Raw genomic sequence first — 115,343 nt, 5'->3', positions numbered from 1 at the left:
CTCGGCCTGGAAGCGGTCCTCCGCGCGTCCCCGAGCCCAGTAGGCCGACAGCGAGAGCGCCGAGCGCTCGATCCCCCAGTCGTCCTGGAGGATCGCCCGCAGCTCCTTCATCGCCGTCCGCTCCCCGTGCGCGAAGACCTCGACGGGCCCCTCGGGACGAGCCTCCGCACGCACCGCCGCCACAAGCGCACGACCCGCGTCGAGGCCCCCGCGATGCAGCCAGCGGATCTCGATGCCCGCCGCCGACGGAAGCGGTACCTCGTCCGCCGCCCCGCCGACCTCGATCAGCGCGAGCCCGCGGGCCGCGGCGGGCATCGCCTCCAGGGCCGAGGCGATCGCCGGCAGTGCCGAGTCGTCGCCGAGGAGGAGGTGCGCGACCGCCGGGTCCGTGCGCGGCGCCCACGCGCCTCCGGGAGCCGACATCGCGAGACGGTCGCCGGGCCGGGCGGCCGCGGCCCACGGCCCGGCGACCCCCTCGTCCCCGTGCACGACGAAGTCGACGGCGATGCTCCGCTCGCCGATCGAGCGCACCGTGTAGGTGCGGCGCACCGGCAGCTCCTCTGGCGGGACGCTGCCGCGCAGGGCGTCGAGGTCGAACGGCGGCTCGAGTCCCGTGCCCGGCTGGGGGAGGAGGAGCTTCACGTAGCGGTCGGTCGCGGCGAGGCGCGCCGGGTCGGCCTCGGCCACGAAGGCGTCGAAGCCGTCGCCGCCGAGGTGCACGCGCACGAGGTGCTCGGTGAGCCGCTCGGTCTCGAGCACCGTGAGGACGTGCTGGCTGCGCGCTCGGCGCTCGGAGGATCGGGGTGCGTCGGTGGTCGTCATCCCTCCAGCATGCCGCGATCGGCGGCGGCGACCCCCTCTCCGAGTGCCTTCTCGACAGTTGTGGAGCTTCCGAGATGAATTCGTTGCACTGCCGCCGCCGCGGCGTGCCCGGCTTCCGCCAGGATCAGCACTGGGGGGCGCATCGTCCCCGATCCAGGGGGAAGCCGGGCGCGCATGCAGCGCCCCGGAGAGAGTAGGACTCGTGCGTACAGCGCGACGGCGCCGCAGCGCCACCGTCATCACCACCGCCGCACTGCTGGGAGCGCTCGCGTTCCCGTCAGCCGCGACCGCGACCGAGCTCACCGCGGCCACCGTCGCGGAGCCGACCGCCACCGCCACCGCCACACCCGCACCGACCGCGACGCCGACCGAGACCGTGACGCCGACGCCGACCGAGACCGCGACGCCGACGCCGACGCCGACCGCGACTCCGACCGACACACCGGCTCCGACCGCGACCCCCACCGCGACTCCCGAGCCGGCGCCCGCCGCTGCGCCCGCCGCCGCGGCCCCGGTCCTGTCCCTGCCGCGCACCGCCTTCGTCGCGGGAACCCTCACCGCCCGGAACCCCGAGGGGTGGGGCGGCGGCATCGACGCCGTCGCCACCGGGTTCGCTCCCGGCACCGTCGTCGTCTTCACGATGATGGACGGCCCGGCCGCGGAGGCCCGGACCACCGTCGTCGCGTCCGCCACCGGCGAGGCGACGCTCACCGACTGGCTGCCGCTGTTCCTCGACGGCCCGTCGGCCGGCACGAACATCGACCCGCACCTCCCCCGGTCCGGCGAGCAGATCACCGTCGTCGCCGACGGCATCGACGCCGCGGGCGGTCCGATCGTCTCGAACGCGGTCCCGCTGGCCATCGCCCAGCCCGACGCGTCGGCGGCGTTCCTCGTGGCCGAGGACGCCTCCGAGATCCCCGCCGGCGCAGAGGTCGGCGTCGCCGGCTTCCGGGTCTTCGGAGTCGTCGCCGTCCTCCAGGGCTTCGACCGCGACGAGGCGGTCGCGATCACCCTCACGGCTCCCGACGGCTCGGTCTCGTCACCGCCCGCCGCGAACCCCCAGCCGCTCTACGGAGAGACCTCCGTGCGCCTGGACGAGAGCACGATGGCCGACCAGTTCGGCACCTTCACGGTGACCGCCGTCGGCTCGTCCAGCGGTCGGACGGTGACCTCGTCGCTCGTCCAGGTCCGCACCGACCCCGGCATGCGCATCTGGCCGGTCGGCGCCTACCCCGAGGCGGCTCCCGCCGACGGCCAGCCCACCAGCGGAGGCGCCGTCTGGGGCTTCGGCGCGAGCGAGTCCGTCGCCGTCAGCGTCTACTCGGTCGACGGAGTGCGCCAGCGCCTCGCCGACGGCGGCACCCGCCTCCGCTACGCCGCCGACGCGGTCGGCTGGAGCACGATCGCGATCGGCGCCTACCCGCTCGCCGACCCGCGCGCCGAGGTCTACTGCGTCGTCGCGCTCGGCGAGTCGAGCGGTCGCACGGCCAGCACCTCGTACGACTACTCGCTGACCGAGGACGACCAGATCGCCGAGACCGCCGACTGCTCCGCCGCCGAGGCGGCAGCGGCACGCGGAGGAGCCGCCACGGTCGGGGGCAACGGACCGGCGCTCGCCGCGACCGGCGTCTCGCCGAGCGGCCCGCTCGCCCTGGCCGCCATCGGCATCCTGGGCGGCCTGGCTCTGCTGGTCACCCGCCGCCGCCGCGCCTAGCGGTCACCGAACGGGGATCACCGCCACCCGGTGGTGGTCCCCCTGTTCGGGCACTCGCCTGCTGAGGCGGGCCTGCGTCATAATGCGCCTATGAGCAAGAAGATTGACGCCGCCCACCGCGCACTGATAGCGGCACTCGACGAGCACGCCGCTCTCGTCACCGACAAGGAGGCGAGCCAGCGGAAGGTCGAGCGGGCCGCCGCCGACCTGCGCAGCGCGGCGAAGGCCTACTCCGCCCTCGTCTCCGCCCGCACCGGCACGGCCAGTCCGCTCGCCGACATCGCCGACCCGCGCCTGGATCCGCCGACCATCGCCTCGCTCCGCGCCGAGCGCGACGCGATCGCGACGCGTCTCGCGCGCCACGAGGCCGCGGCGGAGTCGCTCGCCGGCTGACCCTCCGAGTCGCCGTGTTACGGGCATGTTTCGTGCGCCGTCGCGCGCCTGCGTAGGTTGGCCTCCGGGATCCGCGCAGTCGCGGCGACGTGCGACCGGAGGCCGGTCGCAGCGCCGGCGGTGACCGATGACCGCCCGGGTGACGCACGGATCCTCTCCACGGAAGGATCCACCACAGCATGTCCCTGCGCAGCACCCTCCTCGCGACCACCGCGATCACCGCTTCGGCTCTCCTCCTCGCCGGCTGCTCGTCCGCCGCGTCCGGCGCCGACGACACCGTCCGCATCGGCGTCGTCGGCGCGAGCGACCCCTACTGGGCCACCTACGAGAAGGCTGCGGAAGACGCCGGCATCGACGTCGAGATCGTCGACTTCACCGACTACAACCAGCCCAACCCGGCGCTGAGCGAGGGCGAGATCGACCTGAACCAGTTCCAGCACCTGGTCTACCTGTCGCAGTACAACACCTCGGCCGACGCCGACCTCGTGCCGATCGGCGCGACGGCGATCTACCCGCTCGGCCTCTACTCGACGCAGTACGACAGCGTCGACGACATCCCCGAGGGCGCCACCGTCGCCGTGCCCGACGACGAGAGCAACCAGGCGCGCGGACTCCTCGTGCTCCAGTCGGCCGGGCTGGTCGAGCTGAAGGACGGCGGAAGCATCCTCTCGAGCATCGACGACGTCGACACCGCCGAGTCGAAGGTCGAGGTCACGGCGCTCGACGCCGCGCTGACGGCCACCTCGCTGCCCGACGTGGCCGCCGCGATCGTCAACAACGACTACCTCGAGGGCGCCGGACTCGCCGCCTCCGACGCGATCGCCGAGGACGACCCGAGCGACCCGAACGCGATCCCCTACGTCAACGTCTTCGCGGCGCGCTCCGAGGATGCGGACAACGAGACGTACGAGAAGCTCGTCGACATCTACCAGACGACGCAGGCGGTGCTCGACGGAGTCTCCGAGCAGTCAGGCGGCACCGCGATCTTCGTGACGACTCCGGCCGACGAGCTGCAGTCGACTCTCGAGACCGTCGAGAAGGACACCGCCGCCCAGGCCGGCTGAGCGCCGTGGCCCTCATCAGGCTCACCGACGTGAGCAAGACCTACCCGCCGACGTCCCGCGGGGGCGCGAGCGCCGTCGCCGTGGACGGCGTCAGTCTCGACATCGAGGCGGGCGACGTCTACGGCGTCATCGGCTACTCGGGCGCCGGCAAGAGCACGCTCGCGCGCCTCGTCAACGCCCTGGAGCCCGCGACGAGCGGCAGCATCGAGATCGACGGTCGCGAGATCGTGGGCCTCCCCGAGCGCGAGCTGCGGCGCCTGCGCCTGGGGATCGGCATGATCTTCCAGCAGTTCAACCTCTTCGGCTCCAAGACCGTCTGGCAGAACGTCGCCTACCCGCTGCAGGTCGCCGGCACGCCGCGGGCCGAGCTGCGCGCCCGGGTCGACGAGATGCTGGCGTTCGTCGGTCTCACGGAGAAGGCGCGCAGCCACCCGGAGCAGCTCTCGGGCGGCCAGAAGCAGCGCGTCGGCATCGCGCGCGCCCTCGCGGCGTCGCCGCGCATCCTCCTCGCCGATGAGGCGACCAGCGCCCTCGACCCCGACACGACGGGCGAGGTGTTGGCGCTGCTCAGACGCATCAACGAGGAGCTCGGCGTCACCATCGTCGTCATCACGCACGAGATGGACGTGGTGCAGCAGCTCGCGACGAAGGTCGCCGTGATGGAGGCGGGCCGCATCATCGAGCGCGGCCCCGTCTTCGACGTCTTCTCGGACCCGCAGCAGCCCGTCACCCAGCGGTTCGTCTCCACCGTGGTCCGCTCGATCCCGTCCGCTGCCGAGGCCGCGGTGCTGCGCGAGCGGCACCGCGGCCGGCTGGTCACGCTGTCGTTCTCGGACGACTCCGCCTCGCAGGGCGACGTCTTCGCCGAGATCGCGCGCGCCGGCGTGCCGCTCGAGCTGGTCTACGGAGGCATCACGGACGTCCGCGGTCGCGCCTTCGGCCACCTCACGGTCGCGCTCGACGCCCCCGACGACACCGTCGAGCCCCTGCTGGCCCGCCTCGGCGGCCGCATCACCGTCACGGAGGTGCCCCGATGGACGCGCTGATCCCCCTGCTGCCCAAGCTCGGCGAGGCGACCGGTCAGACGCTCTACATCGTCGCGCTGAGTCTCCTGTTCGGCGGGCTCGGCGGCCTGCTGATCGGGCTCGGCCTCGCGCTCACCCGCGGCGGTGCGCTCTTCGCGAACCGCTTCGTGCACGGGCTGCTGAACGTGATCGTGAACGTCTTCCGGCCGATCCCGTTCATCATCTTCATCGCGGCGGCGCAGCCCCTCGCGCGCCTCGTCGTCGGCTCGGGCATCGGCACCGACGCGATCGTGTTCACGCTGTCGCTCGCCGCGGCCTTCGGCATCGGACGGATCGTCGAGCAGAACCTGCTCACCGTCGGGCCCGGCGTGATCGAGGCCGCACGCTCGGTCGGCGCGAGCCGACTCCGGATCGTGCGCACGGTGCTGCTGCCCGAGGCGCTCGGGCCGCTGATCCTCGGCTACACGTTCGTCTTCGTCGCGATCGTCGACATGTCGGCCGTCGCCGGGTACATCGGCGCCGGCGGGCTGGGCACGTTCGCGATCCAGTACGGCTACCGCCAGTTCGAGCCCGTGGTGACGTGGGCCGCCGTGCTCGTCATCATCGTGATCGTGCAGGTCGTGCAGCTGCTCGGCAACGTGCTGGCCCGCCGCGTGCTGCGCCGCTGAGCCGGGGCCCTCCTACGAGAATTCACCTCCTGAGCACGCGCGCTGCCAGCAAGTAGGGTCGCAGCCTGCTGATCGAGTAGCCCGCGGAGCGGGCGTATCGAGATCGACCAAGGTCAAAAGGCCAGGTCAGATCCCTGATCTGCTGGCGGACAAGGGTCTCGATACGCCCCTGCGGGGCTACTCGACCAGCAGGCTGGCAGCACTACATCAGCTGAGAAGAGGGTGCCTCCGCTGTCGGGCGAGCCCCTCCCCTCTCCGCTGATGTTGCGCTGGGCATGCTGCGTGCGGGCGCCCCTTCTCCGTCACCACTGAGACGCGACGCTGCTTCGCCGCTCGATACGCCGCCTGATCGACCAGCGGACATGGCAGAGGAACGCGAGAGGCCACCCGAGTACGCGACTCGGGTGGCCTCTCGGCGCGGGTGGGCGTCAGTAGCGCGGCTTGCGCTCCGGGCGGTCGGTGGAGCGCGACGGGCCCGAGGGGCGGCCGCCGCGGTCGGCACCGGCGCGGCTCGGGCGACGGTCGGGCTTCAGCTCGATGAGCTGACCGCTGATCCGGGTGTCGGCGAGGCGGTCGAGCACGTCCTGCGGGAGGTTCGCGGGCAGCTCGACGATCGAGAAGTCCGGGCGGATGTCGATGTGCCCGAAGTCGCCGCGGTTGAGGCCGCCCTCGTTCGCGAGCGCGCCCACGATCTGGCGGGGCTCGACGCGCTGGCGGCGGCCGACCTCGATGCGGTACGACGCGAGGTTGCTGTTCGACGAGCGCTGACGGCGCTCGGGGCGCTCGCCCCGGTCGTCGCCGCGGTCCGGGCGGCTGTCGCTGCGATCGTCGCGCTCGCGACGGGCGAAGCGCGGGTCGTCGGGCGAGAGCAGCAGGGGTTCCTCGCCCTGCGCCACGATCGCCAGCGCGGCGGCGACGTCCGACTCGACCACGTCGTGGTGCTCGACGTAGTGGCCGATGATCTCGCGGAACCGGTCGAGCCGCTCGCGGTCGGCGAGCGCCTCCGTGATCGCGTCGTCGAAGCGCGAGAGACGGGTGACGTTGACGTCCTCGACGCTCGGCATCCGCATCTCGGTGAGCGGCTGGCGGGTGGCCTTCTCGATCGCGACGAGGAGTCGGCGCTCGCGCGGCGTGACGAAGCTGATCGCCGCGCCGCTGCGCCCGGCACGGCCCGTGCGGCCGATGCGGTGCACGTACGACTCGGTGTCGATCGGGATGTCGTAGTTGACGACGTGGCTGATCCGCTCGACGTCGAGACCGCGGGCGGCCACGTCGGTCGCGACGAGGATGTCGAGCTTGCCCGACTTCAGCTGCTCGACGGTGCGCTCGCGCTGGGCCTGCTGCACGTCTCCGCTGATCGCGGCGGCGGTGTAGCCGCGGGCGCGCAGCTTCTCGGCCAGCGACTCCGTCTCGCTCTTGGTGCGGACGAACACGATCATGCCCTCGAAGTTCTCGACCTCGAGGATGCGCGTGAGGGCGTCGACCTTCTGCGGGTACGACACCATCAGGTAGCGCTGCGTGGTGTTGACGGAGGTCGTGGTCTTGTTCTTGACCGTGATCTCCTCGGGCTCCTTGAGGTACTTGCCCGAGATGCGGCGGATCTGAGCGGGCATCGTCGCCGAGAACAGCGCGATCTGCTTCTCGATCGGAGTGTCGGCGAGGATCGTCTCGACGTCCTCCGCGAAGCCCATCTTCAGCATCTCGTCGGCCTCGTCGAGCACCAGGAACTTGAGCTGCGAGAGGTCGAGCGTGCCCTTCTCGAGGTGGTCCATGATGCGGCCGGGCGTGCCGACGACGACGTGGACGCCGCGGCGGAGCGCGGAGAGCTGCGTGCCGTAGCCCTGGCCGCCGTAGACGGGGAGCACGTGGACGCCGCGCAGGCCCGACGCGTAGCGCTCGAACGCCTCGCAGACCTGCAGCGCGAGCTCGCGCGTGGGCGCGAGGACGAGGGCCTGCGGGGTCTTCTGCGAGAGGTCGAGGCGCGACAGGATCGGCAGCGCGAACGCGGCCGTCTTGCCGGTTCCGGTCTGCGCGACGCCGAGGACGTCGCGGCCGGAGAGCAGGGAGGGGATCGTCGCGGCCTGGATCGCCGAGGGGATCTCGTAGCCGACCTCCTTGAGCGCCTTGAGCACGGGGTCGCTCAGGCCGAGGTCGGAGAAGGTCTGCGAGGGGGCGGAATCGGCCTCGGGAGTGGTTGCCGCCACCGGAGCGGTGTCGCTCTCGGGGGCGGAAGAAGGTGTATCGGTGGTCGCCATGGTCCCACGGTAGGGCGTCCGTGGCCCTCTTACCGCAGAAACAGGGCCTTCGGGGTGGATTCGACCCCTCGCTCAGTAGAACTCGACCGTGTCGACGCGGTTGATCAGCGGCTCGCCGTCGAGGAACCGCGTCGCGTTGCCGGCGAAGAGCTCGGCGATCAGGCGGTCCTCCGCGGCGTTGAGGGCAGCGGTGTGCGGGCTGATCAGCACGTTCGGGTGCGCCCAGAGCGGGCTGTCGGAGGAGAGCGGCTCCTCGGCCACGACATCGAGCGCGGCGAAGCCGACGCGGCCGTCCTCGAGGGCGGCGATCATCGCCTCCTCGTCGATCACCGTGCCGCGGCCGACGCTGACGAGCGTCGCCCCGGGCTTCAGCGCCGCGAAGAAGTCGGAGCCGACCAGCTTCTCGGTCGCGCTGGTCCCGGGCAGCGTCACCACGACTCCGTCGACGCGCCCCGCCACCTCGGCGATCGCAGAGGGCTGGACGATCTCGTCGACGTGCTCGAGGGAGGTCTCGTGGCGGCTCGTGCCGATCACGCGGGCGCCGAACTGCGCGAGGAGGCGGGCGGTCTCGCGGCCGATGCTGCCGAGGCCGACGACGAGGATCGTCTGCTGCGAGAGCAGCCCCATCGTCCAGCGCGATCCCCAGACGCGGTCGCTCTGGAGCGACTGCAGCCGGGGCAGCGTCTTGGCTCCGGCGAGGAGGCCGAAGACCGAGAACTCGGCGAGCGGCGTGGCGTGCACGCCGGCCGACGTCGAGAACGCGACCCGCTCGAGCTGCTCGGAGTCGAGCCCCGCCGCCTTCACCTGGCCGCCGCCGCCCGCGGGCATCGTCTGCACCCAGCGCAGCCCGGAGTTGGCGGCGACGGCGCGGGCGAGGGCGGACGGGGTCTCGTCGGGGACTCCGTAGAGCACCTCGGCCGAGTCGATCAGCGCCTCGAACGCCGCCTGCTGCTCGGCGGTGCGCTCGAAGCCGGGGTCCCCCTGGTGGTCTCCGGGGTGGCGCATCGGGGGGAGGAGGCTCTGGTCGGCGACGAAGTCGATCCGCGGCTCGAGCTCGACCACGCGCGCGATCAGCTCGTCGCTGATGGGGGTGGCGGCGACGACGCGGAGGCGTCCCTGGGTCACGGTGGTCTCCCTCGATCGACCGCGGACGTCGCCCGCGGACAGGCGCCACGATACCCACCGGGTCCGACCGCGACGCGCCTGGTGCTCATGGACGGCTCATCGGAACCGCATAGCCTCGCCGGTCAGCATGGCTCCCGACGGACACCACGACCCCCGAGGAGCACCCCGATGACCCGCATTCCCGAGCCCCAGCGCACCCCCGACGGACTCGCCTACGAGGGCCGCCGCCTCGACCGCCCCGACGAGGAGGTCGTCGACCAGGGCCTGCTCTTCGACATCGGCACCCTCGTCAGCCGGCGCCGCGTGCTCTCGCTGATCGGAGTCGGCACCGCCTCGGTCGGACTCGCCGCGTGCTCGACGGCGGGCGGCACGAGCGCGTCGGCGACCGCTACCGCCTCCGCCACCGCCACCGCATCGGCCGCTGCGACCGCCTCCGGAGCCGAGATCCCCGACGAGACCGCCGGCCCCTACCCGGGCGACGGCTCGAACGGTGCCGACGTGCTCGAGGACTCGGGGGTCGTCCGCAGCGACATCCGCTCGAGCATCGACGGCGGGGCGACGGCCGACGGCGTCCCGATGACGCTCAGCCTGACCGTCCTCGATCTGGCGAACGGCGGCGTGCCGTTCGCGGGGGTCGCCGTGTACGTCTGGCACTGCGACGCGGGCGGGAACTACTCGATGTACTCCAGCGGCATCGAGGACGAGACCTACCTCCGTGGAGTGCAGGTCGCCGACGCGAACGGCAGGGTGACCTTCACCTCGATGTTCCCCGCCTGCTACTCGGGGCGCTGGCCGCACATCCACTTCGAGGTCTACCCCGGGATCGACGCGATCACCGACGCCTCGAACGCGATCGCGACCTCTCAGGTCGCGCTGCCGGAGGAGGCGTGCGCCGCGGTCTACGCGCTCGACGCGTACAGCGGCTCGGCCGGGAACCTCCAGCAGGTGACCCTCGACTCCGACAACGTCTTCGGTGACGACGGCGGCGCGCTGCAGCTCGCCGCGATCAGCGGAGACGTCGACGCGGGCTACTCCGTCTCACTGACGGCACCCGTCGACACCGCCACCGCCCCGACCGCCGGCAGCGCCCCGGGGAGCCGCTGAGCGCGGCCGCTCAGGCCGAGGGCTGGTCGGGCAGGGCCGCCGTGCCCGTCGCGCGCAGGCGCTCCTTGACGAGGTCGGGGAACAGCGGGCGCCCGTAGAAGTAGCCCTGCGCGCGCTCGGCCCGGAGGCTCGTCAGCAGCGCGTGCGCCGACGGCGTCTCGACGCCCTCGACGATCGTGTGCATGTCGAGGTCCGAGACGAGGTTGATGATCGAGCGGAGGATCGTGGCGTGCCGCGGATTCTCCTCGTCCGAGAGGAAGACCCGGTCGATCTTGACGATGCTGAGGGGCACGGTCAGCAGGGCCGCCGCCGCCGCGTGCTCCTGCCCGTAGTCGTCGAGCGCGATCGCGATGCCGTCGGTGGTGAGCATCCGCACCCGCTCGATGACGGCCTCGTCGACGTGGCCGATCGATCCCTCCGTGAGCTCGAGGCAGAGCTGGATGCCCTGCTCCGCCGTGCGGTGCGACAGGATCAGGTCGACGACCTCGTCGTGCATCAGCTGCTCGGCCTCGATGTTCACGCTGAGGAACGCGACGCTCGCGTCGATCTCGCGGAACTCGGCCATGCACGACACCGCCTGGTCGACGATCTGCATCGTGAGCCGGTCGAGCAGCCCGAGCGAGCGGGCGATGTCGACCAGCGTGAGCGGACTCAGCGGCGTCCCGTCGGGCCGCGTGTGCCGGGCCAGGGCCTCGAAGCCGATGATGCGCCGCTCGGCGACGTCGATCACCGGCTGGAACGCGACCCGGACGGTCCCGTCGAGCACGGCGGAGTGGATCTCGGCGAGGAGGTCGCCCCCCTCGGGGAGCGCACCCTTGCGATCCTTCTTCGATTCGTACATCCGTGCGTCCGCCTCCTGCATCACCCGGTCGAAAGTGCCGCCGTCGACAGCGACCGGGGCGCCGATGCTGATGCGGGGGTGGAGGGTCGCGCCGCCGACCATGATCGGGCGCTCGACGGCGCGGGCGATGCGCAGCGCGACGGCTCCCGCGGTGACCGAGTCGAGGAGCACGGCGAACTCGTCCCCGCCGATGCGCGCGACCACGTCGTCGCTGCGCACGCTCTCGCGGATCCGGCGGCCGACCTCCTCGAGGACGACGTTGCCCGTCGAGTGGCCGTGCGTGTCGTTGACCGCCTTGAAGTCGTCGAGGTCCATGAAGAGCATGGCGCGCTGGCCGGGGTCGGTGATCGCGGCGAACTCCTCGTAGAGCCCGCGCAGATTAGTGAGTCCGGTCAGCGTGTCGGTCGTCGCCTGGTCGCGCAGGGTGCGCGTGGTGCGCCGGTCGTAGAGCGCCTGCGTCGCGATGTGCGCGAGGGCGAGCAGGGTCCGGTGCTCGAGCAGCGAGAAGCCGTCGGAGTCGGGGCGGCGCGTCAGGACGATGTGCCGCACCCCTGTGCCCGGCGCGGTCACCGGCGCCGAGAGCTCGAAGCGGCGGCCCGGCTCCTCGGCGACGCGGGTGCTGGCCGAGGGGATCGCCGTGCGCGCGGCCCGCTCGAGCGTCTCGAGGATCGCCGCCTGGTCGCCCCAGGGCAGCGCGAGGGAGGCCTCGATCAGGCCGTTGAGCTTGCGCTCGACGCGGGTGCGCCGCAGGTTCTGACTCACGACGGCGATGACGAGCGCGACGACCACGAGGGCGTTGGCCGAGCGGATCTCGAGACCGTCGCCGATCTCGATGCGCTGGACGCCCGAGGAGAGGTGCGCACCGTAGGCGAGCGCCACCAGACCGGCGTTGAGGACCAGCACGAGCACGACGCGGTCGAGGCGCAGAGCGGGGCGCGGCACGTCCGGGACCTCGGCGAGCGAGAGCCACGCCTGGAGGTACTCGAGCCCGATCGACAGCACGCCGTAGGCGAGGACCGCCGGTACCGCCGCGAGCACGGGCCACCAGCCTGTCGTCGGGAACAGCGAGAGCACGAGGAGGAAGGCGCCGCCCGAGAGCGACGCGAGGCCCGTCCAGTAGACGATCGCCAGCCACGGGCGCCGCGAGAGCACTTGGAGGATCACGAGGGCCAGGAGCCAGAGGAGCAGCGCCTCGGCCGCGGGGACGTCCTGCGCGAGGAATCCGAGCACGGCGACGCCGACGCCGAAGGTGACCGTGCCGATGCCGGAGGCGAGCTCGAGGCGGAACGACGCCGTGAACCACATCGCGACGAGCAGCACGAGGAACGGGAGCCAGCGCCCCGGCAGGGCCGGCGCGTTGGGAACGAGCAGGACGACGGCCAGGAGGATGCCGGCTGCGCCGACTCCGAGACGGAGCGCCCGGATGGAGCCCAGGGAGGCTGCGCGCTCGGGCGAGGCGACTCCGGAGACGGCGGCGGCAGAAGTCTCGTCGCTCACGCGGCCCCCCGTCGCCCCCGCGCTCGGGGGACGCGCCCACTCTCGCAGATCCGCGGGTCGGGGTGGCACCACGGGGTATCCCCCGTTTGATGGTCATGAAGGGGAGTGCGTGCGCGGGGTGGAGGAGGTGCGGTGAGGCGGGTGGCCTGTCGCAGAATCGCGGAGGCGGAGGCGGAGGCTGATGGTCGGGTCGGGGGTGCGGCGTCACATCGGCGAGAAGGGTGGCTCGGTCGAGCGCCCGAGGGTGGGCGGTCGGTGGCCTCCAGGACCGCACCGCTGCGATCGGAGCAGAGGGGCGCAGCTGAATCGGGGGCGGCTGGTGCGACGACGAAGCACGGGCGCAGAGGAGGCGGGACCGGGCGGGATGCGGGGGCACGGCGACACGTCAGCGAGAGCGAGGTCGCTCGATCAGCCGCTCGGGGCGTGTAGTCGTCGGATCCCGCTGCGCACCGCTCCGACGGTTCGGGCGGACGCATCAGAAGGGCGGTGGTGCGTCGTCGAAGCGCGGGGGCGGCGGTGGCGCGAGCGGTCGCCCCGGGAGGGCGGGTGGGTGGGAGGTGACGCGCTGGCCGGTGGGGGTGGTCCACTCCGCGGTCCCGTCGGGATGCAGGACGTACGTCCAGCGGTCCCCGTGGCGGACGTGGTGGTGGGCGGTGCACAGCGACGCGAGGTTCTCGAGGGACGTCGCGCCTCCGTTGCGCCACTCGATGGTGTGGTCCGCCTCGGCCGTGGACGCCGGCCGGGTGCAACCCGGGAAGCGGCAGGTCTGATCCCGCAACTGCAACGCCAGACGCATCCGCGGCGGCGGAACACGGCGCGTGCGGCCGACGGAGACCACGATTCCGGTGTCCGGGTCGGTGAGGACGCGGGTGAAGGAGGCGGCGACTCCGACGAGTTCACGTGCGGCATCAGCGGGGATCGGGCCGTAGCCGTCGAGATCAGCAGGCGCGTCGTCCAGACCGGCCGCCGTGGTCGCGGGGAGCGTCAGCCGCACCTCCGCGCGGATCCCGGGCACGAACGTCGACGACGCGTCAGCCGCGTCCGCGATCGGTGTGGTCCCGGTGATGTCTCCGTCGCAGAGCAGATCGGTGAGCGCGTCGGCGCGCAGCTGCGCGAGCGTCCGCTGATCCCCCGTCCCTTCACCCTCCGGCCCGTCACGGAGAGTTCGCGCGATCCGGTCGAGACGGTTGTACACGCCGATCGCGGCCGCAGCCGGAAGGCAGGCGCTGAGCGTCGCCATCCCGTCGACCTCCGGCGTCACCCACACCCCGCGGCCCTCCCGGGCGCGCACGTGCCGCTGGGCGAGGGGCTCGTCATGCAGCCGCTCCCGCAATCGCGCCAGAGCGCGCCGCAACTGGGTCGGGGTCTTCGAGACGGCGAGCTGCGCCGCCTCCTCATCGAACGCACCACGCGCCTGCGGCGGCAGACTCCCCGCGACATCGCAGATCACCACACCCGCCTGCCACAGGATCCGCGCCTCACCGAGGGCAGCGCGGGTCAGGGGCAGGTCCTCGACCAGCAGGAACCCGCGCTCCAGATCCCGGGCCACATCACGCTCCGACACCCCGGACGCGAGCGCGAGCTCCGCCCGGATCGAGCGCTCCACCAGATGATTCGACTCGCTCCCCGACAGACCGCCCCGCGCAAACGCCAGAGGGAGAGTCAGCGCCATCCGATAGCCCTCGTAGATGCGCACCACCGACGCCAGCAGCCACGGCGACGCAGCACGCGCCAACCGGCCCGCGTCATCGCCCGCCTCGAGGACCCTCTCGAGCGACGCCTCCGCCGAACCCACCTGCCCCACATCTGCCATACAGATATTGAATCAGGGACCACCGACACCCACCCGACCACGCACCCCGAAGCGGACAACTCGAGCCCGGACAGAACCTGTGGAGGACCGACGACCTCCATGTCAGCCTCCGCCACGCCTGGGCACACCTCCGGCTCGCGAAACATTGTCCGGCTCGCAGGATTCGCCTGTTCTGACGAGCCGAGCGCGATTTCGCGAGCCGGAGGTCGGGTTTCCGGCGCGCCGAGCGATATGACCGCAGCGGCAGCCGATCTCCGGCTCGCGAAACAACTTCTGGCTCGCGATACTCGCCCGTTCTGACGAGCCGAACGTGTTCTGACGAGCCGAACGTGATTCCACGAGTTGAACGTGATTCCGCGAGCCGGAGGTCGGGTTTCCGGCGCACCGCGGGAGCGCCCGCGCTACGACCGCAGCGGCAGCCGCGCGGCGAGCCGGGCGCCGCCCAGCGCGGGCGACGGGAGCAGCTCGAGCGAGCCTCCGTAGACCGCGAACTGCCGCGACAGGCGCTCGAGGCCCGACCAGCGGGCGCCGGCCTCGACGCCGCGGCCGTCGTCGTCGAGACCCAGCACGACAGAGGGAGGAGCGGTCTCCGCAGGCGCCGCCTCCACCGCGAGGCGCAGCCGGACGGCTCGGGCGCCGCCGTGCTTCAAGGCGTTGGTGAGCGCCTCCTCGATCAGGCGCACGAGCAGGACCCGCTGGTCGACGGTGATGCTGCGCGCCTCCAGAGCGGAGTAGCGCTCGTCGACGTCGAGCTCGACGGCGATCTCGAGGGGGAGGCGCGCGAAGAGGTCGCGGACGGCGGGCACGAGTCCGTGCTCGATGTCGACGGGGTACAGCGCGTTGCCCGCCGCGCGCACCTCGGACTCGCGGAGGTGGTCGAGGCGCGCGGCCACCGCGTCGAGTCGCTCTCGGTCGTTGACGACCGCGGCGGCGCGCAGCTCGGCGACGAGCACCACGAGCATGTTCTGGAGGGTGCCGTGCAGGCGCTGGGCGATCTCGCGACGCACGCGCAGCTCCTCCTGCTGGAGCGCCTGGACGGCCTCGACCGCCTGCAGCACGACCCGGGCGCGCTCGCGCTCCTTGTCGCGGACGCGGCGCGCGGCGCGCACCAGGAGGAACCCGAACGCCGTGATCATGCCGAGGACCACGATGCCGACGGCCAGCTCGATGAGCAGGACGTGGATCGCCGTCGCCGGGTACACGCCGGTGAGCACCTGCAGGGCGCATCGCACCAGGGAGGCGCTCGTCGCGATCAGCGCCGTCCACAGCACCCGGCCCCGCCGCGGGAACCGCTCGGGGCGCACCAGCGCGAGCAGCGCGATCGCCAGACCGAAGGCGGCGGCGTTCACGACCACGCGCACGACGACATCGACGAGGGGTCCGCCCTCCACTCCGCGCAGGGCCTGCGAGAGCATCCCGAGCGCGAACACCGCCTGCAGCGCGGCGAGGACCGAGAGCACGCCGCCGAGCAGCGCGACGGTGCCGCGCACGATCCGGTTGTCCTCCGCCGCGTCGCTGAGAGCCGGACGCAGGACGCCCCGGGTCATCCGGTGTGCTCGAGGAACTGCAGGGTCGCCTCGATCCTCGGGTTGCGGGAGCCGTCGGAGCGCACGCCGAGCGCCGCGTAGAGGGCGTTCACGTGGTTGTCGACGGAGCGGACGGCGATGCCGAGCCGCTCGGCGATCGCCGCGTTGGTGAGGCCCGACGCGAGGCCGGTCAGCACCTCGTACTGCCGGCGGCTGAGGGAGGCGACGGGCGAGTTCCTGCGCGCGGTCCGGGCGGCGACCAGCGCGGGATCGAGGACGGTCCGCCCGTCGGCCGTCGCCCGGATCGCCGTGAGCAGCGCCGCGACCGAGAGCGACGAGGTCTTCGAGAGGTAGCTCCAGCCGCGAGCCTCCGAGCGGTCGAGCCGCAGGAAGCGGTGCATCGCGTCGACCGCCGAGAGCAGCACGACGGCGAGCTCGGGCGAGGAGGCGCGCAGCTCTCGGCCGAGCTCGATCCCGTCGCCGTCGCCGAGCTCGATGTCGATCACCGCGACGTCGAGGTCGGCCGCCCGCACCCGCTCGCGCGCCTCGGCCACTGAGGACGCCTCGACGACGCTCAGCACCCCCGGCACTGATCGCAGCAGCGACGCCAGCATCTGCCGGTACAGCGGCTGGTCGTCGATGACGGCCACCCTCAGATCTCTAACGCCCCCCATAGATGTCACAAGCACATCTTCGCCCATTGTCGGATAACGGCGTGGCCACTGAGACACCGAGGTCTCACAGCGGCGCGAGAGCCCCCGTCATCGCGAGCCCGAGGACGGCGGCCAGGAGCGCGGCCGCCCACATCCCGAGGCCGTAGCCGAGCCCCGCCGCCCAGCGGCCCTCGAGCAGCATCCGCGCGGCGTCGACGCTCGCCGTGCTGAAGGTCGTGAAGCCGCCCAGGAGGCCCGTGCCGAGCACGGCGCGCCACTCGGCGCCGACCGCACCCGAGAGCGCGAGGCCGGTGACGACTCCGAGAAGGAGCGACCCGGCGACGTTGATGATCGCCGTCCCCACCGGCCAGCGCACGGGGATCAGCGAGCGCGCGACTCCGTCGACGACGAGGCGGGCCGCCGCGCCGACTCCCCCGGCCAGCGCGACGCCGAGGAACAGCGCGAGCCCGATCATCCGGCCACTCTCCTGCGTCGCGCCGCGATCGCGATGCCCAGCGCGGCCGCAGCCGTTCCGATCACGAGCGTCACCGCGGTGTAGAGGACCGACTCGGCGAAGCGCCCCGCCTCGAGCAGCGCCACGGTGTCGAGCGAGAAGGTGCTGTAGGTGGTGTAGCCGCCGAGCACGCCCGTCCCGAGCAGGAGGCGCAGCGTCCGCCGCCCGCCGTCGTCGGGCCCGCGCCGCGCGAGCGACTCGAGCAGCAGGCCGAGCAGGAGGGCTCCGGTGAGGTTCACCGCGATCGTGGCGACGGGCAGATCGCCGAGCGGCGGCAGGAGGAGGGAGACGCCGTACCGGGCGGCCGTCCCGACCGTGCCGCCGGCCGCGACCAGGAGGATCGCGCGCGGGCGCAGGTGGAGCGGCGTCACTCCGCGAGGTCCCAGGGCGCCCGCCGCGACGAGTCGCGCAGCGGGACGACCATGACCGGGCGGTGCTGACGGTGCGCCAGGTGCACGGCGACGCTCCCGCTGAGGAACTCCGCGATGCTCGCGAGGACCCCGGAGTCGCGCGTGCCGACCACGATCATCCGCGCATCGGTCTCCTCCGCCACCGCGCTGAGGGCCAGCGCGGGCTCCCCCTCGGCGACCCGCAGCGTCCACGGCACGTCGAGGTCGGCGAGCGCCGCCTCGATCTGGGCGCGGAGCGACGGACTCGCCGCCGGCCCGCCCCCGTCGCGCGGGACCAGGCCGATCGGGATGCCGCCGGTCATCGGATCGACGTACTCCCCGACGAGGTAGGGGTCGGGCTCGACCGAGAGCAGCAGGAGCGGCGCGCCGAGCCCAGCGGCGAAGCGCGCGGCGGTGCGGACGACCTCGGGCCGCTGGCCGTCGACGACGCCGACGAGCACGGGTCCGGAGGGGAGAGGATCGGTCATGGCGGTTCCCTTCCTGTGGCGTTCATCCTCCCACCGGCGCTCGCCCGCGTCTCGGTGTCGTCCGACCGATTCCTCCGTGACCGTTTCGTGATGTTCGGGCTGCGAGCTAGACTCGCTCCTCGCCGGGCCAACGCCCGCACCCCCCTGGCCCCGATCCGAGGAGAGCACACGCGTGTCGCACCCTGACATTCCCGTCCCAGCGGAGTGTCACGACACGTCCTCCCCCGCCGCCGCGCCGCTCACCCGCCGCGAGGCGCGCGCCGCGGAGGCCCGAGTCGCGGAAGCCCGAGCCGCTGAGCTCCCCGCGCCCCGTCCGGCCGCCGCTCCCCTGCAGCGGACCGCGCCGCCCGCCGACCCGCGCTCGAACGGCCTGAGCCGCCGCGCCCTCACCTTCGCCACCTTCTCGGTCGTCGGCGGGCTCTTCGCGACCGCCGCGATCCCCGCCTACGGAGCGAGGAGCACGACCGGTGCCGCCGCCGGCGCCGGAACCGCCCGCGCCGACCTGCAGAACCTCACCGTCTCGTCGGAGGCGGCCGGCCAGACCGCCGTCCGCGACGCCTTCGCCGCGCCGACCCAGGCGCAGCTCGACGAGGCCAGCCGCCAGGCGGCCGTGCTGTCGAGCTCCGACGGAGGCGCCTTCACGACCGTGCAGACCCGCGCGGTCGGCGACGACTACCCGTGGCCCTACGAGACCATCGACGACGACGGCGGCGGACTCTCGCCTCTCGGCTACTACTACCGCGAGTGCGTCGACTTCGTGGCCTGGCGCCTGAACCGCGACGCCGGCGCCGCCTCCGCGCCGTGGAAGTACACCTGGGGCAACATCACCCCGCTCGGCGGCAGCGCCTGGGAGTGGCCCGACAACTGGGCCGCCAAGGGCTGGGCGACCAGCAGCACCCCGATCGTGGGCTGCGTCGCCTGGTGGACCTACAACCACGTCTCGTACGTGCAGAAGGTCAACGACGACGGCACCGTGCTCCTCGAGGAGTACAACTACGGCGGCAAGCACAGCTACGTGACGCGCACGTTCCCGACGGCGCAGGTCCCGCTCTTCCTGTACCCGCCGGCGATCTGAGTCGACGCCCAGCCTGATCCCGAAGCGCGTCGTGCGGCTGCGGAAGGGGCGCCAGTGCACTCAATGTCTCTTAGGTAGTTCCCCTCTGGGAATCGGGGCGAGCGCACCCCTACTCTGATCGGGCGCGGGCACCGAGTATTCACCGTCCGCCTCCCCCGTCATGGCGACGTGACTGGTCGATTCCGCTCCCCGCTGAGAAAGGCGACCCATGTCGTCCCTGCACCGCACAGCACGACAGGCGTTCCTCCGGCCGATCCAGGCGCTCCTCGCGGCCGTGGCGGTGACTGCGACACTGCTCGTCGCGCCGGCGGCGCAGGCCGACACGGTCCTGGAGGCGGAGCCGAACACCACGACCTCCACCGCTCAGGTCCTTCCGCTCGGTACAACAGTCTCCGGATCGTTCACCGAGGATGTGAACTGCGCCTACTTCGCCTGCGACACCTACAAGACGACCGCGGGAAGCGCCGGACGCCTCCAGCTCGATCTCCGCTTCGCGGACGACCTCGGCACCGACGGGCGGCTCTATATCCGCGTACTCGACGCGGCGGGGAGCGCGATCTACGACCAGACCCTCTCCTCGGCGGACTACGACGGGAGCAGACTCCGCGCGCTCGCTATGTACGTCGACTCCGGAGTCTTCTACGTGTCCATCAGCGCCTCAGGGTCCTCGCTCTGGTCTAACGAGCAGTACTCCTTCACGGCGACGGTCACCCCGGGAGTCGTGGAGACAGAGCGGAACGACTCGACGGCGACTGCCGACTCCATCGCCCTAGGAAGAACCATCGCCGGTTCCCTCTTCGACGGGAACTGCGCCTACTCGGATTGCGACGTCTTCCGGCTGACGATGCCGCAGGCGTCGAAGCTCAGCGTCGACTTCCGATTCTCGTGCGACCTGGGAACGGGCAGTCTCTACGAGGTGTCGACCATCGACAACGCCGGGAACAGGATCACCCGGACACCTCTCGGCGGAGCGGACTGCGACGGCGCTGCACTGCGCTCGGTCCAGGTGATCGCGCCCGCCGGCAATGTGTACGTCGAGGTCACGCCACGCAGCAGCGTCACCCGAGCGCAGGAGTACAAGCTCACCGTCACCCGCACCGACACCCCCGCGCCCGACGTCGACGTCACTCGCCTCGCGGGCTCCGACCGGCAGGGCACCGCCGTCGAGATCTCGAAGGCGACGTTCGCGCCCGGAGTCCCCGTCACCTATGTCGCGACCGGCTCCAAGTTCCCCGACGCACTGGCTGCCGCTCCCGCCGCCGCCACTCAGGGCGGGCCGCTGCTCCTCGTCGACCGCGACTCGATGAGCCCCGCGGTCCGCACCGAGCTCACCCGGCTCACCCCCGGCAGGATCGTCGTCGTCGGGTCCTCGGCCAGCGTCAGCGACGCGCTCCTCGCCGACCTGCGGAACTACGTGCCCTCCGGCGACGTCGCCCGCATCGGGGGCGTCGACCGCTACGACACCGCGAACAGGATCGTCGACTACGCGTTCCCCTCCGGCGCGAGCACGGCCTGGGTCGCGACGGGCGAGAAGTTCCCCGACGCCCTCAGCGCCAGTGCCGCGGCAGGAGCGGTCGACGCCCCGGTGATCCTCGTCAACGGCGGTCTCTCCACGACCACCGCGCAGACGCGCCAGCTGGTCACCGACCTCGGCGCCGCCTCGCTCACGATCGCGGGAAGCGCCCTCTCGGTCAGCGAGGGGATCAAGAACTCCCTCCCCGTCCCCTCCACCCGCATCGGCGGAAGCGACCGCTACGACACGTCCGAGAAGCTGAACAAGGCCGCCTTCACCGCTGCTGCGACGGTCTACTTCGCGACCGGTGAGAACTTCCCCGACGCCCTCGCCGGCGCCACCGCGGCGGGCTACACGGGCAGTCCGCTCTTCGCCGTCCGCCCGAACTGCGTCCCCCGGGCCGTCCTCGACGACATCACCGCCCTCGGGGCCTCGAAGGTCGTCCTCCTCGGCGGTCCGGGTACGCTCTCCGACTCCGTCGCCCGACTGACGTCCTGCTGAGCGGCACCTCCCCGGGACCCCTCGAGCTCATGCGCGACTCGAGCTCGACGGGGTCCTCGTGGAGGCGGGTCAGTCGGCCAGCAGCCCCAGCAGCACCTCGAAGGCCGGCTCGCGCGGGTCGATCAGCTCGAAGTGGCCGACTCCGGGGAGCTCGTGCAGCGTCGCGGAGGCGTGCCGGCGCGCGTAGCGGCGGCTGTACGCCACCGGTACCTCGGCGTCGCGGTCGCCGTGGACGACCGACACCGGCATCGGCGGCGCGGGGAGGCGGAGGGGATCCGCCCGGGCCCGGTGCTCGTCGGAGGGGCCGAGCAGCGCGGTGACCGCGTCGTCGCTGAGGCGGGCGTCGGCCGCGGCCTGCAGATCGAGCACGCCGGCGAGCGCCACGACCGACGACACGTGCGGCGACGGATCCACGGCCTGCGACCACACGGCGAGGTGCCCGCCCGCGGAGTGGCCGACGAGTGTCGCCCGCGCCGCACCGAGGCGGGGGATCGCGGCGACGACCGAGCGGACGTCGTCGAAGGTGCCCGGCCGGCCGCCTCCCGGGTCGCCGATGCGGCGGTACTCGGGGAGGAGCACGTCGAACCCGCGGTCGGCGAGCGCCGCGGCGAGCGGGCGCGCGTGCCTCCGGTCGTAGCGGTTGCGCCAGAACCCGCCGTGCACGAGCGCGACGGGGGCGCCTCCCCCGCGGTACACGTCGGCGATCTGCTCGGGCGCAGGGCCGTAGCGGAGCACCTCGTCGGGCTCGCGCGCGGGCAGGTCGAGGACGTCGGTCACGCGTCCTCCGGTCGTCGCCCGATCTCGGTGCGCACCGCGAAGAGCTCGGGGAAGAAGGTGAGCTCGAGCGCCTTCTGCAGGAACCCGACTCCGCTCGACCCGCCGGTGCCCGGCTTGAAGCCGATGGTGCGCTGCACGGTGCGGAGGTGGCGGAAGCGCCAGGTCTGGAAGTTGTCCTCGACGTCGACCAGCTCCTCGCAGGCCTCGTAGGCGCCCCAGAACTCGCCGTCGTTCTCGTAGATCCGCGTGAAGACGGGCACCAGCGACGGTGTGAACACGTGCGCGAGGGTCACGTCGCGCTCGAGGAGCTCGACCGGCACGTCGTGGCCGGCCCGGGCGAGCAGGCGCAGGAACTCGTCGTACAGGCTCGGCGCCTCGAGCAGCTCCTGCAGCTCGGCCCGTGCCGCGTCGTCGCCGCGGAAGACCTCGAGCATCTTCGCGTTCTTGTTGCCGAGCAGGAACTCGACCGCCCGGTACTGGTGCGACTGGAAGCCCGAGGAGTTCGCCAGGAAGTCGCGGAACTGCGCGTACTCGGTCGGCGTGAGCGTGGCGAGGACCGACCACTGATCGGTCATCGTCCGCTGGATGTGCTTGACGCGCGCGATCTTCTTCAGCGCCCCGGAGAGGTCGTCGGCGGCCATCAGCCGGCACGCGGCGCGCAGCTCGTGCAGCAGCAGCTTGAGCCAGAGCTCCGAGGTCTGGTGCTGGATGATGAACAGCATCTCGTCGTGGTGCTCGGGGCTGCTCACCGGGTTCTGCGCCGAGAGCAGCGTCTCGAGCGACAGGTACGAGCCGTAGCTCATCTTCTCGCGCAGGTCGGTGACGATGCCGCTCTCGAGGTCGCGGGTGTTCTCGTCGAGGGCCATGGCGCCCCTCCTCTCGTGATCGCCGTCCCCGAACTCTACGGTCGACCGAGCAGGGAGGATGGGGGCATGAGGTCTCGACTGGTGGGCGTCGCGGTGGGGGTCGTCGCGGCGGTACTCGGGCTGCTCCCCTGGCTCCTGACGGGGATGCGGCTGCCGGTGCAGAACCTCTGGCGGGTCGAGGTGGCGCCGGAGTCGATGCCGCTCGCGCTCCTGCCGTTCAGCCAGTACTCGATCGTGCTGATCGCCGCCGTGCTCCTGATCGGCTCGGCGCTGGCGGGTCTCGCGGTGCGGATCCGCGGGCGCGGCACGCTCGGCGCGGTGCTCGGGGTGCTCGTCGTGCAGGTCGTCGCCCTGGTGCAGTCGGCGGTCACCCTGGCGGGCGGCCTCGCGGAGGGGACCCCCTCCTCCGTCTACCTCGCCGCACTCGTCGCGGGCGTCGTCGCGTCGATCGTCGTCGGCGTGCTGGTGCTGCTGCTCCTCGCGCGGGCGCCGGCGCCGGGCGCGGCGATCGGGATCTCGATCGCCGCGATCGCCGCGGGGAGCTGGCTGTCGACCCTCCTCGGCCCGCTCGCCGCGGGGAGCGTCGCCGGACTCGCCGTGCTGAACGCGGTGCAGTGGCTGCCCGGGATCCTCGCCGGGCTCGCTCTCGCGTGGTGCGGGCTCACCTCGGTCGTCCGCGGGCTCGCCTGGGTCGTGAGCCTGGTGCTGCTGTGGGTCGGGCCGACGCTGGTGACCGCTGTGTCGGCCGCGTCGAGCTCGCGTGCCCTCGGGCCGTACCCGCTCGAGATGCTCGACTACGGGTGGCAGGTCCTCACGACGGCGCTGCTGATCCCGGCGGTCTCGCTCCGGACGGCGCTGACGGCGCTCGTGGTGGGCGCCGTCGGCTTCGTCGTGCTGTCGGCCCTGCAGCGCCGCCGCGCCTGACTCCTCAGAAGTTGCGGTAGTCAGAAGTTGCGGTAGTCGCGCTCGACTACCGCAACTTTCGAGGAATCGCGGGTCAGGACTCGAACCAGCCGCGGGGGTGGTGGTCGGCCGTCAGCGGCGTGCGCGGGTGCTTCGGGCGCGCCCAGCGCACGGCGTTCGCCAGCACCCGCTTGATGTCGGGGTGGTGGTAGACCGGGTAGTCCTGGTCGCCGGGCGAGAAGTAGAACACCTTGCCCAGGCCCCGCGTGTACGTGACTCCGGAGCGGAACACCTCGCCGCCGGTGAACGTCGAGAGGAACACCGTCTCCTCCGGCACCGGGATGTCGAAGTACTCGCCGTACATCTCCTGCTCGGGGATCACGATCGGGCTGGGCACGCCCTCGGCGATCGGATGCGTCGGCGCGATCGTCCAGACCAGCTCGCGGTCGTGGTCGTTCCGCCACTTCAGCGAGCACGTCGTGCCCATCAGCGCCCGGAAGATCTTGGAGTAGTGCGCGGAGTGCAGGATCAGGATGCCCATCCCCTCCTGCACGTGCCGCAGAACGCGCTGCACCACCTCGTCCGACACCTCGCCGTGGGCGATGTGGCCCCACCAGAGCAGGACGTCGGTGCGCGCGAGCGCCTCCTCGCTCAGGCCGTGCTCGGGCTCGGGGAGCGTCGCGGTGCGCACCGCGACGTCGTCGCCGAGCGACTCGACGAGGCCGTCGGCGATCACGCGGTGGATCCCCTCCGGGTAGTGCCGCATCACCGTCTCGTCGCCGCGCGTCTCGTGGCGGAACTCGTTCCAGACCAGGATCTCGAGGGGCTCGCTCATGCGACCTCCACCTCCTTCTTCTCGGCGGCCGAGCGGTAGATCGCGTCGACGACCCGGCTGCGGTGCAGCGCGTACTCGCCGTAGTGACCGGAGTAGCGGGGGCCGCCGGCGGGTGCGTCGGCCCCCGAGGCGATCGCCTCGAGGAACTCGGCGATGACCGAGCGGTGGTGCCCGGCGGGCACCTTCACGTCGGGGTACGAGGTGGTGGGGGCACCGGCGACCTCGGAGTAGAGGCTGAGGGTCCCCTCCGTCGCGTAGTCGGCGACGTGCAGGCGCGCACCGCCGGCCGAGCCGAGCAGCTCGACCTCGATGTCCTCGTAGACCTTGGAGTAGCTGGCCCAGGAGGCGTCGAGCTGGAGGCTGCGGCCGGTGTCGAGTCGCAGCAGCGCGCTCGAGAAGTCCTCGACCTCGAAGGCGTGCGTGCCGGACGCGGCGACTCCGTGCGGGCGCCCGCCGCGGCCCGAGCGGCCGATCTCGCCGTAGGCGACGGCCGAGACGCTCGTCACCCTCGGCTCGCCGAGCAGGTGCAGCGCGATGTCGAGCACGTGCGAGCCGAGGTCGATCAGCGGACCGCCGCCGGCGAGCTCCTTGCTGGTGAACCAGGAGCCGATGCCGGGGATGCCGGTGCGCCGCTGCCAGCTGGCGCGGGCGTGGTAGATGTCGCCGAGCGGGGCGTCGTCGAGGTAGCGGCGGAGGTAGGCGACGTCGGCGCGGCGGCGGTGGTTGTAGGCGATCTCGAGGACGCGGTCGTTCGCGCGCGCCGCCTCCACCATCTCGGCGGCCAGCTCGGCGGTCGTGGCGAGCGGCTTCTCGCAGAAGACGTGCTTGCCGCTCGCGAGCGCGGCGACGGCGATGGGGTGGTGGAGGTGGTTGGGCACGCCGATCGAGACGACGTCGAGGTCGTCGCGGGCGACGAGGTCCTCCCAGTCGGCGTAGAGGTCGGGGACGTCGCGGGTCGCGCCGAGCTCGCGGAGGCGGGCCTCCTCCTGGCCGGCGAGCGCGACGACGCGCGCACCGGGGAGGGCCTGGAAGGCGTCGAGGTGAGTGGTGCCGGCGAAGCCGAGGCCGACGACGCCGACCCGGAGCTCGCGTGTGTTCTCAGTCATGCCTCCGAGCCTAGTCGAATTGATTCGAGTCCTCGATAAAGATCGCTGGGCTCACCGTCGCATCGACGTCAGAGCCAGGAGGGCCGCCTCGACGATCGCGTCGGGGCTGCCGGCGATGTCGACGGTGACGCCGTCCTCGCCCGGTTCGAGGGGCTCCAGTGTCGCGAGCTGCGAGGCGAGCAGTGCGGGCGGCATGAAGTGCCCGGTGCGGGCGCGGATGCGGGCGGCGTGGAGCTCCCTCGCGCCGGTCAGGTGCACGAAGAAGAGGGGCCTCCCCGCGCTGGTGCGCAGGAGATCGCGGTAGACGCGGCGCAGCGCCGAGCAGGCGACGACGGTGCCGGCGTCGGGCGCGGTGTGGAAGACCGCGCCGACCGCGTGCAGCCACGGCCAGCGGTCCTCATCGGTGAGAGCCCGCCCCGACGCCATCTTGGCCTTGTTGGGCTCGGGGTGCAGGTCGTCGGCGTCGATGAAGACGCCACCGAGAGCGTCGGCGAGACCGACTCCCGTGGTCGTCTTGCCGCAGCCCGCCACACCCATCACGACGACGGCGGGGGCGGGACTCGCGGGCTGTGCTGATGCGGGCGCTGTCCGGACCATCGCGGTGGGACCTCCTGGGCGGTGTCGAGGGATCGGCGAAGCTGGGGCGCTGTCGGGTCGCACGGCTACCGCCGACCGAGTCGGTAGGACGCCGCGCTGACGGCAGCGACAATGGAGGAGTCCTCCGCGAGCGCCGGGTCGATCAGCAGGAGAAGTGCGCGCACAGCACGGTCGCCGGTCTCGGCGGCGGCGCGGGAGATCGATGCGCCCGCGCGGTCGGCGGGAAGGCTCCCGGACCGCGCGGCGGCGACCCACGCACCGAGCACCGTGACCGCGCTCGGCGCATCTCTGCCCGCGTCCCGCTCGGCGAGCAGCACAGGAGCGATGCGCACGCGCAGCTTCGCGACTGCGTCCTGTCCGATCTGATCGAGCGAGTGCCTGATGCGGCCGTTGTCGAACCGGTCGAGGAGCGCGGCCCGGTAGGCGGGCAGGTCGAGCCCCCTCGTCGGCAGGTGGCGCGACGCCTCGTCCCAGAGCTGCTCCACGAGGTCGCGGGTCACCGGATCGCCGACCGCCTCGGCCACGGTGCTGTGCCCGCGGAGCGATCCGACGTAGGCGAGGAGGGAGTGGGCTCCGTTGAGCAGCCACAGCTTCCGGCGCTCGAACGGCTCGATGTCGTCGACGAAGCGTGCTCCGACGCGCTCCCAGGCAGGGCGGCCCGCGGGGAAGGCCCCGGAGAGCACCCAGTCGTGGAACGGCTCGGTGACGACGGGCGCGCGGTCGTGCCAGCCGGCGAGCCGCGCCACGGTCGCGGCGTCCTCGGAGGTGGTCCTCGGGGTGATCCGGTCGACCGACGTCGACACGAACGAGACGGACTCGTCGAGATAGGCGAGCGTCCGAGGCGACACGCGCTCGGCGAGGGCGCGCAGCCCCGTCCGCACGAAGGGGCCGTTGTCGGGCAGGTTGTCGCAGGGCACCACGGCGAGGGGGCCCGCGTCGGCGCGGCGACGGGCTTCGATGCCGAGGAGAAGGCGCCCCAGAGGGGTCCGGCCGGCGTCCGTGCCGCCCGCTCGCAGCGCGTCGGGCAGCCGGGCGATGTCCTCGCGCATGGCGTCGACCGACTCATCGGGCCGGCCCTGCGCGTCGAGCGCGTAGCCGGCCTCGGTGACCGTCAGGGTCACGAGCGCCGTGTCGGGCGACGACAGGATCCCGGCGAGCCGATCGACCCGCGAGCCCTCCTCCGCGCGGACGATGCTGTCGACGACGACCACGTCATCGCGCTCCGCCGAGCGCACGACGAGGGAGTACAGGCCGTCCTGCGCGGCGAGCTCCTGCGCCGCCTGCGGGCTCCGGCCCGTGAAGGCGGCTATGCCCCAGCCGGGATCCTCCGCCGCGGCGGTGTACCAGGCCTGGTGCGCGCGGTGGAACGCGCCGAGACCGAGGTGGGCGATCCTGACCGGCGGCCGCCGGGTCCGCGCCGGAGCGCCGGAGTCGTGACCGCTCACAGCTTGAACACCTTCCTCGGCTGCGCGTCGACGAGGTCGACGACCCGCCTCTCGGCCTGGTGCCGGGTCAGCCGGCCCTCGATGACCAGCCGGGCGAGGAACACGGCGTCGAGACGGCGGGACATGTCGTGGCGGGCCGGGATCGAGAGGAACGCGCGGGTGTCGTCGATGAACCCCGATCCACGGGAGAAGCCGGCCGTCTCGGTCACCGCGGAGCGGAATCTGAGCACGGCATCGGGAGCATCGAGGAACCACCACGGCGCCCCGATGAAGACGCTCGGATAGAAGCCGGCGAGCGGCGCGATCTCGCGCGAGTAGGCGGTCTCATCGACGGTGAACAGGACGAGGTGCAGATTCCTGTCGAGTCCGTACCGCTCGAGCAGCGGGCGCAGGTCGTGCGTGAAGGTCGTGGTCGCCGGGATGTCGTGCCCCGAGTCCGGCCCGGAGGCGCGGAGCGTCTCACTGGAGTGGTTGCGGACGACGCCCGCGTGCACGGTCATCACGAGACCGTCGCGAGCGCTCATCCCCGCCATGCGCAGCAGCATCGCGCCGCGGAACTCCCGCGCGCCGGCAGCATCGAGGCGGCCGGCCACTGCGAGCCGGAAGAGCGAGGCCGCCTCGTCGTCAGACAGATCGGCGGTGTGGCAGTCCGCGACTCCGTGGTCGGCCGAGACCGCGCCGTGCGCGATGAAGTGTGCCCGCCGCGCCTCCAGGGCGTCGAGGTACCCCGAGAAGTCGTCGGGCGCCGTCCCGTGGTGGTCGGCGAGCCGGCGCACGCTGTCACCGAAGGCCGCCGCGGCGGGATCCAGGTAGGCGTCGGGGCGGAACGTCGGCAGGACGCGACCCGTGACGCCCGGATCGGCCGCGAGCGCGGCATGCCCCGCGAGATCGTCGAGCGGATCGTCCGTGGTCGCCAGGACGTCGATCCGGAACCGCTCGAACAACGCCCGAGGGCGGAACTCCGGCTCGGCGAGGCGCTCCGCGATGGCGTCGTAGATCGCGTCGGCGGTCGCTGCCGAGGGGTTCACCGCGATCGCGAACAGCTCCGACAGTTCGTGCATCAGCCAGTACCCCGACGCCGTCCCCTCGAACAGGTGCCAGCGGCTCGCGAAGCGGCGCCAGATCTCCCGCGGCTCCGCGGCGGCCCCTCCGACACCGAGATCGGCCAGGTCGACGCCGTCGGCGTGGAGCAGGCGGGTGACGTAGTGGTCGTAGCGGATGAGGAGGTCGGCCGGGTCCCGGAACGACTCGTCCTCGAGCAGGAGCGACGGAGCGACGTGCCCGTGCGGCGAGACGATCGGGAGGTCGGCGACGGCCGCGTAGAGATCGCGGGCGACCCCCCGGGTCGCGGGGTCGCTCGGGAAGAGGCGGTCGGGATCGAGGGTCAGCGGTTCGATGCTGGTCGGCATGGGATGCTCCGGTCTGTCGGATGCGGACGAGGACGATCGGTCACCAGTCGTGGACGGTCCCGTCTGCGAGACGGTTGTAGGGCAGGTAGGCCTGCTCGTACGGGTACCTCCCCGCCTCGTCCACGTCGAGCTCGACGCCGAGCCCCGGCTGGTCGCCGGGGTGCAGCATCCCGTTGCTCCAGGTGAACGACTGCTGGAACACCGAGTCGGTCTTCTCGCCGTGCTTCATGTACTCCTGGATGCCGAAGTTGTGGATCGCGAGCCCGAGATGCATCGCCGCGGCCATTCCGACCGGGGAGATGTCGGTCGGCCCGTGCATGCCCGACTTGATCTGGTACTGGGACGCGTAGTCGAGCACCTTCTTCAGGTGCGTGATGCCTCCGGTGTGGGTGACAGCGCTGCGCACGTAGTCGATGAGCTGCTCGCGGATGATCTGCTGGTAGTCCCAGACCGAGTTGAAGATCTCACCGATCGCGAGCGGCGTCGTCGTGTGCTGGCGCACCAGCCGCAGCGCCTCCTGGTTCTCGGCCGGTGTGCAGTCCTCGAGCCAGAAGAGGTCGTAGGGCTCGAGGGACTTGCCCAGCTGCGCGGCCTGGATCGGCGTCATCCGGTGGTGGGCGTCGTGCAGGAGCGGAAGCTCGGGGCCGAACTCGTTGCGGACGGCCTCGAAGACGGTCGGGACGTGGCGGAGGTAGCTGCGGGTGTCCCAGTCCTCCTCGTTCGGCAGTGCGCCGCGCTGCGCCGGCTCGTGGTCGTAGCGGACGCCGCTGTTGGCTTCGAAGGTCGCGTTCGAGGCGATCCCGTAGATGGACTTCAGGCCCGGCACCCCGGTCTGGATGCGGATCGCGCGGTAGCCCGCCTCCTGGTGCTCGCGCACCGAGTCGAAGAGTTCGTCGGTCGATTTGCCGGAGGCGTGCCCGTAGGCCAGCAGGCCAGACCGCGACGCTCCGCCGAGCAGCTGGTACACGGGCATGCCGGCGGCCTTGCCCTTGATGTCCCAGAGCGCCATGTCGACGGCCGCGATGGCGGCCATGGTGACCGGTCCGCGCCGCCAGTAGGCGCTGCGGTAGAGGAACTGCCAGGTGTCCTCGATGCGGGAGGCGTCGCGCCCGATCAGGAGCTGAGCGACGTGCTCGCGCAGGTAGGCGACGACCGCCATCTCCCTGCCGTTCAGGGTCGCGTCGCCGAGGCCGGTCAGCCCGTCGTCGGTGGTCAGCTTCAGGGTCACGAAGTTCCGGTCGGGGCTCGTGACGATCACTTCGGCCTTGTCGATGATCATGGCTTCCTCACTTCCGCCCTTCGGGGCGTCTCTTGCTGGATCGAGCCCGACGGGCTCGGGGAACAGGGGTGCGGGGCGCTCCCGAGCACCCGTAGGGCGTGGGGAGCGCCGAGCGCGGGGTCACGGCGCGATGAGGCCGAAGGCGGTAGGCAGCCACAGCGAGAGCTGCGGGACGAAGGTCACGATGAACAGGCCCACGCAGAGCGCCCAGAAGAACGGCCACAGGCGGCTGATCACCGGCTCGATGCGGACGCCGGCGACCCGCGCCGCGACGAAGAGGTTGTTGCCGATCGGCGGCGAGATGTTGCCGAGGCACATGTTGAAGACCATCATCGCGCCGAAGTGGATCGGGCTGACTCCGAGCGCCGTGACGACCGGCAGGAAGATCGGCGTGAAGATCAGGATCGCCGGAGTCGGGTCCATGACGGTTCCCGCGAGCAGGAGCACCACCATGATCAGGATCAGGATCACGGTGACGTTGTCGGTCACGCCGAGCAGTCCCTCCGTGATGAGCTGCGGGATCCGCGCGTACGAGAGGACCCACGCGAGGATGCTGGACACCCCGATCAGGAGCATGACGATCGCCGTCGTCTTCGACGCGTCGAGCACGACCTTGGGGAGGGACTTCAGCGGAAGGGTGCGCTGCGCGAGGCCGAGGAGGAACGAGTAGATCACCGCGATGACCGCTGACTCCGTGGCCGTGAAGAAGCCGCTCAGGATGCCTCCGATCACGATGACGATCATCAGCAGTGCGGGGATCGCGCGGAGGAGGATGACGAAGCCCTGGCGCGCAGTGGGGCGCGCGGCGACGGGGAGTCCCTTGTTCTTGCGGGCGTGGAGGGCGACCACCACGGCGCAGATGGCCACCCACAGCAGGCCCGGGCCGACGCCGGCGAGGAACAGCGCGGCGATCGAGGTGCTCGAGACCAGCGCGTAGACGATGAAGGTGTTGCTCGGCGGGATGAGCATGCCGGCGGGAGAGGCGGCGGCGTTGACCGCCGCCGAGAACGCTGGGTCGTAGCCGTCCTTGCGCATCCGCGGAGAGAGCACCGTCCCCACCGCCGCGGCGGAGGCGACGGAGGCGCCGGAGACGGCTCCGAACATCGCGTTCGCGACGACCGTCGTCTGGGCGAGCGGGGCGGGAAGCCGACCCGCGATCACGAGGGCCAGATCGATGAGGCGCGTGGCGATGCCTCCGGTGTTCATCAGGCCGCCGGCCAGGATGAAGAACGGGATCGACAGCAGCGCGAACGAGTTGGTGCCCGCGAAGACGCGCTGGGCGGAGGTGAGGGCCGCGCCCTCCCAACCGAGCAGGACGACGATCGCGAGGGCCGAGGGCAGACCCATGGCGACTGCCACGGGCAGCCCGAAGGTGATGCCGAGGGTGATGCCGCCGAGGAGGACGACGGTGGCGATGACGGTCGCGGTGTCCACGGCGATCAGACCGCCTCGGTGGTGTCGTCGAGCGCGGGAGTCGGATCCTCTGCCCCGGTGAGGATGCGGGCGAGGTGGATGAGCGAGTAGACGGTGATGAGGACTCCGGCGACGGGGAGGGCCAGATAGACCTGGCCGACGGTGATGGGGAGGGTGGAGACCGCCTGGCCCCAGGCGTTCTCGGCGATCCGCGAGCCGCCCAGCACGAAGACGAACAGGGCGAAGAAGACGATGATCAGCTGGACGAGGACGGCGACGAGTCGCTGCGCAGGCCGGGAGAACTTGTCGACGAGGATCTCGACCGCGATGTGGCCGCGCTCCGAGAAGACGAGCGCCGCGCCGATCAGCGCCAGGACGACGAAGGTGTAGAGCGCGGCCTCCTGCGTCCACGGCGCCGAGTTCTGCAGTACCTGTCGGGTGAAGACCTGCCAGCTCACGATCGCCACGAGGGCGACGAAGAGGACGATGCAGACGATCCCGAGGACTCGATCGAGTCCGCGGCGCACGCGGTCGAGGACCAGGACGGCTCGCGGTGGCGGGACGGCGCCGCCCTCGGGGGCGCCGCCGGACGGGGGTGTTTCGGACATGTCGTCGTCCTTCTCGAAGGGTTCGTGCCGCGACGGGGCGGTCGGACGGGAGTGGGAGGCGACCGCGGGCGGCGGTCGCCTCCTCCACTCACTCGGCGGCGGCGCGGGCCTCGTCGAAGAGCTGCTCCTGGCGCTCGTCGGTGATGAACTCGTCCAGCAGGGGTGAGATGGCGTCGGCGAACGCCTCGCTGTCGACCTCGGTGAAGGTGGCTCCCGCGGCCGTGGCGTCGGTGATCGCCGACTCGGTCGCCTCGTTCCAGAGCTCGGTGTGCTGCTGCCAGGTCTCACCCCACGCCTCGGTGAAGGCCGCGCGGTCCTCCTCGGACATCTCGTCGAGCACGCCGGTGTTGCCGATGAGGTAGTCGAGGCCGATCAGGTGACGGGTGTACGAGAAGTACGGCGCCACCTCGTAGTGCTTCTGGGTGAAGTACGAGACCTCGTTGTTCTCGGCGCCGTCGATGACGCCGGACTGCAGGCCCGTGTAGACCTCGCCGAACGCGAGGGGAGTGGGCGAGGCGTCGAGCGCCTCGATCAGCGAGATGAAGAGCGGGCTCTCCTGGACGCGGATCTTGAGGCCCGAGAGGTCGGCCGGCTCCTCCGCCGGTCCGTCCTTCGTGTAGACGCTGCGCGCGCCCTGCGTGAAGCCGCCGACCACTGTGAGGTTGTTGCTCTCCTCGAGTGAGGTGTAGAGCTCGTCGGTGAGATCGGGAGAGTCGTTCACGACGGTCATCTGGTGCTCGATCGAGTCGAACACGGTCGGGAGGTCGTAGACGAGGAAGTCCGACGAGAGGTTCTCGAGCTGCGGACCGGAGACGATTGCCATGTCGACCGAGCCGTCGCCCACCAGCTGCAGGGTCTCGGCCTGCGCGCCCAAGGTCTCATTGGGGTAGACCTGGATCGACCAGCGGCCGTCGGTCGCCTCGTCGAGCCGCTCGCCCATCGCCTCGAGGGCGATGTACGAGGGGTGCTCCTCGGTCTGGTTGAGGGCGAGGCGCAGCGTCCTGCTCTCGCCGCCGCCTCCGCCGGAGGACTCCTCTTCGCCGGCGCCCGAACAGGCCGCCAGTCCGAGCGAGGCGACGGCGGCGATCGAGACGGTGGTGAGGAGCCGAGTGCTCTTCCGCATGTGATTCTCCTTCGAATGCAGTGCGCAGGGTGATGCAGGGGGTGTCGGCGACGAGGGGATCCCGGGCAGAGCTGGTGCGGGTGCTCTGCGCAGCGTCGGCGCGATGGAGTCCATTCACCCAAGCGCTGGGCGGGGCGGCAACGAGTTGCCGTCAGTTGCCGTGCGTTCAGCGGCCACCGGCTCGGCGCATGCTCGCCCACCGCCGCGTCGGGCGGACGGTACCGGTCGACTCGCGGACGATCAGCTGGGTGGGGAGCAGGGCCGTCTTGAGACCGCCGCTGGCGTCGCTGGGGCGCCGCGGCGCAGCGCCGCGCAGATCGGCGAGGAGGGTGTCGATCGCGACGGCACCGAGCTGCCGCAGCGGTGCGGCCACGGTCGTCAGGGGCGGCGTGCAGAAGTCGGAGCCGAAGATGTTGTCGAACCCGAGCACCGACACGTCCTCGGGGATCCGGGCGCCGAGGCTCTGCAGACCCCTGAGCAGTCCGATGGCCATCAGGTCGTTGTACGCGATGACGGAGGTCGCCTGCGACGAGGCCAGCTCGTTGGCGGCGGCGAGGCCGCCGGCCTGGGTCGGCTCGAACGGTCCGATCCTGCGCGTCCTCAGACCCCGCTCCTGGGTCGCCCCGCGCAGAGCGTGCCACCGGATGCCGTTCGCCCAGGAGGCCTCCGGCCCGCCGGCGTACGTGATCGAGGTGTGGCCGAGCTGCGCCAGGTGATCAACGGCTCGGGCCATCCCGCCCGCGTTGTCGGAGGTGACGCTCGTCACGTCGCTCATCGAGCGGTTCAGCAGTACCGTCGGCCGCTGTCTCGCGGCCATCCTGATCGCCGAGTCCGACAGCCGCGAGGTGGCCAGGACGATGCCGGCGACCATCGGCAGGGTGCGGTCGAGCACCCGCTTCTCGGCCTGCGCCGACTCCTGGACGTCGGCGACGAGGAGCGTGTAGTCGGCCTCGGAGGCCTGCTCCTCCGCGCCGCGGAGCAGGTCGAAGAAGTAGGGGTTCGTCACGTCCGCGACGACGATCGCGATCAGCGAGGACTCGACGGCGGGCGCCGGGCGGGTGAGCGGATCAGTGCGGTAGCCCAGCTCGGCCGCCACCCGGCGGATGTGCGCGGCCGACTCGGCGCTGACCCGGCCCGGCCGCGAGAAGGTGCGCGACACCGTCGAGGGGGCGACTCCGGCCGCGGCCGCCACGTCGTAGATCGTCAGACGCCTGGCGGTCGGCTCCGCGGGGACCTCCGGCTCGTCCGGCGGCCCGCTCGACGTCTTCGCCATGGCCCGATAGTAGGCGAGCCCTGCGCGCAGTTGCCAAGGGATGCCGCCGGATCGGTGTTGTTCTGGCAACAGGCAGCAACCGGTGGCGGTGTCGCCGGAATACGGCACCATGACCGGATGACCGACCTGTCGAAGAACGAGACCGCCGGCGAGACGGCGGAGAGCTCCGCCGCCGTGAGCGGCCTCACTCCCGAGCAGGCGACCCAGGTCGATGTGGCCGAGTACGAGCTGCGACGTCTGGGACTCGCGGAGGTCAGAGTCCTCCACCACGGTGATCTCGCGATCATCGCCGCGCCCGCGCGCGACCTCAGCCTGATCGCGAACAGCCCGCTGCGGGGCGAGGTGCTCCGGGCGGTCGGCGCGGCGGGGTTCGATCGCGTGGCGCTCGATCTCTCCGGTCGGGTCTGACCCTCCGCGACGGCGACAACTGCTGGCAATCGCTTCTCGGCCGCTGGGGGCGGCGACACAGTAGGGCCACTGCCCCTGGGGGCGGTGCCCGCGAGCCGGGCGTTCAGCCAGAGGATCAAAGGAGATCGATCGATGCCATCCACCCGGACCAGACGCTCGAGGCGCTCGGCGCTCGCAGTGTCGACCATCGCCGCGCTGGCGCTGACGGGAGGGGCCGTCACGGCCCAGGCCCTCCCCGCCGCAGCCGCAGCCAGTCAGCCGACCATCGAGTCGAGGGTCAAGGACACCGTCACCCTCGACGGACTGCAGTTCCGCGATCTCAACGCCACCGGAGCCGTGGAGCCCTACGAGGACTGGCGCCTCTCCGTCGAGGAGCGCGTCGGCGACCTCGTCGGCCGGATGACCCTCGCCGAGAAGGCGGGGCTCATGCTGATCAACACCATGAACGCCTCCTGCGACGAGACCACGGGCGAGCGCGGGATCGTGCCTGCCTCGGGGGTGGCGCTCCTGAACGACCAGAACATGCGCCGCTTCGTCTTCAGGAGCGTCGTCGCCGATGCCGCCTCGGCATCGTGCACCTCGCCGACCGCGAGCGAGGCCGCGACGTTCACGAACTCAGTGCAGGAGCTGTCCGAGTCGAGCCGCCTCGGGATCCCGTCGCTGTTCAAGTCCAACGCCCGCAACCACATCGATCCCGATGTCCGCTTCGGGATCAACGAGGCGGCCGGAGCGATGACGGCCTTCCCCAAGGAGGCGGGACTCGCTGCGGCGGCGCTCGGCGAGGCGCGGGTCACCGGCACGGCGTCGCTGGGCGACATGGGCGTCATCGAGGACTTCACCGGAGTCATGGGCGATGAGTGGTCGGCGATCGGCCTCCGCGGGATGTACGGCTACATGGCCGATCTCTCGACGGAGCCGCGCTGGTACCGCACCCACGAGACGTTCACCGAGAACGCCGACCTCAACTCCGAGATCATGGGCACCCTCGTGCGCGAGCTGCAGGGGCCGGTCGACGGCGAGGGCGTCTCGCTCTCGGAGGACACCGACGTCGCGCTCACGCTCAAGCACTTCCCGGGCGGCGGACCGCAGGAGCTCGGCTTCGACCCGCACTACTCGTTCGGCAAGACCCAGGTCTACCCGGGCGGCGCGTTCGGCGAGCACATCAAGCCGTTCGAGGCCGCGATCGACGCCGGAGTGTCGTCGATCATGCCCTACTACGGCGTCCCGATCGACGTCGAGTACCAGGGAGTCCAGTACAACCCGCTCGGCATGGCCTTCTCGGACCAGATCGTGAACGGCCTGCTGCGCGACGACCTCGGCTTCGACGGATACGTGAACTCCGACACCGGGATCATCAACGACCGCGCCTGGGGTCTCGAAGACGCGACAGTCCCGGAGCGGGTCGCCACCGCGATCAACGGCGGTACCGACACGCTGTCGGGATTCAGCGACACGAAGACCATCACCGATCTCGTGGAGCAGGGCCTGGTCACCGAGGAGCGCGTCTCGCTCGCCGCCGACCGCCTGCTGACCCCGCTGTTCCAGATGGGGCTCTTCGAGGACCCGTACGTCGATGCGGCGGCCGCCGACGCGATCGTCGGCTCGGTCGAGAACGGGGAGACCGCTCTCGACCTCCAGCGCAAGTCACTCGTCCTGCTCCAGAACGAGACGACATCGGCCGGCACCGCCGCGCTGCCCCTGACGGCGGGCGCGAAGGTCTACGTCCTGGGCGACCTCGACCCGGCCGTCGTGGCCGAGTACGGCTACGAGGTCGTCGACGGCAACGTCCTCGACGAGAACGGCAACCGCCCGAGCGCGGAGGGCAGCGACCACGTCATCGTCTCGATGCGGGCGAACAACGTGAACACCGGTGAGTACGACAGCCGCGTGGCAGCCGAGACAGCGCCGATCAACCCGATCGTCGCCGAGGGCTTCGACGGACTCGACGGCGAGAGCCGCTACGGCGCGACCGATGCCTGCGTGATCGACCCCGCGGCGACCTGCAGCGACAACGGTCTGCGCTTCGGCGGCTCGCTGCCGTGGGAGTCGAGCATCCTCGACTTCACGGGGATGTCGGAGTCGGAGTCGTGGCAGGTGACCCCGTCGCTCGACGTGGTGCAGCAGGCCATGGCCGAGGTCGGCGATCCCGACAAGGTGATCCTCAACGTGTACTTCCGTCAGCCGTTCGTCCTCGACGAGGCCAGCGGACTGCGCGACGCCGGTGCCATCGTGGCCGGCTTCGGCAGCAGCCCGACGGCGCTGATGGACGTGCTCTCGGGCGGGTTCGACCCGCAGGGACGGATGCCGTTCGCCCTGGCCGGGACCCGCGCGGCGGTCGAGCACCAGTACAGCGACCTCGCCGGATACGACGAGACCGATGACGGAGCGCTGTTCGAGTTCGGCCACGGACTCTCGTACGAGCGGACCAGCACCCTGGACATCGACCTCTCCGCCGTCTCGACGGTGTCGGGCCGGACGACGAAGGTGACCGTCACGGCGACGAACAACGAGGACGTCGCGGCCGGTGTGGCCCTCGCGACTCCCTACGGCACGGTGAAGCTGCCCGCGCTCAAGGCGGGAGCGACCGTGACGAGGACCATCACCCTCCCCGGCACCTCGGTCCCGACAGGGACGATCGCGGTCACCCTGACAGCGACCGTCGATGGTCGCGAGATCTCGCTGACCGAGGACGTGACGGTTACGCGGACACGATGATCGTCTGACCACCAGTCCGCAGGGGCGGGCGACCCTCAGGGGGTCGCCCGCCCCTGTCGCGTCGCCGGGAGCACTCGCGCGGCTGGAGCTGTACGACGCGCGGCTCAGCCTGGAGACCCTGGCCGCCCGGCTCGCCGCGGAGGCGGTCGCGAGGGGAGCCTCGCTCCAGCCGATGCTGGACGCCCTCGACGCGGAGCAGCGCGCCCTCGACGACGCCGACTGGCTCGCCGCCTCCGAGACCTCCACCCTCCTGCACGAGTCGATCGTCGAGATCGGTGCCAGCGAACTGCTCGGCACGCTGATGCGCGGCATCTCGGGCCGGATGACCTGGCTCGCGTACCTCACCTCCGCGAGAGACCAGGGACAGCAGTCCGACGCGCACCACGGGCCGGTCGACGCCATCCGCTCCGGCAACCCGCGCCTGGCCGAGGCGGTCGCCGCCGCCCATATCGAGTCGGGGCGCGCGCCGTCGCTCGCCGTGCTCGCCCGCGACACGGACTGACGCGGGCACCTCCGACTACGCGGCAGAGCCCGTTCAGGTCGGTACGGAAGCCGATCCGGTGCGGAGGAAGAGGCTCGCCACGGCAGCACCGACGATGAGGACGGCCGCGACGGTGAGGCTGAGCTGCAGGCCCGGGACGAAGGAAGCCCTGTCGGCGATGAAGGCGCCGAAGACGGCGATCGCCACCGCGCCTCCGACCTGACGGAACGTGTTGAACACGGCGCTGGCCGTCCCGGCTCGGGCGGGCGGGACGCTGCTCAGCACGACAGAGGTCACCGGCGGCATCGTGACGGCGCCGCCGAGTCCGGTGAGGCAGACCGCCGCCCCGACCAGCACGGGCGAGGCGAGCGGAGCGGTGACGACCGCGAGAACGAGACCGAGAGCCATGAGGAGCAGCCCGGAGACGATCGGGACGCGGGTCCCGAAGCGGTTGGCCAGCGCTCCGCTGGCGATGTTGCCGAGGATGCTGAAGCCCGCGCCGGGCAGGAACACGAGACCGGCGAGGAGCGGTGGCAGGCCGAGCTGCTGCTGGAGGAAGAGGCTCAGGACGAAGACCGTGCCGAAGTTGCTCACCATGAAGGCGAAGCCCACACCGAGCGAGATCCGCATGCCGCTCGAGCGGAACAGATCGAGCGGCATCATCGGATGCTGGACCCGTGCCTGGATCACGAGGAACAGGACGATCGCCGCGACGGCGGTCGAGAGACTCGTCAGGACGAGCGGTGACGTGAATCCGACCGCGCCGCCCTCGATGAGACCGAAGACCAGCGCGGTGAGCCCGACGAGGGAGGCGAGCTGACCGGCCCAGTCGAACGGGGAGGTCGCGACCGGAGAACGACCGACGGCGCGGAGCAGGACGAGCATGAGAACGCACACCGGCAGGTTGATCGCGAAGACGAGCCGCCAGTCTCCGGTCGTGAGAGCACCGCCCAGCACCGGGCCGACGGCCGTCGCGACGGCCCCGCCGACGGCCCAGACGCCCAGCGCCCGCGTCCGTTCGCGATCGTCGGCGTACGCCTCGCGGATCAGCGCCATCGACGCCGGAAGCATCACCGCGGCGCCCGCTCCCTGGACCGCGCGCGCCGTGATCAGCAGCTCGATCGAGGGAGCCAGTGCGCACGCGATCGACGCCACCGCGAACAGGACGATCCCGGAGCGGAAGGCGCGCTTCGCGCCGAGGCGCTCGGACAGGTTCCCGGCGAGCAGCAGCAGCGCAGCGAACACGAGCGTGTAGCTGTCGATGGTCCACTGCAGCGCGACCGTGTCGCCGCCGAGGTCCCGGCCGATGGCGGTCAGGGCGACGTTCACGATCAGGATGTCGAGCGTGATCAGGAAGAAGCCCGACGAGCAGAGCAGCAGCGTCAGTCGACGGCGCCCGGCCGCCGGAGTCTCCATCACGATCTCGTGTTCCTCTCGGTCGCTCCTCCTATCGAAGACCTCGAGCAGCCCGCGCGGGATGCTCTCTCGAGAGGTGTTCGGGCAGAGCACCCCGGGGCGGAGCAGCGGGGCCTAGGGTCGGTCCTGGAACGGCGAAGGAGTTCCCAGCGGTCGCCCCCGGGAAGGGGAGACCCGAGGGGTGGACTCGACGAACAGGAGCACCCGATGAGCGATGCACGACCACACCGCCAGGCGGTCGCCCCTCCCAGTGTCCCGATCGGCGAGGACGCCTTCGCGGAGAGCGCCGCCACCACGCTGCGCTGGCTGGGGATGGCCGGCTTCCTCGTGAACACTCGCGGAACCGTGATCCTGATCGACCCCGTGCTGCACGGCTTCGACATGCCGTTGCTCATCGACGTCCCGCTCGGCGTCGACGACGTGCCGCGTGTCGACGCGATCCTCGTCACTCATGCGGACAACGACCACTTCAGCATCCCGAGCTGCCGTGACCTGGTGCCCGCGACGACCGCGTTCCACTCGACCCGGTACGTCGCCTCCGTGATGGCGGAGGAGGGGATCCCCGGGACCGGCCACGACATCGGGGACGCCTTCTCCGTCGGCGACCACGTCGACGTCACCGTGCTGCCCGCCGACCACGCCTGGCAGAACGCGCAGCCCGACTACCGGGGCCGGGTGTTCCACGACGAGGACAGCTGCGGCTTCTGGATCCGGACTCCCGACGGAGTCGTCTGGGCGCCCGGCGACTCCCGCCTGATCCGCGACCACCACCTCACGATGCCCGAGCCCGACGTCCTCCTCTTCGACTTCTCCGACAGCGAATGGCACTTCGGCTTCGACGGTGCCGTCGAGATGGCGAACGCGTACCCGCGAGCCGACCTGGTCCTCCATCACTGGGGCTCGGTCGACTCCCCCGAGTTCGCGCCCTTCAACGGCGACCCCGCCACCCTCTGGTCGCGGATCGTCAACCCGTCCCGCATCCGAGTGGTCGCCCCGGGAGAGTCGTTCGCGGTCCGATCCCGCTGAGGCGGCTCAGAACCGGGACGCGGACCGCCCTCGACGACGACGCGGCGCCGGGAGGGCGCGGGTCAGGGCGCGCGCTGCAGGCGGACCGCGATGTACTCCCGGCCCGGCAGGTCGATCCGGAAACGGCCGGCGTAGGTGCCGGGCAGGCGCTCGACGGTCATGCCCCAGGTGTCGAGCACGTCGACCGTGTACGACACGTCGGGCTCGAGGAGGAAGCGGCGGTAGGTCGGGCGGTCGAAGCCGAAGTAGTAGAGGTAGTACTCGCCCTCGACGCCGGCGCGCGGGACGTCCCAGTCGAGCGGGATCGGCTCGAGGCCGTTCGCCGGCCCCGCCGCCAGCACTGACTCGAGGAACGCGATGCGCGCGGGGCTCGTGCCGTGCAGCTCGCCGCCCTTCGACCACCAGAGCACGTCGTCGGGGTGCACGTAGGTCTCGCCGTGGCCGACGTAGCCGCCGCGCAGCGCGCCCTCCCAGAAGCGGCGCACCAGCTCCTCGCCGGTGATGTTGCCCCAGCCCTGGTCGATGTCGCCCTCGTAGGCGCACTCGTCGACGACGACCGGCTTGCCCCAGCGCCGCCACTCCGTGGTCGACTCGGCGGTCTTGTAGACGTCCTGCCGCTGGATGCTCGCGTGCGTGATCCACGGCCGGGAGTAGTCGTAGAAGTCGCGGCAGTTGTGGATCGAGAGCAGGTGCCGCGAGGGGTCGTCCTCGGCCACGATCGCGGCGAAGCGCTCCCAGTCCTCCTCCGTCTTCTCGAAGAGCAGGTCGTACTCGTTCGCGAGCGACCACCAGACGTTCGCGAAGGAGGCGAGGCGCGCGACCGCGTAGCGGACGTAGCGGTCGTCGGCGACGGGGTCCATCGTCGAGAAGCCCCAGCGGTCGTAGGCGTGGAAGAGGATCAGGTCGGCCTCGATGCCCAGCTCGGCCAGCTGCTCGATGCGGTGCTCGAGGTGCGCCCAGAAGACCGGCGACGGGCGCCGGTGGTCGAACCCCTCCTCGGGCGACCCCTCGAACGGGTAGAGCACCGGCTCGTTCTCGTTGAAGAGGTACGACTTCGGGAACACGCCCATCCGGATCTTCGTGAAGGGCGCGTCGGCGAGCGTCGCGAGGGTCTGCTCCTCCAGCGCGTCGCCCTGGTGGGTCCACGCGTACGAGGTGGTGCCGAGCGGGCGGTGCCGGGTGCCGTCCGCATGCGCGAAGTGGAACGTGTCGGCGACCCGCACCGGCCCGTGCCGGCCCTCGAGGGGAGGCGTCACCGTGAAGGCTCCGGTGATCCCATCGAGCGAGCGCGCGGTGCTCGAGGTGGTCCAGGCGTGCTCCCCCGGCTCCTCGGGCATCCAGCGGAGGCGGAACACCCCGGCGCCGTCGTAGAAGCCCGGCACGCGCACGGCTCCGCCCGGCCCGTCGACGATCGCCGACAGGGCGACGTCGACGAACGGGTTGCCGTGCGACGGGCCGCGCAGCTCGAGCTCGAACCGCTCGTAGGCCGGCACCGACGACGGCGCGACGACCGCGGCCGAGCCGAGGTCCACCTCCGCCGGCTCGTACGACGCCGAGGGGGCGACGAACTGCTCCTGCTCGCGCAGCGGAGGAGCCTCCTCCGTCGGGATCGCCGCGATCTCGCCCAGCAGCGCCTCGCGGCCAGCGGCGTCGAGCGACTCCTCGGTGTCGACGACGAGCCCGACGGGGTAGCTGTGCAGCGTGTGCAGGATGGAGGAGTGGGCGAGCCCCGGGAGGTGGCGCTCGACGATCTCGTGCCCGCGGGGGTCGCGGAGGACCTCGAACAGGCGGGTCTCGCGCGAGAAGCGCTCGGTGATCGCGGTGACGTGCGACACGGTCAGCCCTTCACGGCGCCGGCGAAGGCGCCCTCGACGAAGTAGCGCTGGAACATCAGGTAGACGATCAGCACGGGGAACACGGACATGATGGTGAAGGCGTTGAGCGGCCCGTACGAGCTGGTGAACTGCGACTGGAAGCCCTGCAGGGCGAGCGGGATCGTCCACGACTCCTGGCTCTGCAGCAGGGCGAGCGCGATGGAGTACTCGTTCCAGGTCGAGACGAAGTCGAGGATGAACAGCGCGGCGAGCGCCGGGCGGGCCAGCGGCAGGATGATCGTGAGGAACAGGCGCCAGTTGCCGGCGCCGTCGATCCGCGCGCTCTCGTCGATCTCCTCCGGGATCTGCCGGAAGAAGCCGTAGAGGATGAAGGTCTGGTACGGCAGGCCGAAAGCGATGTACGGCAGGATGATGCCGACGTTGCTGCTCAGCAGGTTCAGCCCGTTCATCACCTGGAAGAGCGGCGCGATCGCGACCTGGATGGGCACCATCGCCCCGAGCGCGATGACGCCCATCAGGAGGCGCTGGCGCCGGAACCGCATCCGGGCCAGCGCGAAGGCCGCGGCCGCCGAGATGAAGAGCCCGACGGGCACCTTGATCAGCGCGATCATCAGGCTGTTCCCACCCGCGGTGAGCAGGTTGCCGCGGTCGAGCGCCTCGACGTAGTTGCCGAAGTCGGGCGACCAGGGCGGCACGAAGGCCGGGGTGCTGAAGATGTCGGCCTCGCTCTTGAGCGAGGTGAAGACCATGAAGATGAGCGGGACGGCCCAGATCAGGACCGCGAAGACGAGGGCGATCCAGAGTCCGAGGCGGACGAAGTCGCGGCCGCCGACGGGCCGGCGCTCGCGCTTCGGCGGATCGATCAGGCCCGGGCTGCTCGTCGGGATGCTCGTGACGGTCATGCGTTCTTCTCCTGACGCGCGGTCCACACCATGTAGGGGACGACGATGACGAGGGTGATCACGAGCAGGACCGTCGCGATGGCGTTGCCCTGGCCGTACTCGTGGTTGTTGAAGGACTGCTGGAACGACCACAGCGCGAGCACCTGCGTCTGCTGGGCGGGGCCGCCTCCGGTCATGCCGACGATCAGGTCGAACACCTTGATCGAGTTGATGATCGTCAGCACCACGACGACGACGGTGGTCGGCCGCAGCGCCGGCAGGGTGACGTTGCGGAACACCTGCCAGGCGTTCGCCCCGTCGAGCTTCGCGGCCTCGACGTGGTCGGGCGAGACGCTCTGGAGCCCGGCGAGGAACAGCACCATGTTGGTGCCCGCGATCTGCCAGACGAATGCCGCGAAGATCGAGTACAGCGCGAGGTTCTTGTCGCCCAGCCACTGCACCTCGGCGAGCCAGGGCAGGTTGAAGAGCTGTGCGAGGTTGACGCCGATCCCGTAGTTCGGGTTGTACATCCAGCGCCACATGTTCGCGATGGCGATCGGAGCGAGCACCCCGGGGATGTAGAAGAGGGAGCGGAAGGCGTTCCGCCCGAAGAGCGGCCGGTTCAGCGCCAGCGCCATCACCAGGCCGAGGCCGACCGGGATGACGAGCGACAGCAGCACCCAGATGATCGTGTTCGAGAACGCGGTCCAGAAGACCGGGTCCTGCGTGAAGATCCGGATGTAGTTCTGGAGGCCCACGAAGACCTGGGGCGCTCCCTGGAAGCCGGTCCACTCGTAGAAGCTCAGCCGCACCGACTCGAGCGAGGGGCCGACGACGAAGACGAGGTAGGCGGCGAGCGCCGGGGCGAGGAACGGGAGCGCGGCGAGGAAGCCGGTGCCGCCGAAGCGGGCGAGGGCTCGGCGTCGCTTCAGGCGCTGCCGGGCGGGGGTGGATGTCGTCATGTCGGACCTCTCTGGCATCGCGAGGGCGGAGGGGTCGGGAGCGCGGCCCCTCCGCCCGTCGCCGACTACTGCTGGTCGATGAACTTCTGGAACTCGGAGCCGGCCTCGGACGGGTCGAGCTCGCCGGTCGCGACGAGGTTCTGGATGCGCCAGTACTCGGTGGTCTGCGACTGCGACAGGTTCTGGTCGTTGTTCATGTAGACGCCGGTGGCCGCCTCCGTGATCGGGCCCCAGAGCGCGTCGAACTCGCTCTGGCCCTCGGGGGTGACGTCGACGTTGACCGAGCGGCTGCCGAAGGTCGCGATGAACTTCTGCTGCGCCTCGGGAGACGTGAGGTAGTCGAGGAACTTCGCGGCCTCGGCAGGGTGCTCGGAGTTCGCCGAGATGTAGTTGTTCTCGTTGAAGCCGTAGATGCGGTCGGTGCCCGTGGGGAAGGCGAAGATGCCGACCGAGTCCTCGCTCATGCCCGCGTCGCGGATCTGCTGGTTGAACCAGTCGCCCTCGATCGCCATGGCGGCCTTGCCGCTGAAGAAGAGCGAGCCCGACTCGTCGTTGTTGATCGAGATGAAGCCGTCGTTGACGTAGTCCTTCGTCCAGGTCGCGAACTCGGTGAAGGTGTCGGTGACGCACGACTCGTCGGCCCAGCTCGCCTCGCCCGTGACGAGCGCCTGGTAGCCGTCGGCGCCGCACTCGGTCTCGAGGAGGCTGTCGAGCAGGCGCATCAGGTGCCAGTTGACGGTGCCGCCGAACTCGAACGGGGTGATCCCTGCGTCCTTCAGCTTCCCGGCATCCTCGACGAGCTCGTCGTAAGTGGTGGGGGCGGCGTCGATGCCGGCCTGCTCGAAGAGGTCCTTGTTGTAGAAGACCGCCTCGGTGCGCTGGGTGTAGGGCACTCCGTCGTAGCCGCCGTACTGGGTGACGGTCGACATCGTGGTCTCGGAGAAGCGATCGGCCCAGCCGTACTCGTCGTAGTACTCCTTCAGGTCGAGGCTGGCTCCGGCGTCGATGAACTCGCCGCCGAGGCCCGGCCCGGCCCACGAGAAGAAGATGTCGGGGGCGCCGCTGGTGCCGAGGGTCGTGCGCAGCGCGTCCTTGTGGGCGTCGACCGCGCGCTGCTCGACCTTGACGGAGATGTCGGGGTTGGCGGCCTCGAAGTCGCTGACGATCTCGGTGATCGTGGCGTTGGCCGAGTCGGCCGATTCGGTGAGCTTGAACCAGGTGAGCTCGGTCGTGCCTCCGGAGTCGCCGCCGGCCGAGGAGCAGCCGGCGAGACCGGCGAGGAGGAGGGCGCCCGTGGCGAAGGCCAGGGAGCGGGTCGCATTTCGGGTCAGAGCACGCATCGTCGCGTCCTTTCGCTGCGCGAGGTCGCGGGCAGCGCGACATCGACGTCGGATCCGCCGGGGCCGATTCGCATGGAGCCCGGCGGTGGATGAGGGATACGTTATCGATAACACATTGGGGCGGCAATGCGCCCAACCGGTTGATAGGTCACGATCGGGTAACAGCCATCGCGCTCAGTAGAGTGAGCCGGGCGATCACCGAGGAGCAACGATGACGAGCCTCCCCTCCCCCCGCGCGCGGCCGAGCATGGCCGACGTCGGCCGTCGCGCCGAGGTCTCGGCGCAGACCGTCTCGCGCTTCTTCACGGGCGGCTACGTCGCTCCGGCGACCCGGGTGCGCATCGAGGCCGCGATCGCCGATCTCGGCTACCGGCACAACCGCGTCGCCCGCAACCTCCGCGTCCAGAGCACCGACACCGTCGGGTTCCTCGCGATGGGACCGCTCAACTACGGCCACTCCGAACTGCTCACCGGCGTCAGCCGCGCCGCGCGGGCCGAGGGGCTCTCGCTGATCACGGCGCTGCTCGAGGTCGACCCGCACGAGCCGAGCGCGCGGCTCGAGATGCTGCACGCGGTCGACAAGCTGCTGTCGTTCCAGGTCGACGGCATCATCGTCGGCACGCCGTACGAAGGGCTCGACGAGCTCGTCGACTACATCTCCGCCTCGGTGCCGGTCGTCACGAGGTCGGAGCACGCGGGACCCTCCGAGGACTCGACCTACGCCGACTCGTACGGCGCGGGCTACCTCGGCACCCGCCACCTCCTGGAACTCGGGCACCGGCGGATCCTCCACGTCGCCGGCCCCGGCAACCGCAACGAGGCCGTCGACCGCGAGCGCGGCTACCTCGCGGCACTCGAGGAGGCGGGGGTCGCGCCGCTCGAGGTGCTGCGGTGCCGAGAGTGGGACGCGGGCTCCGGCGCCGAGCAGGGCCGCCTCGCCGACCCGGAGTCGTTCACCGCGGTCTCGGCCGCGAACGACCAGATCGCGCTGGGGTTCCTGCGCGCGATGGCGGAGCGGGGTCGGTTCGCTCCCGAGGACTACTCGATCGTCGGAGTCGACGACATGCCCGAGTCCGAGTACTTCTCGCCACCGCTGACGACCATGCACCTCGACCACCAGTTCCTGGGCGAGAAGGCGCTGCGGATGCTCGCCGCGAGGATCCGCACCGGCGAGCGCCAGGAGCGCACGGCGGTCTCGGCGCGCCTGGTCCTCCGGGAATCGACGGGACCGGTGGCGACCGCCTGACCCGGGGCTGCTCGCGCCCGTGCCCTATCGTTACCGCTAACACCGTCGAGACGCGGGCGAGCGGAGGCATCGATGACGAGCGGACCCTCGCGGGCGGCGACCATCTACGACGTCGCGCGGAGGGCGGGCGTCTCGCACCAGACGGTCTCGCGCTTCCTCACCGGCACCGGTGGCATCCGCCCCGCCAACCGGGTCAGGGTCGAAGAGGCTCTGCGCGCGCTCAACTACCGGACCAACACCACGGCCCGATCCCTCGCCACCCGCCGCACGCACCGCCTCGGCGCGCTCGTGCACGAGCTGTCGGGCACGGGGCCGGGCAAGACGATGCAGGGCGCGAGCGACGCCGCCCGCCGCGCCGGCTACTCCCTCGACATCGTGAGCGTCGACGCCCTGGACGGCGCCGAGCTCGACGACGCCCTGGCCACGCTGGGCAGCCGCGATCTCGAGGGCGTCCTGGCGACCGCCCCGACAGACGCTGTCCATGAGGCGCTGCAGGCGCTCGACCTGCCCCTCCCGATCCACATCGACCGGGGCGGCCGGCGCGACGGCGGCGCGTCTGCGGTGGGCACCAGGCTCGCCGTCTCGCACCTCCTGGAGCTGGGTCATCGCAGGATCGCGCACCTCGCCGGACCCGAGCTCTGGATCTCGGCGCAGGACCGCTCGCGCGCCTACGAGCAGTCCCTGCGCGAGGCGGGGCTGCCCGCGCTCCCGCTCGTGCACGGGGACTGGTCCTCCCGATCCGGCTACGCCGCGGCACCGCTGCTGTGCAGCGACCCCCAGGTGACGGCCGTCGTCGCCGCGAACGACCGCATGGCGCTCGGGCTCCTGCTCTGGCTGCACGACAACGACCGGAGGATCCCGGAGGACGTCAGCGTCGTCGGCTTCGACGACATCGCGGAGGCCGAGTTCTTCCATCCGCCCCTCACCACGATCAAGCAGGACTTCGACGCGATGGGTCGCGCGGCCGTTCTGACGCTGATCGCGCTGGTCGAGGACTCGAGCCGGGCCGAGAGCGTCGAGTACCCGGAGCCGCAGCTGGTCGTGCGGGCATCGACGGCGCGGCCCGCCTGACACTGCGCTCCGGCAGACGCCCACGATTTCGTGACCGGTAACGATTCACTCTTGCGCCGAGCCGGAGTCGGTCTTACGGTGATCCTGTCGCACTGATCGTTACCGGTAACGAATTCCGGGGACGGCGACTGATCACCCTCTGCAGAGCCGCAGAGGATCGACGTTGGGATGAAGACTCCGATGAGAACGATGAAGTTCCGCAGACCTCTCGCTGCCCTGACCGCCCTCGCCGCCGCCGCTCTCCTCGCGGGCTGCACCGGCGCGACCGACTCGTCATCGGGAGGCGGAGTCGACGCCGAAGGGCCGGTCACACTCGAGTACTGGTCGTGGGCGCCCAACATCGAGAAGATCGTCGATGTCTGGAACCAGGCCAACCCCGACATCCAGGTGGAGGTGAACACATCCACCGGCGGCGCGGAGATCGTCGCGAAGCTCAGCGCGGCGAAGCAGGCCGGAACGCTGCCGGACCTGTCGAACACCACCTACGAGAACCTGCCCAACCTGATCACGAGCGAGATCGCCTCCGATGTGACCTCGATCATGGGCGACCGGGAGGCCGAGACGGCCGGCCCGGCCTGGGAGCTGACGACGTTCGACGAGGTGAACTACGCCGTCCCCCAGGGCACGGCTCCGATGTTCCTCTACTACCGCACCGACATCTTCGAGGCGAACGGCCTCACCGCCCCGACCACCTGGGACGAGTACGCCGACGCCGCCAGGGCCCTGCACGCCGCCGACCCGACGAAGTACCTCGCGACGTTCCCCGCGAACGACGCCCAGCTCTTCGCCGGGCTCAGCCAGCAGGCCGGCGCCGAGTGGTGGAGCCAGGAGGACGGCACCTGGACGGTCGCCATCGACGACCCCGCCTCGCAGAAGGTCGCCGACTACTGGCAGGGCCTCGTCGACGACGGCAGCCTCGCGACGTTCAAGACCTTCACCCCCGAGTGGCAGGCCGCCCTCGCCGACGGCACACTGGCCAGCTGGCTGGGCGCGGTGTGGACCCCGCCGCTGCTTCAGAACAACGCACCCGACACCATCGGCAAGTGGGCCGCCGTGCCGATCCCGCAGTGGACCCCGTCCGACCCCAGCTCGGGAGTGCTGGGCGGCAGCGGCACCATCGTGACCACGGGCTCCGACCACCCCGAGCAGGCGAAGGAGTTCGCGCTCTGGCTGAACACCTCGACCGAGGCCCTCGAGGCCTACATCGAGTACGCCAGCATCTGGCCCGCGTCCCTCGCCGGGCGCGAACTGCCCGAGCTGCAGGCCGCTCCCGCCCTCCTGCCCGAGCAGACCGACTTCTACGCGACCGCCGACGAGATCGACCAGATCACCGCATCGGTGACCTGGGGGCCGAACGTCTCGGTCGCCTACGACGCGTTCAACAACGCCTTCAGTGCCGCCGTCAACGAGAAGGGCAGCTTCGCGGAGGCTCTCGCGAGCGTCCAGGACGCGACCGTCGCCGACCTCGAGAAGTCCGGCTACGACGTCGCCGAGTAGTGCTCCGGGGTCCCGCACTCCGCGGGGCCCCGTCCGTCCGTCTCGAACAGTGAGGTTCTCATGACGACCACCGCCGCGCCCCGCACCGGGCGCCCCTCGACCCTCGCCCCTCGAGCGGCGCCCTGGTTCTTCGTCGCTCCCGCGGTGATCCTCGCCGTCGCCCTCCTCGCCCTCCCGCTGCTGTACACGGTCTGGCTCAGCTTCCGCGGCAGCACGGTCAGCGGCAGCGGACTGGGAGTCAAGAAGGAGACCTTCGTCGGCTTCGACAACTACGCGCGGACCCTGTCGGACCCTGCGCTCTGGGCCGGCTTCGGCCGGATGCTGACCTACGCGCTGCTCTCGGTCCCGGTCACGATGATCCTCGCGCTGGTGTTCGCGCTCCTGCTCGACAACCTGTCGACCCGCTTCGGCCGGTTCTCGCGGATCGCGATCTTCGTCCCGTACGCGGTGCCCGGCGTGATCGCCGCACTGATGTGGGGGTTCCTCTACCTGCCCGGAGTGAGCCCGTTCGTCGATGCGGCGACCGCTCTCGGGTTGCCCGCACCGGTCTTCCTCGGCCCCGACTCCGTCTTCTTCTCGGTCGCCAACATCGCGATCTGGGGGTCCGTCGGCTTCAACATGGTGATCCTGTACACCTCGCTGCGCGGCCTCCCCGCCGAGATCTACGACGCCGCCCGCATCGACGGCTGCTCCGAGCGGCAGCTCGCCCTGCGCATCAAGCTCCCGCTGATCGTGCCGGGCGTCATCATGACGGGGCTCTTCTCCGTCATCGGCGCCCTGCAGGTCTTCTCGGAGCCCAACACGCTCGTGACCCTCACCACGGTGATCGGATCGGACTGGGTGCCGATGATGCTCATCTACCGCGACGCCTTCGTGACCAACGACCTGTTCTCGGCCTCCGCGACCTCGGTCGTGGTCACCCTCCTCACCCTCATCGCCTCGCTCGGCCTGCTGCGGTTCCTGCAGTCGCGCGCCTTCGGAGAAGACTGACCATGACCGACACCCTCACGAAGCTGCCTCCCGTCGTCGAAGACCCGCAGAGCGCCGCCCGGTCGGTCCGCTCCCGCCGCCGCGGTCCCACGATCACTCGGCCGCGAGCCGCCTTCTGGCCGACCGCGGTCCTGCTCATCGGAGCCGTGTACTGCCTCCTGCCCGTCTTCTGGCTCTTCACGGCCGCGACCAAGCGCTCGGGCGAGCTGTTCACCACCTTCTCGCTCTGGCCGAGCTTCACCGGCGGATTCCAGGAGAACTTCGCCCTGCTGCTCGGAGTGGGCAACGGCGCGTTCTGGTCCTGGTGCCTCAACAGCCTGATCTTCGCCGGCGGCGGCGGGCTGCTCGGCACCGCCGTCTCGGCTCTCGCCGGTTACGGCCTCGCGAAGTACTCGTTCCGCGGGAAGAAGCTCGTCTTCGACTTCCTGCTGATCGGGGTGCTCATCCCCGGGGTGATCCTCGCGATCCCGCAGTACCTGCTGCTGTCCTCGATCGGGATCGCCGGCACCTACTGGTCGGTGCTGCTGCCGTGCATGATCAGCCCGTTCAGCATCTACCTGTGCCGGATCTACGCGACGGCGGTGGTGCCCACCGAGATGCTCGAGGCGGGCCGCATCGATGGGGCGAGCGAGTGGCGGATCTTCTCGCGGATCGCCGTGTACCCGATGGTGCCCGGGCTCATCACCGTGTTCCTCCTGCACTTCGTCGGCATCTGGAACAACTTCCTGCTGCCGTTCATCATGCTCTCGCGCACCGAGACGTTCCCTCTGACGGTCGGCTTCTACTCGCTGATGAACCAGGGGAACGACCAGCCCAACACCTACAACGTCGTGATCATGGGCTGCCTCGTCTCGACGATCCCGCTCATCGCGCTCTTCCTCTTCCTGCAGCGCTACTGGCGCCTCGACCTCGTCAGCGGATCCCTCAAGGGCTGACGCCCTCCTCCTCCGCACGCCACCACCATCGAAAAGGATCGACATGACCACCACGGACACCGCGCCCGCGACCATCGAGACCGGCGCCACCCTCCCCGACGGCGGCTGGCCCGTCATGCTCACGCCGTTCCGCCAGGACCGGTCGCTCGACTTCGAGCAGGTCGATGCGCTGACGGACTGGCTGATCGACAACGGAGCCGCCGGCATCTTCACCGTCGCGCTCTCGAGCGAGATGTACGACCTCACCGAGGAGGAGCGGCTCGCCCTCGCGCGCCGCGTGGTCGACCGCTCGGCCGGCCGGGTCCCCGTCGTGGCCTCCTCCGTCTCCGCCGGGAGCCCGGAGGAGCAGGCGGCGTCGGCCGCGGCGATGGCCGCGACAGGGGTCGACGCGGTCGTGCTCATCTCCTCCCTCGTCGGGGGGCTGACCACCACCGAGGAGGAGTGGCGCGCCACCGTCCAGCACATCCTCGACGCGGTCCCCGGCGTCGACTTCGGGATCTACGAGTGCCCGGTGCCGTTCAAGCGGCTGCCCTCGACCGAGAACGTCGCCTGGATGGCCGGGACGGGACGGTTCGTCTTCTACAAGGACACCTCGCACTCGCTCGACACCATGTCGGAACGGCTCGAGGCGATCCGCGGCACGCGGATGAAGCTCTACAACGCGCAGATCTCGTCGCTGACGGACTCGCTCCGCCTCGGAGCCGCCGGGCTCAGCGGCTACGCCGCCAACATCTACCCGGAGCACGTCGCCTGGCTCTGCGAGCACTACGACGACCAGCCCGCCGAGACCGCCGTCGCCGTGCAGCGCCTCCTGACGGTGGCCGAGCACACGATCAACTCGCGCTACCCCACCTCGGCGAAGTACTACCTCCGCCACAGCTCCCGCCTGGCGATCGAGCCGATCAGCCGCTGGAAGCCGGAGGGGATCGGGGCGCACGAGGGTGCGCCGCTGCTGGAGCTCGCCGCGTACATCCGCGACCTCGGGCTGCCCGCCAGTGCGCGGGTGGACGGCGCCCGCTAGGTGATCGTCGGGGCCTACCCGTCGGCGCCGGAGAGGGCACGGCTCGATGCGGCGGCCTTCGACGCCTTCCACGAGCGGATCGCGCTCGTCACCGGGTGCTCGGGGTTCGAGATCCCCTTCGGCAGCGCCTTCGTCCCGGACGAGGAGGCGCTGCTGCGGCTGCTCCGCCGCGCCGGGACCCACGCCCTGACCCTGCTGCCGGCGGTCCTCGAGCGCGGGATCGGCCTGGCCGATCCCGTCGAGGATCGGCGGGTCGCCGCGGTCGCCCTGACGCGGCGGGCCGGCGATGCCGCACTGGCGCTGAACGACCGGGAGCAGCGGGCGGTGATCGACACCGTCCTGATCCACTCGGCCCCGCGGGCGACGCGAGCGACAGCCGCGTCCGCCCGAGCAGCGTTCGCGCGGAGTCTCTCCGAGATCGCGAGACGGGACCTCCCCGGCGTGCGGATCGTCGTCGAGCACTGCGACTCCTTCGAGGGGCCGGACCCGGTGAAGGGGTTCCTCGACCTGCCGACCGAGATCGATCTCGCCCAGCGGCACGGGTTCGGAACCGCGATCAACTGGGCGCGCTCCTATCTCGAGACGCGGAGCCTCGACGGCCCTGCTGAGCACGCGCGTCGCGCCCGCCAGACCGGCACGCTCGCCGTACTCGGGGTGTCGGGAGTCAGTGACGTGGCGACGACTCTCGGACCCGCGTTCAGCGACAACCACGCTCCCGTCCGGATCGCGCGCGCCGGGCGGGCGGTCTCCAGCGCGAGCCTCCTGGAGGCCGACGTGCTGGAGAGGTTCCTCGGAGTGGACCCGGACATCCGGGTCATCACGAAGATCGCGGGCGGAGAGCTCGGGCTCGCAGACTCGGTCGCGGCGGTCCGAGCGGCTCTGGACCGGACGCGCCGCGCGGTCTCCCGGTGAGCACGGCTCCGGCGCCCCGCCGCTCACTTCCCTCGTCCCTGCCCCGAACGACGCCACCTGGAGAAGACGCATGACCTACATCCCCTCCGCCGACCGCTACGACCGCATGACCTACCACCCCACCGGCCGCAGCGGTCTCAAGCTGCCCGCCCTCTCGCTCGGCCTCTGGCACAACTTCGGGGCCACGAAGCCCCTCGAGGGCCAGCGGGAGATCGTGCGGCGCGCGTTCGACCTCGGCATCACGCACTTCGACCTCGCCAACAACTACGGGCCGCCGTACGGCTCCGCCGAGTCGTCCTTCGGACGCGTCCTCGCCGAGGACCTGCGGCCGTACCGCGACGAGATCCTGATCTCGACCAAGGCCGGCTACGACATGTGGCCCGGCCCCTACGGAGACTTCGGCTCCCGGAAGTACCTGCTCTCCTCCCTCGACCAGAGCCTCGGGCGCCTCGGCGTCGAGTACGTCGACGTCTTCTACTCGCACCGTCCCGACCCGGAGACCCCGATCGAGGAGACCAGGGGCGCGCTCGCGAGCGCGATCCAGCAGGGGAAGGCTCTGTACGCGGGAGTCTCGAACTACTCCCCGGAGCAGACCCTCGCCGCGCGCGACGCCCTGGCCGCGCACGGGGTGCCCCTCCTGATCCACCAGCCCCGCTACTCGATGCTCGACCGCCGACCCGAGGAGTCGGGCCTGCTCGACCTCGTCGAGCGGGAAGGCGTCGGCGCCATCGTCTTCTCCCCCCTCGAGCAGGGGCTGCTCACCGACCGCTACCTCTCGGGCGACATCCCGCCGGACTCGCGCGCCGCGGTCGGGCACTTCCTGAAGCCCGGAGCGATCGAGGGCGACTACCACCGGATGATCGCGCGCCTCAAGGACGTCGCCGACGGGCGCGGCCAGAGCATCGCCCAGCTCGCGCTGAGCTGGGTCCTGCGCTCGACGGCCGTCACCTCGGCGATCATCGAAGCGTCGAGCGTGCAGCAGCTCGAGCAGAACGCCGGCGCCCTCGACGCGGCTCCCCTCGAGGACGCGGACCTCGCGGCGATCGAGGAGGCTCTGCAGCACTGACGCCCGCGGCCCCGGGCCGGCCGAGGAGCAGGACGACCAGAGGATCCTCCAGGAGGACCGTGGTCGCCCTGCTGGGGAGCGACGCCGTCCGGCCGTACGGTCGAGGGGTGTCGAGAGCAGAGCAGACCTCCGGATCCATCACCATCGACTCGACGTCGGTCAGGCGCGTCGGGCAGCCGTGGTTCCCCGTGATGGGCGAGTACCACTTCAGCCGCGACCGGTCCGAGCGCTGGCCGCACGAGCTCCGGAAGATCCGCGCCGGCGGGATCGATGTGGTCGCGACCTACGTGCTCTGGATGCTGCACGAGGAGACCCGCGGCGAGCGCCGCTTCGACGGCCACCTCGATCTGCGCCGGTTCGTCGAGGAGGCGCGGCGCGCCGGCCTCTCGGTGATGCTCCGGATCGGGCCCTGGGCCCACGGCGAGGCGCGCCACGGCGGGTTCCCCGACTGGCTGCAGAGCCTGCCGATCCGGCACCGCACCAACGACCCCGCGTACCTCGACCTGGTCGAGGGCTGGTTCCGCGGCATCGCGCAGCAGCTGAGCGGCCTGTTCCGCGACTCCGACCACCCCTCGGCGCCGATCGTGGGCATCCAGGTCGACAACGAGCTCTACGACCAGCCCGAGCACCTCGCGCGCCTGCGCGACCTGGCCGAGGGCGTCGGCATGGCGGCCCCGCTCTGGGTCGCGACGGGCTGGGGAGGCGCGCAGCTGCCGCTGGACCGGGTCGCGCCGGTCTATGCGGGCTACTCGGACGGCTTCTGGGAGGAGGCGGACGTGGAGTGGCCCGCCTTCGGGCGGATGCACTTCGAGTACTCGACGGTGCGCGACGACCTGTCCGTCGGCGCCGACGTCCGCGGCGACTCGGCGCCGGTCGAGCCGGTCGCGGAGGACCACCGCTACCCGTTCCTGACCTGCGAGCTCGGCGGCGGCATGACGACCGCCTACCACCGCCGCCCGCTGGTCGACGGCGAGGACGTCGCCGCGCTCGCGCTGACCAAGCTGGGCAGCGGCTCGGCGTGGCAGGGCTACTACCTCTACCACGGCACCACCCAGGTCACGGGGGCGGGCGGCGCGGGCACCCAGGAGTCGCACGACAGCGACTACCCCAACGACATGCCGCGCAAGGACTACGACTTCTTCGCGCCGATCGGGGCGGCCGGGACGCTGCGCCCGCACTACCACCTGCTGCGGCGGCAGCACCTGTTCCTCGAGCGCTGGGGCGCCGAGCTGACCGGCCTGCCGGTGACGGTCGGCGATCCGGAGGAGACGGGCGTCCGCTGGGCGACGCGGGCGGACGCGCGCGGCGGCTACGTCTTCGTGACGAACCGCCAGCCGGCCGCCGCGCCGCTGCCGACGGCGGAGGGCGTGCGCCTCCCGGTCGCGATCGGCGACGACGTGACGCTGCTGCCCACGGAGCCTGTGGCCGTACCGGCGGGCGCGTTCTTCGTCTGGCCCGTGCGGCGGCCCTTCGGCTCGGTGGCCGCCGTCTCGGCCACCGCGCAGCCGATCACCGAGATCGGCGACGGCTCGCAGACCGTCGTGGTCCTCACGGCGACCGAGGGCATCCCGGTCGAGCTCGAGCTCGAGACGACCGCGGTCGTCGAGGGCGCCTCCCGCAGCGCCGCGGGCGGGCGCTGGCGGCCCGACCGCGCTCCGGGGATCGACTGCGTCGTCACCGTCGGCGGCACCCGCTTCGTGATCCTCGACGACGCCTCCGCCTCCCGGCTCTGGCGCGTCGAGGTCGCCGGCGAGCCGGTGCTCGTGCTGTTCGAAGGCGGAGTGACGGTGGACGGGCAACGGATCGTGCTCGAGCGCTGGAGCGCCTGGGCGGAGGTCTCGATCCTGCGCGCGGCGGAGCTCGCCTTCGAGACCCTCGAGCTCCCCGCATACGACCCGATCCGCGAGCTGCCCGTCACGGTCGTCCGGGCCGACTCCTCCCCCGCTCCGGAGCGACGGGGCGGCTCGATGGGGCGCCTCTCGGCACCGCTGGACAGCGACTTCGAGGACGCGGCCGTCGTCGAGATCCCGATCGCGGATCTCGACCCGGACGCCGCGACGGTGCTGGTGCTCGAGTGGAGCGGCGACGTCGCGCGCCTCGAGATCGACGGCGTGCTCGTCGCCGACCAGTTCTGGTCGGGCCGGAGCTGGGAGATCGACCTGGCGCCCTGGCGCGAGGCCCTCGCCTCGTCGGTCGTGCGGGTGCGGATCCTGCCGTGGCGCGAGGACTCCGGCGTCTTCCTCGACGCCCGCGTCCGCGATCGGCGCGTCCCCGGCCGGGCGAGCATCGACTCCGCGCACCTGCTCACCGCCCCTCGCCACCGCCTCGACCTCGGCGGGCCGCCGCGCGCGTGAGCCTGGCAGGCTGGAGGGCATGAGCGCCTTCCCCGACCAGGACGCGGCGACCGCCTACGGGGCCGGTCTGCTGCGCGGCGAGCGGACTCGCCTCCGCCCCGCCACCGAGCACGACCTCGCCGCGATCGACGCCTGGTGGAACGACCCCGAGCAGGCCGTGCTGCAGCACACGACGGTGCTGCCGCGACCGGCCGGGGTCGCGGCGGAGGCGCTGCGCGGCTGGAGCGCGAACGCGACGGCCGGCGCGGTCGGCTTCGCGATCGTCGAGCTCGCCGACGAGTCGCTCGCCGGTCACGTGACGCTCTACGGAGGCGCCCTCCCGCAGCGCTGCGCGACCCTCGCGATCATCCTCGGGCCGCACGCGGTCGGCCGCGGACTCGGGCCGGACGCGGTGGCGACGACCGTCGACTACGGCTTCGGCGAGCTGGGTCTGCACCGGATCGAGCTCGGCACCGCGGCGTTCAACACCCGCGCGCGGGCCGCGTACCGGCGGGCGGGCTTCACCGAGGAGGGGCGGCGGCGGGAGGCGGTCTTCCACGCGGGCGCGTTCCACGACGAGGTGCTGATGTCGGTCCTCGCGCACGAGCGACGCGCATGAACGACGACGAGCTGCTGCTCCGGCTGCCCAAGACCGAGCTGCACTGCCACTTCGCGTCGACGATGTCCGCGGCGCACCTGATCACGGCGGCCGAGCGGTACGGCGTCGCCCTCCCCTCCACCGACCCCGCGACGCTGTTCGACTTCGCCGATCTACGGGAGTTCCTGGTCGCCTTCCGCGCCGCGCACCGCGTGCTGCGGACCCCGGCCGATCTCGCGACCGTCGCCTACGACGGCGTGCGCGCGGCCGCCGCGCAGGGCCTGCGCTACCGGGAGTACGCGATCGATCCGCAGTACTTCGCGGACCGGCAATTCCTGGGCTGGAGCGGGCTCGGCTACGCGGAGCTGCTCGACCCGATCCTCGACGGGCTGCGCGCGGCCGAGACCGACCTGGGCGTCGGCTTCGGGATCGTCGTCGCCGTCAACCGCCGCGACTCGGCGGCGAGCGCCGTCGAGCTCGTCGAGCAGATCCGCGCGCATCCCCGCGGCGAGGTGCTCGCGCTCGGCATGGACGATCTGACGCCCGAGGGCACGGAGGATCCCGCGCGGTTCGCGGAGGCGTTCGCGCTCGCCCGCCGCTCGGGTCTGGCGCTGACGGCTCACGTCGGCGAGACCGACCGCTCCGAGCCCGACTCCGTCCGCATCGCCCTGGACGAACTGCGGGTCGACCGGATCGATCACGGCTACCGGATCCTCGACGACCCCGACCTCGTCGCGCGGGCCCGCGACTCCGGGATCGGCTTCACCACGACTCCGATCTCGACCACGATCTGCTCGGGCTGGACGCTCGACCCCTCGCACCGCATCGCCGCGATGGTGCGCGCGGGCCTGCGGGTGACGGTCTCGACCGACGACGCGGTGTTCTTCCGCACCGACATCGGGCGCGAGTACCGCGAGGCGCTGCCCGCGCTCGGGCTGAGCGTCGACGACGCCTGCACGATCGCGCTGAACGGCGTGGAGGCCGCGTTCTGCCCGCCGGAGCAGAAGGCGCGGCTGCGCGCGGAGTTCGAGGCGGCGATCGCCGAGCTGAGGTCGAAGGAGCCGCGCAACTGAGGCTGAAACCGGCCGATCCCCGGATCTCGAGCGGATCCGCCGGCTCAGCCTTATTCGCGCGCCTCGGCCAGCCGCGCCAGCAGGTCGGCGTGCCCTCGCCGGCGCACCGCGTCGACGCCCGCGTCGTCCTCGATCGAGATCAGCAGGATCTCGAGCCCGCGCCACAGCGCGACGATCTCGCGCGCGGCGACCTGCACCTCGTCGTCGGGCACCCCTGACTCGGCGAGCGCCCGGCGCAGCTCGGGCTGCAGGAACTCGTCGAACCGCGCGCGCATCTCCCGCCACTCCTCGGCCTGCTCGAACGCCGCGAGTCCGAAGACCTGGAAGAACAGCCGGAGGAAGGGGCGGTTCGCCGAGGAGGCGAGCGCCTCCCACGAGTGGTCCAGCCGCTCCCCCAGGGTCCGGTCGGCCACCAGCAGCTCGTCGGCAGCGCGCTGCATGTCCGGGAACCGGCGGGCCGCGACGACCATCGCCTCGGACAGCAGGGCGGCGCGCGAGCCGAAGTAGTAGAGCAGCATCCGGTTGTTCGAGTCGGCGGCCCGGGCGAGGCTGCGCAGGGAGACCGTCGCGACCCCGTTCTCGAGGACGTGGTCGACGATGCGCTCGAGGAGCTGGGTGCGCCTCGTCGGTTCGGTGGTCATGCTCCTCGTCCCCTCGGGCCTGCTGAGCCGGGCGCCAGCGTAACCGCTGCGCGGGGATTCGACGAACCTGGTGTATCCATGTCGGGTGAGGGCGGTCGAGAGCCTCCGCCGCATCGAGGACGGGACGACATGGGTCAGGCGCGCAGGAAGGTCACCCTCGAATCGGTGGCGGCGCACGCCGGAGTGTCGCTGAAGACCGCCTCCAACGCGGTCAACGGCACGGGCCGGATGGCCGAGGAGACGCGGACGCGGGTGCGCGCCTCGGTCGACGAGCTCGGCTACACGGTCAACGTCGCCGCGCGCAATCTGACCCGGGGCCGCACGGACGCGGTCTCGCTGGCCGTGCCGACGCTGAAGGCGGTGTACCTGGCCGAGCTCGCGGAGGCGGTGATCGAGACCGCGCGCGACATGGACCTCGCCGTCTACGTGACCACCTACCCCGACGACGGCGGCGACGGCTCGCGGCGGCTGCTGCAGCGCTTCAACGCGCAGCTCACCGACGGCCTGCTGCTCTCGCTCTCGGAGCACGAGACCCTCGACCGCTCGGCCCTCGACGTCGCGTACCCGCTGGTCTGCCTGGGCACGCGGAGCACCTTCGACCTCGCCGACCGGGTGACGACCGACGACGTCGCCGACGCGCGGGCCGCCACCGCGCACCTGCTCGAGCGGGGCAGCACGTCGATCGCGGTGCTCGGGGCGCACGCGCCCTTCGACGCCGGAGTGATCGGCTCGGCCACGGAGGGGAACGCCGAGCTGCGGCTGCGCGGAGTCATCGAGGAGCTGGCGGCGGCGGGGCGGACGCTCGATCCCCGCCTGATCGGCGTCACCGGCTACGACTGGACGATCGGCTCGGGCTTCCGCGTCGCCCGCGATCTCGTCCAGGGCGGCGTCCGCTTCGACGGGCTGGTCTGCTTCAACGACGTCCTCGCCACGGGCGCGGTCTCGGCGCTGCGCGAGGGCGGGCTCCGCCTCCCGGAGGACGTGCAGGTGGTCGGCTTCGACAACATCGAGGAGTCGGCGTTCCTGACGCCGCCGCTCACCTCGATGGACTCGCGGATCGACTGGATCGCCCGCACCGCGCTCGAGCGGCTGGTCGCCCGCATCGATCGGGTCGACACCGCGCCGACAACGCTGTTCGCCCGCTCGCGGGTCATCGCGCGCGGCACGACGCGCTGAGGCGGGAAAGCGCTTCTTGCCAAGTCGGCGTCGCCGGGTCTAGATTCACCTCCGTGGTACAGCGCTGTATCACTGTGAACCTGCGATGACGGAGGATCTCCATGACTCGACCCACGACGGCGCCGAGGCGACTGCACGGCCTGATGGCCGCACTGCTCGCAGGACTGCTCGTGCTCGCCGGACAGACGGCGCCGGCAGCGGCCGCCGAGGTGCAGACCACCACGGTCGCCTTCTCGGACACGACCACCGTGCGCGGCACCGCCCTGAAGACCTTCTACGAGGGCGACTGGGCGAAGAACAGCACGCACACGTGGGCGACGGGCGGCGCCGCGTTCGAGATCCCCTTCACGGGAGAGACCGTCTCGCTCTCGGGACGCAAGGCCACGACCAACGGCACCGCCGACGTCTTCGTCGACGGCGTCAAGGTCGGCTCGGCCGACTACCGCGGCGCCCGGTCGACCACGACGGTGCCGATCTTCAGCCACACGGGCCTCGAGCCCGGCGACCACCTCCTCCGCGTGGTCACCGTCGGCTACATCAACCACGCCTCCGCCGAGTTCACGGCCACCGTGCCGGTCGACGAGCGCGAACGGCTCACCGCGGCGCTCGACCGGGTGAGCGCCGTCGGCGCCGACGACGTCACCGCCGACTCCTGGGCCGGCTTCTCGAGCGTCGTCGCCCGCGCGACCGCCGTGCGCGACGCCGCCGCCTCCACCGACGCCGAGCTGACCGCCGCCCTGGCCGAGCTCGAGGCGGCCGAGGACGCCCTGGTGCGGATCTCGGGCCTGCGCGAGATGCTCGACCAGTACCGGACCCGCGTCCCCTCCGCCTACACGGCCGCCTCGTGGGCGCCGTTCGCCGCAGCGACGGTGACCGCCGGAGAGGTCCTCGACGACCCGAGCGCCACCGCCGCGGCCGTGGTCGCCGCGAAGAACGGACTCCAGGCCACCGCCGCCGCGCTCGAGCCCCTGTCGAACGGCAGCCTCGAGACCATCGAGAACAACCGCTTCTGGCTCGACACCGCGGGCGACCCGATCTTCTCGCAGGGCGGCGGCATCTTCCGCTTCGGCGACCGCTACTACTGGTACGGCGTCGAGTACACGGGCTCGCAGCTCTACTACGACAACCCCACCCGCACCTACACGCGGGCCGGCGAGGTCGACTTCGTCGCGGTCACCGCCTACTCCTCCGACGACCTCGTGAACTGGACCTTCGAGAACGACGTCGCGACGAGGGACACCGCGCTGCACATCCCGACGTCGAAGGACGTCACCGGCAGCTACTTCTCGGACATGGAGACCCTCGCCGACGCCGTCTGGATCGGCCGCCTCGGCGTCGCCTACAACGAGAGCACCGGACGCTACGTGCTGCTCACGCAGTTCGAGAGCCCCGACCCCGCCCGGGTCAGCAACGCGGGAGTCCTCTTCCTCAGCGGCGACTCGCCCACCGCCGACTTCGAGTACGCGAACCTGCAGACGCACATCCCCGGCGTCTACGAGAACCCGAACAAGCCCGGCTGGAACCAGGGCACCGGCGACCAGACCGTCTTCACCGACGACGACGGCTCCGACTACCTCGTCTTCTCGTACCGCGACGGACGCAGCCGCACCTACGTCGGGAAGATCAGCGACGCCGACTCCCTGTCGGTCGAGACCGCCGTCGAGGTCTACCGCGGCGCGGGCCGCGAGGGCAACGCGATGTTCAAGCTGGACGGCCAGTACTACGTCGCCAGCTCCGACCTGCACGGCTGGAACACCTCGCAGACCTACCTCGTGCGCTCGCTCGAGGGGCGGATCCAGGGGCCCTACTCGAGCATGTACGTGCTCCCCGGCACCGAGAAGGACTACAGCCACGTCACCCAGAGCGGCTTCTTCCTCACCGTGCAGGGCACCGAGCAGGACACGGTGATCTACGCCGGCGACCGCTGGGCCGATTTCGCCTGGAACGGCCTCGGCTACAACCAGTGGGTGCCGCTCAGCGGGACGGACGCCGACGTGCGCTTCAACTCCCTCAGCGAGTGGGAGCTGAACGCCCGCACCGGCGAGTGGGAGGTGGGAGCCGGCAACAACTGGATCCTGAACCCCGACTTCGCCGCCGACCGGATCGCCGTCAGCACGGTCACCGGCTGGACGCAGGTCACCGACCCGTCCTCCTCGACCACCGGCTTCGTCTCGAACCCCTCCCCCGGGGCGGACGGGTCGCGCTTCGCCCTCCGCCTCGGTGCGGCGCAGGCCTTCTCGGGCGGCGTGCAGCAGGAGAACGAGGTGCCGGCCGGCGTCTACGGCCTCTCGGCTCGGGTGGACAACCCGGGCGGGCTCTCGTCGGCGCGGATCGTCGTCACCGGGGCCGACGGGATCGAGCACGTCACCGACCTGCCCGCGACCAGCGGATGGGCCGACGTCACCTCGAGCGAGTTCGCCCTCCCGGCGGGCACGGCCCGGGTCGCGATCCTCGCGACCGGCGCCGGCGGTCGGAACGTCACCGTCGATGCGCTCGCGCTGCGTCAGCGGAGCGTCGACACCGCCGCGCTGAGCGCGCTCGTCGCCGACACGGCCGGGATCATTGCCGACAGCGTCACGGCCGACAGCTGGGCGCCCTTCGCCGCGGCCCGCGCGAACGCCGAGGCGGTGCTCGCCGGCCCCGCTCCTCAGGCCGCGGTCGACGAGGCCGTCTCGCGGCTGGAGGCGGCTCGCGCCGCGCTGGTCTCGGCGGTCCGCTCGATCGTCGTCGCTCCGTCGACGATCCTGGCGCCGGTGGGAGCGGCGTTCGATCCCGCATCGATCGTCGTCACCGCGACGCTCGCCGACGGCACGACGCGGGTCCTGGCCGCCGCCGACTACCAGGTCAGCGGGTTCGACACGAGGACCGCCGGAGAAAAGACGGCCACCGTGGCCGTCGTCCCCCGCCTCCTCGCCACCGGCAGTGCGGGAGTCCAGGCGCGTCTGGACGTGAGGGTCCTCGCCGCCTGGAGCGCCACCGCGGTCTACCAGAAGGGCGACAGCGTCCTCTTCACCGGCTCCGAGTGGCGCGCCTCCTGGTACTCGAAGAACCAGACCCCGGGCGACGTCAACGGACCCTGGCAGCAGATCACGACCGCGCCCGACGGCACCGCCGTCTGGACGGCCTCGCGGATCTTCGACACCGGCGAGATCGTCGTCCACCAGGGGAAGCGGTTCCAGGCCAAGTGGTGGACCCGCAACCAGGCGCCCGGCGATCCCTACGGCCCCTGGAAGCCGCTCGGCTGACCCGCCTTCCCGCTCGCGCCCGGTGACCGGGCGCGTCCCCGCCCCATCCCCACCTGCACCCATCCACCCTGCAACCACAGAAGGAACAGATCACTTTGCGCACATTCACGAAGAAGGTCACGACAGCCGTGGCCATCGCCCTGCCCCTCACCCTCGCCCTGAGCGCCTGCGCGGCCGGCGGCGGTGGCTCGTCCTCCTCCGGAGGCGGAGAGGGAGACGGCGACCAGAAGCTCACCGTCTGGGCCTGGGACCCCACGTTCAACATCGCGGCGCTCGAAGAGGCCGAGAAGATCTACCAGAAGGACAACCCCGACTTCGAGCTCGACATCGTCGAGACGCCGTGGGACGACCTCCAGCCCAAGCTCACGACGCTCGCGCAGTCGCAGCAGTACGAGGAGCTGCCCGACATCTTCCTGATGCAGAACAACGCGTTCCAGAAGAACCTCGTCAACTACCCCGAGGTGTTCACCGAGGTGTCCGCCGACGCGGTCGACTTCTCGGAGTTCCCGGAAGCGGTCACCGCCTACTCGACGCTCGACGACGTCAACTACGGCGTGCCGTTCGACTCGGGCACCGCCGTCACGGCGCTGCGCACCGACGTCCTCGAGGCGGCCGGCTACACGATCGACGACTTCACCGACATCACCTGGGACGAGTTCATCACCAAGGGCAAGGACGTCCTGGCGAAGACCGGTTCGCCGCTGATGTCCGGTCAGGCCGGATCCTCCGACACGATCATGATGATGCTGCAGAGCGCCGGCGCCAGCCTCTTCGACGACGAGGGCAACCCCACCATCACCGACAACGACGCGCTGCTCGCGGCGATCGACGTCTACAAGGAGCTCGTCACGTCGGGCGTCTACGTCGAGGTCAACTCGTGGGACGAGTACCTCGGCACCTTCGTGAACGGCTCCGTCGGCGGCACGATGCAGGGCATCTGGATCGTCGGCTCCATCCAGACCGCCGAGGACCAGGCCGGCAAGTGGGCGATCACGAACGTGCCCTCGCTCGACGGCATCTCGGGCGCGACGAACTACACGGCCAGCGGCGGATCGTCGTGGGCGATCAGCTCGAACGCCGACACCGAGCTCGCGACCGACTTCCTCGCCGCGACCTTCGCCGGCTCCACCGAGCTCTACGACACGATCCTCCCCAAGTCGGGCGCCGTCGCGAACTGGCTCCCCGCCGGCTCCTCCGCGGCCTACGAGCAGCCGAACGAGTTCTTCGCCGGCCAGCCGATCTTCGCGGAGGTCGCCGAGTTCGGCGCCGAGGTGCCCAGCAACAACACCGGTGCGTACTACTACGAGGGTCGCGACGCCGTCAGCGCGGCGATCACGCAGATCATCGGAGGCGCCGACCCTGCCACGGCGCTCGAGGATGCGCAGGCCAACGTCGAGTTCGCGATGAGCTGACCGCGTCTCCGGGCCGGGGAGGCCGCCACCTCCCCGGCCCGGTCCCTCCTCTTCCCTCTCTCCGAGAATGCGAGTCGCCCGTGACCACCTCCGCCCCACCGCGTCCCAAGCCGCGCGTCCCCCCTCAGCGGCAGCGCGATCTGCACCGCGCGCGCCGGATGACCGGCGCGCGCCGGCGCAGCCTCACCGGCTGGGCCTTCCTCCTGCCCGCGTCGCTGCTGATCCTGCTGGTCAGCTTCCTGCCGATGGCGCAGGCGTTCCTGCTCTCCCTGCAGACCGGGCGCGGGGCGAACCTCTCGTTCGCCGAGCCGTTCTGGCTCAACTACGAGCGGCTGCTGCAGGACGAGATCTTCCTCCTGACGCTGCAGAACACCTTCGTCTACCTGCTCATCCAGGTGCCGGTGATGCTGGTCCTCGCACTGGTGCTGGCCAACCTGCTCAACAGCCGCACGCTGAAGTACAAGACCTTCTGGCGCACCGCGATCTTCCTGCCGTGCGCGGTCTCGCTGGTCGCCTACTCGCTCGTCTTCCGCACGCTCTTCGCCAACGACGGCTTCGTCAACGACGTGCTGACGGGCATCGGCATCCTCGACTCGCCCGTCAACTGGCTCGGCAACCCCGACACCGCGCGGTTCGTCATCATCCTGGGGCTGCTCTGGCGCTGGACCGGCTACAACATGGTCTTCTACCTGGCCGCCCTGCAGAACGTCGACTACTCGAGCATCGAGGCGGCGAAGATGGACGGCGCGAACGCGCTCCAGACCTTCTGGCACGTCACGATCCCGCAGCTCAAGCCGATCATCCTGCTCACGGCGATCATGTCGACCAACGGCACTCTGCAGCTCTTCGACGAATCGTGGGCCCTGACCAGGGGAGGCCCGGCGTACACGACGATGTCGATGTCGCACTACCTCTACGAGGTCTCGTTCCTGAAGAACCCGAACTTCGGCTACGCGTCCGCGCTGTCGTACGTGATCCTCATCCTCGTCGCGATCCTCGCGTTCGCCCAGCTGAAAGTCGGTGACAAGCGTGACTGATCCCGTCCGCACCCTGCCCGTGACCGATCCCGTCCTCGCCCTCCCCGAGACGGAGTCCCCCGACAACCGGCCGCCGACCGCACCGGTCCGCTCCGTCTCGGCCGTGGCTCGACTGCGAGGCCTGCCGAAGTACGTGTTCCTGGGGATCTTCGCCGTCTTCTCGATCTTCCCGCTGTACTTCATGGCCGTCTCGGCGACGAACACCAGCCAGGACGTGCTCGACTCCCGCCTCATCCCCGGCACCGCGCTGATCGACAACCTCGTGGGGCTGCTCGAGCTGCAGGACGTGGGCGCGGCGATGTGGAACTCGCTGACGGTGGCGGTGGGCACCACGGCGCTCGCGCTCATCGTCTGCTCGATCGCCGGCTACGGCTTCGAGGTCTTCCACTCGCGGGCGAAGGACTTCGTGATGGCGGTCCTCCTCATCGCCATCATGATCCCGTTCGCGGCGACCATGATCCCGCTCTTCCAGGTCTTCGCCGAGCTCGGGATGATCAACTCGCTGGCCGCGGTCGTCATCCCCGCCGTCTCGACGCCGTTCCTCATCCTGCTGTTCCGCCAGGCGTCGCGGTCGTTCCCGCACGAGATCATCGAGGCCGCGCGGATCGACGGAGTGAGCGAGCTGGGCATCTTCGCGAAGATCTACCTGCCGTCGATGAAGTCGACCTACGCGGCGGCCGCGGTCATCACGTTCATGACCGCGTGGAACAACTTCCTCTGGCCCAAGGTGATCCTGGTGAACAACGACTTCCAGACCATGCCGATGCTGATCTCGAACCTCAGCGCCGGCTACGTGGTCGACTACGGCATCCTCATGCTCGCCGTGTTCCTGGCCTCGGTGCCCACCGTGATCGTCTTCATGATCCTGCAGCGCTCGTTCGCCGAGGGCATCACCGGAGCGATCAAGTGAGCCTCGCGCAGGTCCCGGAGCAGGGCTCGGCACGCGGCTCCGGATTCGACCCCGCGCGCCTGTCCGACCCCGGCTTCTTCGCCGAGAACCGCCGGCCCGCCCACTCCGACCACCGCTGGTTCCGCTCCGAGGCGGAGGCCCGGAGCGGCGTCAGCTCGTTCGAGCAGTCGCTGAACGGGCTGTGGCGGATCCACTACGCGACCGATCCCTCCGGCACGATCCCCGGCTTCGAGCAGCCGGGGTTCGACGCGGGCGACTGGGACCTGATCCCCGTGCCCGCGCACATCCAGCTGCACGGCTACGACCGCCCGCAGTACGTGAACACGCAGTACCCGTGGGACGGGCGGGAGGCGATCGGGCCCGGGCAGGCCCCCGAGCGCTTCAACCCGGTCGCGTCCTACCTGACGGTGTTCGAGCTCGACGCACCCGTCGCGCCCGGCGAGCGGATCGCGCTCGACGTGCGCGGCGCCGAGAGCGCCATCGCGCTGTGGCTGAACGGCACGTACCTCGGCTTCTCGGCCGACAGCTTCTCGCCCGCCGAGTTCGACCTGACCGACGCCCTCGTGCCCGGCCGCAACACGCTGGCCGCGCAGGTGGTCAAGTGGTCGAGCGGCTCGTGGCTCGAGGACCAGGACTTCTTCCGCTTCTCGGGGATCTTCCGCGACGTGGTGCTGCTGCGCCGACCGCGGGTGCACGTCGAGGACCTCCGCGTCACCACCGTCGTCGAGGAGGGCTCCGCCGAGATCGTCGTCGAGCTGCGCCTCGACGGCGACGGCTCGGCGAGCATCGAGCTCGAGGGGGTCGGCGAGCTGCGCCGCGACGGCGACGGGCTGCACAGCATCCGTCTCGACGCGCCGCGCCTCTGGAGCCCGGAGGACCCCTACCTCCACCGGCTCGTCGTGCGCGTGCAGGACGCCGACGGCGAGATCACCGAGGTGATCCCGCAGGCGGTCGGGCTCCGCCGCTTCGCGATCGAGGAGGGGGTGCTGCGCCTGAACGGCCGGCGCGTCGTCTTCTTCGGCGTGAACCGGCACGAGTTCGGCCTCGAGGGCCGCGTCGTCACCCGCGAGCAGACGGAGGAGGATCTGCGGATCCTCAAGCGGACGGGCGTGAACGCCATCCGCACCAGCCACTACCCCAACAACTCGTTCTTCTACGAGCTCGCCGACGAGTACGGCTTCCTCGTGATCGACGAGATGAACCTCGAGACGCACGGGCTGTGGGACCGCGTCCGCTACCTCGGCGCCCCCGTCGCGGAGGCGGTGCCCGGCGACGACGGCCGCTGGATCCCCGCGCTGCGCGACCGCGCGCGGAGCCTCGTCGAGCGCGACAAGAACCACCCGAGCGTGGTGATGTGGTCGCTCGGCAACGAGTCGTTCGGCGGCAGCGTCCTGCGCGATCTCTCGGACTGGTTCCGCGAGGTCGACGACCGGCCCGTGCACTACGAGGGCGTGCACTGGGACTCCCGCTACCCCGACACGACCGACGTCGTCAGCCAGATGTACACCTCGGCCGCCGAGGTCGAGGGCTACCTCGCCGAGCACCGCGACAAGCCGCTCATCCTCTGCGAGTACGCGCACGCGATGGGCAACTCGTTCGGCGCGGTCGACCGCTACCTCGACCTGGCGTACCGCGAGCCGCTGTTCCAGGGCGGGTTCATCTGGGACTTCGCCGACCAGGCGATCCCGATGGTCGACCGGCACGGGCGGTCCTACCTCGGCTACGGCGGCGACAGCGGAGAGGCGCCGCACGACGGCGACTTCAGCGGCAACGGGATCCTCTTCGCCGATCGCACTCCTACGCCCAAGCTGCAGGAGGTGGCGCACCTCTACCAGCCGTTCCGCGTCGAGGTGTCGGCCGACGGGATCGTGATCGAGAACCGGCTGCTGTCGACCCCGTCCTCCGAGTACGACGCCGTCGTCACCCTGCGGCGGGAGGGCAGGGAGCTCGCCGTCCGGCCGCTCGAGACGGCGGTCGCTCCCGGATCGACGGAGCGCTGCGCGACTCCGGTGCCCGTGCCGGAGCTGCCGGGCGAGTACACCGTCGACGTCGAGCTGCGGCTCGCGGTCGGGACCCGCTGGGCCGAGCCCGGTCACGTCGTCGCCCGCGGTCAGCACGTCCTCCGGGTGGCGGGCCGACCGTCCGTCGCCAGGGCGCCGCTCCCCGAGATCATCGACGGCACGCACAACGTGGGCGTGCGGGGCGAGGGCTTCAGCGTCCTCTTCTCGCGCCTGCACGGCGGTCTGATGTCGTACCGGTGGGGCGGAGGCGCCGAGGGCGGGCGGGAGATGCTCACGTCCATCCCGATGCCGTCGTTCTGGCACGCCCCGACGTCGAACGAGCGGGGCTGGGGCGGGCCGTTCGAGGACGGCCAGTGGCTGCTGGCGAGCCGCTACGCGCGGGTCGCCGGCGACGCGCTGCGGACCGCGCGCGTCTCCTCCGACGACACCGCCGTCACCGTCGGCTTCACCTACGAGCTGCCGACCACCCCGCGCACGACCTGCGACGTCGACTACCGGGTGACCGGCGACGGGCGGATCGAGGTCACGGTCGCGATGGACGTCCCCGACGCCCTGCCCGACCTGCCCGAGTTCGGCATGCAGCTCACCACGACTGCCGACGCCCACCGGCTCCGCTGGTACGGCGACGGACCCGACGAGTGCTACTCCGACCGTCGGCTCGGGGCGCGCCTCGACGTCTGGCAGAGCGAGGTCGCGCGCGAGCTGCCTCCGTACCTCAAGCCTCAGGAGTCGGGCAGCCGCACGGGAGTGCGCTGGGCCGAGGTCACCGACGACGACGGCTGGGGGCTGCGCCTCGACAGCGATGACGGGATGGAGTTCTCGGCACTGCCGTGGACGCCGTACGAGATCGAGAACGCGCAGCACCCGAACGAGCTGCCGCCGGTGCAGCGGACGGTCCTCCGTCCGGCGCTCCGGCGGCGCGGAGTCGCGGGGGACGACTCCTGGGGCGCGCGGCCGCATCCGGAGTACCTGGTGCGGCCGCGCGACGGGCGGCTCGTCTTCCGCTTCGGGCTGGCGGGAGTGACGGGCCGCTGATCAGCCGGGACGCGAGCTGCCCGTCAGCTCGCGTCCCGCAGCTCGCGGAAGCCGGAGCGGTGGTAGACGAGCGGCTCGACGGCGGGATCGACCTCGAGCGAGTGCACCCGGAGCAGGACCACGCGGTGATCGCCCGCGGGCGTCTCGGCGTGCACCGAGCACTCGAAGCGGAGCGACGAGCCGCCGAGGAGGACGGCTCCGCCCTCGCGCTCCTCCTGGGCGAGGCCGTCGAACCGGCTGTGGCGCGTGCGGGAGGCGAGGCGGTGGGTCGCCGCGGCCTGCGACGCCGACAGCATCGAGACGCCCACGCGGGCGGAGGTGCGCAGGAGCGGCCAGGTCGTGGACGCCTCCCGGACCGCGAACATCACTAGCGGCGGGTCGAAGGAGGCGCCGACGCTCAGCGAGGTGGCGATCATGCCCTCGGGGGCGCCGTCGACCATCGCGGCGACCGCGGCGACGGCGGAGGGGACGTGCGCGAGGGCGTCCTCGATGCGGGTGAGGGCGAGTGTGGTCATGGGGTGCCGTTCGTCGGAGTGTCGTTCGGGGAGGGGGACTCGGAAGGACGGCTCCGTCCTGTCTGGCTTTCTGGGCTATCGTGAACCACATGGTTCACCGCTGTCAAGGTGCGGGGGCCCTCAGCGGCCCGCCCGGGCCGGGAACGGACTGCAGCAGCGCATGAAGAAGATCGTCCTCGGAGTGTTCGAAGCGGGCACCGCCCACGTCGGCGGCACGATCAGCTGGTCGCACCCGCGCAGCCGCGACGGCGGGGACTTCCGCGACATCGGCTACTGGGTGCGGATGGCGCAGGTGCTCGAGGCCGCCGACTTCGACTTCCTCTTCTTCGCGGGCGGATCATTCGGCTACTCCTCGCGCCGCGGCGAGCTCTCGGACGTGCTGGTGAAGGCCGGCATGACCTTCTCGCTCGACGGCGCCTACCTGATCCCCGCGCTGGCGGTCGGCACCGAGCGGCTCAACTTCGTCGTCACCTCGACGACCGGGGCCGACCACCCGCTGCACGCCGTCCGCAAGTTCTCGACCCTCGACCACGTGACGAACGGGCGGATCGGCTGGAACATCGTCACCGGCGCCTCCCAGAACACGATGGCCGCCATGCTCGGGCAGCAGGCCATGGTGCCGCACGACGAGCGCTACCGCGCCGCGCAGGAGTACGTCGACGTCGCCTTCTCGTTCTGGGAGGGCGGCAACGACGACGACGCGATCGTGCTCGACCACGAGGCGAACGTGTTCGCCGACCCCGAGAGGATCCACCCGGTCGCGTACGAGGGCGAGTTCTACCGCTCGCACGGGTACCACACGCTGCCGCCGTCGCCGCAGCGCTCGCCGCTGCTGTTCCAGGCGGGCACCTCGCCCGTCGGCCGGGCCTTCGCGGCGAAGAACGCCGAGTGCGTGTTCGTGCAGGGCTCGACGTACGCGAAGGTCGCCTCGGACATCGCCGACATCCGCCGCCGAGCCGACGAGAACGGGCGCGACGGCTCCGCGATCAAGGTCATGGTCGGAGTGACGATCGTGGTCGGCGAGACCTCGGAGGAAGCGGCCCGCCTCCGCGCCGAGTTCGACACCCTGCAGAGCGACGAGCTGGCCGCGCACTACTACGCCGGCAACACGGGCGTCGACCTGCTCGAGTACGACCTCGACCGCACGCTCGCCGAGCAGCTCGTGCTCGACGACCAGGCAGGCCAGATGGGCACGAGCAACATCGAGCGCTTCCTGACCCGGCCCGACGGGACGGCGCCCACCGTCCGCGAGATCCTCGACGAGCTCAAGGGCAAGGGCACCCGCGGCTTCGCGATCACGGGCGACCCGGTCGAGGTCGCCGACGAGCTCGAGCGGATGATGGACGAGACAGACCTCGACGGCATCATGCTCGAGGCCGTCTTCGGCATCGCCTCCCTCGAGGACTTCATCGCCCTCGTGCAGCCCGAGCTGCGCCGCCGCGGCCGCCTCGACCCGCCGTCGACCGGCAGCACGTTCCGCGAGCGCATGCTCGGCGGCGGCCCGCACATCGCCCCCGAGCACCACGCGGCGACGTTCCGACGCCCTCGCGCCGACTGACCGGCTCCTGCCCGCTGCCTGCTGCCCCCTCCTCGCTGATCGAGTAGCCCGCGCAGCGGGCGTATCGAGATCCACCACCATCGACAGGTCCGGTCTGCAGGCCTCGCCTGCTGGCGGACGGTGGTCTCGATACGCCACCTGCAGCGGCTACTCGACCAGCAGGCGCCGACCCTGCCCCCCCCCCCCCCTGCATGCTGATCGAGTAGCCCGCGCAGCGGGCGTATCGAGATCCACCTTCATCAACACGTCCGGCCTGCACGCCTCGCCTACTGACGGACGGGGGTCTCGATACGCCACCTGCGGCGGCTACTCGACCAGCAGGCGGGCGGCCGGACGAACGGCGGCGATGCCGCAACAGGCACCACGGCGTCCGCCTTCTCCCCAGAACCGGAGACGACACCGGCAACCTCCGGCTGCGACCGCAACGCTCGTCTTCATGGCCTTCGTCTACATCCTCCGCTGCAGCGACGGCAGCTACTACGTCGGCAGCACACGCTCGCTCCACCGACGCGTCGACGCGCACATGATGGGCAAGGGCGCCGAGTACACGAGCAGACGTCTGCCGGTCACCCTGCTCTGGCACCAGGAGTTCGAGAGCATCGCCGAGGCCTTCTGGTGGGAGAAGCGCATCCAGAACTGGAGCCGCGCGAAGCGCGAAGCCCTCATGCGCGGCGACTACACGGCCCTCCGCCGCGCCTCGAAGAAGACCTTCCCGAAGCCTGAGGACACGCCCTCGCCCCCGGCCCGCTGAACGAGGTGGGTCTCGATACGCCGCCTGCGGCGGCTACTCGACCAGCGGGCTGGCGGCTGCGGCCACTTCTACCTCTCCATCGAGACGCGAAGCGGCTTCGTCGAGTGGACCCGCGTCAGCTCACGCGGACGAGGGTGCGCTGCCAGCCGCTCGAGCCGTTCGGGGCGATGGGGGCGCGGTCCTCGATCTGCAGGGTGCCGTTCGCGTCGGTGGCCCGGACGGCGACGTAGTGCGATCCGCTCTCGGCCTCCCAGTCGACGTACCACTGCACCCAGGTGTCGAGGTTCACGGGAGTCGACAGGGTCGCGGCCTGCCAGTCGCCGTCGTCGATGCTGACCTCGACCTTGTCGATGCCGATCGACTGCGCCCAGGCCATGCCCGCGATCTTGGTCGGGCCGGCGGGGATCGCGGCGTCGATGCGCGGGGTGTCGATGCGCGACGACATCTTGATCGGGGCCTCGGCGGAGTAGCCGCGCGGGGTCCAGTAGGCCTCGTCGGCCGCGAAGGTGGTGACCTTCAGCTCGGTCAGCCACTTGGTGGCCGAGACGTAGCCGTAGAGGCCGGGCACGACCATCCGCACCGGGAACCCGTGCTCGAGGGGCAGCGGCTCGCCGTTCATGCCGACGGCGAGGATCGCGTCGAGACCGTCGTCGGTCAGCGCACCGAGCGGGGTGCTGGCGGTGTAGCCGTCGGCGCTGGTCGAGAGCACCATGTCGGCGCCGCCCTGCACGCCGGCCATCGCGAGCACGTCGCGGATCGGGACTCCGAGCCACTTCGCATTGCCGACGAGACCGCCGCCGACCTCGTTCGAGACGCAGGTGAGGGTGACGCCGTACTCGTCGAGGCCCATGTCGAGCAGCTGCTGGAAGGTGAGCGTCACCTCCTGGTCGACCATCCCCGAGACCTTCAGGGTCCAGGTCGACGGGTCGACGGTGGGGACCGTCAGCGCGGTGTCGACGCGGTAGAAATCGGCGTTGGGCGTGTAGAGCGGCGAGAGTCCGTCGATGCCGAGGTCGGCGCCGGCGGGCACCGTGACAGTGGTGCGGGGGCTCGGGAGGCGCAGCGCCTCGCGGACGCTCGCCAGCGACGAGGTCGCGGCGTTCACCAGGCGGGCTCCGGTGCCGACCACGGCCGCGCCGACAGCGGCGATCAGGGTGATGCGGAGGAAGCCGCGGCGCTCGAGGCCGCGAGCCTCGGAGGCTGTTCCCCTCGCCTCCGAGGCCCGTTCAGCGCGCCAGCGGCGCAGCCGGGAGAAGATCAGGTGCATCACGACGACGGCCACGACGAGCCCGACCAGGGTGGGCACGGCCGAGAGCGCGCCGGCCCCGGCTCGGGTGACGATCGCGGCGATCGAGAGGCCGCCCGCGACGACCAGCAGGATCTGACCGAGCGGCGGGCGGATCAGCTGCAGCACTCCGGCGACGGCGGCGGCCACCAGCACGGCGACGCCGACGCCGATCAGCAGGAAGACCTTGTCGTTCTCACCGAAGGTCGTGATCGCGAACTCCTTGAGGGGGCGCGGCACGATGTCGATGACGAAGGAGCCGAGCGCGAGCACGGGGCTCGCGGTCCGCGCGACGAGGAGGGCGACGAGCTCGGCGACCGCGAGCAGGACTCCGGCGACGACGATGCCGGCGAAGGCGGCGAGCGCGAGGAAGCGCCACTGGTGGACGCGCGCGGCTCCTGCTGTCTGTTTCATGGGAGTCATGATTCGCTCTTGACCTGCCCGTTCGCAGGGTGCTGGTGGTTTGGTCCGCACCGACGACATTCGGTAACGGTTCGGTAACGACGGCGGCCGCCGGAGGAGCTCCCCCCGGCGGCCGCCGTCGGTCCGGTCGCGGGTCAGCCGCAGGAGCGGGCCGAGTAGGGCGCCTCCTTCGTCGTCGTGACGGCCTTGCCGTCGATCGTGGCGGTGGCCGTCGCCGAGGCGGTGGCCGCCGGGATCGAGACCGCGCGCGTCGTGAACGCGTGCGTCGCGCTCGCGCCCGGCTTCACTCCGGTGAAGGCCTTCGAGCCGAAGGGGGAGGTGAGCGTGATCGCGGCGGCCGCCGTCGCGTCGTTGCGAGCCGTCACCGTCAGCACGACCTTGCCCGCGACGCAGCGCGTCGTGGCGGTGACCGTCATGTCGACGACCGCTGCGGGGGCCGCCTTCACGATCGCCAGCCGGTAGGTCGCGATCGTCGTGTGGTCCTGAGCGGAGGAGGTGATCACGACGTCCGTGGTCCCCGAGGCCGCCAGGGTCACCGTGCGCGCTGCGGTGTCGTCGATCAGCACGCCGTCGACCCTCACCAGTCCGCTCGCCACGGCCGGGTCGAGGTCGAGCGCGACGCTCGTCGTCGGGACCGGCACGGTCAGCGTGTAGTCGCGGACGCCGGTCGCCAGCGCCGGAGACAGGGTCCCGACGTCGGAGGCGAGCTTCGTCAGCTCGGCGCTCGTCGCGTAGCCGGTCGACTCCGTCGTGTAGACGCCGTAGACGCCGCCGACGTTGCTCGCGGTCCCGGTGCCCTGGAAGCGCACGGTGACCTTGGGCACCCTGTTCCCCTGGGCGTCGAGCACGTACGCGCCCGCCTGGTTGCGCTTGTAGCTGTCCTTCGCGGCGATGCCGTCGAGCACCGCGCGCGGGATCTCGTCGTACTGCACGTACCAGTTCGTCGAGCCGGCGGCCCCCGAGATCACCTCGGTCTTGAGCTTCACGTCGTTGACGTACACGTCGAACGTGCGGCCCGCGTCACCCGCGTAGTAGCGGACGCCGAGGTAGTTCGCAGGCAGGGTCGGGTCGACGATCATGTCGTACTGGAAGTACGCGTCCGCCGCCCTCTCGCCGTCGCGGTAGCCCTCGCCGCGCCACGTCCCGACGGCCGACCGGTTGTACTTGTAGTTCTTGTCGGCCTCGCTGTTGTTGTTGTCGAACGAGGTGAGGGAGTCGATCGTCGTCTCGTCGACCCGCAGCTGCTGCTTCTGCTTGAGGATCAGCGCCTGCGCCTCGGCGGAGTCGGGGGCGATCAGCGTCATGTACGTCGCGTAGCGCGCGTTGTACAGGCTGTAGTACGGCTGGAACACGCGGGCCTCGGACGCGGCGTCGACGTTCGTCATGCCGAAGCGCATCGTCTGCATCCCGTTGGCGTTCACGCCGTTGGGGAGGCGCAGCAGGTTCTGCTTCACCGCGGAGGTCCACTGGGCAGCGTTCGCGACGACGACGTTCGAGTTCACCGACTTGTCGGCGACGCTCATCTGGACGAGCACGCCCGCGGGGTACGAGGCGGCGACGTTGTTCCGGTTGAGCTCGGTCGCGAGCAGCACGGGTCCGTACGTGAAGGCCGTCCAGTTCGCGTTCTCGGTGTCCGCGACGGCGGCGACCGCGGCGGGCAGCTTCCAGGTGAGCGTGTCGCCCGCCTTCACCGCGACGACGGCGTAGCCGCCCTCGGCCGTGACGGCTCGCGCGGCGCCGTTGACGGTGAGCGTCGGCGCTCCGTCGACCCACGAGGGGATGCGGAGGCGCAGCGTCATTCCGTCGGCGACCGCTCCGGCACCCAGAGCGGCGACCGTGAAGCTCGCCGTGTCGGTGTTCGGGATGTCGGCCGTCTGCGTGAGCTTCAGGTTGCTGCCCGCCGAGCTGAGCACGGAGGAGCGGAACTGGTTCACGTAGACCGTCCTGTCGCCCTCGAAGTAGATCGAGTCGCCCAGCTTGGTGAAGCTCTCGACGCCGGTGCCGTGGTCGCACCAGAACTCGTCGAGCTCCTTGCCGAAGACCTTCGCGTAGCCCGCGGTCTGCGGCTGGAAGTACGTCACCATCCCGGACTCGGGGTTCTGCACCGACAGGACGCCGTTGATGAACGCGTCCTCGTAGAAGTCGGCGTACTTCACGTCCTTCGTCACCTGGAACAGCGCCCGGGCGAGCTTGAGCATGTTGTAGATGTTGCAGCCCTCGGACGTGGAGTTCTCGCCGTATCCGGTGGTCTGGCCCGTGGTGGCGTACTGGTAGAGGGTGTCGGGGGCGTGGAAGTGCTCGGACTGGCTGTTGCCGCCGTTCGCGTAGGTGTGCGATTCGTCGACCATCCGGAAGAAGTTCTCGGCGGCCCGGCGGTACATGTCGAGGTCCGCCTTCTCGGCGGCGGTCAGCGTGGCGTAGAGCGAGGGATTGTCGGTGAAGACGGTGTAGCGCTTGAGCGCGCCGATCAGCTTGGGGATCGTCGTGTTCGCGTGCAGGCCGTTCAGGACGTCCTCGTTGTTCGCGAGGCGCTGGAACAGCGCGGTCTCGTCGAAGTACTCGGTCGCGCGCTTGTGCGCCGGCTTCTCGGTGACCTCGTAGAGGCGGTAGAGCGCCTCGTTCATCCCGCCGTACTCGGTGTTCAGCAGCTGCGCCGGGTTGGCCTGGCGGCCGGCCCAGTTCGTGATCCAGGAGCCGAAGCCGTCGGCGACCACGAGGGCCTTCGACGAGACGGCGCTGGGAGCGTACTGGTGCGCGTCGAGCAGGCCCGCGAGCACCTTGTGCAGGTTGTAGAAGGGCACGAGCAGGCCGTCGGCTCCGCTCGGCAGGTAGCTCACCGGGAACGGCGAGACGTAGCCCGCGTTCGCCGGGTCCTTCGCCGCGTAGGCGTCCTGCACCTTCTTCAGGCCGTCGACGGAGGCGGTCAGCTTCGCGAGCAGAGCGGCCTTGGTGGTCGCGTCCTGCTCGGTCGCGTAGGCCTGGGAGAGGCCGGAGAGGTAGTGGCCGAAGAAGTGGCCCTGGAACCTCGTGCCGTTCGCGCGCTCCCAGCCGCCGTAGCCGCCCGCGGTCGTCGGGGTCAGGCCCGCCTCGCGGTAGAAGGAGTAGAGGAACATCTCGGGGTCGAGGCTGAGCAGGTACTCGACGGTCTGCTGCTCGCCGTTGTCGAGGTACGGATCCTGGACGGTGACGTCGGAGAGACCCGCCTCCTGCAGGTGGACCGAGCTCTTCACGCCCTTCGGCTGCACCTGGATCGTGTACGCCCTCGTAGCGGCGGCGCTGCCTCCGTAGGTCGCGGAGCCGGTGACGGTGACCGTCGTCGCCGCGGTGCCGGGGGTGACCGTCGCGGTGCCTCCGTCGATCGCGATCGTGGCGGTGTCGGAGGAGGACCAGGTGATGTCGGAGCCCTTCGCGCCCTTCAGCGGTACCGAGAATCCGGTGCTCGTGCCGGCGGGGAGCGTGATCGCGTCGAGGTCGGACTGGGCGACCGCCTTCGCGTCGAACGCCGCGTTGTGCGCCTTCGTCAGCGCGACGATGTCGGAGGTCGTGGCGACGGCGTCGTAGAGGACGTAGTCGTCGAGCAGGCCGCGCAGGTGCGCGCCGTTGTACTGGGGGCCGTTGAAGCCGATGGTCTTGGTCGACGTGCCCTCGGAGCCGAGGACGCCGGTGGCCGCGCCGGTCGCGGCGTACTTCACCGTGCTCGGCTGCTTCACGCCGTTGCGGTAGAAGGCGACGTCCTTCGTGGTCTTGTCGTAGGTCGCGACCACGTGGGTCCACTCCCCGACCGGGAAGAAGCCGGCGCGCGGGGCGTCGATCGCGACCTTGTAGGGCTGGCCGGACGACGGGCCGATCGAGAGAGCGAGGGGCGTGCCGTCGCCCTCGGAGGTGAGGTACCAGCCGTCGGAGTTGTAGGCCGTCTTGTTCCAGGTGAAGACCTGCTCGCCGGTCATCGCCGCGGTCGGCCTGTACCAGAACGACACGGTCAGGTTCGCGGGCTGCAGGCGCGCATCCGTGCCGAGCGACACGGCGTTGGAGCCGGTGAACTCGAAGGCCTGGCCGGCGAGGCCGGTGCCGTAGGCGGCCGTGCCCTTCTGCATCCCGACCGTGGTGCCGCGCCCGCTCGTGTCGGCGATGCTGCCGTCGAACGGCAGCTCGAGCACCTTGCTGCTGTCGAGGGAGGTGGCGGGGGCGGCCTGCGCGGTCGGCCCGACCGCGAGCAGTCCCGCCGTCAGTGCCATCACCGCCGCCGCCGCGATCGGTGTCCGTCGTCTCGTCGTCATTCGTGGAGCCTCTCGTCGTTGAGAACGTCAGGGGACGGCGAGAGAGCGGAATGTCCTCACCGAATTCGCGAAATGTTACCGTGAACAAACGCGTTTCGGTGAGGTTTCGGTGCGGGAACCGAGCGACTGCGAAGCCCCGCCCCCGCCCTCACCGGCGCTGAGCGAGGGCCTCCAGCAGGTAGGGCGCGGTGCGGCTCGCGGAGGACCGCGCGACCTCCTCCGGAGTGCCCGTCGCGACGATCGAGCCGCCCGCCTGGCCCGCTCCGGGGCCGAGGTCGATGACCCAGTCGGCGTCCGCGACGATCCGCATGTCGTGCTCGACGACGATCACGGTGTTGCCCGCGTCGACCAGGTGCTGCAGGTGGCCGAGCAGGCGGTCGGCGTCGGCGGGGTGCAGGCCCGAGGTCGGCTCGTCGAGCAGGTAGAGGGTGTCGCCGCGCTGGGCGCGACGCAGCTCCGAGGCGAGCTTCACCCGCTGCGCCTCGCCTCCCGAGAGCTCGGGGGCCGGCTGGCCGAGCGAGACGTAGCCGAGCCCGACGTCGAGCAGCGCGTCGAGGTGCCGGACGACCTCGGGCTCGTCGGCGAAGACGTCGCGGGCCGCGCTGACGCTGAGTGCGAGGACGTCGGCGATCGTCTGCCCGTTCAGCGTCACCTCGAGCGTCTCGGGGTTGTAGCGGGTCCCTCCGCAGGTCGCGCAGGGCGCCTCGACGGTCGGCAGGAACAGCAGCTCGACCTCGATCGACCCCTCGCCCTTGCAGACGGGGCAGCGTCCGCTCGGCAGGTTGAACGAGAACCGGCTCGCCCCGAAGCGGCGGCGCTTCGCCTCCGGAGTCGCCGCGAACAGCGCCCGCACCCGGTCGAACAGGCCGGTGTAGGTCGCCACGTTCGAGCGCGAGGTGCGGCCGATGGGCGTCTGGCTGACCTGCACGACCCGGCGGAGGCGGTCGGCCGGCCCCGAGGCGCTCCCGAGCGTGGCGTCGGCGGTCGAGTCGAGCAGCGGGTCGTCGGAGGAGCGCTCCTCCGCGGCGGGAGCGTCCTCGGCGACGTCGGCGCGCAGGCTCGCCCGCAGCAGGTCCGGGAGCGCCTGGTTCACCAGCGTCGACTTGCCCGATCCGGAGACGCCGGTGACGGCCGTCAGCACGCCGACCGGGAACGAGACCGCCAGGTCGCGGAGGTTGTTGCGCGCGACTCCGGCGAGCTCGATCCGCGCGTCGGCCGTGCGCCGGGTGCGCAGCGGCACGGGATCGCCCTCGGGGGAGAGGTAGCGCCGCGTGACGGAGTCGCGGGCGCCCGTGAGGCCGGCGAGCTCGCCCGAGTAGACGACGGTCCCGCCACCCGACCCCGCGCCCGGGCCGATGTCGACGATCCAGTCGGCCTGGCGGATGACCTCGAGGGAGTGCTCGACGAAGAAGACCGTGTTGCCCGTCTCCTTGAGCGTCCGCAGGATGCCGAGGAGCGCCTCCGTGTCGGCCGGATGCAGACCGGTGGACGGCTCGTCGAGGACGAAGACGACGCCGAACAGGCGCGACAGGACCTGGGTGGCGAGGCGCATCCGCTGCAGCTCGCCGGAGGAGAGCGTGGGCGTCGACCGGTCGAGGGAGAGGTAGCCGAGCCCGAGGTCGATGATCGGCGACATGCGCCCGACCAGGTCCTCGACGAGGCGCTGCGCGGCCAGGCGGGTCTGCGGTGCTCCGTCGGCGGCGGCCCAGTCCGGCTCCAGCACGCGCTTCATGACGACCACGAGATCCTCGAGCGGGAGGGCGGAGAGCTCGGTGATGTCGCGGCCCTCGAACGTGACGGCGAGCGCCTCGGGCTTCAGCCTCCTGCCGCCGCAGGTGCCGCACGCCACGCTCACCAGGAACGTCGCCGCGCGCTCGCGCATCCGGGCGCTCTTCGAGCCGGCGAAGGTGTCGAGGACGTAGCGGCGCACCCCGAGGAACGTGCTCATGTACCTCGGCTCGACCCCGGCGGCGACGGCCTCGCGCACCTCGGCGGGCGAGCGGTCGGTCCAGACGGGCACCTGGGGCGACTCGGGCGTGTGCAGGATCCAGTCGCGCTCGTGGGCCGGGAGATCGCGCCAGGGCACATCGATGTCGTAGCCGAGCGAGATCAGGCTGTCGCGCAGCTGCTTGCCGTGCCAGGCGGTCGGCCAGGCGGCGAGGGCGCCGTCGCGGATGGTGAGCGACTCGTCGGGCACCATCAGCTCGTCGGGGACGTCGTAGACGCGCCCGATGCCGTGACAGGTAGGGCACGCGCCCTGGACCGTGTTGGCCGAGAAGTCCTCCGCGAAGAGCATCGGCGCCCCCTCCGGATACCGGCCGACCCGCGAGAACACCATGCGCACCACGCTCGAGAGCGTCGTGGCGCTGCCGACCGTCGACCGCGCCGATCCGCTCGAGCGCCGCTGCGGCAGGGCGACCGCGGGCGGCAGCCCCTCGATCGCGTCGACGTCGGGCACGCCGACCTGGTCGATCAGCCGCCGCGCGTAGGGCGCGACCGACTCGAAGTAGCGCCGCTGCGCCTCCGCGTAGAGCGTGCCGAAGGCGAGCGAGCTCTTGCCCGAGCCGGACACGCCGGTGAAGGCCACGAGGGAGTCGCGGGGGATGTCGACGTCGACGCTCCGGAGGTTGTTCTCCCGGGCGCCCCTGACGCGGACCCGGTCGAGGCTGGTGGGCGGTGTCGTCGGCGCAGTCATCCCTCCAGCTTGCCGTGCCCGGAGGCGCGCTCCCGACACCGGACCCGCTGGATGCGTGCGCGGACGAGCCGCTGCAGCAGCGCCGGGTAGAGCTGCAGCACGATCGTCGAGGCCAGGAGCCCCGCCGCCCCGCGAGGCGCACCCCGGAGGAGGACGGCGGCGGCGACGGTGACACCGCCCGCGGTACCGGCGAGGTGCACGAGCTCCGACCGCCGGGTGTGCTGATCGAGCGACGCGAGACCCGCGCGGGTGCCGTCGTAGGCGCGCAGGCGCGTGATCCGCCGGTTCCAGCCCGTCCGGTCGAGCATCCGCCCGAAGCGTCCGACCCCCAGCGCCCGGAGGATCGCCGGCTCGCGGGGACCCACCGTGAACAGCCGGTTCTCGAGCGGTCGCGCCCGTCGGCCGATGGTCAGCGCGGCGGCGCCGGTCAGGACCGGCTGCACCAGCACGGCGAGCGGCTCGCGGCCGGATCGGATCATGCGGCACAGTCCAGCAGACGGAGCCCGGTCGCTGCAGTGTCCGCGTGGACGAGGAGGAGTTCCTCCGCGAGTGGCGCGCACCCTGAGCCGCGCGCTCCGGAGGACGTGGATCTCGATACGCCCGCTGCGCGGGCTACTCGATCAGCGACGGGGGGGCGAGACGCCCGCCCTCCAGCCCGCTGGTCGAGTAGCCGCCGCAGGCGGCGTATCGAGACCCACCAGCTTCAGCAGGCAGCGGGATCGCTGCCGCCCGTCAGCCGCAGCTGCGGGCCGCGTACGGCGCCGTGAGCGTCGCGCCGCCGGCCGTCGCTGTCAGGGTGCCGGCCGCCACCGACACCGCCCGCGTCGTGAAGGCGTGCGTCGCGTTCGCGCCCGGAGCCGCGGTCAGCGCCGGCGAGGAGCCCCACGCCGAGCGGATCACGACCGGGACCGCGGAGGCGCCCGTGTTCTTCACGACTCCGGTCACCACGACCTTGCCGGCGACGCAGCGCGTCGACGCGGTGAGCGTCGCCGTCGACGCCGCCACGACGACCGTGGCGGTCACGCGGGCGGCGGTCGAGCTCGAGAGCACGCGGCCAGGAGCGTTGTAGGCCGTCGATCCGCCGGCCCCCACCCACTGGTTGTCGTTCGCTCCCAGAGTCCGCACGACTCCGCTCACCGCGTAGCGGCCGGGAGCCGTGCCCACCGTCGAGACGTCCCACGTCACCGGCTGCGAGGCCGTGCCGCGCCCGTAGGCGAGCACCACGTCGGCGCGGGCGGGCAGCTCCGCGACGGAGCCGACCTCGCCGAGGTCGGACCGCACCGCCGAGGCCGCATCGGCCGCGCGGACCTCGGCGTACTGTCCCGCGGTGAGCGAGACGATGCCGCCGTGCTTGGTCGACGGCGCCATCGAGAAGCCGGGGTCGTTCAGCTGCGTCCAGCCCGCGTCGAGGTCGGTGGTCACCATCGGCCGGTAGCCGGTGGAGGGGATCACGTCGACGTAGAGGTACCAGCGGTCGGTGTCGTGATCCTTGAACACGGCCGGCCCTTCCACTCCCCCGGCGTTCCCACCCGCCCAGACCGCGCCGATGCGGTCCTGCAGCGGCGTCCACGTCGTCGCCGGCAGCCACCACTTCGGAGCCGTCGTCGACTCCATGTAGATGCCGCGGCCGGTGCCGTTGTCCTTCGAGATCCGGTAGGTCGTGCCGTCGTCCTGGATGAGGGTCGTGTCGATGACATCCGCCCCGGTGTCGATGAACGTGCCCCCGTACGAGTACGTCGCCTGGGTGAAGTCGGTGGTCACGCCCCAGAGAACGCGCGACGAGCCGGTGCCCGGCGTGTGCGCGGCGCTGCCGTAGACGGTGGAGGACCAGTAGACGACGAACGCGCCCCTGCCCGCCGCGTAGTAGTCGGGCACCCAGGTCGCCTCGGGCGCCCACATCATGCCGGCCTCGAGCGCCTTCGCGCCCGCGCCGTCGAGCGCCACGTCGAACTGGCGCAGGTCGCTCCACGACACCAGGTCGGTCGACTCCCAGACGTTCATCCTCGTGCTGCCCTGCGTGGTCCAGTAGCACCACGTGGTGCACGAGCCCGAGCCCTGGTCGCCGCCGAAGACCCGCAGATCGGTGGCGATGATGTAGTACTTCTTCGTCTCGGGGTTGAAGGTGAGGTACGGGTCGCGCACGCCGGTCGTGCCGAGGTCGGAGGCGAGGATCGGCTTCCCGCCGTTCAGCGGGTCCCACTTCTCGGGGTCGTCGCCGCGGGAGACGTCGAGGTAGATCTTCTCGGCGTAGCCCGCCGCATCCTCGATGAAGTGCACCATGAGATAGCCGTAGGGGGTGTCGACGCCGACCTGCGGCTCGACCGTCACGGCGATCTGCCGGGTCTGCGCGACTCCGCGGATCGAGGCGGTGGCGGTGAGCGTCGAGGCCCGGGCGGCCTGTCCCGCGGCGGGCCGGTCCGCCTGAAGGGTCCGGCCGTCGGTCACGCGGAGGGCCGGGTCGCTCGAGGCCCAGGTCACGGCTCCACCGTAGTCAGGCAGGGTCGTGGTCGAGTCGTCGACTGTCACCGGAACCGCGACGGAGTCGAGCACCCCTGCGACGAGCGGCGCGAAGGTCGCCGCGTGGGGCTTCGCGTCCACGGTCGAGACGTCGACGATCTCCTGGGCGCTCAGCGCCCGGTCGTACACGCGGAACGCCGAGACCTCCCCCTTGTAGAACGGGTCGGGGTAGGGCGCGCGGCCGATCGTGTTCAGCGACTGGTCGGTCACGGAGGAGGGGCGCAGCGCGGTCGGCGCCGACGCGACGCGCACGCCGTCGACGAAGAACGAGATCGTGCCGGCCGGGCCGTCGATCACCGAGGTGAGGCTGTACCAGCGGTCGGCCGCGATGCCGGAGGCACTGCGCGCGTTGATCTCGGCGCCGCCTCCGCCGGTCGTGATCGCGGTGCGCACCCTGTCGCGCACCGACGCGAACCAGTACTGCGAGGTGCTGTCGCTGCCGAGGTTCCAGAGGAAGTGGAAGGTCGAGAGCATCGACGCGTCGGCCCGCGTCTCGACGGTGACCGTCGCCGAGGACTTCCCCTTCAGCAGGTCGTCCGGCAGCTCGACCCAGGGTGCGGCGCTCGTCTTGGCGCCGCCGGTGAGACGGAGCGACGTGCCGGTCCAGAGCGCGTCGGTCCCGTTCACGACACGGGCGGGTCCCACGGCGCCTCCCGCGGTGTTCGGGACACTCGCGCCGGTGGTCTGCGTGAAGCGGTAGTCGGCGAGGAGTCCGGAGGACGGGATCTGCGCCTCGGCGGCGGTGGCGGCGGGCGCGACGAGACCCGAGGCGAGCACCGCCCCGATCCCGAGGGCGGCGAGGACGGCGCGCAGGGGCGCGCGCCTGGAGGTGGTGGGCATGGTGCTCCTTCGCACAGTGCTGGAGGGGTGATGTCTGACGCTGGTGGATCTCGATACGCCCGCTGCGCGGGCTACTCGATCAGCAAGAAACGCGGGGCCTGCGGATTCAGCAGAGTGCCTGTCGGCGGGGCAGTGCCTGCTGGTCGAGTAGCCGCGCAGCGGCGTATCGAGACCTACGTCAGTCAGAAGCTCAGCCGCAGGTGATCGCCGGATACGCCGCCGTCGTGGTGACCGCGCGCCCCTGGTCGTCGACTCCGGCGCCCGACACGGTGGCGGACCCCGCGACGAGCGTCGCCTGCCGCACCGTCGAGCTCGCCGTGGCGTTCTTCCCGCCGGCGACCGCCGGGAAGGTCTTCGTGCCGGCCGCGGTGGTGATCGTGATGTCGGCCGGCAGGTCGTCGGTGTTCTTCACCGTCGTCGTGATGACCGGCTTGCCCGCCACGCAGCGCACCGTCGAGGTGGCGACGACCTGCAGCGCGACGGTCGGCGCCGGAGCACCGAGCGAGACGCGGAAGCGCTGGCAGTCGTTGTTCAGCACGCTCCACTGGCCGATCCGCGTGCCGTTCTCGGCCGAGCAGTTCGAGAGGTCGAGAGCCTTGCCGCTGTGCACGGCGCGCAGCTCGATCGTGCCGTCGGTGCGCGGCTGGAGGCGCCAGGCGCTCCCGGTGATGCCGCACGCGCCCTGGGTGACGGTCGCTCCGTCGGCGGTGGAGCCTCCGGTCACCGACAGGCACTTGGCGGCGGCCGAGACCGGGTGGATCTCGACGGCGCCGTTCGCCGCGGCGGTGAAGGTGACGCGCTGGCACGGCGAGCCGAGCCACTCCTGCTGCTGCAGCACCGCGCCGTCGGCGGTGGAGCAGTTCGGCAGATCGAACGACTTGCCGGTGACGAACGAGGTCACGGCGACCGCTCCGGAGGGGCGCAGCGCCCACTCCTGCGAGGCGGCGGCGGTCGGGGTCGACTGCCGGACGGCGCCTCCGACAGCATCGAGCACCGTGCCGCCCGTGCGGCTGGTCAGCGTCGAGTACCCGCCCGCGCCGGGCGCCACCGTCCACTGCTGGCAGCCGCCCGCGAGCCACGCCGACTGCTGCAGCGCCGTTCCGGGGGCGGTGGAGCAGCCGACCGGTCCGAGGGACTTGCCGCTGCTGGCGTTCACGATCCGGAGGTAGCCGTCGCCGGTGGGGTCGAGCGTCCAGTTCGCGCGCGGAGTCGAGCACGGTCCCTGCACCACGGAGGCGCCGTCGCCGCTCTGGGCCGACGAGACCGTCGCGCAGAGGCCGGTGCTGCGGCTGACGAGCTGCCACGGGGCGCCCTCGATGCGGGCGGTGATCGGCGCGTTCTCTCCGCTGGGCACGGGGATCTGCGCCGAGGTGCCGAGCGGGGTGCCGAACTCGGGCTCGCCGTCGGCGGCCCACTCGACGAGGTGCGCGCGGGCCGAGCGCTCACGGCCGCAGCCCCCGTCGGGGCGGGCGTTGGCGTGGTAGAGGTTCCACGTCTCGGTGCCGTCGGGCGAGTCGAAGAAGTCGTTGTGGCCGGTGCCGTACTCGCCGTTGGCCTTCGAGAAGACCGGGCCGTCGCTCTTCGTCCACGAGGAGGCGAGCACGGGGTCGCCCCCGCCGTACTCGAGGGTGGCGAGCTGGTAGTCCTCGGTGCCGCAGAAGCTGGCCGAGTAGACGATCCAGGTGCGGCCGTCCTTCTGGAGCGGGACCGGGCCCTCGTTCACCGGTGCGCCGATGGTCTCCCACGACTCGACCGGCTGCGAGAGCACGTTCAGCGGCCCGGTGGCGGTCCACGGGTCGGACATCCGGGCGATGTAGTTGTTCTGCAGACGGTTCGGCCCGGCCGAGAACGCCGACCAGGTGATGAAGAGCTCGCCGTTGAGCTCGAGGTAGGAGCCGTCGATGTTCCAGTCGTCGGTCGGGATCGGCCGCCCCTTGTAGGTGTACGGACCCATCGGGTCGTCGCCCGCGCTCTCGATCACCTGGAGGTGCTGGCGGTCGAAGTTCCCGGCCGTGCCCATCGTGTACATCAGGTACCAGCGCCAGCCGTTCGGGCCGTTGAGGCGCTGCAGCTCGGGCGCCCACATGTTGGCGTTCCGGCCGGGGTTCGTGTCGGAGTAGACGGTCGTCGGAGTCGCGGTGCCGAGCGCCGCGAGGGTCGGCGCCTTCCGCATCACCACGCGGTTGTCCCACGTGGTGGCGACCAGGTAGTAGTTGCCGTCGTGGAACTCGATGGTCGGGTCGGCGGTGTCCGGCTCGATCGGGTTGGTGAAGGTCGGCTCACCGAGCGCGACCGCGGGGCTCGCGGCGGCGAGCGGCAGGGCGACGATCGCCGCCAGGAGGATCAGCAGCCAGGCCGTGGAACGCCGGCGCACCGCCGGTGGCTGAAGAGCGCGGTCGGTCGGTCGAGTGCTGATGGTGACTCCATCGTCAGAATTTTGTTCACGGTAACAGCGCCCGTGGACGCGGTCAATCGTCGAGAGGCGTCCCGCTTCGCGGCCCTCGGGGGCTGGTCGAGGAGAGTCCCGCGGACCTATGGTGTTCACGTTAACAATCCGTGCGAGGGCGCACAGGTCCGTCGTGGATCGCGCCTCCGTCGCCGCATCGACCACGAGGACGTTCTTGATGACACGATCACGATCGGCGGTGAGGACCGCTCTGGCGGTCGCCACCGTCGCTGCCACGGCGCTGCTCGGCGCCACGGTTCCCGCCTCCGCCTCCGGAGCGACGGAGCAGCCCCTCCTGCACTACACCTTCGACACCGCGCCGACCGGCACGACGGTCGCCGACTCGAGCGGCAACGGCTACGACGCGACGCTGCGTCGCACCGGCGCCACGTTCCGCGACGGGCTGATCAGCCTTCCCGGCGGCTCCGCCTCGGCCGCCCCCTACCTCGACATCCCCACGGCGGGCCTCGTCGGCAAGAAGGACCTCACGTTCTCGACCTGGCTCTCGCCCCGCTCGGGCCCCGGCAACGTCGCAGCGGCCTTCGTGGGCGCGCCCGTCGCCTCCGGCGCCTCGAACTCGTCCGGCTACTGGCTGCTCAACCCGAGCAACCCGTCGGGCTACGTGAAGTCGGTCGTCACGAACTCCGTGAACGCGGGCGCGCCGTGGGGCACCGAGGTCGGGCCCGGATCGACCAACGCCGGCACCACGGGAGCCCGCACCCCGTCGGGCCTCTCGCTCTACACGACCGTCATCGACGGCACGACCGGGACCCTGTCGGTCTACCTCAACGGCACCCGCATCAGCCAGAACGCGATCGCGCGCGATGTCGCCTCGTTCGGCACCTCCCTCGTCGCCTACCTCGCGCGCTCCACCTACAACGACCCCGGCTGGAGCGGCGACGTGGACGACTTCGCCGTCTACGGCAGCGCGCTCAGCGCCGACGCCGTGAAGGCGCTCTACTCCTCCGAGGCCCTCGACCGCGCCGTCGCCTCGGTGACGATCCCGACGGAGGCGACGGCCGACTTCGCGCTGCCCGCCAGCTCCTCCGGGGTCGCCATCACCTGGCGCTCGAACAGCCCGGCGATCGCGGTGAGCGGAGCGACCGCTGCGGTCACCCGCCCCGCGGCCGGCTCCCCCGACGCCTCCGTCGTGCTCACCGCGACCTACACCTCGGGCACCGACACCCGCTCGGTCGACTACCTCGTGAAGGTCGTCGCCGACGTCGCCGACGCCGACAAGGCCCAGCGCGACCTCGACGCGATCAGCATCCCGAACGCCTCCAACGTCCGCACGAACGTCTCGGTGCCCGCGCGCGGCGCGCTCGGCTCCAGCATCGAGTGGAGCGTCGTCGGATCGAGCACCACCACCGTGCGCGCCGGCAGCACCGCCGACAGCCGCACGATCGTCGTCGACCGGCCGCAGGCGAGCTCCCCGGCGACCGACGTCGTGGTCCGAGCGACGGCGACCAGCGGATCCGTCGTGAAGACGCGCGACTTCACGCTGCGCCTCCAGCCGCTCCCCACCGGCACCGAGGACACCGAGGCCTACGTGTGGGCCTTCTTCACCGGTGAGGGCGCCGGCGCCGAGCGCGTCAGCCTCGCCGCCTCGAAGGGCGACGACGCGCTGAGCTGGAACACGCTCAACAGCGGCCAGCCGGTGTTCACCTCGACGCAGGGCACTCAGGGCCTGCGCGACCCGTTCATCGTCCGCTCCCCCGAGGGCGACACGTTCTTCATGCTCGCCACCGACCTCAAGATCGACGGCCTCGCCGGCGGCTTCGACACGGCCCAGAAGTCGGGCTCGAAGTACATCGAGGTGTGGGAGTCGACCGACCTCGTCGACTGGTCGGCGCAGCGCCACGTGAAGGTCTCGACCGACTTCGCCGGCAACACCTGGGCCCCGGAGGCGTACTGGGACGACGAGCTCGACACCTACGTGGTGTTCTGGGCCTCGAACATGTACCCGACGACGAACGCGGCCGACCGCACCGCGGTCACCTACAACCAGATGATGTACGCGACGACCGACGACTTCGTCACCTTCTCGGAGGCGAAGCCGTGGATCGACGTCAAGCGCGGCACCGGCCGGGGCACCATCGACTCGACGATCGCGAAGGACGGCGACACCTACTACCGCTTCACCAAGGACGAGGCGTCGATGACGCTGCGCGAGGAGAAGAGCACGGATCTGCTCGCCACCGTGAGCGGCACACTGCCCGGCACCACGGGGCCCGCGGACGAGTGGACCCTGGTCAAGGAGCGCGTCGCCTCGGGCCTGCCCAACGGCGAGCCCGGCGGCACCTTCACGAGCGGTGAGGGCCCCAACGTGTTCCCGGCGAACGAGGGCGACGTGAACGGACTCGACTGGTTCCTGTTCATCGACCAGCCCGACTACCACGCCGGCCCGAACCACTACATCCCGTTCGGCTCCGACGACCTGGCGGACGGCGACTCGTGGCAGCCGCTCGGAGCGAAGCTGCGGACGAACCTCCCGCAGAACTCCGACGGAGGGACGCCCCGCCACGGCACGGTCATCCCGGTGACCCGCGCCGAGTACCAGAAGGTGCTCGAGGGCTTCGCGCCCTCGATCGCGGTGGCCTCGGTCGCTCCGATCGCGGTGACGACCAAGGCGGGCACCGCGCCCGTGCTCCCCGGCGCCGAGATCACGACGAAGACCGGTGCGAGGCAGTCGGTCGGAGTCACGTGGGACGCCGTCGCGCCGAGCTCCTACGCCGCAGCCGGGACCTTCACGGTCTCGGGAGTCGCGCAGGACGCGTCGCGGATGCCGGTGACCGCCACGGTCACCGTCCAGGCGTCGCTGAAGGTCACGGCCACCGCCTCCTCGCGCTGCGTCGCGGGCAAGCCGGTGCTGACGGTCGTCGCGAAGAACGGCGACACCGTGCCGATGGACGTGACCGTGCGGACGGCGGAGGGCGTGAAGACGTTCACCGCCGTGAAGCCGGGCTCGAGCGCCTCGGCCGCGTACACCGTGCGCGCGGCGCAGCTCGCCGCGGGCGAGGCCGCGGTCACCGCGACGGCGACCGTCGGAGGCGCCCCCGTCACCGCGACGACCACGGCACCGTACGCCGCGCGGAGCTGCGGCTGACCCCTCGCAGCGGCCCGCTGTCAGCTGAGGCCGCCCACTCCTCGCTGATCGAGTAGCCCGCGCAGCGGGCGTATCGAGATCCACCAGCTTCAGAAGTCCAGGTCAGAAGTATGATCCACTGAAGCTGGTGGGTCTGTCGAGAAGAGTGGCCTCCTGCGTGTGGCCCCTCCTCGCTGATCGAGTAGCCGCGGAACGCGGCGTATCGAGATCCACGTCCTTCAGAAGACCCGGTCAGGCGCTTGGTCTCCTGAAGCTCGCGGGTCTCGATACGCCCCTGCGGGGCTGCTCGACCAGCATGGGCGGCGACAGGGGCCGACTTCTCGTCGCTCGATACGCCCCTGCGGGCTACTCGACCAGCATGCAGGCCGCGGCCGCGCAACCCTGCTTGACTATGCTGGACGCACTCTCGACGGCGCCGGCACCCGACCTCGCCCGCACCGGGGGTGCGCGGCTCACCCGCCCGGGGAGCGGAGGAGGTCCTCTCATGGCCGATCGGCCGAACCTCCGCCATGTCGCCGCGGTCGCGGGCGTCTCGCACATGACGGTGTCGCGGGTGCTCAGCGGGCACCCGAACATCAAGGAGTCGACCCGGCAGAAGGTCCTCGAGGCCGTCGACGAGCTCAACTACCGGCCCAACATCGCCGCCCGCTCGCTCGTCACCCAGCGCACCGACCGCATCGGCGTGATGATCGAGAGCGGAGCCGAGTTCGGCCCCTCGAGCACCCTGCGCGCGATCGAGCGGGCCGCCCGCGAGAAGGGCTACTCGGTCACCTCCGTCGCCCTCCGCGACGACCAGGACATGTCGCCGGTCGACGCCATCAACCACCTGTCGGGCCTCGGGATCGACGCGCTGTGCGTGATCGCGCCGCGCTCCTCCTCCGTCGCGACGCTGCGCACCGTCGAGATCGGCGTGCCGACCCTGGTCGTCAAGTCCGACAAGGACCCGAGCTTCCTCACCGTCTCGGTCGATCAGCAGGGCGGCATGAGCCAGGCCGTCGACCACCTCGCCTCGCTCGGGCACCGCGACGTGCTGCACCTCTCGGGCCCCCTCGACTGGCTCGACGCGCGCGCCCGCGAGCGCGCCTTCCACACCCGCGCGAAGGAGTGGGGGATGCACGAGCGCCCGATCGTCGTCGGCGACTGGACCCCCGACTCCGGCTACGACTTCGCGAAGAGCCTGCGCTCGGTCCCCGACTTCACCGCCATGGTCGTCGCGAACGACGAGATGGCGCTCGGAGTGATCCACGGACTCGTCGAGCGCGGCATCCGCGTTCCCGAGGACGTCAGCATCGTCGGCTTCGACGACCTGCCGACCGCGCGGCACTTCCTGCCTCCCCTCACGACGGTGCGGCAGGACTTCGACCGGCTCGGCACCACTGTCGCCGAGGTGATCCACGCGCGGATCCGCGGCCAGGAGATCCCGCAGCGCACCCGCATCCCCACCGAGCTCGTCGTCCGCGAGTCGACGGCTCCCCCGCGCGCCTGACGCGGGAGGGGGTGATCCGCGGGGCCGCGCTCGCGTATCATCGGCGGCACCCTGGCGTTCCGTTCCCGACGGCGCGCCCGACACGAACCGAGGACGGCACGTGGCATTCCAGTCGAGGACGACTCCGAGATGCGCCGACCCCGTGGTCGAGATGTCGGGCATCAGCGTCGCCTTCTCCTCGGGCCCGGCGCTCGCGGGGGCGAGTCTGCGGCTGGTCCCGGGCGAGATCCACGGGCTGATGGGCGAGAACGGCGCCGGCAAGTCGACGCTGATCAAGACCCTCACCGGCATCCACCAGCCCGATGCCGGCTCGATCGTGCTCGACGGAGTCGCGCGCCGCTTCTCCGGGCCCGCCGATGCGAAGGCGGCCGGCATCACCGCCGTCTTCCAGGACGAGCGGCTGACCGACAACCTCAGCATCGGCGAGAACGTGATGATCGGCCACGAGATCCGCGGCCGCCTCGGCATCTCGTGGTCGCGCACCCACGCCAGAGCGGCCGAGATGCTCGCCGAGCTCGGCCTCGGAGACCTCGACCCGCACCTGCCGCTGCGCTCCCTCTCCCCCGCCATCCGCCAGCTGGTCGCCATCGGCCGCGCCATGGTCGACCGGCCCCGGGTGCTGATCCTCGACGAGCCGACGTCGAGCCTCGACCTCGGCGACGTGGCACGCCTGTTCGCCGTGCTGCGGAGGCTGCGCGACCAGGGCGTCGCGATCGTGTTCGTGTCGCACTTCCTCGAGCAGGTCCTCACGCTGTCCGACCGGGTGACGGTGCTGCGCGACGGCCGCACCGTCGGCGAGTACCCGGCGCGCGCGATGGACCGCGCGGAGCTGATCGCGAAGATGATCGGCGAGGACATCGAGGCGCTGCGGCAGATCGGCTCCGACCGCCGCGAGCACCGCCGGCAGCCGACCGGGCCTGCGATCTACCGCGCGTACGGCATCGGCCGGCGCGGAGCGGTCGCGCCGACCGATCTGGAGCTGCACCGCGGCGAGATCGTGGGCTTCGCGGGGCTGCGCGGCTCCGGGCGCACCGAGCTCGCCTCCCTCCTCAGCGGAGTGGAGAAGGCCGACAGCGGCCGGGTGCTGATCGACGGCGAGCCCGCGCAGATCACCGACCCGGTGTCGGGCCTGCGCCACCGCATCGCCCACTCGAGCGAGAACCGCCGCGAGGACGGCATCATCGGCGACCTCTCCCTCCGCGAGAACCTCGTGCTGGGCCTGCAGGCGCTGCGCGGCTGGGCGCACCCGCTGTCGGCGGCCGAGACGGACACGCTCGTCGCGACCTACGTCGAGGCGCTCAACATCACTCCGGCCGACCCGGACCTGCCGGTCAAGTACCTCTCCGGAGGCAACCAGCAGAAGGTGGTCCTCGCGCGCTGGCTCGCCACCCGGCCGCGCCTGCTCGTGCTCGACGAGCCCGCGCGCGGCATCGACGTCGCGTCGAAGGTCGAGATCCAGGCGCACATCGCGCAGCTCGCGAAGGAGGGCGTGTCGGTCGTCTACATCTCCTCCGAGCTCGAGGAGGTGGTGCGCCTCAGCGACCGCATCGTCGTCTTCAAGGACCGCGAGAAGATCGGCGAGGTCAGCAACGGCCCGTGGCTGACCGTCGACACCATCGTCGAGATGATCGCCGCCGACACCTCCGACGAGGCCGACTCCGACGACGGCTGGTGAGCAGCGCCCCTCGCTGATCGAGTAGCCCGCGCAGCGGGCGTATCGAGATCCACCAGCTTCAGACCTGCGGATCGGCGTTCCGATCTGCTGACGGTGGTGGGTCTCGATACGCCCCTCCGGGGCTACTCGACCAACAGGCTTGCGGATGATCTCCTCCAAATAGATCCACCAGCGTCCGAAGGCCGAGTCAGGATTCACCTCACCGGTATCGCCTCAGTCTTGCTGATCGAGTAGCCCGCGCAGCGGGCGTATCGAGATCCACCAGCGTCAGAATGCCGGGTCAAGGCCCTGATCTGCTGATGGTGGCGGGTCCCGATACGCCCCTGCGGGGCTGCGGGCTCGACCAGCAGGTTCTCCATGCGCCGGCCACGGCAGGGCCCGACGAGGACGCAGTAGTCCAACGACCCGTTGGACAACTGCCTTGGGGCCACGTCCTCGAGCTGCTCGACAAGCTCGACGACCAGGATCTGCGTGAGTGGTACGCCGCGGAGGACGTGGTTCACGGGTGGAGTCGGCCCGTCCTCGCGCACCAGATCGAGACCCGGCTGCACGAGCGGGAAGCTGCTGCGAGTTCTCCGAGGACGCCCAGGCCGCGCTGCCCGACGAGGCCCGGATCGTCGACGCCTCGACCACCCGTCGTCGCGTGACCAGCCGCACAACTAAGGCCAGCTTGACGAGAAACTCGAGAATCGGCTGATCTGAGCCTCCTGGCCTCAGTTGTGCGGGTCATCAGCCCGCAAGCCGGCCGACTCGGCGGATGTTGACCTCTCTGAAAGGTTTCACATAGGGTGGCACGGCCGGGGAAAGCGCATTCCTGCAGCCCGGCACCATCGATGCCGAGGGATTCAATGCCGAATTCACGTCCGTTCACTCCTGCCCCGACACTCCGAGGCGGGCGCCCGCCGCGGCACTCCGCCCTCCGCTCCGGACTGGGCCTCGCGCTGGTGGCGGGCGTCGCGCTCGCCGCCGCAGGCCCGGCCGTCGCGCAGACCACCGCGCCGACCGCCTCCGCGAACCCCGCGCTCACCGCGCAGCTCGAGGACCTCGACCGCGGCGTCGTCGCCCTCGCCTCGCCCGACGGCGGCGTCTTCGTCAGCTGGCGACTGCTCGCGACCGAGGTCACCGGATCCTCCGACACCGGGATGGTCGGCGCCGACTTCGCCGTCTACCGCGGTGCGGAGCGCGTCGGAGTCGTCACCGACAGCACCAACCTGCACGACCCCGCCGGCGCCCCCGGCGACGAGTACCGCGTGGTGCCGGTCGTCGACGGCGAGCCGGGCGAGCCCAGCGCGCCCGCCACCGCCTCCGCCGACGCCTTCGAGACGCTCACGCTGCAGAAGCCGGCCGACGGAGTCACTCCCGCCGGCGAGGCGTACACCTACAGCGCCAATGACATGAGCGTCGGCGACATGGACGGCGACGGCGACTACGAGTACGTCGTGAAGTGGTACCCCTCGAACGCGAAGGACGTCTCGCAGAAGGGCTACACCGGCAGCACCTACCTCGACACCTACGAGGCCGACGGCACGCTGCTGCACCGCATCGACCTGGGCGTGAACATCCGCTCGGGGGCCCACTACACGCAGTTCATGGTGTCGGACTTCGACGGCGACGGCCGCTCGGAGATCATGACGAAGACCGCCCCGGGCACGGTGACGATCCCGGGCGGCGACCCCTCGCGCGCGGAGTCGATCACGCTGCTCCCCGAGGACGTCGCCGCCGGCGTCACTCCCGCCGACGACTACCGGATGTCGGCCGCCGACTACCGCGAGCACCTGATCGGGGTGTTCGAGGGCTGGAGCACCCGCGAGGAGGTGACGAGCGGCCAGTGGCCCGCGACCCTCGAGGAGGCGTTCGGCACCGCTCCGACCCACTCGTACCCCCTCGATCGCACGGGCGCGGAGGAGCTCGTCGACTACTTCATCGACGTCTACGCGCCCAGCCGCAGCGACCGCAACGACCTCACCACCTTCGAGGGCTTCATCCTCACCGGCCCCGAGTACCTCACCGTCTTCGACGGCGAGTCGGGTGCCGAGCTCGAGACCGTCGCCTACGAGCCCGCCCGCGGCGACGACGGCCTGCTCTGGGGCGACTACGCCTACTCGCGGATCGAGCCGGGCAACCGCAACGACCGCTTCCTCGCCGGAGTCGCGTCGTTCGACGGCGAGACGCAGTCGGCCGTCTTCGCCCGCGGCTACTACACCCGCGCGGTCGTCGTCGCCTACGACTGGGACGGCACCTCGCTCACGAAGCGCTGGACGGCCGACAGCGGTCACGTCCCGATGACGAACCCCTTCAACGACACCCCGCACGGCCGGGAGGGGACCAGCCCCGAGTGGGCGACGCTCACCACCCAGGGCTTCCACTCGCTCAGCGCGGCGGACGTCGACGGCGACGGCCGCCAGGAGATCGTCTACGGCTCCGCGACCCTCGACGACGACGGCAGCCTGCTCTACAGCTCGTACGACACCCTCCCCGAGGGCAGCTCGGCTCCCGGCACCTCGGCGAAGCTCGGCCACGGCGACGCGATGCACGTGACCGACATCGACCCGGCGAACCCCGGTCTCGAGACCTTCACCGTGCACGAGGGAGGCGTCGGAGCCCCCTACGGCTACGCACTGCGCGACGCCGCGACCGGCGAGGTGCTCTTCGGCGCCTACTCCGGCAAGGACACCGGCCGCGGGATGATCGGCGACATCGACCCGGCGGTCCCGGGCCAGGAGGTGTGGGCGATCGGCGAGCTCTCGGCCGCCGGCGCGCCGATCTCGGACACGCAGCCCGGCACCAACCAGAGCATCCGCTGGGCCGCCGACATGACGACGCAGATCGTCGCGAGCACCACGATGCAGGACGCGACCCCCGTCACTCCGACGATCGTCACCGGCGACGGCACGGTGCTGCTCTCGGCCGACGGGACCGTCACGAACAACGGCACCAAGGGCAACCCGTCGCTCGTCGCCGACGTGCTCGGCGACTGGCGCGAGGAGCTCCTGCTGCCGACGGCCGACTCGAGCGCGATCCGGATCTACTCGAGCACCGAGGTCACCGACCGCAAGCTGACGACGCTGATGCACGACCCGCAGTACCGGGTCGAGGTCGCGCGCCAGAACACGGCCTACAACCAGGCCTCGTACACCTCGTACGGCCTGGCGAGCGACATCGACTGGTCGACCGTGCCCGTGCTCGCCCAGGAGGGCACGGTGCCGACGCCGGCGCCGACGCCCGTGCCGACGGAGCCCGCGGTGACGCCCGCTCCCGCTCCGTCGCCCGAGCCGACCGCGGTCGTCGTCCCCGTGACGACTCCGACGGCCACGCCCGTCGCTCAGAAGCCGGGCACGCACGACGCCCTCGCCGCGACGGGCGCCGACCTGTCGCTCCTCCCGGCGGGCGCTCTCGCGCTCCTACTCGGAGGCGGGATGATGCTCCTCCGTCGCCGCCTGCGCCACGGCGCGTGAGCATCACCCGCTGACGGAGGGGGATCTCGATACGCCCGCTGCGCGGGCTACTCGATCAGCAGGCAGGCGGCAAGAGGACTCCCCCGCCTGGCTGCTGGTCGAGCAGCCCCGCGGGGGCGTGTCGAGACCCACTGCCGTCAGGCGTCGCGCGGCCCCGCGCCGAGCAGCTGCAGCGACGGGGCGCGCCCCTTCTCGATGTGGGTGAAGGCGATCGACTCGGCGAGCCGGTCGTTGCCGGCGAGGATCGCCTCGAGCAGGCCCTGGTGCTCGTCGGACTGCTGGTGCTGGTCGCGCGCGGACGTCAGGTAGAACAGCCACGTCATCCGCCCGCTCACCGCCCGCATGAGCGAGCCGAGCAGCGCGCTGCCGGCGATGTCGACGATCGCCTCGTGCACGACGGTGCTCGTCTCGGCGACCAGCAGCCAGTCCTCGCTGTCGAGGGCGCGGTGCTCGGCGGCGATCGCCTCGTGCAGCGGATCGGGCGAGACGCCCTCGGCGACGCGTCGGGCCGCGAGCCGGGCGGCGAGCGTCTCGAGGCTCAGCCGCACGTCGAACAGCTCCGTCACATCGGCCGCGGTCCACTCGGTCACCCGGGAGCTGCGCCGCGGCAGGGTGCGCACGAAGCCCTCGTTCTCGAGCTGCGGCACCGCCTCGCGGATCGGCAGGCGTGACACGTTCAGCTCGCTCGCCAGCGTCGACTCGACCAGCCGCGACCCCTGCGGGTAGCGGCCGAGGATGATCTCGCGCCGGAGCGTGCGATAGGTCTGAGCGGTCAGCGACTCCTCGGGGGCGATGCTCGTCACGCGGGCCTCCTTCGCTCGACTCCTCCTATTCAAGCGGGTCGGCGCGCTCGCGGTCACCGCGCCGCCCGCGTCTCGACCTCGATGCCGAGCGCCGCCCGCTCGGCCCGGGCGAGCACGTACGCGCCCGCGGCGAGATCCTGCAGTCCGATGCCGACGGAGTTGAAGACCGTCACGTCGGCAGCCGAGCGGCGCCCGGTCGCGCGGCCGGCCAGCACCTCGCCGAGCTCGACCACGTCGGCGGGCCGGAGCCCCGAGAGGCGGATGTTGTCCGACTCCGAGAAGGCGATGCCACGAGTGTCGACCACCACCCGGTCGGCCCGGGCGAGGGCGTCGGCGCCGAGCTCGCGGTAGCCGTGCCGCGGCGGCGACCCGACGGCGTTGACGTGCAGACCATCGGCGAACCATCCCGCGTCGAGCACGGGCTCGACCGACGGCGTCAGGGTGCACACGACGTCGGAGTCGCGCACCGCGTCCTCCAGGTCGCCGCGCGCCGTCGCCGGGACGCCGTTCGCGACGAGCTCGGCGGCGAGCACCTGCGCCGAGGATCCCGACGGCGACCACACGCGCACCTCGTCGAGCTCGAGGACCGAGCCGACGGCGAGCGCGTGCTCGCGGGCGAGCGGGCCGGCGCCGACGAGGGTGAGGACTCGGGAGTCGGGGCGGGCGAGCACCGACGTCGCGAGGGCCGACACCGCGGCCGTCCGCAGCCGGGTCAGCGCCCGTCCGTCGATCAGCGCGAGGCACTCGGCGGTCTCGGCGGAGTAGAGGGAGACCGTCGAGCGCTGCGGAGGCAGCCCGCTCGCGCGGTTGCGCGGCGCGTCGATCAGCAGCTTGACCGAGGCGAGACCGAGGTAGGGCGCGAAGGCGCTCATGGGCACCGCGGCGGGGCCGTCGGCGCTGGAGTCCCCCGGGATGCGCAGGGCCTCGGGGACCGGCTGCACCGCCCCTCCCTCGGCGAGCGCCCGGTGTGCGTCGGCGAGCGCGGCGATGAGCCCGGGCCACTCGGTGAGCGCCTCGCACTCCTCCGACGTGATGATGCGTGTCGACATGTCGTCCTCCTTCGCTCATTCTGTATGCAGTACGAGGAAGATCGCATCCCGGCTCGGCTCGCGAACTCGACTCTCATCGGTATGCAATAGAGGCGACCTCTCGTGAGAACACGCGGATTTACGGGGTGTACGGGCCACTTTCGGATACAAACCGGCGCCGAAGTGTTTACACCGTCGAAACCTCCGTTGATGCGCACGAAACAGAGAACCCGCGATTCTGTATACCGACAGCACGACCGGCACCCACACGAACGGAGGCGGCGCCATGGGCCCCTACATCGCCAGACGACTCGCGCAGGGTCTCGCGACGATCTTCGCCGTCGTCACGATCGCCTTCGCGCTGGGTCGTCTCAGCGGCAGCCCCGCCGCGCTCCTGCTCACCGAGAACGCGTCGCCCGAGCAGATCGCCGATCTGAACCACCGCCTCGGCTTCGACCTGCCGCTCTGGCAGCAGTACCTGCAGTACCTCGGCGGGCTCGTCACCGGCGACTTCGGCGACTCGTACCGCCAGGTCGGCGTCTCGTCGATGCAGCTGGTCCTCGAGCGGCTCCCCGCGTCGCTCTCGCTCGGCGCGGTCGGCCTCGTGCTCGGCCTGGCGCTCGCGCTCGTGGCCGGAGTCGTCATCCAGCTCACCCGGTCCCGCGGGCTCCGCGCCCTCTCGCTCGGCCTCGGCTCGACCCGCCAGGCGATCCCCGACTTCTTCTTCGGCCTGCTGCTGGTGCTGATCCTCTCGGTCTGGCTGGGCCTGCTGCCCTCGCTCGGCAACCGCGATCCGCTGGCGATCATCATGCCGGCGCTCACCATCGCGACAGGCCAGTTCGTGCTCTACACGCGACTGCTCGACAACGCGCTGACCGAGCAGTCGACGCAGGACTACGCCCGCACCGCCTTCGCCCGCGGCGAGAACCGCCTCCGCGTGGTGGTCGGCGAGCTGCTGCCCAACGCGTTCCTGCCCGTGCTGACCGTCGCCGGCATCAGCCTCGGCTCGTTCCTCGGCGGCCTCGTGATCGTCGAGAACGTCTTCGCCTGGCCCGGGATGGGGCAGCTGATGCTCGGCGCGGTCTACTCGCGCGACTTCCCGGTGGTGCAGTCGGGGCTGATCGTGGTCGCCCTGCTGTTCATCCTCGCCAACCTGCTCGTCGACCTCGTGTCCGGGCTCATCGATCCCCGAGTGAGGCTCGCATGACCACCACCGAGATCATCCGCACCGGCGCCCTGCGCGCCGGCATCGCCACCGCCTTCACCCGCGGGCGCCGGGTGCCCGCCCTGCAGGCCCTCGGCGCCGTCATGGTCGGCTCGATCGTCCTCTTCTCGCTCGTCTACCCGCTCCTGCCCGGCTACGACCCCTTCGCGCAGGACCTCTCGAAGGTCCTCGCGGCACCGGGCACGTTCGCCGAGCACTGGCTGGGCACGGATGCGCTGGGTCGCGACGAGGCCAGCCGCCTCGCCCTCGCCGGCCGGGTCACGCTGGGGATCGTCCTGCTGATCGTCGTGGTCAACAGCCTCGTCGGCATGGCGATCGGCACCTGGTCGGGCTACGTGGGCGGGAAGACCGACAACGTGCTGATGGGGCTCGCCGACATCCAGCTCGCGATGCCCGTCATCCTGGTGCTGATCGCCCTCGCGGCCTCGCTCGGCCCGAGCGTCTGGCTGATGATCGGCGTGCTCGCCGCGACGTACTGGGTCGGCTACGCCCGGGTCGCCCGCAGCACCGCGATGGCGCTGCGGGACCGCGACTTCGTGCTCGCTCCGCGGATCCAGGGCGCGGGCGGGCTGTGGACGGTGCGGCGCCACATCGTCCCGAACGTGGCGGTGCAGATGATGATCCTCGCCTCCAGCGACATCGGCGCGGTCATGCTGCTCACCTCCTCCTTCGACTTCCTCGGCCTCGGCGTGCAGGCGCCGACACCCAGCTGGGGACTGATGATCAGCGAGGGGCAGGACTACGTCCGCCAGGCACCGCACCTCGCGATCATCCCCGGCGTCGCGATCTTCCTCACGGTCGCCGGCACCAATCTGCTGAGCCAGCGCTTCACCGCCGAGGGCTCGGCGACCACTGTCCGACGCACGTCTCGACGATCCGTGAAGCGGAGCCTCCGATGACCACCCCCGACGACACGACCACTCCAGACCGCGCAGTCCTTCTCGATGTGCAGAGCCTCAGCGTCGGCTACACCGACGAGCACGGCGACACCGTCACCCTCGTCGACCGCGTCTCGTTCACCCTGCACGAGCGCGAGGTGCTCTGCCTCGTCGGCGAGTCGGGCTCGGGCAAGAGCGTCACGATGCTCGCCGTGCTGGGCCTGCTCCCCGCGGGGCTCGAGGTGCTCGGCGGCACCGTGCACTACCGCGGCCGCGACGTTCTCGGGATGCCCGAGCCGGAGCTGCGGGGCCTGCGCGGCAGCGAGCTGGCGATGATCTTCCAGGACCCGATGACCGCGCTCAACCCGGTCAAGCGGGTCGGCGGCCAGATCGGCCGCGCCCTGAAGGTGCACGACCGCTCGCTCGGCCGGGCCGAGGTGCGCGAGAAGGTCACCGGACTCCTGACCGACGTCGGGGTCCCCGATCCGGAGCAGCGCGCCAAGGCGTACCCGCACCAGTGGTCGGGAGGCATGCGGCAGCGCGCCGTCATCGCGATGGCGATGGCGAACGAGCCGTCGGTGCTCATCGCCGACGAGCCGACGACCGCCCTCGATGTCACCATCCAGGCGCAGATCATGACGGTCCTCGGCACGGTGCGCGCGAAGACCGACGCCGCGATGGTGCTGATCACGCACGATCTGGGGCTCGTGGCCGAGGTCGCCGACGTGGTCTGCATCCTCTACTCCGGGCGCGTCGTCGAGCGCGGCTCGGTCTGGGACGTGTTCGCCCACCCGACGCACCCCTACACGGCGGGGCTGCTGGGCAGCCTGCTCTCGGCCGAGCACAGCGGCGAACGGGTCTACGCGATCCCGGGGTCGCCTCCGTCGCCGCAGAACCGCCCGCGCGGCTGCCCGTTCGCGCCGCGCTGCGAGCTCCCGGCCAAGTCGGAGCTCTGCACTCAGCTCGAGCCGCTTCTCGAGGACGTCGGAGACCACCAGTGGGCCGCCTGCCACTTCGCGCAGCAGACCCCGCGGTTCGCCGCCGAGGTGACCGCGTGAGCGCGCCGGTGCTCAGGGTCGACGACCTGCACGTGCGGTTCCGCCAGCGGACCGGCCTCCGCTCGCGCCGCGTCATCGAGGCCGTCAAGGGCGTCTCGTTCGAACTCGGGCGGGGCGAGACCCTCGGGCTCGTCGGCGAGTCCGGCTGCGGCAAGTCGACCCTCGTCCGCACGATCTTCGGTCTCAACCCCGTCGCGAGCGGCTCCATCGAGGTGCTCGGGCGCCGGCTCGACTCCCTCTCGAGCCGCGAGCGGCGGAGCGTGCAGAACCGGATGCAGCTGGTGTTCCAGGATCCGTACTCGGCTCTGAACCCCCGGCTGACGGCGCACGAGATCGTCGCGGAGCCGCTGCGCATCGCCGGCCGCTACTCCCGCGAGCGCGTGGTCTCGCTCCTCGACGACGTCGGCCTCGGAGCGGATGCGCTCGAGCGGAGGCCCGGTCAGTTCTCGGGCGGCCAGCGTCAGCGGATCGGCATCGCCCGCGCCCTCGCGCTCGAGCCCGACGTGCTGGTGCTCGACGAGCCGGTCTCGGCCCTCGACGTGTCGGTGCAGGCGCAGGTCATCAACCTGCTGAAGGACCTGCAGGCCGCCCGCGGGCTCTCGTACCTCTTCATCGCCCACGACCTGGCCGTGGTGCGCTACCTCTCCGATCGCGTCGCGGTGATGAACCGAGGCGAGTTCGTCGAGGTCGGCACCCGCGACCAGGTCTTCGACTCCCCCGCGCACCCCTACACGCGCTCGCTCCTCGACTCGATCCCCCTCTCCGACCCCCGGCAGCGCCCCGACGCGCCCGCTCACCTCTGACCGAAGGAACCTCTCATGACCAGGAACCGCGCCACGCCCGTCATCGCCCTCACGACCCTCGCGCTCACGATCGCGGCCCTCACCGGCTGCTCGGGCGCCTCGAGCGGAGCCTCGGCCGACCGCGACATCGTCATCGGCCAGGTGGCGGAGCCGGAGAGCGCGCCCGATCCGATCATGGACGGGTCTCTGGCGGGCTACAACTACTACTACAACGTGTTCGACCAGCTCACGAAGCTCGACGCCGACGGCGCGATCGAGCCGTCGCTCGCCACCGAGTGGACGCCGAGCGCGGACCTCACGACGTGGACGTTCACCCTGCGCGAGGACGCGGCCTTCTCGAACGGCGACCCCGTCACGGCGGGCGACGTCGCCTTCACCTACAGCACGATCCTGGCCTCGCCCGACTCCGACAACCTCGGCTACATGGGCGTGCTGCAGTCGGTGGAGGCGACCGACGACACGACCGTCGTCTTCACCCTGAACGCGCCGTTCTCGCCGTGGCCCTCGATCACGACCGCGATCTCGATCGTTCCCGAGACGGTCTACACCGAGCTCGGCTCGGAGGGCTTCGCGGCAGCCCCCGTGGGCAGCGGCCCGTTCCGCTTCGTCAGCTACACCCGCGGAGTCGAGTACGTCATCGAGAAGAACCCCGACTACTGGGGCGAGGAGCCCGAGGTCGAGAAGGTGACCTTCCAGACGGTCGGCGACTCCGACGCGCGGCTGAACGGAGTGTCCTCCGGCAGCCTCGACATCGCCCTCATCTCGCCGAACCAGGTCGACTCGCTGAGCGGGAGCGGCGTCGAGGTCGCCTCGCGCACCGCCAACGGCGTGACCTTCCTCGGCATGAACTCGAGCACCGGAGTGCTCGCCGACGCGCGCATCCGCCAGGCGATCCGGCTCGCCATCGACAAGCAGTCCCTGGTCGACGGCGTGCTCAGCGGCCGCGCGGTGGCGAACGACCAGATCGTGGCTCCGGATGTGACGGGCTACGCCGACATCGACGCCACCGAGTACGACCCCGACGCCGCGAAGGCGCTCCTCGCCGAGGCGGGCTACAGCGGCGAGACCATCCCGCTCCAGTACGCGACGGAGGGGCGCATCCCGCTCTCGTCCGAGATCGCGCAGGCGATCGGCGGCTATCTCGAGGCGGCCGGCATGACGGTCGAGCTCAAGGGGACCGACCAGGCGAGCCTCTCGAACATCATCTACGGCACCGTCTCGGTCGAGGGCCTCTACCTCAACACCTGGGCGCCGTCGACGATGGACGGCGACATGCCCGCCACGAACCTCTTCGCGGGCGGTCAGAACGACTACGCGAAGTCGCCCGAGCTCGCGGCCCTCGTCGAGAAGCAGCGCACCGTGACCGGCGACGAGCGCGACGCCGTCTTCGGCGAGATCGCGCAGACCAACATCGACAACGCCTTCATCGACCCGCTGTTCACGCCCGACGCCGACTACGCGGTCGCCCCCGGCATCGAGTGGACCCCCCGCGCCGACGGCGAGTACGTCCTGAGCGACGTGTCGTTCACCGACTGACCGCTTGCCGCCGACTCCTCCTCGATCTGAAAGGCTCCACCCCATGCCGAACACCACGCTCCTCCGCGACGTCCGCCCCTGGGGAGGCGAGGCGCGCGACGTCGTCGTCGACGAGACCGGCATCCTCGCGATCGCCCCGGTCGGCGAGGGCAGCGCCGACTCGGTCGTCGACGGCCGCGGCGGCATCCTGGTCCCCTCCTTCTCGGACGTCCACGTGCACCTCGACTCCACCCGGCTCGGCCTGCCCTTCCGTCCGCGCACCGGAGAGGAGGGGCGCTGGGGTCGCATCATGAACGACCGCGCGCACTGGCGCAGCGCCGAGGCCCCGGTCGCCGACCGCGCGACCGCGACCCTCCGCACCATGATCGAGAAGGGCGCGACCCGCGTCCGCAGTCACGCGCAGGTCGATGCCGACTCCGGGCTCGAGAAGTTCGAGGGCGTGCTCGCCGCCCGCGAGGCGCACCGCGATCGCGCCGACGTCGAGATCGTCGTGTTCCCCCAGGTCGGCGTCTTCGTCGAGCCCGGAGTCGTCGAGCTGCTCGACGAGGCCCTCTCGCTCGGCGGCGACCTGATCGGCGGCATCGACCCGTGCGAGATCGACCGCGATCCGGTGCGCCACCTCGACGCCGTCTTCGCCCTCGCCGAGAAGCACGGCGTCGGTCTCGACATCCACCTGCACGAGCGCGGCTCGCTCGGCCTGTTCTCGATGGACCTGATCGCCGAGCGGATCCGCGCCCACGGCCTGCAGGGCCGCGTCTCGATCTCGCACGCCTTCGCCCTGTCCTCACCCGATCGCGGCGTCGCCGCCGCGATCGAGACGCTCGCCTCCCTCGACGTCGCGCTCACCACGATCGCCCCCGGCCACGGCGCCGAGCTCCCCCTGCTCGATCTGCTCGCCGCAGGCGTCCGCGTCGGCCTCGGCATGGACGGCCAGCGCGACTACTGGTCGCCGTGGGGCAACGGCGACATGCTCGAGCGCGCGTTCCTGCTCTCGCACGGCCAGGGCTTCGACGACGACGTCGACATCGAGCACGCGCTCGCCGTCGCGACCTGGGGAGGAGCCTCCGTCATCGACGGCGGGCTGCACCGCCTCGCCTCCGTCGACGACCGCCCGGGCCTCGCCGTCGGCGACCCGTCCGAGCTCGTCGTCCTCCGCGGCGACACCCCGACCGCCGCCGTGATGGACCGCGACCCCGACCGCCTCGTGGTGCACCGCGGCCGCGTCGTCGCCGCGGGCGGCATCCTCGTCTGACGCCGCATCGATCGCGGCGGCATCATGGTGTTCCGGAGGACACGATGGCGACGCTCGACCTCAAGAAGCGGATCGCGACCTACCGCGCGCCGCACGGCCGGTTCGAGGTCGTCGAGGTCGTGCCCGCCCGCTTCCTCATGATCGACGGACACGGCGATCCGAACACCGCGACCGCCTACTCCGACGCCGTCGCCACGCTCTACCCCGTGGCCTACGCGCTCAAGTTCCTCAGCAAGAACGACCTCGGCCGCGACTACACGGTGATGCCGCTCGAGGCGCTGTGGTGGTCGGACGACATGAGCGCTTTCACCAGCGCCCGCGACAAGGCCCGGTGGAGCTGGACGGCCATGATCCTGACTCCCGATTGGCTCACCGACGAGCACGTCGCGGAGTCGGTCGGCGCCGTCCGCCACAAGGTGCCCGCGCTCGACCGCCTCCGCACGGCCACCCTCGACGAGGGCCTCGCCGTGCAGACCCTCCACCTCGGCCCTTACGACGCCGAGGGCCCCGTCCTCGCGGCGATGCACGACGACTTCCTCCCGGCCAGCGGGCTCCGGATGACGGGGAAGCACCACGAGATCTACCTCGGCGACCCGAGACGGGCCGCTCCCGAGAAGCTCCGGACGATCCTCCGTCAGCCGGTGACGCGGGGCTGAGACGCACCACCCGGCACGACGTACCCAACCGTTACACGACCCGTCGACGACGCTGTTGCGTCACAAGAATTGTTCACGGTAACATTCCGAACGAGGACGCGCTCAGTCGCTGCCCACTGCACATCCTGCACTCACTGCACCTCGGGCCGCCAGGCCCGCACTACATCGGGGCCCTCGGGCCCGCACCCGCACGGGCGCTCCTGCGCGCCCGTGATCTCAAGGAGGAGATCCATGTACAACACGAGGCGTTTCGGCCAGTTCTTCGGATTCGCAGCAGTCGGCGCCCTGGCGCTCGGCCTCGCCGGCTGCTCCGGCGGGTCCGACTCAGGATCCGACGCGGGCTCCGGCGGAGACCTGACCACCATCGGCTTCGTCGCCGTCGGCCCCGAGGGCGCCTGGCGCCAGGCCAACGAGACCAACATCGAGGAGACGTTCACCGAGGACGCCGGCTACGAGCTCAAGTACGCCCCCGCCACCAACGGAGACCAGAAGTCGCAGATCGACTCCTTCACCTCCTTCGTGGACGAGGGCGTCGACGTGATCCTGCTGTCGGCGACCGAGGGCTCCGGCTGGGAGGACTCGCTCGAGCGCGCTCAGGAGGCCGAGATCCCGGTCATCCTGATCGACCGCGGCATCGAGCCCGACGACACCGACCTCTACGTCACCCGCATCGCGCCCGACAACATCGCGGTCAGCACCTCGGTCGCCGACTGGGCGAAGACCGCGTTCCCCGACGGCGCCAAGTACTTCACGCTCGAGGGCCCCGCGGGCGTCTCGGTCGTCAACGAGCGCAACGAGGGCTGGGACGAGGTCATCGGCGCCGACTCCGCCTTCACCAAGGTCGGCGCGCAGACCGCCAACTGGTCGACCGAAGAGGCGAAGAGCGTCTTCGAGACCGTCCTGAAGTCGAACAACAACGACGTGCAGATGGTCTTCGCCCAGAACGACGAGATGGGTCTCGGTGCGGTCCAGGCCGTCGAGGAGGCCGGACTCACCCCGGGCGTCGACGTCAAGATCGCGACGATCGACGGCACCAAGAACGCCCTGCAGGCCCTCGCCGACAGCAAGCTCAGCTTCGTCGCCGAGTACAACCCGCTGTTCGGCGAGACCGCCCTCGAGGCCGTCGAGGCGACCCTCGCCGGCGAGACGGTCGAGTCCTCGATCGTCGTCCCGAGCGAGACCTTCGACTCGCCCGAGGCCGCCTCGGCCGCCCTGCCCGACCGCAAGTTCTAGTCAGCACCACTCCACGCGGAGCGACCGGGGCCCCAGCGGGTCCCGGTCTCTCCGGCCTACGGCGCAGCGAAGCGCCACTCGAGAACGGAACGACGCGGCATGACAGGTTCGCCTCCGATCGTCGAGATGAAGAACATCTCGATCAGCTTCCCCGGCGTGAAAGCCCTCGACGGAGTCGACTTCCGCCTGTTCCCGGGCGAGGTCCACACCCTCATGGGCGAGAACGGCGCCGGCAAGTCCACCCTCATCAAGGCGCTCACGGGCGTCTACCGGATCGACAGCGGCGACATCGTCGTCGGCGGCGAGACGCGGCGCCTCAACGGCACGGCCGATGCGCAGGCCGCCGGCATCTCGACCGTGTACCAGGAGGTCAACCTCTGCACCAACCTGAGCATCGGCGAGAACGTCATGCTCGGCTACGAGGTGCGGGGCCCCTTCGGCATCAACTGGCGCGCGACCCACGAGGCCGCGCGCACCGCCCTCGAGAAGCTCGGCCTCGGCCACCTCGACCCGCGCCGGCCGCTCGCCTCGCTGTCGATCGCGATGCAGCAGCTCGTCGCCATCAGCCGCTCGACCGTCAGCGACTCCCGGGTCCTGATCCTCGACGAGCCGACCTCGAGCCTCGACGCGAACGAGGTCGAGAACCTCTTCGTCGTCATCCGCCGCCTCCGCGCGGAGGGCGTGGCGATCCTCTTCGTCTCGCACTTCCTCGACCAGGTCTACGCGATCAGCGACCGCCTGACGGTGCTGCGCAACGGCCAGTACGTCGGCGAGTACCTGACTCCGGAGCTCGATCGCACCTCGCTCATCTCGAAGATGATCGGCAAGGACATCGCCGCCCTCCGCTCGCTCGACTCGGAGCGCGAGAACAGCGACCACCTCTACCGCGAGGCGCCGCTCTACTCCGCCCAGGGCATCGGCAAGAAGGGCTCGATCGAGCCGACGAACCTCACCCTGCACCGCGGAGAGGTCGTCGGACTCGCCGGCCTCCTCGGCTCCGGCCGCACCGAGCTCGCGCGCCTCGTCTACGGCGTCGACAAGCCCGACACCGGCGAGATCACGCTGCACGGCAAGAAGGCCGACATCCCCACGCCGACCGCCGGCCTCGCGCACAAGATCGCCTTCTCGAGCGAGAACCGCCGCGACGAGGGCATCATCCGCGACCTCTCGGTCCGCGAGAACCTCATCCTCGCGGTGCAGGCCAAGCGCGGCTGGGCCCGCCCCCTCTCCAAGAAGGAGAAGGACGAGATCGTCGGCAAGTACCTGGTCGAGCTGAACGTGCGACCGGCCGACCCCGACCGCCCCATCAGCAAGCTGTCCGGCGGCAACCAGCAGAAGGTCCTCCTCGGACGCTGGCTGGCGACCGCTCCCGAGATCCTCATCCTCGACGAGCCCACCCGCGGCATCGACGTGGGAGCCAAGGCCGAGATCCAGGAGAAGGTCGTCGCTCTCGCGGGCGAGGGCGTCGCCGTCGTGTTCATCTCGTCCGAGCTCGACGAGGTCGTCCGGCTCAGCGACCGCATCATCGTGCTGAAGGATCACCGCGTGATCGCGGAGATCCTCAACGGCCCGGCTGTCACCGCGGAGTCGATCGTCACTACCATCGCCGCAGAGGGAGTCGTCGACGAGGACGTCGTCGTTCTCCAGGGCGCCACGCAGGAGGCCGCATCATGAGCAGCGACACCAGACCCGGCCGGGGTTCCTTCCTCTCCGGGCTGATCCGCCGTCAGTACTTCTGGGGAGCGGTGGCGATCCTGCTGCTGCTGCTCGTCAACGTCGTCAAGGATCCGAGCTACCTGGCCGTCTCGGTCAGCCCGAGCACGGGCTACCTGGTCGGCAACGTGATCGACATCGCGAGGGCGGCAGCGCCGATCCTGATGATCGCGGTCGGCATGTGCCTCGTGGTCGCGACCGGGGGCATCGACCTCTCGGTCGGCTCGATCATGGTCGTCGCCGGTGCCGTGTCGATGGAGTTCCTCAACGCGAACGGCGCTCCCGACTCGCTCGGAGCCGCCGCCGCGGCCTTCGCCGTCGCGCTGCTCGTCGCCGGGGTCCTCGGGGCGGTGAACGGCATCCTGGTCTCGGTCGTGGGGCTCCAGCCCTTCATCAGCACCCTCGTGGTGATGCTCGCCGGCCGCGGTCTCGCCAAGGTGATCACCGGCGGCCAGAACACCGCCGCGACGAACGAGCCCTTCCGCTGGATCGCGAACGGCTACGTCCTCGGACTCCCCGTCGTCTTCCTCCTCGCCATCGCGATCGTCGTCGTCGTCGGGGTGCTGGTGCGCCGCACCGCCCTCGGCCTGATGATCGAGGCGATCGGCATGGACCCGAAGGCGGCCCGGCTCGCCGGCATCAACCGCAGCGGCCTCCTGATGACCGCCTACATCGGCAGCGGCCTGCTCGCCGGAGTCGCCGGCGTCTTCGCCACCGCCAGTGTGATGACCGTGGACGTGTCGCGGACGGGCTACCAGCTCGAGCTCGACGCGATCCTCGCCGTCGTGGTCGGCGGCACCTCGCTCGCGGGCGGCAAGTTCAACATCACCGGAGCCGCCGTCGGCGCCCTCCTGATCGCCACGCTCGACAAGACGGTCGTCTTCCTCGGCGTCTCGTCGTCGGCGACGCCCGCCTTCAAGGCGATCGTCATCGTCGCGCTCTGCCTGCTGCAGTCGGAGCGCGTCCGCTCGGCCTTCACTCAACGTCGCGAGGCGCGCCGCAGCGCTCCGCAGAAAGAGGCGATCCCCGCATGAGCGCCGTGATGACCCGATCCGCCCCTCCGACGAGCCCCGCGCGCTCCTCGGCGCGGTCGTGGCTGACCCAGCACCTCGACAAGCTGCCGACCCTCGCGGCGCTGATCATCTTCCTCGCGATGATCGTCTACGGAGAGGCCGCCTACGGCCGCATCCTGCAGGCGAGCACCGTGTCGAACCTGCTGATCAACAACGCGCACCTGATCATCCTGGCCGTCGGGCTCACCTTCGTGATCCTGACCGGAGGCATCGACCTCTCGGTCGGCGCGATCATCGCCTTCAGCAGCGTGAGCGGCGTGCTGCTCATCAACGCGGGCTGGAACCCCTGGCTCGTGATGGTGCTGATGGTGCTGATCGGCTCGGGCTTCGGCCTCGTGTCGGGCGTGCTGATCCAGTACTTCAACGTGCAGCCGTTCATCGCCACGCTGGCGATGATGTTCCTCGCCCGGGGTCTCGCCTCGATGCTGAGCACCGTGCCGGAGCGCCTCCCCGAGGACTCGCCCGTGCTGAGCCTCGCCACTCCGATCAAGCTGATCGACGGCCCGAAGGTCAACGACTTCGTGATCAGCCCCGGCGTGATCATCGCGCTGCTGGTCGTCGCTGCAGCGTTCTTCGTGCTGCACCGCACGCGCCTCGGCCGCACCGTCTACGCGATGGGCGGATCCGAGCAGTCGGCGGCCCTGATGGGCCTCCCGGTGCTGCGGACCAAGCTGCTCATCTACGTGATCAGCGGCACCCTGGCGGGCCTCGCCGGCGTCGTCTACACCGCCCGGCTCGGCAGCGCCCAGAACATCACGGGCAACGGCTGGGAGCTCGACGCGATCGCGGCGACCGTCATCGGAGGCACGCTGCTCACCGGCGGCGTCGGCTTCGTCCTCGGCTCGGTCATCGGCGCGCTGGTGCTGGGTCTGATGAACGTCCTGATCACCCGCGACGGAGGCATCCCGCCCGAGGCGACGACCATCATCACCGGAGGCATCCTCCTGGTCTTCGTGCTCCTGCAGCGCGCGGTGATGGCCCGCAACAAGACCTGACGCGGCTCCGCGCCACCTGCGTCCCAGGGCGCGACAATGCCCCCTTGCCTTACTTGACAAGGGGGTATTGTCGGGCGCATCGAAGGAGGAGGACATCGTGACGAGCACGGAGCGACTCAGCACGACAGAGCGGACCTTCGAGGCAGTGGTGACCCGGGAAGGGCGCTGGTGGATGATCCGCGTCGAGGCGCTCGACGCGGTGACCCAGGCGCGATCCCTCCGCGAGGTTCCCGCGATGGCGACGGGAGTCGTCTCCGCACTCCTCGATGTCGACGAGGACGACCTGACCATCCACCTCGCCTACGAGCTGCCCGCCGAGGTAGCCGCCGCCTGGCGCGAGGCCGAGTCGCTCCGCGCGCAGGCAGAGGAAGCGGAGTCCCGCGCGGCGCTGCTGCGTCGAGAGGCGGTTCGGGGCCTCCTCAGCCAGACGCACATGAGCCAGGCCGAAGCCGGTGTCGTCCTCGGACTCTCGAAGCAGCGCGTCCAGCAGCTCGCCTCCTGAGGCGTGCGCAGCCTGCCCGCGGCCTGAGGAAGCGCCCAGATCACCCATCGCGTTGACGTCAACATCGTGTTACCGTGAACATCGCCGACTCGTGTCGGACCCCCTCACTTCAGCAATGGTGCCGAACTAGGAGCAAGTGCGATGAAGCCCTTCCTGCGACCGCTCGTCCTCGCGACGACACTCGCGCTCGCCGTCCCCCTCCTCACGGCGCAGACCGCCGCCGCGGCGCCGTCCGACGATCTGATCCTCCGCTACGCCCTCGACGAGACGAGCGGCACCGTCGCCGTCGACAGCTCGGGCAGGGGCCGCAACGGCACCCTCTCGGGCGGCGCCGTCGCCTCCGGCACCTCGGGCGTGAGGCTCGACGGCGTGGACGACTTCGTGAAGCTCCCCGACGACGTGCTCGCCGGGCTCACCTCGATCACGGTCAGCGCCGAGGTCCTGGTGAGTCCCACGCAGGGCACGCCGTACTTCATCTGGGGCCTCGGCAACACGACCTCGGGCGCCGGCAACGGCTACCTGTACACGACGGGCAACAGCTACAAGGCCTCGATCGCGACCGGCAACTGGAGCACCGAGCAGACCGTGAACTCAGGCGCGAACCTCGCGCGCGGCGTCTGGAAGACGCTCACCTACACGCTCGACGACGCCTCCGACACCGCGCGCCTCTACCTCGACGGCACCCAGGTCGCGCAGCAGACCGGAGTCACCACCACCCCCGGCGCGATCGGCGGCGGGAAGACGACCGCGAACGCCATCGGGCGCTCGGTCTACACCGCCGACAAGACCCTCTCGGGCTCGGTCCGCGACTTCCGCATCTACAGCAGCGCACTCACCGCCTCCGACGTCGCAGGCCTGCAGGCCACCGACGCCACGAGGGTCGCCCGCGACTCCGCCGCCCTCGACCTCGGCGACCTCAGCTCGGTCACCGCGAACCTCACGCTGCCGACCACGGGTGCGAACGGCTCCGCCATCGCCTGGTCCTCGAGCGATCCGGCCGTGATCTCGACCAGCGGAGTCGTCACCCGCCCCGCCAGCGGAGTCTCCACCGTCACGCTCACCGCGACCACGACGCGCGGCTCCGCGACGCAGACCCGGACCTTCACCGCGACCGTCCCCGCGCAGGACGTGAACGCCGACGCGCAGAAGGCCCTCGACGCGCTCACCATCGTCAACGCGGGAGACGTCCGCGGCAACGTCACGCTGCCCGCGAAGGCCGGCGCCTACGACGTCTCCTGGTCCTCCTCGAACACCGCCGTGGTCTCGGCGACCGGAGTCGTGACGCGCCAGGCCGCGAGCACTCCCGTCACGCTCACCGCGACCGTCGCCGGCACCATCGCCACCCGGCGGATCCCCGTCACCGTCACCGCCGCTCCCGCCGGCCTCGACACCGACTACGACGCCGGATACCTCTGGACCCACTTCGCCGCGACCGACTACGAGAAGGTCTACTTCGGCTCGAGCACCGACGGCCTGCACTGGTCGAAGCTCAACGGCGACAAGGCCGTGCTCGCCAACCTCGCCGGCACCCTCGGCGTCCGCGACCCGCACCTCGTGCGCTCCCCCACCGGAGACGAGTACTGGATCCTCGGCACCGACCTGCACGCCGAGGGCACCGCGGGCGGAGGCTCGTGGGACCAGGTGAACGCCAGCCAGAAGCTGGTCGTCTGGCGCTCGACCGACCTCGTGACCTGGAGCGACCAGAGCCTCGTCTTCGCCGGCTCCCCGAACGCGGGCAACGTCTGGGCTCCCGAGGCGATGTGGGACGAGGCGACCGGCCAGTACTACGTCTACTGGTCGGGTCGTGACAAGACGCAGGTCGGCACCGACGGCTGGGCGCTGCGCGTCTACGTCAGCACCACCCGCGACTTCACGACCTTCTCGACCCCGACGGTGTGGCTCGACGAGAACTCGCCGACCAACAACGCCGACGGCCCGAACATCATCGACACGACCATCGCGGAGGAGAACGGCGTCTACTACCGCTTCTCCACCTCCGACTGGCGCACCGTGGTCGACAAGGCCTCGAGCCTCGCCGGCCCGTGGACCCGCGTCATCGCCCGCGGAGAGGAGACGGCCCGCGGCCTCTCCGACCACCTCGAGGGCCTCACCGTCTACCAGCTGCCCGACGGCCGCTGGGTGGCGATGGGCGACTCGTTCGGCTACTCCGCCTACGTCACCGACACCCTCGCGGACATGCGGTTCACCGCGCTGCCGGTCGGCACGACCGGCGCGAGCACCTACTCCTTCTCGAAGCCGTTCCGCCACGGCTCGGTCCTGCGCCTCTCGAGCGCCGAGGAGGCGCGCATCACCGCCGCCTACGGCACGACCACCGGTCCGACCCCCAAGCCCGTGAACGCCGCGGGCGAGATCCTTCGCTACTCCTTCGACGGAGGATCGGGCACGACCGTCCAGGACGTCACCGGTCACGGGCTCAACGGCACGCTCGTCTCGGGCGCCGCCTGGCAGAGCGGCTCGGTGAAGCTCGATGGCACCGACGACTACATCGACCTGCCCGACGACCTGCTCACGGGAGTCACCGACATCACGGTGCAGGCCGACGTCTGGATCGACTCGGCCCAGAGCGGCGCCTACTTCCTCTACGGCCTCGGCAACACGACCGCCGGCGCCGGTGACGGCTACCTCTTCACCTCCGGGAACAACTACCGCACCAGCCTCGCCACCGGCAACTGGACCACCGAGCAGACCGTCTCCTCCGGCTCGGCCCTGCCGCGCGGGAAGTGGGCGCACCTGACCTACACGCTCGCCGGCACCACCGCGACGGTCTACCTCGACGGCGTCAGGGTCGGCAGCAGCACCGTCACCGCCGACCCGAAGGACATCGGCGGCGGAGTCACCACCGCCAACTCGATCGGGCGCTCGAACTACGACGCCGACAACCGCTTCCGCGGGCAGATCCGCGAGTTCGCGATCTACAACCGGGCACTGAGCTCGGCCGAGGTGCTGGCCTCCTCCGGCAACACCACCGTCCTCGCCGAGGCGACGCTGACCGGCGACGTGCTGAAGACCGCTCCGATCGTCGACCAGACGAACCGCGTCGTCACCTTCCCGGTGAAGCCCGGCACCGACCGCACGAAGCTCACCCCGACGTACTCGACGGCCGCGGGCGTCACCGCGAGCCCCGCCTCCGGCACCGTGCGCGACCTCACCACCCCGAAGACCGTGATCCTGACTCCGGCCGGCGGCGGAGCGAGCACCACCTGGACGCTGAAGTCCGTCGAGATGAAGAGCCCGGTCATCCCCGGCCTCTACGCCGACCCGAACATCGCTGTCTTCGGCGACACGTACTACATCTACGCGACCACCGACGGCACCCCGGGCTGGGGCGGCAAGGACTTCTACGTCTGGTCGTCGAAGAACCTCGTCGACTGGACCCGCTCGGCGACGCCGATCCTCACCCTCGACGGCGCGAACGGCAACGTCCCTTGGGCGACCGGCAACGCGTGGGCGCCGACGATCATCGAGAAGGGCGGCAAGTACTACTTCTACTTCTCGGGTCACAACGCGGCGCTGAACCGCAAGACCATCGGAGTCGCGGTGGCGAGCAGCCCGACCGGCCCGTTCACGGCGCAGCAGGCCCCGATGATCACCAACGGCGAGTCCGTGAACTCGGGCCAGGCCATCGACCCCGCCGCCTTCAC

The 115,343-nt window shown here is 71.1% G+C and carries 87 protein-coding genes (2 of these 87 running past the window's edge); 50 read left to right on the top strand and 37 right to left on the bottom strand.

Going from position 1 to position 115,343, the window contains the following annotated elements; translation table 11 throughout:
- Nucleotides 1–822, bottom strand: the 5' portion of a protein-coding gene (locus GRS92_RS09400; RefSeq protein WP_159855530.1) for a siderophore-interacting protein. It extends 36 nt beyond the left edge of the window; only the first 822 of its 858 coding nucleotides appear in the window; its start codon is at nucleotides 820–822; the stop codon falls past the left edge of the window.
- A gap of 202 nt (nucleotides 823–1,024) precedes the next feature.
- Here GRS92_RS09400 and GRS92_RS09395 point away from each other — a divergent pair, with 202 nt between their 5' ends.
- The 5 genes from GRS92_RS09395 (at nucleotide 1,025) to GRS92_RS09375 (ending at nucleotide 5,686) form a co-directional block, all read left to right on the top strand.
- Nucleotides 1,025–2,536, top strand: a complete 1,512-nt coding sequence (locus GRS92_RS09395) for an LPXTG cell wall anchor domain-containing protein (protein ID WP_159855528.1) — start codon at nucleotides 1,025–1,027, stop codon at nucleotides 2,534–2,536.
- 90 nt (nucleotides 2,537–2,626) lie between these two features.
- Nucleotides 2,627–2,929: a hypothetical protein gene (locus tag GRS92_RS09390; RefSeq protein ID WP_159855526.1), complete on the top strand. Its 303-nt coding sequence runs from the start codon at nucleotides 2,627–2,629 to the stop codon at nucleotides 2,927–2,929.
- 179 nt (nucleotides 2,930–3,108) lie between these two features.
- Nucleotides 3,109–3,993: a MetQ/NlpA family ABC transporter substrate-binding protein gene (locus GRS92_RS09385; protein ID WP_159855524.1), complete on the top strand. Its 885-nt coding sequence runs from the start codon at nucleotides 3,109–3,111 to the stop codon at nucleotides 3,991–3,993.
- Nucleotides 3,994–3,998: 5 nt separating this feature from the next.
- Nucleotides 3,999–5,039, top strand: coding sequence for a methionine ABC transporter ATP-binding protein (locus GRS92_RS09380; protein WP_159855522.1), 1,041 nt, complete (start codon nucleotides 3,999–4,001; stop codon nucleotides 5,037–5,039).
- On the top strand, nucleotides 5,027–5,686 hold the full coding sequence (locus tag GRS92_RS09375; protein WP_159855520.1) for a methionine ABC transporter permease: 660 nt from the start codon (nucleotides 5,027–5,029) through the stop codon (nucleotides 5,684–5,686). Before GRS92_RS09380 ends, GRS92_RS09375 begins: the two co-directional genes overlap by 13 nt.
- A 428-nt stretch (nucleotides 5,687–6,114) precedes the next feature.
- Here the strand turns inward: GRS92_RS09375 and GRS92_RS09370 are convergent, their stop codons facing one another.
- On the bottom strand, nucleotides 6,115–7,941 hold the full coding sequence (locus GRS92_RS09370; protein ID WP_159855518.1) for a DEAD/DEAH box helicase: 1,827 nt from the start codon (nucleotides 7,939–7,941) through the stop codon (nucleotides 6,115–6,117).
- A gap of 72 nt (nucleotides 7,942–8,013) precedes the next feature.
- Nucleotides 8,014–9,066 carry a D-2-hydroxyacid dehydrogenase gene (locus GRS92_RS09365; RefSeq protein WP_204162373.1) on the bottom strand — a complete coding sequence of 351 codons (1,053 nt, stop codon included), beginning with the start codon at nucleotides 9,064–9,066 and terminating at the stop codon, nucleotides 8,014–8,016.
- 168 nt (nucleotides 9,067–9,234) lie between these two features.
- Here GRS92_RS09365 and GRS92_RS09360 point away from each other — a divergent pair, with 168 nt between their 5' ends.
- Complete coding sequence (locus GRS92_RS09360) at nucleotides 9,235–10,170, top strand: intradiol ring-cleavage dioxygenase (protein ID WP_159855516.1); 936 nt, start codon at nucleotides 9,235–9,237, stop codon at nucleotides 10,168–10,170.
- A 10-nt stretch (nucleotides 10,171–10,180) separates the two neighbouring features.
- On the opposite strand, the gene GRS92_RS09355 is transcribed toward GRS92_RS09360, so the two are convergent.
- From GRS92_RS09355 to GRS92_RS09325, 7 genes are all read right to left on the bottom strand, one after another.
- A complete protein-coding gene (locus GRS92_RS09355; protein WP_159855514.1) occupies nucleotides 10,181–12,508 on the bottom strand; it encodes a putative bifunctional diguanylate cyclase/phosphodiesterase in 2,328 nt (775 codons plus the stop codon).
- Nucleotides 12,509–12,983: 475 nt separating this feature from the next.
- The gene (locus tag GRS92_RS09350) at nucleotides 12,984–14,321 is read right to left on the bottom strand and encodes an HNH endonuclease signature motif containing protein (RefSeq protein WP_159855512.1); all 1,338 of its coding nucleotides are present in this window, start codon (nucleotides 14,319–14,321) and stop codon (nucleotides 12,984–12,986) included.
- A gap of 401 nt (nucleotides 14,322–14,722) precedes the next feature.
- Nucleotides 14,723–15,868 carry a sensor histidine kinase gene (locus GRS92_RS09345; protein ID WP_159855510.1) on the bottom strand — a complete coding sequence of 382 codons (1,146 nt, stop codon included), beginning with the start codon at nucleotides 15,866–15,868 and terminating at the stop codon, nucleotides 14,723–14,725.
- On the bottom strand, nucleotides 15,865–16,497 hold the full coding sequence (locus GRS92_RS09340) for a response regulator (protein ID WP_235021902.1): 633 nt from the start codon (nucleotides 16,495–16,497) through the stop codon (nucleotides 15,865–15,867). The genes GRS92_RS09345 and GRS92_RS09340 overlap by 4 nt, the downstream gene beginning before the upstream one ends.
- Before the next feature lie 88 nt (nucleotides 16,498–16,585).
- A complete protein-coding gene (locus tag GRS92_RS09335) occupies nucleotides 16,586–16,975 on the bottom strand; it encodes a fluoride efflux transporter FluC (protein WP_204162372.1) in 390 nt (129 codons plus the stop codon).
- Entirely contained in the window at nucleotides 16,972–17,385 is a 414-nt protein-coding gene (gene crcB / locus GRS92_RS09330) for a fluoride efflux transporter CrcB (protein WP_159855506.1), read from the bottom strand. The genes GRS92_RS09335 and crcB overlap by 4 nt, the downstream gene beginning before the upstream one ends.
- Nucleotides 17,382–17,891 carry a universal stress protein gene (locus GRS92_RS09325; RefSeq protein ID WP_159855504.1) on the bottom strand — a complete coding sequence of 170 codons (510 nt, stop codon included), beginning with the start codon at nucleotides 17,889–17,891 and terminating at the stop codon, nucleotides 17,382–17,384. Before GRS92_RS09325 ends, crcB begins: the two co-directional genes overlap by 4 nt.
- Nucleotides 17,892–18,063: 172 nt before the next feature.
- Here GRS92_RS09325 and GRS92_RS09320 point away from each other — a divergent pair, with 172 nt between their 5' ends.
- On the top strand, nucleotides 18,064–18,966 hold the full coding sequence (locus tag GRS92_RS09320) for a CHAP domain-containing protein (protein WP_159855502.1): 903 nt from the start codon (nucleotides 18,064–18,066) through the stop codon (nucleotides 18,964–18,966).
- Nucleotides 18,967–19,174: 208 nt separating this feature from the next.
- On the top strand, nucleotides 19,175–20,980 hold the full coding sequence (locus tag GRS92_RS09315; RefSeq protein ID WP_159855500.1) for a cell wall-binding repeat-containing protein: 1,806 nt from the start codon (nucleotides 19,175–19,177) through the stop codon (nucleotides 20,978–20,980).
- Between the two features lie 69 nt (nucleotides 20,981–21,049).
- Here the strand turns inward: GRS92_RS09315 and GRS92_RS09310 are convergent, their stop codons facing one another.
- Together GRS92_RS09310 and GRS92_RS09305 are read right to left on the bottom strand one after the other, a co-directional pair.
- Complete coding sequence (locus GRS92_RS09310) at nucleotides 21,050–21,757, bottom strand: alpha/beta fold hydrolase (protein ID WP_159855499.1); 708 nt, start codon at nucleotides 21,755–21,757, stop codon at nucleotides 21,050–21,052.
- Entirely contained in the window at nucleotides 21,754–22,623 is an 870-nt protein-coding gene (locus tag GRS92_RS09305) for a tryptophan 2,3-dioxygenase (RefSeq protein WP_159855498.1), read from the bottom strand. The genes GRS92_RS09310 and GRS92_RS09305 overlap by 4 nt, the downstream gene beginning before the upstream one ends.
- A 66-nt stretch (nucleotides 22,624–22,689) precedes the next feature.
- On the opposite strand from GRS92_RS09305, the gene GRS92_RS09300 reads away from it, so the two are divergent.
- Nucleotides 22,690–23,547, top strand: coding sequence for a hypothetical protein (locus GRS92_RS09300; protein ID WP_159855497.1), 858 nt, complete (start codon nucleotides 22,690–22,692; stop codon nucleotides 23,545–23,547).
- Between the two features lie 73 nt (nucleotides 23,548–23,620).
- On the opposite strand, the gene GRS92_RS09295 is transcribed toward GRS92_RS09300, so the two are convergent.
- From GRS92_RS09295 to GRS92_RS09250, 10 genes are all read right to left on the bottom strand, one after another.
- Nucleotides 23,621–24,361 carry a ThuA domain-containing protein gene (locus GRS92_RS09295; protein WP_159855496.1) on the bottom strand — a complete coding sequence of 247 codons (741 nt, stop codon included), beginning with the start codon at nucleotides 24,359–24,361 and terminating at the stop codon, nucleotides 23,621–23,623.
- A complete protein-coding gene (locus tag GRS92_RS09290) occupies nucleotides 24,358–25,467 on the bottom strand; it encodes a Gfo/Idh/MocA family protein (RefSeq protein WP_159855495.1) in 1,110 nt (369 codons plus the stop codon). Before GRS92_RS09290 ends, GRS92_RS09295 begins: the two co-directional genes overlap by 4 nt.
- Nucleotides 25,468–25,518: 51 nt before the next feature.
- Entirely contained in the window at nucleotides 25,519–26,064 is a 546-nt protein-coding gene (locus tag GRS92_RS09285) for a gluconokinase (RefSeq protein ID WP_159855494.1), read from the bottom strand.
- A 65-nt stretch (nucleotides 26,065–26,129) separates the two neighbouring features.
- Nucleotides 26,130–27,509, bottom strand: coding sequence for a mannitol dehydrogenase family protein (locus GRS92_RS09280; protein WP_159855493.1), 1,380 nt, complete (start codon nucleotides 27,507–27,509; stop codon nucleotides 26,130–26,132).
- Nucleotides 27,506–28,918 (bottom strand): glucuronate isomerase, encoded by a 1,413-nt coding sequence (gene uxaC / locus GRS92_RS09275; protein WP_204162371.1) that lies wholly within the window; start codon nucleotides 28,916–28,918, stop codon nucleotides 27,506–27,508. The genes GRS92_RS09280 and uxaC overlap by 4 nt, the downstream gene beginning before the upstream one ends.
- Before the next feature lie 40 nt (nucleotides 28,919–28,958).
- Nucleotides 28,959–30,197: a D-mannonate dehydratase ManD gene (gene manD, locus GRS92_RS09270; protein WP_159855492.1), complete on the bottom strand. Its 1,239-nt coding sequence runs from the start codon at nucleotides 30,195–30,197 to the stop codon at nucleotides 28,959–28,961.
- Nucleotides 30,198–30,317: 120 nt separating this feature from the next.
- Nucleotides 30,318–31,631 (bottom strand): TRAP transporter large permease, encoded by a 1,314-nt coding sequence (locus GRS92_RS09265; RefSeq protein WP_159855491.1) that lies wholly within the window; start codon nucleotides 31,629–31,631, stop codon nucleotides 30,318–30,320.
- Nucleotides 31,632–31,636: 5 nt separating this feature from the next.
- Nucleotides 31,637–32,218 (bottom strand): TRAP transporter small permease, encoded by a 582-nt coding sequence (locus GRS92_RS09260; protein WP_159855490.1) that lies wholly within the window; start codon nucleotides 32,216–32,218, stop codon nucleotides 31,637–31,639.
- 88 nt (nucleotides 32,219–32,306) lie between these two features.
- A complete protein-coding gene (locus GRS92_RS09255) occupies nucleotides 32,307–33,341 on the bottom strand; it encodes a TRAP transporter substrate-binding protein (RefSeq protein ID WP_159855488.1) in 1,035 nt (344 codons plus the stop codon).
- A gap of 166 nt (nucleotides 33,342–33,507) precedes the next feature.
- Entirely contained in the window at nucleotides 33,508–34,614 is a 1,107-nt protein-coding gene (locus tag GRS92_RS09250) for a LacI family DNA-binding transcriptional regulator (protein WP_159855486.1), read from the bottom strand.
- Nucleotides 34,615–34,731: 117 nt separating this feature from the next.
- Here GRS92_RS09250 and GRS92_RS09245 point away from each other — a divergent pair, with 117 nt between their 5' ends.
- From GRS92_RS09245 to GRS92_RS09235, 3 genes are all read left to right on the top strand, one after another.
- Nucleotides 34,732–35,022 carry a hypothetical protein gene (locus tag GRS92_RS09245; protein ID WP_159855484.1) on the top strand — a complete coding sequence of 97 codons (291 nt, stop codon included), beginning with the start codon at nucleotides 34,732–34,734 and terminating at the stop codon, nucleotides 35,020–35,022.
- Nucleotides 35,023–35,154: 132 nt separating this feature from the next.
- Nucleotides 35,155–37,737: a glycoside hydrolase family 3 N-terminal domain-containing protein gene (locus GRS92_RS09240; protein ID WP_159855482.1), complete on the top strand. Its 2,583-nt coding sequence runs from the start codon at nucleotides 35,155–35,157 to the stop codon at nucleotides 37,735–37,737.
- A gap of 4 nt (nucleotides 37,738–37,741) precedes the next feature.
- Nucleotides 37,742–38,239, top strand: coding sequence for an FCD domain-containing protein (locus tag GRS92_RS09235; RefSeq protein WP_159855615.1), 498 nt, complete (start codon nucleotides 37,742–37,744; stop codon nucleotides 38,237–38,239).
- A gap of 33 nt (nucleotides 38,240–38,272) precedes the next feature.
- Here the strand turns inward: GRS92_RS09235 and GRS92_RS09230 are convergent, their stop codons facing one another.
- Nucleotides 38,273–39,634, bottom strand: a complete 1,362-nt coding sequence (locus GRS92_RS09230) for a DHA2 family efflux MFS transporter permease subunit (protein ID WP_159855613.1) — start codon at nucleotides 39,632–39,634, stop codon at nucleotides 38,273–38,275.
- 207 nt (nucleotides 39,635–39,841) lie between these two features.
- On the opposite strand from GRS92_RS09230, the gene GRS92_RS09225 reads away from it, so the two are divergent.
- Complete coding sequence (locus tag GRS92_RS09225; protein ID WP_159855480.1) at nucleotides 39,842–40,660, top strand: MBL fold metallo-hydrolase; 819 nt, start codon at nucleotides 39,842–39,844, stop codon at nucleotides 40,658–40,660.
- 62 nt (nucleotides 40,661–40,722) lie between these two features.
- Here the strand turns inward: GRS92_RS09225 and GRS92_RS09220 are convergent, their stop codons facing one another.
- From GRS92_RS09220 to GRS92_RS09205, 4 genes are all read right to left on the bottom strand, one after another.
- Nucleotides 40,723–42,495 carry a DUF5605 domain-containing protein gene (locus tag GRS92_RS09220; protein ID WP_235021901.1) on the bottom strand — a complete coding sequence of 591 codons (1,773 nt, stop codon included), beginning with the start codon at nucleotides 42,493–42,495 and terminating at the stop codon, nucleotides 40,723–40,725.
- Nucleotides 42,496–42,497: 2 nt separating this feature from the next.
- Nucleotides 42,498–43,397: a carbohydrate ABC transporter permease gene (locus GRS92_RS09215; RefSeq protein ID WP_159855478.1), complete on the bottom strand. Its 900-nt coding sequence runs from the start codon at nucleotides 43,395–43,397 to the stop codon at nucleotides 42,498–42,500.
- Entirely contained in the window at nucleotides 43,394–44,338 is a 945-nt protein-coding gene (locus tag GRS92_RS09210; RefSeq protein ID WP_159855476.1) for a carbohydrate ABC transporter permease, read from the bottom strand. Before GRS92_RS09210 ends, GRS92_RS09215 begins: the two co-directional genes overlap by 4 nt.
- A 65-nt stretch (nucleotides 44,339–44,403) precedes the next feature.
- A complete protein-coding gene (locus tag GRS92_RS09205; protein ID WP_159855474.1) occupies nucleotides 44,404–45,678 on the bottom strand; it encodes an ABC transporter substrate-binding protein in 1,275 nt (424 codons plus the stop codon).
- Nucleotides 45,679–45,889: 211 nt separating this feature from the next.
- On the opposite strand from GRS92_RS09205, the gene GRS92_RS09200 reads away from it, so the two are divergent.
- The 11 genes from GRS92_RS09200 to add all read left to right on the top strand — a co-directional run bounded on the left by GRS92_RS09200 (nucleotide 45,890) and on the right by add (nucleotide 58,420).
- Nucleotides 45,890–46,924, top strand: coding sequence for a LacI family DNA-binding transcriptional regulator (locus GRS92_RS09200; RefSeq protein ID WP_159855472.1), 1,035 nt, complete (start codon nucleotides 45,890–45,892; stop codon nucleotides 46,922–46,924).
- 72 nt (nucleotides 46,925–46,996) lie between these two features.
- Nucleotides 46,997–47,995, top strand: coding sequence for a LacI family DNA-binding transcriptional regulator (locus tag GRS92_RS09195; protein ID WP_159855470.1), 999 nt, complete (start codon nucleotides 46,997–46,999; stop codon nucleotides 47,993–47,995).
- 189 nt (nucleotides 47,996–48,184) lie between these two features.
- Nucleotides 48,185–49,492 (top strand): ABC transporter substrate-binding protein, encoded by a 1,308-nt coding sequence (locus GRS92_RS09190; protein WP_159855468.1) that lies wholly within the window; start codon nucleotides 48,185–48,187, stop codon nucleotides 49,490–49,492.
- A gap of 60 nt (nucleotides 49,493–49,552) precedes the next feature.
- A complete protein-coding gene (locus tag GRS92_RS09185) occupies nucleotides 49,553–50,482 on the top strand; it encodes a carbohydrate ABC transporter permease (protein ID WP_159855466.1) in 930 nt (309 codons plus the stop codon).
- A 2-nt stretch (nucleotides 50,483–50,484) separates the two neighbouring features.
- Nucleotides 50,485–51,417: a carbohydrate ABC transporter permease gene (locus GRS92_RS09180; RefSeq protein WP_159855464.1), complete on the top strand. Its 933-nt coding sequence runs from the start codon at nucleotides 50,485–50,487 to the stop codon at nucleotides 51,415–51,417.
- Between the two features lie 43 nt (nucleotides 51,418–51,460).
- Nucleotides 51,461–52,438, top strand: coding sequence for a dihydrodipicolinate synthase family protein (locus GRS92_RS09175; RefSeq protein ID WP_159855462.1), 978 nt, complete (start codon nucleotides 51,461–51,463; stop codon nucleotides 52,436–52,438).
- Nucleotides 52,439–53,350: a DUF4862 family protein gene (locus tag GRS92_RS09170; protein ID WP_159855460.1), complete on the top strand. Its 912-nt coding sequence runs from the start codon at nucleotides 52,439–52,441 to the stop codon at nucleotides 53,348–53,350.
- A 70-nt stretch (nucleotides 53,351–53,420) separates the two neighbouring features.
- Nucleotides 53,421–54,416 carry an aldo/keto reductase gene (locus tag GRS92_RS09165; protein WP_159855458.1) on the top strand — a complete coding sequence of 332 codons (996 nt, stop codon included), beginning with the start codon at nucleotides 53,421–53,423 and terminating at the stop codon, nucleotides 54,414–54,416.
- A gap of 107 nt (nucleotides 54,417–54,523) precedes the next feature.
- Entirely contained in the window at nucleotides 54,524–56,770 is a 2,247-nt protein-coding gene (locus GRS92_RS09160; protein WP_159855456.1) for a beta-galactosidase, read from the top strand.
- A 19-nt stretch (nucleotides 56,771–56,789) separates the two neighbouring features.
- Nucleotides 56,790–57,368, top strand: coding sequence for a GNAT family N-acetyltransferase (locus tag GRS92_RS09155; RefSeq protein ID WP_159855454.1), 579 nt, complete (start codon nucleotides 56,790–56,792; stop codon nucleotides 57,366–57,368).
- Nucleotides 57,365–58,420, top strand: coding sequence for an adenosine deaminase (add, locus tag GRS92_RS09150; protein WP_159855452.1), 1,056 nt, complete (start codon nucleotides 57,365–57,367; stop codon nucleotides 58,418–58,420). Before GRS92_RS09155 ends, add begins: the two co-directional genes overlap by 4 nt.
- 50 nt (nucleotides 58,421–58,470) lie before the next feature.
- Here the strand turns inward: add and GRS92_RS09145 are convergent, their stop codons facing one another.
- Nucleotides 58,471–59,061 (bottom strand): hypothetical protein, encoded by a 591-nt coding sequence (locus tag GRS92_RS09145; RefSeq protein ID WP_159855450.1) that lies wholly within the window; start codon nucleotides 59,059–59,061, stop codon nucleotides 58,471–58,473.
- Nucleotides 59,062–59,190: 129 nt separating this feature from the next.
- Between GRS92_RS09145 and GRS92_RS09140 the strand changes: the two genes are divergently transcribed.
- The 6 genes from GRS92_RS09140 (at nucleotide 59,191) to GRS92_RS09115 (ending at nucleotide 69,897) form a co-directional block, all read left to right on the top strand.
- Nucleotides 59,191–60,237: a LacI family DNA-binding transcriptional regulator gene (locus GRS92_RS09140; protein WP_159855448.1), complete on the top strand. Its 1,047-nt coding sequence runs from the start codon at nucleotides 59,191–59,193 to the stop codon at nucleotides 60,235–60,237.
- A 101-nt stretch (nucleotides 60,238–60,338) separates the two neighbouring features.
- Nucleotides 60,339–63,482 (top strand): carbohydrate-binding protein, encoded by a 3,144-nt coding sequence (locus GRS92_RS09135; protein WP_159855446.1) that lies wholly within the window; start codon nucleotides 60,339–60,341, stop codon nucleotides 63,480–63,482.
- A 95-nt stretch (nucleotides 63,483–63,577) separates the two neighbouring features.
- Nucleotides 63,578–64,894, top strand: a complete 1,317-nt coding sequence (locus tag GRS92_RS09130) for an ABC transporter substrate-binding protein (protein ID WP_159855444.1) — start codon at nucleotides 63,578–63,580, stop codon at nucleotides 64,892–64,894.
- An 80-nt stretch (nucleotides 64,895–64,974) separates the two neighbouring features.
- A complete protein-coding gene (locus GRS92_RS09125) occupies nucleotides 64,975–65,931 on the top strand; it encodes a carbohydrate ABC transporter permease (RefSeq protein ID WP_235021896.1) in 957 nt (318 codons plus the stop codon).
- Complete coding sequence (locus GRS92_RS09120) at nucleotides 65,924–66,841, top strand: carbohydrate ABC transporter permease (RefSeq protein ID WP_235021895.1); 918 nt, start codon at nucleotides 65,924–65,926, stop codon at nucleotides 66,839–66,841. The genes GRS92_RS09125 and GRS92_RS09120 overlap by 8 nt, the downstream gene beginning before the upstream one ends.
- A complete protein-coding gene (locus tag GRS92_RS09115) occupies nucleotides 66,838–69,897 on the top strand; it encodes a glycoside hydrolase family 2 TIM barrel-domain containing protein (protein ID WP_159855442.1) in 3,060 nt (1,019 codons plus the stop codon). Before GRS92_RS09120 ends, GRS92_RS09115 begins: the two co-directional genes overlap by 4 nt.
- A 23-nt stretch (nucleotides 69,898–69,920) precedes the next feature.
- Here GRS92_RS09115 and GRS92_RS09110 read toward each other — a convergent pair whose 3' ends face one another.
- Nucleotides 69,921–70,412 (bottom strand): flavin reductase family protein, encoded by a 492-nt coding sequence (locus GRS92_RS09110; RefSeq protein WP_159855440.1) that lies wholly within the window; start codon nucleotides 70,410–70,412, stop codon nucleotides 69,921–69,923.
- Between the two features lie 160 nt (nucleotides 70,413–70,572).
- Between GRS92_RS09110 and GRS92_RS09105 the strand changes: the two genes are divergently transcribed.
- Both GRS92_RS09105 and GRS92_RS09100 read left to right on the top strand, forming a co-directional pair.
- Nucleotides 70,573–71,970 carry an NtaA/DmoA family FMN-dependent monooxygenase gene (locus GRS92_RS09105; protein WP_159855438.1) on the top strand — a complete coding sequence of 466 codons (1,398 nt, stop codon included), beginning with the start codon at nucleotides 70,573–70,575 and terminating at the stop codon, nucleotides 71,968–71,970.
- Nucleotides 71,971–72,406: 436 nt separating this feature from the next.
- Nucleotides 72,407–72,721, top strand: coding sequence for a GIY-YIG nuclease family protein (locus tag GRS92_RS09100; protein ID WP_159855436.1), 315 nt, complete (start codon nucleotides 72,407–72,409; stop codon nucleotides 72,719–72,721).
- 115 nt (nucleotides 72,722–72,836) lie between these two features.
- Here GRS92_RS09100 and GRS92_RS09095 read toward each other — a convergent pair whose 3' ends face one another.
- The 6 genes from GRS92_RS09095 to GRS92_RS09070 form a co-directional block, all read right to left on the bottom strand.
- Nucleotides 72,837–74,420: a molybdopterin-dependent oxidoreductase gene (locus tag GRS92_RS09095; protein WP_235021894.1), complete on the bottom strand. Its 1,584-nt coding sequence runs from the start codon at nucleotides 74,418–74,420 to the stop codon at nucleotides 72,837–72,839.
- Between the two features lie 143 nt (nucleotides 74,421–74,563).
- On the bottom strand, nucleotides 74,564–78,706 hold the full coding sequence (locus tag GRS92_RS09090) for a beta-L-arabinofuranosidase domain-containing protein (RefSeq protein WP_159855432.1): 4,143 nt from the start codon (nucleotides 78,704–78,706) through the stop codon (nucleotides 74,564–74,566).
- A 148-nt stretch (nucleotides 78,707–78,854) separates the two neighbouring features.
- Nucleotides 78,855–81,401 carry an excinuclease ABC subunit UvrA gene (locus GRS92_RS09085; protein ID WP_159855430.1) on the bottom strand — a complete coding sequence of 849 codons (2,547 nt, stop codon included), beginning with the start codon at nucleotides 81,399–81,401 and terminating at the stop codon, nucleotides 78,855–78,857.
- The gene (locus GRS92_RS09080; protein WP_159855428.1) at nucleotides 81,398–81,880 is read right to left on the bottom strand and encodes a hypothetical protein; all 483 of its coding nucleotides are present in this window, start codon (nucleotides 81,878–81,880) and stop codon (nucleotides 81,398–81,400) included. The genes GRS92_RS09085 and GRS92_RS09080 overlap by 4 nt, the downstream gene beginning before the upstream one ends.
- 253 nt (nucleotides 81,881–82,133) lie before the next feature.
- Nucleotides 82,134–84,758, bottom strand: a complete 2,625-nt coding sequence (locus GRS92_RS09075; RefSeq protein ID WP_159855426.1) for a LamG-like jellyroll fold domain-containing protein — start codon at nucleotides 84,756–84,758, stop codon at nucleotides 82,134–82,136.
- Between the two features lie 190 nt (nucleotides 84,759–84,948).
- The gene (locus GRS92_RS09070) at nucleotides 84,949–87,132 is read right to left on the bottom strand and encodes a family 43 glycosylhydrolase (RefSeq protein ID WP_159855424.1); all 2,184 of its coding nucleotides are present in this window, start codon (nucleotides 87,130–87,132) and stop codon (nucleotides 84,949–84,951) included.
- Between the two features lie 250 nt (nucleotides 87,133–87,382).
- Here GRS92_RS09070 and GRS92_RS09065 point away from each other — a divergent pair, with 250 nt between their 5' ends.
- The 5 genes from GRS92_RS09065 to GRS92_RS09045 all read left to right on the top strand — a co-directional run bounded on the left by GRS92_RS09065 (nucleotide 87,383) and on the right by GRS92_RS09045 (nucleotide 96,926).
- Complete coding sequence (locus GRS92_RS09065; protein ID WP_159855422.1) at nucleotides 87,383–90,310, top strand: immunoglobulin-like domain-containing protein; 2,928 nt, start codon at nucleotides 87,383–87,385, stop codon at nucleotides 90,308–90,310.
- A gap of 484 nt (nucleotides 90,311–90,794) precedes the next feature.
- Nucleotides 90,795–91,796 carry a LacI family DNA-binding transcriptional regulator gene (locus GRS92_RS09060; protein ID WP_159855420.1) on the top strand — a complete coding sequence of 334 codons (1,002 nt, stop codon included), beginning with the start codon at nucleotides 90,795–90,797 and terminating at the stop codon, nucleotides 91,794–91,796.
- A 100-nt stretch (nucleotides 91,797–91,896) separates the two neighbouring features.
- Nucleotides 91,897–93,471, top strand: a complete 1,575-nt coding sequence (locus GRS92_RS09055; protein ID WP_327437433.1) for a sugar ABC transporter ATP-binding protein — start codon at nucleotides 91,897–91,899, stop codon at nucleotides 93,469–93,471.
- Between the two features lie 272 nt (nucleotides 93,472–93,743).
- Complete coding sequence (locus GRS92_RS19180; protein WP_327437432.1) at nucleotides 93,744–94,118, top strand: DUF1016 N-terminal domain-containing protein; 375 nt, start codon at nucleotides 93,744–93,746, stop codon at nucleotides 94,116–94,118.
- Nucleotides 94,119–94,319: 201 nt separating this feature from the next.
- Nucleotides 94,320–96,926: a rhamnogalacturonan lyase gene (locus tag GRS92_RS09045; protein WP_159855418.1), complete on the top strand. Its 2,607-nt coding sequence runs from the start codon at nucleotides 94,320–94,322 to the stop codon at nucleotides 96,924–96,926.
- 137 nt (nucleotides 96,927–97,063) lie between these two features.
- On the opposite strand, the gene GRS92_RS09040 is transcribed toward GRS92_RS09045, so the two are convergent.
- Together GRS92_RS09040 and GRS92_RS09035 are read right to left on the bottom strand one after the other, a co-directional pair.
- Entirely contained in the window at nucleotides 97,064–97,729 is a 666-nt protein-coding gene (locus GRS92_RS09040) for a GntR family transcriptional regulator (protein ID WP_159855416.1), read from the bottom strand.
- Between the two features lie 53 nt (nucleotides 97,730–97,782).
- Nucleotides 97,783–98,778 (bottom strand): ornithine cyclodeaminase family protein, encoded by a 996-nt coding sequence (locus tag GRS92_RS09035; protein WP_159855414.1) that lies wholly within the window; start codon nucleotides 98,776–98,778, stop codon nucleotides 97,783–97,785.
- Nucleotides 98,779–99,043: 265 nt separating this feature from the next.
- On the opposite strand from GRS92_RS09035, the gene GRS92_RS09030 reads away from it, so the two are divergent.
- From GRS92_RS09030 to GRS92_RS08970, 13 genes are all read left to right on the top strand, one after another.
- Nucleotides 99,044–99,964 carry an ABC transporter permease gene (locus GRS92_RS09030; RefSeq protein WP_159855412.1) on the top strand — a complete coding sequence of 307 codons (921 nt, stop codon included), beginning with the start codon at nucleotides 99,044–99,046 and terminating at the stop codon, nucleotides 99,962–99,964.
- A complete protein-coding gene (locus tag GRS92_RS09025) occupies nucleotides 99,961–100,881 on the top strand; it encodes an ABC transporter permease (RefSeq protein ID WP_159855410.1) in 921 nt (306 codons plus the stop codon). Before GRS92_RS09030 ends, GRS92_RS09025 begins: the two co-directional genes overlap by 4 nt.
- Complete coding sequence (locus GRS92_RS09020; protein WP_159855408.1) at nucleotides 100,878–101,918, top strand: ABC transporter ATP-binding protein; 1,041 nt, start codon at nucleotides 100,878–100,880, stop codon at nucleotides 101,916–101,918. The genes GRS92_RS09025 and GRS92_RS09020 overlap by 4 nt, the downstream gene beginning before the upstream one ends.
- Nucleotides 101,915–102,721 (top strand): ATP-binding cassette domain-containing protein, encoded by an 807-nt coding sequence (locus GRS92_RS09015; protein WP_159855406.1) that lies wholly within the window; start codon nucleotides 101,915–101,917, stop codon nucleotides 102,719–102,721. The genes GRS92_RS09020 and GRS92_RS09015 overlap by 4 nt, the downstream gene beginning before the upstream one ends.
- A gap of 15 nt (nucleotides 102,722–102,736) precedes the next feature.
- Nucleotides 102,737–104,257, top strand: a complete 1,521-nt coding sequence (locus tag GRS92_RS09010; RefSeq protein ID WP_159855404.1) for an ABC transporter substrate-binding protein — start codon at nucleotides 102,737–102,739, stop codon at nucleotides 104,255–104,257.
- Between the two features lie 43 nt (nucleotides 104,258–104,300).
- Entirely contained in the window at nucleotides 104,301–105,509 is a 1,209-nt protein-coding gene (locus tag GRS92_RS09005) for an amidohydrolase family protein (protein ID WP_159855402.1), read from the top strand.
- 44 nt (nucleotides 105,510–105,553) lie between these two features.
- Nucleotides 105,554–106,165, top strand: a complete 612-nt coding sequence (locus GRS92_RS09000; protein WP_159855400.1) for a GyrI-like domain-containing protein — start codon at nucleotides 105,554–105,556, stop codon at nucleotides 106,163–106,165.
- 231 nt (nucleotides 106,166–106,396) lie between these two features.
- Nucleotides 106,397–107,398: an ABC transporter substrate-binding protein gene (locus tag GRS92_RS08995; RefSeq protein ID WP_159855398.1), complete on the top strand. Its 1,002-nt coding sequence runs from the start codon at nucleotides 106,397–106,399 to the stop codon at nucleotides 107,396–107,398.
- A 99-nt stretch (nucleotides 107,399–107,497) separates the two neighbouring features.
- Nucleotides 107,498–109,072 (top strand): sugar ABC transporter ATP-binding protein, encoded by a 1,575-nt coding sequence (locus GRS92_RS08990; RefSeq protein WP_159855396.1) that lies wholly within the window; start codon nucleotides 107,498–107,500, stop codon nucleotides 109,070–109,072.
- Entirely contained in the window at nucleotides 109,069–110,145 is a 1,077-nt protein-coding gene (locus GRS92_RS08985; RefSeq protein ID WP_159855394.1) for an ABC transporter permease, read from the top strand. Before GRS92_RS08990 ends, GRS92_RS08985 begins: the two co-directional genes overlap by 4 nt.
- Nucleotides 110,146–110,153: 8 nt before the next feature.
- On the top strand, nucleotides 110,154–111,179 hold the full coding sequence (locus GRS92_RS08980; RefSeq protein ID WP_235021892.1) for an ABC transporter permease subunit: 1,026 nt from the start codon (nucleotides 110,154–110,156) through the stop codon (nucleotides 111,177–111,179).
- 97 nt (nucleotides 111,180–111,276) lie between these two features.
- A complete protein-coding gene (locus GRS92_RS08975) occupies nucleotides 111,277–111,681 on the top strand; it encodes an antitoxin HicB (RefSeq protein WP_159855390.1) in 405 nt (134 codons plus the stop codon).
- Nucleotides 111,682–111,822: 141 nt separating this feature from the next.
- Nucleotides 111,823–115,343, top strand: partial view of a family 43 glycosylhydrolase gene (locus GRS92_RS08970; RefSeq protein ID WP_159855388.1) — the 5' portion only. It continues 796 nt past the right edge of the window; the window shows 3,521 of its 4,317 coding nt (coding positions 1–3,521); the start codon lies at nucleotides 111,823–111,825; its stop codon lies off the right edge, out of view.

Source organism: Rathayibacter sp. VKM Ac-2754, assembly GCF_009807095.1.
In the GTDB taxonomy this organism is placed as follows: Bacteria; Actinomycetota; Actinomycetes; order Actinomycetales; family Microbacteriaceae; genus Rathayibacter.
Note: the sequence above shows the minus strand (reverse complement) of the source record. Positions and strands in the feature narration are given on the sequence as shown.

Excerpts from the sequence above, each read along its gene's own strand:
- GRS92_RS09390 (WP_159855526.1), top strand. The coding sequence starts at position 2,627 with ATGAGCAAGAAGATTGACGCCGCCCACCGCGCACTGATAGCGGCACTC.
- GRS92_RS09385 (WP_159855524.1), top strand. The coding sequence starts at position 3,109 with ATGTCCCTGCGCAGCACCCTCCTCGCGACCACCGCGATCACCGCTTCG.
- GRS92_RS09375 (WP_159855520.1), top strand. The coding sequence starts at position 5,027 with ATGGACGCGCTGATCCCCCTGCTGCCCAAGCTCGGCGAGGCGACCGGT.
- GRS92_RS09370 (WP_159855518.1), bottom strand. The coding sequence starts at position 7,941 with ATGGCGACCACCGATACACCTTCTTCCGCCCCCGAGAGCGACACCGCT.
- GRS92_RS09360 (WP_159855516.1), top strand. The coding sequence starts at position 9,235 with ATGACCCGCATTCCCGAGCCCCAGCGCACCCCCGACGGACTCGCCTAC.
- GRS92_RS09350 (WP_159855512.1), bottom strand. The coding sequence starts at position 14,321 with ATGGCAGATGTGGGGCAGGTGGGTTCGGCGGAGGCGTCGCTCGAGAGG.
- GRS92_RS09345 (WP_159855510.1), bottom strand. The coding sequence starts at position 15,868 with ATGACCCGGGGCGTCCTGCGTCCGGCTCTCAGCGACGCGGCGGAGGAC.
- GRS92_RS09335 (WP_204162372.1), bottom strand. The coding sequence starts at position 16,975 with ATGATCGGGCTCGCGCTGTTCCTCGGCGTCGCGCTGGCCGGGGGAGTC.
- GRS92_RS09325 (WP_159855504.1), bottom strand. The coding sequence starts at position 17,891 with ATGACCGATCCTCTCCCCTCCGGACCCGTGCTCGTCGGCGTCGTCGAC.
- GRS92_RS09315 (WP_159855500.1), top strand. The coding sequence starts at position 19,175 with ATGTCGTCCCTGCACCGCACAGCACGACAGGCGTTCCTCCGGCCGATC.
- GRS92_RS09305 (WP_159855498.1), bottom strand. The coding sequence starts at position 22,623 with ATGGCCCTCGACGAGAACACCCGCGACCTCGAGAGCGGCATCGTCACC.
- GRS92_RS09300 (WP_159855497.1), top strand. The coding sequence starts at position 22,690 with ATGAGGTCTCGACTGGTGGGCGTCGCGGTGGGGGTCGTCGCGGCGGTA.
- GRS92_RS09295 (WP_159855496.1), bottom strand. The coding sequence starts at position 24,361 with ATGAGCGAGCCCCTCGAGATCCTGGTCTGGAACGAGTTCCGCCACGAG.
- GRS92_RS09290 (WP_159855495.1), bottom strand. The coding sequence starts at position 25,467 with ATGACTGAGAACACACGCGAGCTCCGGGTCGGCGTCGTCGGCCTCGGC.
- GRS92_RS09285 (WP_159855494.1), bottom strand. The coding sequence starts at position 26,064 with ATGGTCCGGACAGCGCCCGCATCAGCACAGCCCGCGAGTCCCGCCCCC.
- uxaC (WP_204162371.1), bottom strand. The coding sequence starts at position 28,918 with ATGCCGACCAGCATCGAACCGCTGACCCTCGATCCCGACCGCCTCTTC.
- manD (WP_159855492.1), bottom strand. The coding sequence starts at position 30,197 with ATGATCATCGACAAGGCCGAAGTGATCGTCACGAGCCCCGACCGGAAC.
- GRS92_RS09260 (WP_159855490.1), bottom strand. The coding sequence starts at position 32,218 with ATGTCCGAAACACCCCCGTCCGGCGGCGCCCCCGAGGGCGGCGCCGTC.
- GRS92_RS09255 (WP_159855488.1), bottom strand. The coding sequence starts at position 33,341 with ATGCGGAAGAGCACTCGGCTCCTCACCACCGTCTCGATCGCCGCCGTC.
- GRS92_RS09250 (WP_159855486.1), bottom strand. The coding sequence starts at position 34,614 with ATGGCGAAGACGTCGAGCGGGCCGCCGGACGAGCCGGAGGTCCCCGCG.
- GRS92_RS09245 (WP_159855484.1), top strand. The coding sequence starts at position 34,732 with ATGACCGACCTGTCGAAGAACGAGACCGCCGGCGAGACGGCGGAGAGC.
- GRS92_RS09240 (WP_159855482.1), top strand. The coding sequence starts at position 35,155 with ATGCCATCCACCCGGACCAGACGCTCGAGGCGCTCGGCGCTCGCAGTG.
- GRS92_RS09230 (WP_159855613.1), bottom strand. The coding sequence starts at position 39,634 with ATGGAGACTCCGGCGGCCGGGCGCCGTCGACTGACGCTGCTGCTCTGC.
- GRS92_RS09225 (WP_159855480.1), top strand. The coding sequence starts at position 39,842 with ATGAGCGATGCACGACCACACCGCCAGGCGGTCGCCCCTCCCAGTGTC.
- GRS92_RS09215 (WP_159855478.1), bottom strand. The coding sequence starts at position 43,397 with ATGACCGTCACGAGCATCCCGACGAGCAGCCCGGGCCTGATCGATCCG.
- GRS92_RS09210 (WP_159855476.1), bottom strand. The coding sequence starts at position 44,338 with ATGACGACATCCACCCCCGCCCGGCAGCGCCTGAAGCGACGCCGAGCC.
- GRS92_RS09205 (WP_159855474.1), bottom strand. The coding sequence starts at position 45,678 with ATGCGTGCTCTGACCCGAAATGCGACCCGCTCCCTGGCCTTCGCCACG.
- GRS92_RS09200 (WP_159855472.1), top strand. The coding sequence starts at position 45,890 with ATGACGAGCCTCCCCTCCCCCCGCGCGCGGCCGAGCATGGCCGACGTC.
- GRS92_RS09195 (WP_159855470.1), top strand. The coding sequence starts at position 46,997 with ATGACGAGCGGACCCTCGCGGGCGGCGACCATCTACGACGTCGCGCGG.
- GRS92_RS09190 (WP_159855468.1), top strand. The coding sequence starts at position 48,185 with ATGAAGTTCCGCAGACCTCTCGCTGCCCTGACCGCCCTCGCCGCCGCC.
- GRS92_RS09185 (WP_159855466.1), top strand. The coding sequence starts at position 49,553 with ATGACGACCACCGCCGCGCCCCGCACCGGGCGCCCCTCGACCCTCGCC.
- GRS92_RS09180 (WP_159855464.1), top strand. The coding sequence starts at position 50,485 with ATGACCGACACCCTCACGAAGCTGCCTCCCGTCGTCGAAGACCCGCAG.
- GRS92_RS09175 (WP_159855462.1), top strand. The coding sequence starts at position 51,461 with ATGACCACCACGGACACCGCGCCCGCGACCATCGAGACCGGCGCCACC.
- GRS92_RS09165 (WP_159855458.1), top strand. The coding sequence starts at position 53,421 with ATGACCTACATCCCCTCCGCCGACCGCTACGACCGCATGACCTACCAC.
- GRS92_RS09155 (WP_159855454.1), top strand. The coding sequence starts at position 56,790 with ATGAGCGCCTTCCCCGACCAGGACGCGGCGACCGCCTACGGGGCCGGT.
- add (WP_159855452.1), top strand. The coding sequence starts at position 57,365 with ATGAACGACGACGAGCTGCTGCTCCGGCTGCCCAAGACCGAGCTGCAC.
- GRS92_RS09145 (WP_159855450.1), bottom strand. The coding sequence starts at position 59,061 with ATGACCACCGAACCGACGAGGCGCACCCAGCTCCTCGAGCGCATCGTC.
- GRS92_RS09140 (WP_159855448.1), top strand. The coding sequence starts at position 59,191 with ATGGGTCAGGCGCGCAGGAAGGTCACCCTCGAATCGGTGGCGGCGCAC.
- GRS92_RS09135 (WP_159855446.1), top strand. The coding sequence starts at position 60,339 with ATGACTCGACCCACGACGGCGCCGAGGCGACTGCACGGCCTGATGGCC.
- GRS92_RS09110 (WP_159855440.1), bottom strand. The coding sequence starts at position 70,412 with ATGACCACACTCGCCCTCACCCGCATCGAGGACGCCCTCGCGCACGTC.
- GRS92_RS09105 (WP_159855438.1), top strand. The coding sequence starts at position 70,573 with ATGAAGAAGATCGTCCTCGGAGTGTTCGAAGCGGGCACCGCCCACGTC.
- GRS92_RS09100 (WP_159855436.1), top strand. The coding sequence starts at position 72,407 with ATGGCCTTCGTCTACATCCTCCGCTGCAGCGACGGCAGCTACTACGTC.
- GRS92_RS09095 (WP_235021894.1), bottom strand. The coding sequence starts at position 74,420 with ATGAAACAGACAGCAGGAGCCGCGCGCGTCCACCAGTGGCGCTTCCTC.
- GRS92_RS09090 (WP_159855432.1), bottom strand. The coding sequence starts at position 78,706 with ATGACGACGAGACGACGGACACCGATCGCGGCGGCGGCGGTGATGGCA.
- GRS92_RS09085 (WP_159855430.1), bottom strand. The coding sequence starts at position 81,401 with ATGACTGCGCCGACGACACCGCCCACCAGCCTCGACCGGGTCCGCGTC.
- GRS92_RS09080 (WP_159855428.1), bottom strand. The coding sequence starts at position 81,880 with ATGATCCGATCCGGCCGCGAGCCGCTCGCCGTGCTGGTGCAGCCGGTC.
- GRS92_RS09075 (WP_159855426.1), bottom strand. The coding sequence starts at position 84,758 with ATGCCCACCACCTCCAGGCGCGCGCCCCTGCGCGCCGTCCTCGCCGCC.
- GRS92_RS09065 (WP_159855422.1), top strand. The coding sequence starts at position 87,383 with ATGACACGATCACGATCGGCGGTGAGGACCGCTCTGGCGGTCGCCACC.
- GRS92_RS09060 (WP_159855420.1), top strand. The coding sequence starts at position 90,795 with ATGGCCGATCGGCCGAACCTCCGCCATGTCGCCGCGGTCGCGGGCGTC.
- GRS92_RS19180 (WP_327437432.1), top strand. The coding sequence starts at position 93,744 with ATGCCGGGTCAAGGCCCTGATCTGCTGATGGTGGCGGGTCCCGATACG.
- GRS92_RS09045 (WP_159855418.1), top strand. The coding sequence starts at position 94,320 with ATGCCGAATTCACGTCCGTTCACTCCTGCCCCGACACTCCGAGGCGGG.
- GRS92_RS09035 (WP_159855414.1), bottom strand. The coding sequence starts at position 98,778 with ATGTCGACACGCATCATCACGTCGGAGGAGTGCGAGGCGCTCACCGAG.
- GRS92_RS09030 (WP_159855412.1), top strand. The coding sequence starts at position 99,044 with ATGGGCCCCTACATCGCCAGACGACTCGCGCAGGGTCTCGCGACGATC.
- GRS92_RS09025 (WP_159855410.1), top strand. The coding sequence starts at position 99,961 with ATGACCACCACCGAGATCATCCGCACCGGCGCCCTGCGCGCCGGCATC.
- GRS92_RS09020 (WP_159855408.1), top strand. The coding sequence starts at position 100,878 with ATGACCACCCCCGACGACACGACCACTCCAGACCGCGCAGTCCTTCTC.
- GRS92_RS09010 (WP_159855404.1), top strand. The coding sequence starts at position 102,737 with ATGACCAGGAACCGCGCCACGCCCGTCATCGCCCTCACGACCCTCGCG.
- GRS92_RS09005 (WP_159855402.1), top strand. The coding sequence starts at position 104,301 with ATGCCGAACACCACGCTCCTCCGCGACGTCCGCCCCTGGGGAGGCGAG.
- GRS92_RS09000 (WP_159855400.1), top strand. The coding sequence starts at position 105,554 with ATGGCGACGCTCGACCTCAAGAAGCGGATCGCGACCTACCGCGCGCCG.
- GRS92_RS08995 (WP_159855398.1), top strand. The coding sequence starts at position 106,397 with ATGTACAACACGAGGCGTTTCGGCCAGTTCTTCGGATTCGCAGCAGTC.
- GRS92_RS08990 (WP_159855396.1), top strand. The coding sequence starts at position 107,498 with ATGACAGGTTCGCCTCCGATCGTCGAGATGAAGAACATCTCGATCAGC.
- GRS92_RS08985 (WP_159855394.1), top strand. The coding sequence starts at position 109,069 with ATGAGCAGCGACACCAGACCCGGCCGGGGTTCCTTCCTCTCCGGGCTG.
- GRS92_RS08980 (WP_235021892.1), top strand. The coding sequence starts at position 110,154 with ATGACCCGATCCGCCCCTCCGACGAGCCCCGCGCGCTCCTCGGCGCGG.